This is a genomic window from Maribacter sp. 1_MG-2023, from assembly GCF_030547005.1.
GTDB lineage: Bacteria > Bacteroidota > Bacteroidia > Flavobacteriales > Flavobacteriaceae > Maribacter.
Genome location: NZ_JAUOPN010000004.1, coordinates 115,343 through 230,685, shown reverse-complemented (window position 1 = coordinate 230,685; position 115,343 = coordinate 115,343). Strand labels below are relative to the sequence as shown.

General features: G+C 35.1%; 93 protein-coding genes and 3 tRNA genes (2 of these 96 running past the window's edge). 60 read left to right on the top strand and 36 right to left on the bottom strand.

Annotation, left to right across the window (positions count from 1 at the left end; genetic code table 11):
- Positions 1-234: the beginning of a Gfo/Idh/MocA family protein gene (locus Q4500_RS07050; protein ID WP_303598988.1), read on the bottom strand. Its footprint begins 1,158 nt before the window's first position; 234 of the gene's 1,392 nt are visible here — the first part of the coding sequence; the start codon lies at positions 232-234; its stop codon lies beyond the left edge, outside the window.
- Between the two features lie 235 nt (positions 235-469).
- Between Q4500_RS07050 and Q4500_RS07045 the strand changes: the two genes are divergently transcribed.
- Complete coding sequence (locus Q4500_RS07045) at positions 470-928, top strand: small multi-drug export protein (protein WP_303598987.1); 459 nt, start codon at positions 470-472, stop codon at positions 926-928.
- 104 nt (positions 929-1,032) lie between these two features.
- Positions 1,033-1,386: a pyruvate kinase gene (locus Q4500_RS07040; protein WP_303598986.1), complete on the top strand. Its 354-nt coding sequence runs from the start codon at positions 1,033-1,035 to the stop codon at positions 1,384-1,386.
- A gap of 183 nt (positions 1,387-1,569) precedes the next feature.
- Here Q4500_RS07040 and hutG read toward each other — a convergent pair whose 3' ends face one another.
- The 4 genes from hutG to hutH all read right to left on the bottom strand — a co-directional run bounded on the left by hutG (position 1,570) and on the right by hutH (position 7,498).
- Positions 1,570-2,526 carry a formimidoylglutamase gene (gene hutG, locus Q4500_RS07035; protein ID WP_303598985.1) on the bottom strand — a complete coding sequence of 319 codons (957 nt, stop codon included), beginning with the start codon at positions 2,524-2,526 and terminating at the stop codon, positions 1,570-1,572.
- 80 nt (positions 2,527-2,606) lie between these two features.
- The gene (locus Q4500_RS07030; RefSeq protein ID WP_303598984.1) at positions 2,607-4,607 is read right to left on the bottom strand and encodes a urocanate hydratase; all 2,001 of its coding nucleotides are present in this window, start codon (positions 4,605-4,607) and stop codon (positions 2,607-2,609) included.
- A 64-nt stretch (positions 4,608-4,671) separates the two neighbouring features.
- Positions 4,672-5,919 carry an imidazolonepropionase gene (hutI, locus tag Q4500_RS07025; protein WP_303598983.1) on the bottom strand — a complete coding sequence of 416 codons (1,248 nt, stop codon included), beginning with the start codon at positions 5,917-5,919 and terminating at the stop codon, positions 4,672-4,674.
- A gap of 4 nt (positions 5,920-5,923) precedes the next feature.
- On the bottom strand, positions 5,924-7,498 hold the full coding sequence (gene hutH / locus Q4500_RS07020) for a histidine ammonia-lyase (protein ID WP_303598982.1): 1,575 nt from the start codon (positions 7,496-7,498) through the stop codon (positions 5,924-5,926).
- Positions 7,499-7,582: 84 nt separating this feature from the next.
- Between hutH and Q4500_RS07015 the strand changes: the two genes are divergently transcribed.
- Together Q4500_RS07015 and Q4500_RS07010 are read left to right on the top strand one after the other, a co-directional pair.
- The gene (locus Q4500_RS07015) at positions 7,583-8,476 is read left to right on the top strand and encodes a LysR family transcriptional regulator (protein WP_303598981.1); all 894 of its coding nucleotides are present in this window, start codon (positions 7,583-7,585) and stop codon (positions 8,474-8,476) included.
- Between the two features lie 111 nt (positions 8,477-8,587).
- Positions 8,588-9,145 (top strand): nitroreductase, encoded by a 558-nt coding sequence (locus Q4500_RS07010; RefSeq protein ID WP_303598980.1) that lies wholly within the window; start codon positions 8,588-8,590, stop codon positions 9,143-9,145.
- A gap of 8 nt (positions 9,146-9,153) precedes the next feature.
- Here Q4500_RS07010 and Q4500_RS07005 read toward each other — a convergent pair whose 3' ends face one another.
- A complete protein-coding gene (locus tag Q4500_RS07005) occupies positions 9,154-9,669 on the bottom strand; it encodes a DUF456 domain-containing protein (protein ID WP_303598979.1) in 516 nt (171 codons plus the stop codon).
- A gap of 144 nt (positions 9,670-9,813) precedes the next feature.
- Between Q4500_RS07005 and Q4500_RS07000 the strand changes: the two genes are divergently transcribed.
- The 15 genes from Q4500_RS07000 (at position 9,814) to Q4500_RS06930 (ending at position 21,697) form a co-directional block, all read left to right on the top strand.
- Entirely contained in the window at positions 9,814-10,176 is a 363-nt protein-coding gene (locus Q4500_RS07000; protein ID WP_027065069.1) for a BlaI/MecI/CopY family transcriptional regulator, read from the top strand.
- Positions 10,173-11,897 carry a TonB family protein gene (locus Q4500_RS06995; RefSeq protein WP_303598978.1) on the top strand — a complete coding sequence of 575 codons (1,725 nt, stop codon included), beginning with the start codon at positions 10,173-10,175 and terminating at the stop codon, positions 11,895-11,897. Before Q4500_RS07000 ends, Q4500_RS06995 begins: the two co-directional genes overlap by 4 nt.
- A 244-nt stretch (positions 11,898-12,141) precedes the next feature.
- Positions 12,142-12,618 carry a hypothetical protein gene (locus tag Q4500_RS06990; RefSeq protein ID WP_303598977.1) on the top strand — a complete coding sequence of 159 codons (477 nt, stop codon included), beginning with the start codon at positions 12,142-12,144 and terminating at the stop codon, positions 12,616-12,618.
- Positions 12,619-12,623: 5 nt separating this feature from the next.
- Positions 12,624-13,184 (top strand): crossover junction endodeoxyribonuclease RuvC, encoded by a 561-nt coding sequence (ruvC, locus tag Q4500_RS06985; RefSeq protein ID WP_303598976.1) that lies wholly within the window; start codon positions 12,624-12,626, stop codon positions 13,182-13,184.
- Positions 13,185-13,228: 44 nt separating this feature from the next.
- The gene (locus Q4500_RS06980; RefSeq protein ID WP_303598975.1) at positions 13,229-13,591 is read left to right on the top strand and encodes a four helix bundle protein; all 363 of its coding nucleotides are present in this window, start codon (positions 13,229-13,231) and stop codon (positions 13,589-13,591) included.
- Positions 13,592-13,620: 29 nt separating this feature from the next.
- Positions 13,621-14,754 (top strand): radical SAM family heme chaperone HemW, encoded by a 1,134-nt coding sequence (gene hemW, locus Q4500_RS06975; RefSeq protein ID WP_303598974.1) that lies wholly within the window; start codon positions 13,621-13,623, stop codon positions 14,752-14,754.
- Positions 14,755-14,934: 180 nt separating this feature from the next.
- Positions 14,935-15,681 (top strand): cyclase family protein, encoded by a 747-nt coding sequence (locus Q4500_RS06970; RefSeq protein ID WP_303598973.1) that lies wholly within the window; start codon positions 14,935-14,937, stop codon positions 15,679-15,681.
- 2 nt (positions 15,682-15,683) lie between these two features.
- Positions 15,684-16,043 carry a DUF4260 domain-containing protein gene (locus Q4500_RS06965; RefSeq protein ID WP_303598972.1) on the top strand — a complete coding sequence of 120 codons (360 nt, stop codon included), beginning with the start codon at positions 15,684-15,686 and terminating at the stop codon, positions 16,041-16,043.
- Positions 16,036-16,656, top strand: a complete 621-nt coding sequence (locus Q4500_RS06960; protein WP_303598971.1) for a DUF4230 domain-containing protein — start codon at positions 16,036-16,038, stop codon at positions 16,654-16,656. The genes Q4500_RS06965 and Q4500_RS06960 overlap by 8 nt, the downstream gene beginning before the upstream one ends.
- Before the next feature lie 22 nt (positions 16,657-16,678).
- Positions 16,679-17,074: a Dabb family protein gene (locus Q4500_RS06955; protein ID WP_303598970.1), complete on the top strand. Its 396-nt coding sequence runs from the start codon at positions 16,679-16,681 to the stop codon at positions 17,072-17,074.
- A gap of 78 nt (positions 17,075-17,152) precedes the next feature.
- A complete protein-coding gene (locus Q4500_RS06950) occupies positions 17,153-17,506 on the top strand; it encodes an MmcQ/YjbR family DNA-binding protein (RefSeq protein ID WP_303598969.1) in 354 nt (117 codons plus the stop codon).
- A gap of 131 nt (positions 17,507-17,637) precedes the next feature.
- Positions 17,638-18,255: a biopolymer transporter ExbD gene (locus tag Q4500_RS06945; RefSeq protein WP_303598968.1), complete on the top strand. Its 618-nt coding sequence runs from the start codon at positions 17,638-17,640 to the stop codon at positions 18,253-18,255.
- 4 nt (positions 18,256-18,259) lie between these two features.
- Positions 18,260-18,742: a biopolymer transporter ExbD gene (locus tag Q4500_RS06940; RefSeq protein ID WP_303598967.1), complete on the top strand. Its 483-nt coding sequence runs from the start codon at positions 18,260-18,262 to the stop codon at positions 18,740-18,742.
- 88 nt (positions 18,743-18,830) lie between these two features.
- Positions 18,831-20,603: a DNA mismatch repair protein MutS gene (locus Q4500_RS06935; protein WP_303598966.1), complete on the top strand. Its 1,773-nt coding sequence runs from the start codon at positions 18,831-18,833 to the stop codon at positions 20,601-20,603.
- 92 nt (positions 20,604-20,695) lie between these two features.
- Positions 20,696-21,697, top strand: coding sequence for a metal-dependent hydrolase (locus Q4500_RS06930; RefSeq protein ID WP_303598965.1), 1,002 nt, complete (start codon positions 20,696-20,698; stop codon positions 21,695-21,697).
- A gap of 159 nt (positions 21,698-21,856) precedes the next feature.
- Here the strand turns inward: Q4500_RS06930 and Q4500_RS06925 are convergent, their stop codons facing one another.
- The 5 genes from Q4500_RS06925 to Q4500_RS06905 all read right to left on the bottom strand — a co-directional run bounded on the left by Q4500_RS06925 (position 21,857) and on the right by Q4500_RS06905 (position 33,804).
- A complete protein-coding gene (locus Q4500_RS06925) occupies positions 21,857-24,178 on the bottom strand; it encodes a BamA/TamA family outer membrane protein (protein WP_303598964.1) in 2,322 nt (773 codons plus the stop codon).
- Positions 24,168-29,174, bottom strand: a complete 5,007-nt coding sequence (locus Q4500_RS06920) for a translocation/assembly module TamB domain-containing protein (protein WP_303598963.1) — start codon at positions 29,172-29,174, stop codon at positions 24,168-24,170. Before Q4500_RS06920 ends, Q4500_RS06925 begins: the two co-directional genes overlap by 11 nt.
- A 612-nt stretch (positions 29,175-29,786) precedes the next feature.
- Positions 29,787-30,890, bottom strand: coding sequence for a DUF4407 domain-containing protein (locus tag Q4500_RS06915; RefSeq protein WP_303598962.1), 1,104 nt, complete (start codon positions 30,888-30,890; stop codon positions 29,787-29,789).
- Positions 30,891-31,006: 116 nt separating this feature from the next.
- Complete coding sequence (locus Q4500_RS06910; RefSeq protein ID WP_303598961.1) at positions 31,007-33,403, bottom strand: M56 family metallopeptidase; 2,397 nt, start codon at positions 33,401-33,403, stop codon at positions 31,007-31,009.
- 35 nt (positions 33,404-33,438) lie between these two features.
- Complete coding sequence (locus tag Q4500_RS06905) at positions 33,439-33,804, bottom strand: BlaI/MecI/CopY family transcriptional regulator (RefSeq protein ID WP_303598960.1); 366 nt, start codon at positions 33,802-33,804, stop codon at positions 33,439-33,441.
- Between the two features lie 223 nt (positions 33,805-34,027).
- Between Q4500_RS06905 and Q4500_RS06900 the strand changes: the two genes are divergently transcribed.
- Positions 34,028-34,606 carry an alkylphosphonate utilization protein gene (locus tag Q4500_RS06900; RefSeq protein WP_303598959.1) on the top strand — a complete coding sequence of 193 codons (579 nt, stop codon included), beginning with the start codon at positions 34,028-34,030 and terminating at the stop codon, positions 34,604-34,606.
- Positions 34,607-34,706: 100 nt separating this feature from the next.
- Here the strand turns inward: Q4500_RS06900 and Q4500_RS06895 are convergent, their stop codons facing one another.
- Positions 34,707-36,098 (bottom strand): dipeptidase, encoded by a 1,392-nt coding sequence (locus Q4500_RS06895; protein WP_303598958.1) that lies wholly within the window; start codon positions 36,096-36,098, stop codon positions 34,707-34,709.
- Between the two features lie 128 nt (positions 36,099-36,226).
- Here Q4500_RS06895 and Q4500_RS06890 point away from each other — a divergent pair.
- The 3 genes from Q4500_RS06890 (at position 36,227) to Q4500_RS06880 (ending at position 37,984) form a co-directional block, all read left to right on the top strand.
- Positions 36,227-36,308: transfer RNA gene (locus Q4500_RS06890), tRNA-Leu, on the top strand.
- 164 nt (positions 36,309-36,472) lie between these two features.
- Complete coding sequence (locus Q4500_RS06885; RefSeq protein WP_303598957.1) at positions 36,473-37,681, top strand: bifunctional alpha/beta hydrolase/OsmC family protein; 1,209 nt, start codon at positions 36,473-36,475, stop codon at positions 37,679-37,681.
- Positions 37,682-37,705: 24 nt separating this feature from the next.
- The gene (locus tag Q4500_RS06880; protein WP_303599035.1) at positions 37,706-37,984 is read left to right on the top strand and encodes a DUF427 domain-containing protein; all 279 of its coding nucleotides are present in this window, start codon (positions 37,706-37,708) and stop codon (positions 37,982-37,984) included.
- Positions 37,985-38,055: 71 nt separating this feature from the next.
- Here the strand turns inward: Q4500_RS06880 and Q4500_RS06875 are convergent, their stop codons facing one another.
- The gene (locus Q4500_RS06875) at positions 38,056-38,304 is read right to left on the bottom strand and encodes a hypothetical protein (RefSeq protein WP_027065025.1); all 249 of its coding nucleotides are present in this window, start codon (positions 38,302-38,304) and stop codon (positions 38,056-38,058) included.
- Between the two features lie 400 nt (positions 38,305-38,704).
- Between Q4500_RS06875 and Q4500_RS06870 the strand changes: the two genes are divergently transcribed.
- Positions 38,705-41,509 (top strand): LuxR C-terminal-related transcriptional regulator, encoded by a 2,805-nt coding sequence (locus tag Q4500_RS06870; protein ID WP_303598956.1) that lies wholly within the window; start codon positions 38,705-38,707, stop codon positions 41,507-41,509.
- Between the two features lie 300 nt (positions 41,510-41,809).
- Positions 41,810-43,894: a family 16 glycosylhydrolase gene (locus Q4500_RS06865; RefSeq protein WP_303598955.1), complete on the top strand. Its 2,085-nt coding sequence runs from the start codon at positions 41,810-41,812 to the stop codon at positions 43,892-43,894.
- A gap of 542 nt (positions 43,895-44,436) precedes the next feature.
- Here the strand turns inward: Q4500_RS06865 and Q4500_RS06860 are convergent.
- Together Q4500_RS06860 and Q4500_RS06855 are read right to left on the bottom strand one after the other, a co-directional pair.
- On the bottom strand, positions 44,437-44,568 hold the full coding sequence (locus Q4500_RS06860) for a hypothetical protein (protein ID WP_262987446.1): 132 nt from the start codon (positions 44,566-44,568) through the stop codon (positions 44,437-44,439).
- A 181-nt stretch (positions 44,569-44,749) separates the two neighbouring features.
- On the bottom strand, positions 44,750-45,997 hold the full coding sequence (locus Q4500_RS06855) for a 3-deoxy-D-manno-octulosonic acid transferase (protein ID WP_303598954.1): 1,248 nt from the start codon (positions 45,995-45,997) through the stop codon (positions 44,750-44,752).
- A gap of 89 nt (positions 45,998-46,086) precedes the next feature.
- Here Q4500_RS06855 and Q4500_RS06850 point away from each other — a divergent pair, with 89 nt between their 5' ends.
- The 4 genes from Q4500_RS06850 to Q4500_RS06835 all read left to right on the top strand — a co-directional run bounded on the left by Q4500_RS06850 (position 46,087) and on the right by Q4500_RS06835 (position 50,052).
- Complete coding sequence (locus Q4500_RS06850) at positions 46,087-47,241, top strand: DegT/DnrJ/EryC1/StrS aminotransferase family protein (protein ID WP_303598953.1); 1,155 nt, start codon at positions 46,087-46,089, stop codon at positions 47,239-47,241.
- Positions 47,242-47,285: 44 nt separating this feature from the next.
- Positions 47,286-48,302 (top strand): UDP-glucose 4-epimerase GalE, encoded by a 1,017-nt coding sequence (gene galE, locus Q4500_RS06845; protein ID WP_303598952.1) that lies wholly within the window; start codon positions 47,286-47,288, stop codon positions 48,300-48,302.
- 76 nt (positions 48,303-48,378) lie between these two features.
- Positions 48,379-49,650 carry an amidohydrolase family protein gene (locus tag Q4500_RS06840; RefSeq protein ID WP_303598951.1) on the top strand — a complete coding sequence of 424 codons (1,272 nt, stop codon included), beginning with the start codon at positions 48,379-48,381 and terminating at the stop codon, positions 49,648-49,650.
- A gap of 48 nt (positions 49,651-49,698) precedes the next feature.
- A complete protein-coding gene (locus tag Q4500_RS06835) occupies positions 49,699-50,052 on the top strand; it encodes a hypothetical protein (protein WP_303598950.1) in 354 nt (117 codons plus the stop codon).
- A gap of 7 nt (positions 50,053-50,059) precedes the next feature.
- Here the strand turns inward: Q4500_RS06835 and Q4500_RS06830 are convergent, their stop codons facing one another.
- Both Q4500_RS06830 and Q4500_RS06825 read right to left on the bottom strand, forming a co-directional pair.
- On the bottom strand, positions 50,060-51,163 hold the full coding sequence (locus Q4500_RS06830) for an acyltransferase family protein (protein ID WP_303598949.1): 1,104 nt from the start codon (positions 51,161-51,163) through the stop codon (positions 50,060-50,062).
- 36 nt (positions 51,164-51,199) lie between these two features.
- Positions 51,200-51,715 carry an alpha-ketoglutarate decarboxylase gene (locus tag Q4500_RS06825; protein WP_299325412.1) on the bottom strand — a complete coding sequence of 172 codons (516 nt, stop codon included), beginning with the start codon at positions 51,713-51,715 and terminating at the stop codon, positions 51,200-51,202.
- Positions 51,716-51,832: 117 nt separating this feature from the next.
- On the opposite strand from Q4500_RS06825, the gene Q4500_RS06820 reads away from it, so the two are divergent.
- Positions 51,833-54,628: a 2-oxoglutarate dehydrogenase E1 component gene (locus Q4500_RS06820; RefSeq protein WP_303598948.1), complete on the top strand. Its 2,796-nt coding sequence runs from the start codon at positions 51,833-51,835 to the stop codon at positions 54,626-54,628.
- Positions 54,629-54,653: 25 nt separating this feature from the next.
- The gene (odhB, locus tag Q4500_RS06815) at positions 54,654-55,874 is read left to right on the top strand and encodes a 2-oxoglutarate dehydrogenase complex dihydrolipoyllysine-residue succinyltransferase (protein WP_303598947.1); all 1,221 of its coding nucleotides are present in this window, start codon (positions 54,654-54,656) and stop codon (positions 55,872-55,874) included.
- A 41-nt stretch (positions 55,875-55,915) separates the two neighbouring features.
- On the opposite strand, the gene Q4500_RS06810 is transcribed toward odhB, so the two are convergent.
- Positions 55,916-56,365 carry a retropepsin-like aspartic protease gene (locus Q4500_RS06810; RefSeq protein ID WP_303598946.1) on the bottom strand — a complete coding sequence of 150 codons (450 nt, stop codon included), beginning with the start codon at positions 56,363-56,365 and terminating at the stop codon, positions 55,916-55,918.
- Between the two features lie 37 nt (positions 56,366-56,402).
- Here Q4500_RS06810 and Q4500_RS06805 point away from each other — a divergent pair, with 37 nt between their 5' ends.
- The 8 genes from Q4500_RS06805 to Q4500_RS06770 all read left to right on the top strand — a co-directional run bounded on the left by Q4500_RS06805 (position 56,403) and on the right by Q4500_RS06770 (position 61,556).
- Entirely contained in the window at positions 56,403-57,170 is a 768-nt protein-coding gene (locus Q4500_RS06805; protein ID WP_303598945.1) for a TatD family hydrolase, read from the top strand.
- A 22-nt stretch (positions 57,171-57,192) separates the two neighbouring features.
- Positions 57,193-58,224 carry an asparaginase gene (locus tag Q4500_RS06800; RefSeq protein WP_303598944.1) on the top strand — a complete coding sequence of 344 codons (1,032 nt, stop codon included), beginning with the start codon at positions 57,193-57,195 and terminating at the stop codon, positions 58,222-58,224.
- Positions 58,225-58,295: 71 nt separating this feature from the next.
- A tRNA-Ser gene (locus tag Q4500_RS06795) sits at positions 58,296-58,383 on the top strand.
- 77 nt (positions 58,384-58,460) lie between these two features.
- Positions 58,461-59,210 (top strand): MotA/TolQ/ExbB proton channel family protein, encoded by a 750-nt coding sequence (locus Q4500_RS06790; RefSeq protein ID WP_303598943.1) that lies wholly within the window; start codon positions 58,461-58,463, stop codon positions 59,208-59,210.
- 25 nt (positions 59,211-59,235) lie between these two features.
- Positions 59,236-59,667 (top strand): hypothetical protein, encoded by a 432-nt coding sequence (locus tag Q4500_RS06785; protein WP_303598942.1) that lies wholly within the window; start codon positions 59,236-59,238, stop codon positions 59,665-59,667.
- 14 nt (positions 59,668-59,681) lie between these two features.
- Positions 59,682-60,305, top strand: coding sequence for a biopolymer transporter ExbD (locus Q4500_RS06780; protein WP_303598941.1), 624 nt, complete (start codon positions 59,682-59,684; stop codon positions 60,303-60,305).
- A 22-nt stretch (positions 60,306-60,327) separates the two neighbouring features.
- Positions 60,328-60,810, top strand: coding sequence for a biopolymer transporter ExbD (locus Q4500_RS06775; RefSeq protein ID WP_027065004.1), 483 nt, complete (start codon positions 60,328-60,330; stop codon positions 60,808-60,810).
- 77 nt (positions 60,811-60,887) lie between these two features.
- Complete coding sequence (locus tag Q4500_RS06770) at positions 60,888-61,556, top strand: porin family protein (RefSeq protein ID WP_303598940.1); 669 nt, start codon at positions 60,888-60,890, stop codon at positions 61,554-61,556.
- 599 nt (positions 61,557-62,155) lie between these two features.
- Here the strand turns inward: Q4500_RS06770 and rpoN are convergent.
- From rpoN to pyrH, 5 genes are all read right to left on the bottom strand, one after another.
- Positions 62,156-63,613, bottom strand: coding sequence for an RNA polymerase factor sigma-54 (gene rpoN, locus Q4500_RS06765; RefSeq protein ID WP_303598939.1), 1,458 nt, complete (start codon positions 63,611-63,613; stop codon positions 62,156-62,158).
- A 38-nt stretch (positions 63,614-63,651) separates the two neighbouring features.
- Positions 63,652-65,085 carry an asparagine--tRNA ligase gene (gene asnS / locus Q4500_RS06760; protein WP_073242306.1) on the bottom strand — a complete coding sequence of 478 codons (1,434 nt, stop codon included), beginning with the start codon at positions 65,083-65,085 and terminating at the stop codon, positions 63,652-63,654.
- Positions 65,086-65,175: 90 nt separating this feature from the next.
- Positions 65,176-67,566: an RND family transporter gene (locus tag Q4500_RS06755; RefSeq protein ID WP_303598938.1), complete on the bottom strand. Its 2,391-nt coding sequence runs from the start codon at positions 67,564-67,566 to the stop codon at positions 65,176-65,178.
- A gap of 133 nt (positions 67,567-67,699) precedes the next feature.
- Complete coding sequence (gene frr / locus Q4500_RS06750; protein ID WP_299325425.1) at positions 67,700-68,254, bottom strand: ribosome recycling factor; 555 nt, start codon at positions 68,252-68,254, stop codon at positions 67,700-67,702.
- Positions 68,255-68,299: 45 nt separating this feature from the next.
- Complete coding sequence (pyrH, locus tag Q4500_RS06745) at positions 68,300-69,007, bottom strand: UMP kinase (RefSeq protein WP_299325426.1); 708 nt, start codon at positions 69,005-69,007, stop codon at positions 68,300-68,302.
- 143 nt (positions 69,008-69,150) lie between these two features.
- Between pyrH and Q4500_RS06740 the strand changes: the two genes are divergently transcribed.
- Positions 69,151-71,034, top strand: a complete 1,884-nt coding sequence (locus Q4500_RS06740) for a peptidase M61 (RefSeq protein WP_303598937.1) — start codon at positions 69,151-69,153, stop codon at positions 71,032-71,034.
- 83 nt (positions 71,035-71,117) lie between these two features.
- Here the strand turns inward: Q4500_RS06740 and tsf are convergent, their stop codons facing one another.
- The 4 genes from tsf to rplM form a co-directional block, all read right to left on the bottom strand.
- Positions 71,118-72,083, bottom strand: coding sequence for a translation elongation factor Ts (gene tsf, locus Q4500_RS06735; protein WP_303598936.1), 966 nt, complete (start codon positions 72,081-72,083; stop codon positions 71,118-71,120).
- Between the two features lie 70 nt (positions 72,084-72,153).
- The gene (rpsB, locus tag Q4500_RS06730; protein WP_303598935.1) at positions 72,154-73,263 is read right to left on the bottom strand and encodes a 30S ribosomal protein S2; all 1,110 of its coding nucleotides are present in this window, start codon (positions 73,261-73,263) and stop codon (positions 72,154-72,156) included.
- 236 nt (positions 73,264-73,499) lie between these two features.
- Complete coding sequence (gene rpsI / locus Q4500_RS06725) at positions 73,500-73,886, bottom strand: 30S ribosomal protein S9 (RefSeq protein ID WP_073242318.1); 387 nt, start codon at positions 73,884-73,886, stop codon at positions 73,500-73,502.
- Between the two features lies 1 nt (position 73,887).
- A complete protein-coding gene (gene rplM, locus Q4500_RS06720) occupies positions 73,888-74,343 on the bottom strand; it encodes a 50S ribosomal protein L13 (protein ID WP_073242320.1) in 456 nt (151 codons plus the stop codon).
- A 247-nt stretch (positions 74,344-74,590) separates the two neighbouring features.
- Between rplM and Q4500_RS06715 the strand changes: the two genes are divergently transcribed.
- Together Q4500_RS06715 and Q4500_RS06710 are read left to right on the top strand one after the other, a co-directional pair.
- The gene (locus tag Q4500_RS06715) at positions 74,591-77,221 is read left to right on the top strand and encodes a DUF5916 domain-containing protein (RefSeq protein ID WP_303598934.1); all 2,631 of its coding nucleotides are present in this window, start codon (positions 74,591-74,593) and stop codon (positions 77,219-77,221) included.
- Between the two features lie 94 nt (positions 77,222-77,315).
- Positions 77,316-77,822 (top strand): lipocalin family protein, encoded by a 507-nt coding sequence (locus Q4500_RS06710; protein WP_299797460.1) that lies wholly within the window; start codon positions 77,316-77,318, stop codon positions 77,820-77,822.
- Positions 77,823-77,876: 54 nt separating this feature from the next.
- Here the strand turns inward: Q4500_RS06710 and Q4500_RS06705 are convergent, their stop codons facing one another.
- From Q4500_RS06705 to Q4500_RS06685, 5 genes are all read right to left on the bottom strand, one after another.
- A complete protein-coding gene (locus Q4500_RS06705) occupies positions 77,877-78,188 on the bottom strand; it encodes a T9SS type A sorting domain-containing protein (protein WP_303598933.1) in 312 nt (103 codons plus the stop codon).
- Between the two features lie 89 nt (positions 78,189-78,277).
- Complete coding sequence (locus tag Q4500_RS06700; protein WP_303598932.1) at positions 78,278-78,952, bottom strand: hypothetical protein; 675 nt, start codon at positions 78,950-78,952, stop codon at positions 78,278-78,280.
- Entirely contained in the window at positions 78,949-82,539 is a 3,591-nt protein-coding gene (locus Q4500_RS06695; protein ID WP_303598931.1) for a carbohydrate binding domain-containing protein, read from the bottom strand. The genes Q4500_RS06700 and Q4500_RS06695 overlap by 4 nt, the downstream gene beginning before the upstream one ends.
- Before the next feature lie 84 nt (positions 82,540-82,623).
- Complete coding sequence (gene polA, locus Q4500_RS06690) at positions 82,624-85,458, bottom strand: DNA polymerase I (protein WP_303598930.1); 2,835 nt, start codon at positions 85,456-85,458, stop codon at positions 82,624-82,626.
- Positions 85,459-85,560: 102 nt separating this feature from the next.
- Positions 85,561-86,547, bottom strand: coding sequence for an isoaspartyl peptidase/L-asparaginase family protein (locus Q4500_RS06685; protein ID WP_303598929.1), 987 nt, complete (start codon positions 86,545-86,547; stop codon positions 85,561-85,563).
- A 41-nt stretch (positions 86,548-86,588) separates the two neighbouring features.
- On the opposite strand from Q4500_RS06685, the gene Q4500_RS06680 reads away from it, so the two are divergent.
- The 3 genes from Q4500_RS06680 (at position 86,589) to Q4500_RS06670 (ending at position 88,986) form a co-directional block, all read left to right on the top strand.
- Positions 86,589-87,311: a copper homeostasis protein CutC gene (locus tag Q4500_RS06680; protein WP_303598928.1), complete on the top strand. Its 723-nt coding sequence runs from the start codon at positions 86,589-86,591 to the stop codon at positions 87,309-87,311.
- 56 nt (positions 87,312-87,367) lie between these two features.
- Positions 87,368-88,597 (top strand): metallophosphoesterase, encoded by a 1,230-nt coding sequence (locus tag Q4500_RS06675; protein WP_303598927.1) that lies wholly within the window; start codon positions 87,368-87,370, stop codon positions 88,595-88,597.
- Positions 88,598-88,689: 92 nt separating this feature from the next.
- Positions 88,690-88,986, top strand: coding sequence for a co-chaperone YbbN (locus Q4500_RS06670; protein WP_303598926.1), 297 nt, complete (start codon positions 88,690-88,692; stop codon positions 88,984-88,986).
- A gap of 80 nt (positions 88,987-89,066) precedes the next feature.
- Here Q4500_RS06670 and Q4500_RS06665 read toward each other — a convergent pair whose 3' ends face one another.
- On the bottom strand, positions 89,067-92,390 hold the full coding sequence (locus Q4500_RS06665; protein ID WP_303598925.1) for a DUF2723 domain-containing protein: 3,324 nt from the start codon (positions 92,388-92,390) through the stop codon (positions 89,067-89,069).
- A 168-nt stretch (positions 92,391-92,558) separates the two neighbouring features.
- Between Q4500_RS06665 and Q4500_RS06660 the strand changes: the two genes are divergently transcribed.
- Together Q4500_RS06660 and Q4500_RS06655 are read left to right on the top strand one after the other, a co-directional pair.
- Positions 92,559-92,629: transfer RNA gene (locus Q4500_RS06660), tRNA-Gln, on the top strand.
- A 253-nt stretch (positions 92,630-92,882) separates the two neighbouring features.
- Entirely contained in the window at positions 92,883-93,215 is a 333-nt protein-coding gene (locus Q4500_RS06655; protein WP_073242340.1) for a hypothetical protein, read from the top strand.
- Between the two features lie 45 nt (positions 93,216-93,260).
- Here Q4500_RS06655 and Q4500_RS06650 read toward each other — a convergent pair whose 3' ends face one another.
- Entirely contained in the window at positions 93,261-94,586 is a 1,326-nt protein-coding gene (locus Q4500_RS06650) for a cation:proton antiporter (RefSeq protein WP_303598924.1), read from the bottom strand.
- Between the two features lie 221 nt (positions 94,587-94,807).
- On the opposite strand from Q4500_RS06650, the gene rimP reads away from it, so the two are divergent.
- The 3 genes from rimP to infB are packed head-to-tail and all read left to right on the top strand — an operon-like array spanning position 94,808 to position 99,400.
- Complete coding sequence (rimP, locus tag Q4500_RS06645; RefSeq protein WP_303598923.1) at positions 94,808-95,269, top strand: ribosome assembly cofactor RimP; 462 nt, start codon at positions 94,808-94,810, stop codon at positions 95,267-95,269.
- A 12-nt stretch (positions 95,270-95,281) separates the two neighbouring features.
- Positions 95,282-96,514 (top strand): transcription termination factor NusA, encoded by a 1,233-nt coding sequence (gene nusA, locus Q4500_RS06640; protein WP_073242344.1) that lies wholly within the window; start codon positions 95,282-95,284, stop codon positions 96,512-96,514.
- A gap of 42 nt (positions 96,515-96,556) precedes the next feature.
- Complete coding sequence (infB, locus tag Q4500_RS06635) at positions 96,557-99,400, top strand: translation initiation factor IF-2 (protein WP_303598922.1); 2,844 nt, start codon at positions 96,557-96,559, stop codon at positions 99,398-99,400.
- A 56-nt stretch (positions 99,401-99,456) separates the two neighbouring features.
- Here infB and Q4500_RS06630 read toward each other — a convergent pair whose 3' ends face one another.
- A complete protein-coding gene (locus Q4500_RS06630; protein WP_303598921.1) occupies positions 99,457-99,828 on the bottom strand; it encodes an SPOR domain-containing protein in 372 nt (123 codons plus the stop codon).
- A 231-nt stretch (positions 99,829-100,059) separates the two neighbouring features.
- Here Q4500_RS06630 and Q4500_RS06625 point away from each other — a divergent pair, with 231 nt between their 5' ends.
- The 9 genes from Q4500_RS06625 to Q4500_RS06585 all read left to right on the top strand — a co-directional run bounded on the left by Q4500_RS06625 (position 100,060) and on the right by Q4500_RS06585 (position 112,799).
- Positions 100,060-101,430: a c-type cytochrome gene (locus Q4500_RS06625; protein ID WP_303598920.1), complete on the top strand. Its 1,371-nt coding sequence runs from the start codon at positions 100,060-100,062 to the stop codon at positions 101,428-101,430.
- Between the two features lie 35 nt (positions 101,431-101,465).
- Positions 101,466-104,588 (top strand): TAT-variant-translocated molybdopterin oxidoreductase, encoded by a 3,123-nt coding sequence (locus Q4500_RS06620; RefSeq protein WP_303598919.1) that lies wholly within the window; start codon positions 101,466-101,468, stop codon positions 104,586-104,588.
- Between the two features lie 32 nt (positions 104,589-104,620).
- The gene (gene nrfD, locus Q4500_RS06615) at positions 104,621-106,366 is read left to right on the top strand and encodes an NrfD/PsrC family molybdoenzyme membrane anchor subunit (RefSeq protein ID WP_303598918.1); all 1,746 of its coding nucleotides are present in this window, start codon (positions 104,621-104,623) and stop codon (positions 106,364-106,366) included.
- Between the two features lie 2 nt (positions 106,367-106,368).
- On the top strand, positions 106,369-106,899 hold the full coding sequence (locus Q4500_RS06610; RefSeq protein WP_303598917.1) for a DUF3341 domain-containing protein: 531 nt from the start codon (positions 106,369-106,371) through the stop codon (positions 106,897-106,899).
- Between the two features lie 2 nt (positions 106,900-106,901).
- Positions 106,902-107,462 carry a cytochrome c gene (locus Q4500_RS06605; protein ID WP_303598916.1) on the top strand — a complete coding sequence of 187 codons (561 nt, stop codon included), beginning with the start codon at positions 106,902-106,904 and terminating at the stop codon, positions 107,460-107,462.
- A 15-nt stretch (positions 107,463-107,477) separates the two neighbouring features.
- Positions 107,478-108,812 (top strand): quinol:cytochrome C oxidoreductase, encoded by a 1,335-nt coding sequence (locus Q4500_RS06600; RefSeq protein WP_303598914.1) that lies wholly within the window; start codon positions 107,478-107,480, stop codon positions 108,810-108,812.
- A 31-nt stretch (positions 108,813-108,843) separates the two neighbouring features.
- Positions 108,844-109,947 (top strand): cytochrome c oxidase subunit II, encoded by a 1,104-nt coding sequence (locus Q4500_RS06595; protein WP_303598913.1) that lies wholly within the window; start codon positions 108,844-108,846, stop codon positions 109,945-109,947.
- 61 nt (positions 109,948-110,008) lie between these two features.
- Positions 110,009-111,838: a cbb3-type cytochrome c oxidase subunit I gene (locus tag Q4500_RS06590; protein ID WP_303598912.1), complete on the top strand. Its 1,830-nt coding sequence runs from the start codon at positions 110,009-110,011 to the stop codon at positions 111,836-111,838.
- A 133-nt stretch (positions 111,839-111,971) separates the two neighbouring features.
- Entirely contained in the window at positions 111,972-112,799 is an 828-nt protein-coding gene (locus tag Q4500_RS06585; RefSeq protein WP_303598911.1) for a DUF2807 domain-containing protein, read from the top strand.
- On the opposite strand, the gene Q4500_RS06580 is transcribed toward Q4500_RS06585, so the two are convergent.
- A complete protein-coding gene (locus tag Q4500_RS06580; protein WP_303598910.1) occupies positions 112,796-115,060 on the bottom strand; it encodes an acyl-CoA dehydrogenase in 2,265 nt (754 codons plus the stop codon). The two genes, Q4500_RS06585 and Q4500_RS06580, sit on opposite strands and share 4 nt — an antisense overlap.
- A gap of 130 nt (positions 115,061-115,190) precedes the next feature.
- Between Q4500_RS06580 and ruvB the strand changes: the two genes are divergently transcribed.
- Positions 115,191-115,343: the 5' portion of a Holliday junction branch migration DNA helicase RuvB gene (gene ruvB, locus Q4500_RS06575; protein WP_303598909.1), read on the top strand. It continues 870 nt past the right edge of the window; 153 of the gene's 1,023 nt are visible here — the first part of the coding sequence; it begins with the start codon at positions 115,191-115,193; its stop codon lies off the right edge, out of view.

Sequence of the window (115,343 nt, the reverse complement as noted above, 5' to 3'; positions counted from 1 at the left end):
TTTTACACCTGCTACTTGCAATGCGGTCTGGGTATCATAAATACCTTGTATACCCGTGCCGATCAAGGCTATGTTAATTTCGTCATTTATGCTATAATTTTGAAAAGAATAATTTCTTTTTAAGAGCTGAGGTTCATTTTTTGATGCTGCAAGTAGAAATGGAGTTGTGCTTAAGGCAGCAGAGGTTATTGAAGCTCGTTTTATAAACGACCTTCTAGAATTCTTTTTTGTCATGATGGATAAGCGTTGAAATTAGTTGTTGTTGTAAGCTATTAAAAATACCGATTAATTATGGTCTTAGGTATATGCAGTTGAAGCATAATCTTGGAATCTTAATATTCTTAAAGTCCACGCTACGTAATTTATGGTCATTCACCTGTATAATTGACCAATTGGCAACATTTATGATTTAAATGGCACTAAATTTTTCTAGAACAACGTAATTTTGCATTCGCTTAAAAAAACAAAATTGTTAAAAGATATACTTATAGCAGCACTTTGGAGTATCTCCCCATTAGGAGAAGCTAAGGTAGGTATACCCTACGGTCTTCTGCAGGGGGGGAATATTTATGTGGTTTTTATAGTTTGTTTTTTAGCTAATGTAATGGTGTTTCCTATCATGATGTTTTTCTTAAATACCGTAAATAGATATTTACTTAGGTGGCATTTCTATAAAAAAAATGCATTATTCGTTGCAAGACGAGCAAAAACAGGTTCTGGTGATCAAATTAAGAAGTATGGTTTTTTCGGACTCATATTTTTCGTAATGTTACCAGTACCAGGCACTGGTGTTTATGCAGGTAGTATTGCCAGTTACCTTTTTAAAATTGAAAGAAAAAAAGCCTTTTTGGCAAATACCATTGGTATATTTTTATCTTCTTTAATTGTTTGGGCAACTACTTTGTTGACCATGAAGGGTATGGCGTAATAACTGAACGCAAATATTTTTATCCTTTTTTTTTGTGAATAACTATACCCGCAAAAAATTTCATTAACAAACTTTGCCTTTTAAATTTGTAGCTTTTTGAAGCTATGGATACCCTTAATATTGGTGATAAATTATATAATGTCGAGCAGAATGGTTTTAACGATTTCGCTAGATATTCTTTTTCTGAAGTTGTTCGACTTACCGAAACCCTAGCGGTTTTGAAAAACGGAGTACGTCTTATTAATAGACCAAAACAATCGTACATTATAGAAGATGTTGGCTATTCTGTGAATAGAAATAAGGGGTCGCATTGGCATATTGTTTCTTTAAAAGCAATTAGAAACGCCCAGATAGAAAATGAAAAAATAAGAATTCATGACTGGTTTGAAGAGAAACAATTTACCCTGAAAGAGAAACAACATATCTATAAGATGTTTAAAACTGATGAAGATCAGTAATATTCAGAAAGACTATAGTTGTTACAAGAAATGAACAGACCGTTTTTTTATTTAAAAAGCTTTATTACCTTTACAGCGTTGTGTTGTGTCTCAAAGAGATTTGAGGCAATTGTGTTTATCGAATTTAATCGATAGAACCCAATGAAAGGCTTTCCATTAAGGGAGGCTTTTTTTGTTTTTAGCCTATAGTTTATGAATAACGTAATGAACCAATGAGGCAGCTAGTTTTGCAGTTTGGTCATCTATATCGAAATTAGGATTTAACTCTACTACATCTAAACCAAGTAGTTTACCCGACTCAATTATCAATTTCAAACTTTCTAAAACAACATCTGGATAGAAACCCATGGGCGATGCTGCACTTACACCTGGCGCAAAAGCAGAAGAAAATCCGTCGAGGTCTATTGTGGTGTATATGTAATCTACATCTTCCATGAATTGAATGAGCCGTAGTTGCACGTGCTCTAAATAATTTATACTGAAATGTTCTTGAAGTAGATAGTTTACTTTTTTTGTTTCGGCAAAGTCAAACAATTCTGTGGTATTCGCATCTTTACGAATACCCAGAGCCATATACTTTATTTCCTCATTTTTGGCTTCTTGTTCTATTGCAATTTGATAAAAAGGTGTACCTGAATTATTACCATTGGTATTTGCTCTTACATCGAAATGGGCATCAAAATTTATGATGCCTAATTTTTCGCCGCTTTTTAGATGCGTTGCTAGTCCGTTATAATGACCGTAGGCTAGATCGTGACTGCCACCCAATATAATAGGAATGGTTTTATTTTGAACCAAAGTGGATACGCTAGAAGATAAATTTGCTTGTAATTTTTCTAGATTTTCGTCTTTAGATTCTAGATTTCCGAAATCTACTAATTGGGTGTTAGCTTTAAGGTGATTAGCCATTTTCCCTAGTTGCTTACGAATAGCATCAGGACCCATTGCTGCGCCAACTCTCCCTAAATTTCTTTTTACACCCTCATCACTGCTATAGCCTAGTAATGCAATGGTTGTGGTGTCTGAAGTTGTAATAGGCTCGTAAATGCTTGAGAATTGTACTTTCTCGTGTAGATAGAGCTGCTGGTTAGAAGAACGTCCTTTCCAATTTTCTTTATTCGCTAATTTGTAATTTGACATATCATTCTAAAGTTCAGGAAAATTATTAGACGAAAAACAATCTTTAAACTAAACGATAAAGTAATACTAATCTTAGATTGTTAGAATAAATCTTTTAAAATTTTTTCTTCGACTAAAGATGGCATCGTAACTTTTAATGTTTTTGTTCGCTCCATTTCTCGTTGTAATGCAAACATTGCCTCTTTATTTCTCGCCCAACTACGTCTTGCAATTCCGTTGTTTACGTCATAAAAGAGCATATTCTTTAGCTTTCGTTCTGCATCTTTTGATCCATCTAACACCATACCGAATCCGCCATTGGTGACTTCTCCCCAGCCAACTCCGCCACCGTTGTGTATAGAAACCCAGGTTGCTCCCCTAAAGCTATCACCAATAACATTATGTATTGCCATGTCTGCAGTAAATTTACTACCGTCGTAAATATTGCTTGTTTCTCTGTACGGTGAATCTGTACCACTTACATCATGGTGGTCTCTTCCTAAGATAATAGGTGCACTTAACTCTCCATTAGCAATGGCGTCGTTAAATGCCAATGCTATTTTTGCTCTACCTTCTGCATCTGCGTATAAGATTCTTGCTTTTGATCCTACGACCAATTTGTTTTGCTCTGCTTCAGATATCCATTTTATATTATCTGCTAGTTGTTGCTTAATTTCTGTGGGAGCATCTTTTTTAATTTCCTCTAGTACACGTAATGCAATAGCATCGGTCTTTCTTAAATCTTCTATTTTACCAGAGGAGCATACCCAACGAAATGGTCCAAATCCGTAATCAAAACACATGGGGCCTAAAATGTCTTGAACGTACGACGGATATTTAAAATCTATTTTATTCTCAGCCATAACATCGGCACCTGCTCTTGATGCTTCTAATAAAAAGGCATTTCCGTAATCAAAGAAATAGGTGCCTTTTTTGGTGTGTTGGTTAATAGCATCTGCGTGTCTGCGTAACGATTCTTGTACTTTCGCTTTAAATGCCTCGGGATTCTGATTCATCATTTCGTTTGCCTCTTCAAAAGATAATCCAACAGGATAATAACCACCTGCCCACGGGTTGTGTAATGAGGTTTGATCAGAACCGAGATGTATGAATATGTCCTCCTTAAAAAAACGTTCCCATACATCGACCACATTGCCAATGAATGCAAGTGATACTACTTCGTTTTTAGTTATTGCTTCTTTTGTTCTGGTTACTAAAATATCTAAATCATCAATTAGTTCGTCTACCCAACCCTGTATATGTCTTTTCTTTGCCGCAAGCTCATTCACTTCTGCGCAAATAGTAATGCATCCGGCTATGTTACCAGCTTTTGGTTGTGCACCGCTCATTCCGCCTAATCCCGCAGTTAAGAATATTTTTCCATTGGGATTTTCATCCGTATTTAACACCTTTCTAAATGCGTTCATTACTGTAATTGCAGTACCATGAACAATACCTTGCGGACCTATGTACATATAGGAGCCCGCAGTCATTTGACCGTATTGTGTTACGCCAAGTGCATTGTACTTTTCCCAATCGTCTTGTTTGGAGTAATTGGGAATCATCATTCCGTTAGTTACCACAACTCTTGGAGCTTCTTTTGATGAGGGAAATAACCCCATGGGATGCCCAGAATAGATATGTAAGGTCTGCTCTTTGGTCATTTCTGACAAGTATTGCATAGTTAATAAATACTGAGCCCAATTCTGGAATACAGCACCGTTACCACCATAAGTAATCAGTTCTTGGGGATGCTGCGCTACGGCAGGATCTAGATTATTCTGAATCATGAGCATGATTGCGGCAGCATGACTAGTCTGTGCCGGATATGCTGAAATAGCTCGGGCATGCATATCATAAGATGGTTGAAAACGATACATGTAGATTCTGCCATACGTCTGTAACTCTTCAGCAAATTCAGGAGCCAATACAGCATGCAAGTCCGCCGGAAAATAACGCAAGGCATTTTTGATTGCCAATTGCTTTTCTTCTTTAGAAAGTATTTGCTTTCTATTTGGTGCGTGACTAACCGCTGGAGAACGCTCCTTTTTTGGAGGAAGTTCTGTTGGTATACCAATCTGTATCAGTGCTTTAAAATCCATCTTTAATTTTTAAATAAATTTATTTGGTTTTGGGTCTAGAGGTTTGTTTTCCAACAACCAACAACTACTTATGTCGATCAAAAACCAACTCTCCATTTTTCCAAACCATACACGGTTTTAGATTTCCTTGATTGTACAGAATATCTTGATAATTATCTGAATGAAAAACGGCTAAATCCGCTAGTAGTCCCGCTTCCAATTTTCCTCTGTCTTCTAGTTTCAATGCTGCTGCAGCTCTAAAAGTGATTCCTGCCAAGACCTCGGCATTCGTTAATTTTTGAAATGTTCCAAGAATACTGGCTTGGGTCAGTAAATCGCCCATTGGTGCAGAGCCAGGGTTGTGGTCACTTGCAATGGCAAGGGCTGCACCTGCGTCTAACAGTTTACGAGCGGGAGTAAAGTCGCATCCTAAACCTAAGGAAGCTCCTGGTAGTGCTACTGCAATAGTCTCGCTATGTGCTAATAATTCTATTTCTGTATCTCCGCTTGCTTCTAAATGATCTGCGCTTATCGCATTAAACTCAACTGCTACTTTACTACCACCTGCAGAAAATTGGTCTGCGTGCACGGTAATGTGAAAATTCATCTGACTAGCTTTTGAAAAATATGCCTGTATATCATCCGCAGAAAAAGCACTTTGCTCAATGAACGCATCAATACGTTGTGTTAGGTTTTCTTCTTTAAGAATGGGGAATAACTCCTTAGAAGTCATTTTTAAATATTCGGTCTCTGAGCCATCAAAATCTTTGGGTAACATGTGCGCTGCAAGGCAAGTAGAAATTAATTCAGGCAATGCTTCTTTATCGGCTTCTTTAATAGCACGAAGCATTTTCAGTTCTTCATCGACGGTTAGTCCGTAGCCACTTTTAACTTCTAAAGTAGTCGTTCCATTTTTAAGATGACGATTAGCTCTTTTTATAGTGCTTTTCGTTAACTCCTCTATACTTGCTTTTCTGGTTTGGGTAACGGTATCCCAAATGCCACCGCCAGAATGTGCAATTTCTAAATATGATTTTCCGGCATTTCGCATGGCATAGTCTTTAGCACGTGAGCCACCAAAACAAATATGGGTATGAGCATCAACGAAACCAGGTACACAAACATGGTTTCCTTTTAGCAATTGAACACCTGCTTCTGGATATTTCAATTTTAAATCTTCAAAATTCCCTGTGGCTAAGATGTGGTTGTCTTCGATTAAAATTCCGCCCTCAACAATCACTTCAAGCTCATGGTCAGAAATAGCTCCTTTGAGCTTTATTCCTGTCATGGGTAGTATCTGTTTAAACGGACCTATAAGTGTTCTTTTTGTCATTAGATTAGTAGTTTTCGAACTCTTCTGAGTGTTTTGTCTTTAAAGATATGTTATGTTCTGCTTGTACACGGTCAATAACTTTTAGTATGGTCTGATCTTTAATCATGGCAATACCCTTTTCAATATCATCTGCAAATACGCGGTCTTTACTTGCGAAAGCCACTTGGCTGCGAACGGCATTGTGTACTTCTTCTAGATATATGCCAGATTTTAACGGTTTTCTAAATTCGAAAGCCTGTGCAGCAGTCAATAATTCAATTGCCAATATTTTTTCAACATTACCAATAACCTGTAACGCTTTTCTACCACCAATAGATCCCATACTTACATGATCTTCTTGACCAAGTGAAGTTGGAATACTATCTGCGCTTGACGGAAAACAAAGTCCCTTATTTTCACTTGCCAATGCTGCGGTGGTATATTGTAAGATCATGTATCCGGAATTTATACCGGTGTCATTCATAAGAAGTTTTGGTACACCGGGACTATTACCTTCTAAGGATAAATAAATTCGACGGTCAGATATATTCCCAATTTCTGATGCTGCTAAACAGGCATAATCTAGTGCCATTGCCAAAGGCTGACCGTGAAAATTACCGCCACTAATGGTCAATTCTTCATCTATGATTACAGGATTGTCGGTAACCGAGTTTAATTCTACTTCTAATAATTCCTTAAGGTGTAACCATGCTGTTCGCGAAGCACCATGTACTTGTGGAATGCAACGAATGGAGTAGGGGTCTTGTACTTTTTCGCAATCTACATGGGCTTCCATAATTTCAGAACCCTTCAATAATTTCTTCACACGTTTTGCTACATGTACATTCCCTTTAAAAGGGCGTAGTGCATGAAGTTCATTATAAAATGGTTTAACTGAACCTTGCAAACCTTCTATCATCATAGCGCCAATAACATCTGCTTGTGCTAAAATTGAATGTAGTTGGGCAACTACTTTTACAGCATGGGCGGCTATGAATTGTGTGCCGTTAATAAGTGCTAGACCTTCTTTTGGACCTAAAGCGATTGGTTCTAATCCCGTTAGTTCAAAAAGTGTTTTCGTTGATATGGTTTCATTCTTGTATTCTACTTTACCTAAGCCAATAAGCGGTAGGAATAAATGGGAAAGCGGCGCCAAATCTCCTGATGCACCTACTGATCCTTGAGATGGAACAACAGGAATAGCATCATTATCGATATGCCAAATAATTCTATTTAAGGTATTCAATGCAATGCCCGAATAGCCTTTTGCCAACGATTGTGCTTTAAGAATCAGCATTAATTTAGCGATGTCTTTTGCGATTGGGTCACCAACGCCTACACTGTGACTTTGAAGTATATTAGTTTGTAGAATATTTGTTTCTGACTTAGATATTTTGGTGGTACATAATGGTCCGAAGCCGGTATTTATACCATAAACAGGATCACCTTTATCTACAATGTTCTGTACAATTTTCCAGCTTTTAGTTATTTTATCTTCTGTAGCTTTAAACAGTATGGGGCTAATTTCACCATGAACAATTTGCATTGCTTTCCCCGCGTTAAGCCAATCTTCACCCAATTTAAACGTCTGTTTGCCCATAGCTTTGCCTATTCAATATTTTTATTAAAATTAATATCTATTTTTGATACTTGGTAATATCAATTTTGTCATCAATCGATAACTATGAGTAATCAAATAGAATTACGGCATCTAACCTACTTTCTAGCAGTAGCACAAGAATTGCACTTTAGAAAGGCTGCGGAAAAATTATTTATTTCGCAACCGGGCCTCAGCAGGCAGATAAAGCAGATGGAAGAGATTTTAGAGACCCAATTGTTCGAAAGAAATAATAAAAAAGTGGCATTAACACCTCCTGGTCACTACCTAAAAAAGGAAGTTGAATTCATTTTTAATCATATGGATAAAGTAGAACGGCAATTGAAATTGGTGGGTGATGGTAATAGTGGAGAGTTACGAATTGGATTTTTAGGTTCGGCTATGCAACAGGTAATTCCGAAATTATTATTAGAGATTAAGGAAAACTATCCGAAGGTAAAAACATCGTTAGAAGAGCTTTCTAATTTTGCCCAAGTAGATGCGGTTTTAAATGATCAATTAGATATGGGTTTTGTGCGTGTTGCACGAGTGCCAAGTACCTTACAAATGAAAACGGTGTTTACAGATACCTTTTCGTTGGTATTACCAGAAAAATACCCGATGTTAACGAGGGAGTTTGACGGAATGCAACGATTTGCTAATGAAGATTTTATTTTATTCAGTCAGGCTTATAGTCCGTTATATTATGACACTATAATGAGTATTTGTCAAGATGCCGGTTTTGCACCTAAAGTCTCCCATAAATCTGTTCATGCCCATACCATTTTTAAGCTGGTAGAAAATCACATGGGAATCGCCATTGTACCTACATCTTTACAAAACGGATTTCAAATGAGGGTGAAGTTTGTGGAACTAAAAGATATTCCTCAACGAGCAGAATTATCTGTAATTTGGAAAAAGGAACATACGAATCCGGTTCTTAAGAATTGTATGGAATTACTTTTAGAAGATAAGTTTTAATACTTATCTAACACAGAATGAGTTTTTGAAGGGTTAATTTTACTTTGATTAGAAAATAGAGCGTGCTGCGCTTGGCGTATTGCGCACAGCGAATAAACGAACAATGAAACTATGATATTTGATATAATTAAAAAGAGACGCTCGGTATTTCCGGTGCAGTATAATGATACACCAATTGCAAAGGCAGATATAGAAAAGGTGTTAGAGGCTGCAAATTGGGCACCTAACCATAGGTGTACAGAACCATGGCGTTTTAAAGTGATTCAAGGGGAAGCAAAAGGTAGACTAGGAGCTTTCTTATCTAAAAAATATGAGGAGCTTGATCCGAAGCCAAAAGCAATGAAGATTAAAAAGTTGCAAGAGAATCCAAAAATGGCGGGTGCAATTATTGCTATTTGTATGCAAAGAGATATAAATGAATCAGTACCTGAATGGGAAGAGGTTGCAGCAGTTGCTATGGCAGTGCAGAATATGTGGTTGCAATGTACAGAAATGGGTATTGGATCGTATTGGTCTTCACCGGGACTCATAAAACACATGGGCGAGTTTTTAACTTTAGCCGAAGGTGAAAAATGTTTAGGTTTTTTCTATATGGGTAATTTCGATGAAGAATTGACCGATGGTAAACGCAAGCCTATCGAAAGTAAAACAGAATGGATAACGGAGTAATATCTCCGTTAATTAAAGAAAGGAAATAGGGCGCTACTATGTTCCCAAGCTTTTGAAATGAAGAGTCCCAAATAAACAATGGCGACCATAAATTTCAAAAAAGTACCCGTTAAAAATCCTAAAAAAGATCCAAAAGCCGCTTTAGTAGCGGTTTTTTTGTCCGCTTTATTCAGTAGTTCTCCCACTAAAGCACCAACAAAAGGCCATATAATAATTCCGAATGGTCCTAGTATAGGAAATATTAAGGCAACTAACAATCCTACGGTGGTGCCGATAACTCCCGCTTTCGTACCTCCAAACTTTTTTGTTCCAATGGCTGGTATCACATAATCTAATCCGAAAACTATTAAAGCTATAGCTAGTGTAATGCCTAAGAACGTCCAATTCATGGTAATGGCGCTTGTGGAATACAGTAAAAGAAGACCTACCCAACTAATTGGTGGTCCTGGTAAAACTGGTAAGAAGCTCCCTAAAATACCTACGAGCATTAAAATGAACCCTAGTACTAATAAAAATATATCCATTGTAAATAGTAAGTGTTACTTATAAGACTAATATAGGTTGCATTTGTTACATGAACACCTATCAAAAGTAATTTTTTCAACTATAAAATTAGTTTAAACTAAATATTTAGTTATATTTGAACATAGAACTAAAAGATTAGTTGAATGAAGCAGTTGACAAAAGCAGAGGAAGAAGTGATGATTGTGTTATGGGAATTACAGAAATGTAACGTAGCATCGATCATTGAAAAATTACCTGAACCAAAACCAGCATATAATACCGTTTCTACAATTGTTCGGATTTTAGAAAGCAAGGGTTTTGTGGATCATGAACAGTTAGGAAAAGGGTATTTATATTTCCCTTTGGTGATGAAATCAGATTACAGTAATCAGTCCATCAACAAATTGGTAGACGGCTATTTTCAAGGTTCATTTAAAAGTATGGTGTCGTTTTTTATGAAGAAAAATGATATGAGCCTTTCTGAATTAGAGTCGGTATTAAATGAAATTAAAAAGGAGAAACCATGATACAATACATTTTGGAGTGCATCGCCTTTCAGCTTCTTTTCTTGGTCATTTATGACTTTTTTCTAAAGAAAGAGACCTTTTTTCAATGGAATCGGGTGTATTTAATCGGAACCTTTGTTTTGTCTTTGATATTGCCTTGGGTGAAAATTGAAGCTTTTAAGCAGCAAGTACCGCAGACATTTGCCCAATACCCAGAATATTTATGGGGATTACAAAATGAAGCAGTTGTTGTTCAAGTTGAAGAATCAGCCAGCTGGAATCTTACTTGGCAAGAAGGTGTTTTTTATGGCGGAATGCTAGTGGCATTGTTGTTATTCGGATTAAAAATAAGACAGTTGTATCTCTTGAGAAAAAGTGGGAAAAAAGTTCAGTATCCGTTTTTCACGCAAATTGTTATCGCCAATAGTAGCATTGCATTCTCATTCTTTAAATCCATTTTTATAGGTGACCGTGTATTACGCATGAAGCATGATACTATTATAGCCCATGAATTGGTACATATAAAACAAAGGCATACTTACGACTTGTTGTTCTTTGAGCTGATGCGAGTTGTAGGCTGGTTTAATCCGCTAGTGTACGTATATCAAAATCGTATTTCAGAATTACATGAATTTATTGCCGATGCTCAGGTATCAAAAGAACATAAAACAGATCATTATGAGCAGTTATTGGCTCAGGTTTTTCAGACCGAATATATATCATTCATCAATCAATTTTTTACACAATCATTAATCAAAAAACGAATAATCATGTTACAAAAATCAAAATCAAAAAAAATCTGGCAGTTGAAGTATTTACTATTAATACCTATGGTGCTGGGGATGTTGTTGTACACCAGTTGTGAAATAAATTCCAAGAATAAAGATAATCTTCATCCACAATTTGAGGTAGCTAATATTGACAACCTTAGTCTAGATAAAAGCAAACAGTTTTATGGTCAGCTGATTGAGCTTTCTGTACAACCTAAGGACTGGTCAATGATAGTGAAGGATAAACAATCTAAGATTACTTTTTCAAAGGCTCCCAAGGGCTCTGGAATCTCAGCGCCAGATGGGGTTTTTATCAATGCTAAAATGCATATTGAATCGAAGGTTTTGGAAGATGATTTTGAATTTTTTAAATTAAACTCAGATCTTGCAAAGCAAATCCAGGTTCAAGATGATGCTGTTCCTTTTGCCGTAGTTGACGAGGTTCCAATTTTCCCTGGCTGTGAAGATGCTGCTGATAAACGTGCTTGCTTTAATGAAAAAATGCAGCAACATATTGGTAAACATTTTAATTACCCACAAGAGGCTCAAGATGCTAATATAGAGGGTAGGGTAAGTGTTATGTTTAATATTAATTCTGAGGGAATTATAGAGAATATTAAACTACGAGGTCCAGATAAATTACTCGAAGATGAGGTTGTACGTATTATTAAAAGATTACCAAAAATGACACCTGGTAAAAATGATGGTGTGGCTGTGAATGTTCCTTTTTCTATTCCTGTACAGTTTAAATTACAGGATGATGATATTTCAAACATGGTTTCCGAAATTTCGAAAGATATTGAGTTGGAGCCATTGTACTATGTTAATGATAGAAAAATCACTAAACTAGAAATGGAAGCTATAGACCCAAATACTATTGAAAGTATTTTTATTCTTAAAGATGAAAAAGCCATAGAAAAATATGGTAAGGAGGGTGAAAATGGAGTTGTTGAAATTAAAATTAAAAAGTAAGTATTCTATTCATAACATGTTTTAGCTTGTAAAGCTGAGGTCTATACCTTGGCTTTACTAATTTGCATGAATTCTTTAGAAGAAATTAACCTATTATGAGAATTTTTTATATGATTACCCGAATGAGCATCCGTATTATTATGAAACTGCTAAAAAACGTATTTCTGCATTAAAGGAAGAAATCCATTTTACCAAAGATTAAACTCCTTAAAAAAATCGTAATTTCACTTGTAGAACAGGTGTAATGAAACGAGTTGTGTTTTTTCTTTTGATGATACTTATAAGTTCATGTTCGTTCTTTGAATCTAAACAAAAAAGAACGCAAGAGCTTATAGATGAGGAATTGCGCCATATGGATTGGAACAGTGTAGATTCTTATCCGTTTTTCTATACTTGTGATGAAGCGGTTACCAAAGAACAGCAAAAGATTTGCTTTGAAGAAACCTTAATCTCCCATTTTCAAGAAACCTTAAATGATTTTGAATTCACCTTAACCGATAAGAAAAGTGAAACCGTTGAGGTTATTTTTGTTATTGATACCTTAGGTAAAATAAGAGTTGCCGATATTTATAAAAACGCGCTGGTATTAAATCAAATGCCAGAATTTGATGGAGTAATTACGCAAAGCTTAAAGAATCTTCCTAAACTTGCACCCGCTTTAAAAAGAGGGATTCCGGTGAATACTAAATATCGAATTCCGGTTCAATTAAATACAAACTAAGCATTTTGGCGAACGAGAAAATAATATTGGGTATTGACCCAGGTACGACTATTATGGGTTTCGGACTCATAAAAGTGGTAGGTAAAAAGATGGAGTTTATTCAAATGAACGAATTGCTTCTTCAAAAATATAACGACCCATACACCAAATTAAAACTCATTTTTGAGCGTACTATCGAATTGATAGATACCTATCACCCAGATGAGATTGCTATTGAAGCACCTTTCTTTGGTAAGAACGTACAATCGATGCTTAAACTAGGTAGAGCACAAGGTGTTGCTATGGCAGCGGGACTATCACGTCAAATACCGATTACTGAATATCTACCCAAAAAAATTAAAATGGCGGTTACCGGAAATGGAAATGCCAGTAAAGAACAAGTTGCGAGAATGCTACAAAGCGTATTGGGACTAAAAACACTCCCAAAAAATCTAGATAGCACTGACGGACTTGCTGCTGCTGTATGTCATTTTTATAATCAAGGAAGAATAGACGTAGTCGGTAAAAGTTACTCTGGTTGGGATGCTTTTGTGAAGCAGAATGAGAAACGAGTTAAAAAACCTTAACAATGACCAATAATCAATAAACAGTTAACAATAATTAATTGGCTATGAATAGTGAAAATCCTCTTTTGAGTAAATCTTATGATTTTGCTTTACAAATTGTCAAATTATATCAAGAACTAACGAAGAATAAAAGAGAGTATGTTCTATCGAAACAACTATTGAAAGCAGGAACTTCTGTGGGTGCGAATATAGCAGAAGCTAATGGCGCGATATCAAAAGCCGATTTTTCAGCTAAGATTTCAATTGCTTATAAAGAAAGTTTAGAGACTAAATATTGGTTAAACCTTTTAAAGGATTCAGAATATATTGAATTGTCAATTGCGAATGGGCTAATTGAAAACGCTGATGAACTTTCTAAAATAATGTTTGCTATACTTAAATCTACAAGGATTAAAAAACAAGCATAATTGTTAACTGTTTATTGCTAATTGAACACATGAGCGGTATCTACATCCACATTCCATTTTGTAAACAAGCGTGTCACTATTGTGATTTCCATTTTTCTACCACTATGGGGAAGAAAGAGGCGATGGTGAATGCATTATGTAAAGAGTTGGAAATACGTAAGACGGAATTTTTTGGGGAACAAGTTGAAACTATATATTTTGGTGGTGGTACACCTTCTGTTTTAGAGACTGAGGAAATTGAGCAGTTGATAGATGCGGTTCATGAATATTATAATGTTGTAAACAATCCGGAAGTTACGTTAGAGGCGAATCCTGATGACTTGTCTGAAGAAAAAATTCTGCAATTGGCGGATAGCCCAATAAATAGATTAAGTATAGGCATTCAATCCTTTTTTGAGGAAGATTTAAAGCTGATGAACAGAGCGCATAATGCTTTGGAAGCAGAAAAATGTTTGCAATTGGTTAGTCAGTATTTCGATAATATTTCGATCGATCTTATTTATGGAATGCCGAACATGACTTTAGAACGTTGGAAACAGAATATTGATAAAGCACTTGGTTTTAATATTCCGCATATCTCTAGTTATGCCCTTACGGTAGAGCCCAAAACTGCACTTGCGAAGTTTGTGGAAGATGGATTGATTACTCCCGCTACTGACGAAGAAACGCAAGAGCATTTTAACCTGCTGAACGAGACTTTAATTACAGCAGGATTTGATTGTTATGAGATTTCCAATTTTGGAAAACCTGGGTATTATTCTAAGAATAATTCCGCCTACTGGCAGCAGAAAAAATATATCGGTATTGGTCCGTCTGCACATTCGTTTGATGGTTTACAGAGGGGGTGGAATATTAATAACAACCCAAAGTATATAAAATCCATAGAGCAAAATATATTACCTATGGAGGTGGAAGTACTTTCTTCGACCGATAAATATAACGAGTATGTTATGACAGGCTTGCGGACTATCTGGGGTGTCTCTCTAGCTAGAATATCAACTGAATTCGGACCTAAATACAAAGAATATGCGCTAATGCAAGCTGATAAATTTATAGAAGAACATTTACTTTTCGTAGACGGCGAAATCCTCAAGACTACCAAAAAAGGAATGTTTTTAGCCGATGGCATTGCGTCAGATTTGTTTATGGTGAATTTGAAATAGAATAAAGCGTTTTGTCAGTTCGAGTGATTTTTTATTGAAGTGAAATGGAAATGAAAAATAGTATCGAGAACAGGTTTGGAACACAATAACTTCCCACTTCTATAATCATTACTTCATAACCGCCCAAAAAGTTGTAATTTTCTTATCTCAAAGTTACCAAGTAAATTGAGGTTAAATACAATGAAAGCTATCATAACCCATAATGCCAAAGAGTATCAAATAGACCTGTCTAAACCCTTAGATATCTCTATATCCATAAGCAATAAAGATGATAGTGTAAACGCTTGGTATGTTGATGCTCCAAAGATAGAACCACATCGAGAGAAGGATTTTACGGGGAGTATAGCGGCGGGGTCGAGTACTAATTTTTATGATATATCTTTCAATCCGCATTCGCATGGTACGCATACTGAATGTGTTGGGCATATATCTGCAGCGCATCAATCTGTAAACGAGAATTTACATCAATTTTTCTTTTTGGCTGAGGTGATTACTGTTCATCCATCCGAAGAAAATGGAGATGTGGTAATCACAAAAGAACAACTTCAAAATTTATTGGGTAATCATTCTCCAAGAGCATTAGTGATACGAACGTTACCTAATACTGTGTCAAAGCGAAATAGGCAGTATTCTCATACGAATCCGCCTTACATATTAGAAGATGCTATGGTGTTTATTCGGGAATTGGGTGTGGAGCATTTGTTGATAGACCTACCTTCTGTCGATAGAGAAAAAGATGATGGTAAGCTTTTGGCGCACAAAGCATTTTGGAATTTTAATGGCGATATTCGACTTGGTGCAACTATCACCGAATTTATTTTTGTACCAGATGCGATTATTGATGGTTCGTACTTTTTAAACTTACAAGTAGCGCCTTTCGAGAACGATGCAAGCCCAAGCAGACCGGTACTTTTTAAAATAGAATAATTATGAAAAATCTAATGAAATTAGAGGAGTTAGCCTTAATGATTCTTGGCATTTTTATGTTCGGCTTATTAGGCTACCAATGGTGGTGGCTGCCTGTTTTAATTCTGACCCCAGATATATCCATGTTGGGTTACTTGCTAGGTTCAAAAATAGGCGCAATCTCTTATAACGTGTTTCATCACAGAGGTGTAGCCATACTTTTATACTTTATAGGTATCTATTTTATGTCGCCTATAATTCAATTAATAGGTACAATTCTTTTTTTACATATAGCTATGGACCGTATCTTTGGCTACGGACTCAAATATGATAAAGGGTTTAAGTTTACTCATTTAGGAGAAATAGGAAGTAAAAATGGATAATATATTTGATACCATTCTTGGTTTAGTTTTAGGTGCAATAGGCATGTATTGGCTTTTTACTTTTTTTAAAGGCAAGAAAAGTAAAGAGATAACAACGCACCAGTCTACCGTGTTATTAGAGAAAATGAAAAGCGTTTGCAAGTTGATAACTGTAGAAGGTGAGTTTGCCGAAATCTACAAGTATGAAAATGTAAAAGATTTTCTAAGTCTAGTAAGTAGCAAAAAGAAAGCACTGGTGGTCATTAAGGCAAAAGCACATATTGGCTATGATTTAAGCAAGTTATTAATGCATGCCGATGAGAAGAACAAAAAGATAGTTCTTGATAATTTTCCGCAGCCAGAAGTGTTAAGTATTGAACCTGAATTGGAATTTTACGATATTAAAAGCGGATTTTTCAATTTTTTTGCTCCAGATGATCTTACTAAACTAAATGCAGAGGCAAAAGCACATATACGTGAAAAAATCCCGGAAAGCGGATTAATGGATACTGCTAGAAAAGAAGCGTTACAAACTGTTTTGATTATGGAGAAAATAGTAGAAACCATTGGGTGGAAACTTGACTATTCTGCACTTAAGATTCCGCAAAAACAAATTGACTTACTCGAAAAATAACAACAAACAACTAAAATTGATAATGAAAAACGTAATTTGTATCCTTGTAATAACACTAATGACCACAGTAACTTTTGGTCAAAATGATAACGAAATGACAGAATTCGATTCTAATTTTTCTCATACAGTATTTTTCTGGTTAAAAAATCCAGATAATCAAGCAGACCGTACTGCTTTTGAAACTTCTTTACGAAAGTTTTTAGATAACTCAGAGTATGCCAAAACGCAATTTATTGGCAAGCCACCAAAAGCAAGTAGAGATGTGGTAGATGGTTCATTTACCTACTCCTTAATTGTAAGTTTTGACTCTGCTGAATCTCAGCAAGCATATCAAGATGAGGCACCACATAAAGTTTTTATTGCTGAATCTGAAAGCCTATGGTCTAAGGTGATCGTTTACGATTCTACAAGTATCTAAAAAGTACCATGATTTTAAGGTCGGGTACTGTTTACGGTATTTGACCTTAATCAAATTATAGTCTAAAAACTCAATAGCATGAACGTTGAAGAATACCGAGACTATTGTATTTCAAAAAAAGGAGTTACCGAATCTTTTCCTTTTGATGAGACGACGCTGGTATTTAAAGTAATGGGAAAAATGTTCGCCCTGTGCGGATTAGAAAATGTGCCATTACGCGTAAATCTAAAATGTGACCCAGAAAGAGCCATAGAACTTCGTGAAGAGCATGATGGCATAATAGAGGGCTGGCACATGAGTAAAAAGCATTGGAATACAGTATACCTAGACAAAATATCTAAAGAGCTCACAAAGGAACTTATTGACCATTCTTATGATTTGGTGGTTTCTAAATTGACTAAAAAAGTGAAGGCGGAGTTGGAAGCACTATAGTACTAGGTATCTAAAACCTTGTATAATTAATAAGAAAAGTCTATTCCCTCACTCAAAACCACCATTCCCTCATTCTAACTTTCCTTTAACGGTCAATTTTCAGTACTTAATAGTGCTTAAAACCACTATTTATGAAAAACCACAGAAACTCTCAAGAGGTAAATGCCGGTTCAATGGCAGACATTGCTTTTTTATTACTCATCTTTTTTTTAGTAACTACTACTATAGAAAATGATTCGGGGCTTAATCGGTCTATGCCTCCCAATATTAAGGACAATAGTGTTGACATTAAAGAGCGTAATCTTTTTGAAATCAGTATAAATGACGCTGATTTAATAATGGCAGAAGGAGATATTATAGACCCTAAAAACCTTAGAGAGAAAGTAATCACGTTTATTGATAACGGAGGATTACCATTAGAAGCAGAAGGGTATTGCAATTATTGTAAAGGAAATAGATTCTCAGATTCCTCTGAGAATCCTGATAAGGCAATTATTTCTATAAAGGCACAGCGTAATAGTGGATATTCGGTTTATGTGGCTGTGCAAAACGAAGTTCTTGCAGCTTATAATGACTTACGAGATAGAGAGAGCTTACGATTGTTTAATATCCCTTATAAAACCATTTATTCTGATTATTACAATGAAGAGATTAGTGAGGAGGAAAAAGGGCAATTAAAAGAACGTCTTGAAATTATTAGGGCGCTTTATCCACAGAAAATTCTAGAACCAGAAACCGTAAATAACTAAGACCATGATAAAATTTAACAAATATAGATCTAGTAAAAGCTTACCGCCCGTATCAACAGCATCATTGCCAGATATCGTTTTTATACTTCTCTTTTTCTTTATGACAGTTACTGTTATGAAGAATCAAAACTTGTTGGTGGAAAATACCTTGCCGACGGCAACAGAGACCGAGAAGTTAGATAAGAAAGATCGAGTTATAGAAATTTATGTAGGCAAGCCTACTAACGACAGTAATGCAAATTTGGGAGATGAGCCCAGAATTCAAATGGATAATAAATTTATAACCGTAGATGAAGTCGGAGATTATGCATTGCAAGCTTTGTCGTCAATGCCAGAACATTTAAAAAGTGTTGCAACAGTCTCCATAAAAGCAGACGTTGGTGTGAAAATGGGAATTATAGAAGACCTTAAAACCGAACTTCGTATGGTGAATTTGTTAAAAATAAATTATACTACCTATGAAGGTGTTGCTGTAGATAACTTATAGAATGAAATGAGTGTTTTAAATCTGCTTTCCATTTATAGAAACCACTTTCTAAGGTTATCTTTGCCTTTTCTATAATAGGTTGATATTCATGAATAATTTAGAGGAATTTTATACCCAACGCGTACAAAAGTTTGATGCGCTTATTGAAGCCTTAAATAAGAAACTCTTTTTATTTAGCACGCTACGATTATTGATATTTCTAGGTACTATCGCTGCCCTTTATTTCGCTTCTATAAATGCGAAATATGTGGTTGCTGTGTTATTTGTAGGTATACCATTGTTCTTGTTTTTAGTAAGTAAGTACACAAATCTAAAACTTCAAAAAGCTAAAATTGAGGAGCTAAGAAATCTCAATCAAGTAGAGTTACAAGTGCTAAAAAGAGACTTTTCTAAATTACCTAACGGAAAAGAATTTGCCGATGACATTCATTTTTTCAGCCAAGATATAGACTTGTTTGGTGAAGGGTCTTTTTATCAAATTTCAAACAGAACAAAACTTGCTGAGGGTAGCCTTTTATTAGCTGATATCTATAAAGAGAATTCCATAAACGACATCACTGAAAAGCAAGAAGCTATTGCTGAAATTGGCAAAAAAGTAGATTGGCGACAAGAGTTTTCTGCAATGGCAGCATTAACAATAACAGAAACTTCTACACATACCATTGCCAAATGGTTAAAGAATTATGAGTCTTTTGTGCCAAAGGCAATGAAGTTTATTCCGCTAGTATTTTCAATTATTTCAGTGGTTATTTTTATTGCATACTTTTTGGATTACCTACCGGAATCTATATTGATTACATGGTTGGTTCTAGGTATGATCATCGTTGGTCTATTTACAAAAAAGGTAACCAATTTAGGACAGAGTGCTACCAAAATGAAATCTACTTTTGATCAGTACAATCAACTATTGGCAATGATAGAAAAGACTGATTTCACATCAGATTTATTGAAAAAACAAAAGGAAAACATTTTAAGCAATGGTGAACATAATTCTAAAGTTCTAAAGAAATTCGCATCACTTTTAAGTAACCTAGATCGTAATAATAATCTACTATATTTAATATTTGCGAACGGGTTTTTCCTTCGCTCATTAACTGATTGTCTTGCTATTGAAAAATGGATTGAGGCGCATGGTAAAAGTGTAGAAATTTGGTTCAATACCATCGCATTTTTTGATGCGTATAGTAGTTTAGGGAACTTCGCTTTTAACCATCCGAATTTCACATATCCTACGATTACCAATGACGGAGTGGTATTGAAATCTAAAAATGCTGGTCACCCGTTATTAGATCCAGCGAAAAGTATATTAAATGATATTACTATTGATGGCGGACAGTTTTTTATCATTACCGGTGCAAATATGGCTGGTAAGAGTACGTTCTTGAGAACGGTATCGCTGCAGATAATGATGGCAAATGTAGGTTTGCCGGTTTGTGCTGAATCTGTAAGTTATTCCCCAATAAAACTAATTACCAGTATGCGTACCACAGATTCATTAACAGATGATGAATCTTACTTCTTTTCAGAATTAAAACGACTTAGATACATTGTAGACGAAATACAAACAGATCGCTATTTCATTGTTTTAGATGAAATTTTGAAAGGAACAAACAGTACAGATAAAGCTTTAGGTTCAAGAAAATTTGTAGAGCGATTGGTAAAGAGTAAATCTACTGGTATTATTGCTACCCATGATCTTAGCCTCTGTGAAGTCGCCAATGAATATGATGCGGTTAAGAACCATTATTTTGACGCGGAAATCATAGATAACGAACTACATTTCGATTACACGTTTAAAGACGGTATTTGCCAGAATATGAACGCTTCTTTTCTGTTAAAGAAGATGGGGATAATAGAATAGAACTCAAAGTCAACAAATTGATTTTTAACTTATAAAATAATATAACAACACTTATTAATTCCCCCTGTGGGGGCTAGGGGGCTAGGCATCATATGGATTCATTAACACAAATTGTACTTGGCGCAGCAGTTGGCGAGGAGGTTCTTGGTAAGAAAGTGGGCAATAAGGCTATGCTTTACGGAGCTATCGCTGGTACAATTCCTGATCTAGATGTAATAACACGCTATTTTCTAGATACCGTTACTGCTACCGAATGGCATAGGGGAGTTAGTCACTCAATTTTCTTTTCAGTAGTATGTGCACCCGTTTTTGGATGGCTGGTCTGGAAAATAAACAAGCGAGAATCGGCTACTTGGAAAGAATGGTCTTGGCTCATGTTTTGGGGGCTCTTTACGCATCCGTTATTAGATGCGTTTACTACCTGGGGCACACAATTATTCTGGCCGTTTAAAACAAGATTGGCTTTTCAGAGTGTTTTTGTGATAGATCCTTTGTATACGGTTCCGTTTATTGTCTTCTTGATACTGGCTATGTTTCAAAAACGTACTTCTGCAAAACGAAGAAAATATAACACGTTAGGCCTTATCATTAGTTCTACGTATTTACTTTTAACATTGATATTAAAAGGAATCGCTTTTCAGAAATTTGAAAATGCGCTTGAGGAACAAGGTATTTCTAATAATGAAATGAATACAAGACCTGCACCATTGAATACGTTACTGTGGATGGCAAATATAGATACTGAAGATGCTTATTTAATGGGAGATTATTCTTTCTTTGATACGCAGCCTATCTCGTTTACATCGTATCCTAAAAATCATGAACTACTGGGTAAATGGTCTAGTAACGATAAAATAGAGCGACTTATAAAAATAACCGAAGGCTGGTATACGATTACCGAAAATGATGGGCAGCTGTATTTTAACGACCTAAGATTCGGACTCATTAGCTTAAACGAAAATGAAAACCAATTTGCATTCAGTTATAAATTAGTGCCAGATGGTGATGATTTAATTGTAGAAGAGAGACCGAAGTTTAAAAGAGATGCCAAACGGTTAATGGCTGCCCTGTGGCAAAGAATGTGGGGAAATTAATAAAGGAGTTTAAACTATGGTGGTAGAACACGATTGTCCGCTCGGCTTCATTTGAGTACTATTAGTTTGTATATGAGAGGTTTTGACTGTGCTCAGCCAGATATCATATTTCATTTAACCATCGCCTTGTAACTAACTACTCAGTTTCAGTTAAAATATTTAAAAAGGATATCCGATAGCAAAGTTTAAAGTCATATTGTTATCTGCATTTCCAAAGAAAGGTACATTCCAACGTTCATTTTTATTTAAATACGGTATGCGTAAAGGCGAAGCTAGATCTAAACGAATTACGAAACTTTGTATGTCTACTCGCAAACCAAAACCTACCCCTGCCGCTACCTCGCTTAACCAATCTTTATCGAATTTACCATCTGTAAAAAGTAACAAGGATGAAGAACTGGTTGAATCTTCAACAAGACTAGAATAATCGCCTGTTAGCCAAACATTACCGGCATCAACAAAGAAGGCACCTTTTAAATAAGATACTAATGGAAAACGGTACTCAAGATTGGCTTCTAGTTTTAGATTTCCAGATTTGTCGTAGTAATCTGTTGTGTTATCATCGGAGTCCGAGTAAAAGCTACCAGGACCGATAGAGCGTATATTAAAAGCACGTACACTATAAGGACCTCCAGAATAAAATTGTTTAACAAAAGGCAAGGTAGAACTGTTACCATATGGAATGCCCCAACCAGCATATAAACGAGATACCAAAGTACGCTCTTTTTTCCATCGTAGGTACAGTCGTAAATCTGCATCTACTTTAGTGTATTGGGCATATTCTGAGCCAAAAATGGTATTAGAACTACCGCTTGCAAGACTCAATAAATTTCCAGCTAAGTCAAAGTTCGTGGAAAAATATATAGGTTTATTTTTGTTAAGATTAGATACTTCATCATAGGTAAAGCTATATAACAACCCAGCAATAAAACGTTGCTCAAAACTTTGGCTTAAATATGCATTGTCGTCAAGAATATCTTGAAACTCATCCGATACATTAGATAATTGTGAGTAGTTTATACTAATTGGGTCAAGGGTGTGGTATACGTATTGATTTTCTTTCCAAGTATACCCGAAACTACTATTTACCGAATTTAAAGTAAATAGATTACTACGTTGTAGAAAATCTACGCCTATTGATATTTTGGTTTTGGGTACTGCGTACTTAAATCTACTAGGGGAAAAAGGTATGAATCTGGGTATTACTAGATCAGCACTTAAGCCACCGGCAATACTACTTAGGTTAGAATTACTGCCGCTAGATAATTGTAATTCATAAGAGAAGTTTGCCGAAATACTCAATGTTTCTCCACCATTAAAAATATTTCTATCGGTATGGCTAAGTAAAATTCCAGGTCCTGTAAACCCGTTAGATTTCGAAACTGCTTGTAATTCTGCTCTAATAGATTGTTTTGTCAACGGTGCTAAATAAATATTTGCAGCTAAAGACCCTCTATCACTACTTATTGCAGTGGTATCTAACTCTGTATATTGAATGTTTACATATTTATAGCTCCCTAATGCAGATAATCTATTGCTAGTTTGTTTTGAAATGTTGGCATCGTATAAGTCTCCTACATTGAATAATAAATAAGATTTTAAAAGTTTGGGTTTAAAATACAATTCGTTTTGAACAAAGTCTATACTATCTACTTGGACAATATTTTTTTTTGTTAACGGTAAGGAATCTCCTTCGATAGAATAATTTGGGTAAACAGTGATAGAATCAATAGAATATGGAATAGAGGCCCGCGAGGGAACATCTTTTTTAAGCCTAAGAAATAAGTCGAATTTTCTATTTCTGTATTGATTGGTGTCTGCCTCAAATATCAATAAGGCTTCTTGACTGTTGTAAAAACCTTTTTTTTTCAATCCGTTATTTAATCTTGCTCGTTCAGCTTTTAATAAATCGAGGTCAAATCGATCTCCTTTTTTTAGGATTGTCTTAGGTAGCATTTTTTCTATTTCCTTGTATATTGGTAACGAATCAGATTCTAGATTGTAATTTTCTAAAACATAAGGTTCAGGTAGATTGATGGTATAGTTGACCGAAGCAAATTTTTCTTTTGCTATTGTTTCAGAATTAGATCGACTATAGAAAAATCCTTTATTATCTAATCTATTCAACATCAATTCTTCTACACGCTCTGGATTTACATTAGAAAAATAAACTGGTTCTTCACCAAAAGTCTTATTCAAGAATTTATAAAGGAAACCTGGTTTTTCTCGCTGTGCTTTATAATGAAAGAATAAGGCAGGTTTCATTCCTAGAAATTCGGTGTTAGGGTTTGGTTCTATAAGATCAACTAATTCTGACTTAACTTCTTTTTTGTCTTGGAATTCACTGTCGGAAGTTAATTTAAGTATTGCTCCTGTGTAGAGTTGCTCTCCCTCTGGTATATATTTTTCTATAGCACACGAATAGGCAAGCAATAGTATTAGGCAGAATAATGCTCGATATATGAAATTTTTATTCTTCAATTTTCTCTTTTTCTTCTTTTGATTTTCCGTTCTTTTTTAAAGAGTTTTCTTCTGAACTCTCCTTTTTTAGCGGACTGAACAATTGGCTGAATTTATTGAATTCGCGGTTAAAAATAAAGGCTATTCCGGTTATAATCAATTGTCCATCTATAATGTTTTGATATTCTTGCTTTCTAAAACCTTTTACTCTATACGTGCCTTCTTCATTCAATAAGTATTCTAAAGTAACGTTTCCTATTATAGGAGTTTCAGTTTCTGTTGTTGCGGCACTTCCTTTAATATCTACGGCGCTATCAGCAGACACAATTAACCTATCATTAAATAATTTCTTACTCGCATTAATGTTTAGTTGTGTGCGACTTTGGGCAGTACCACTTTCATAATCTTCAAAACTATCTAGATCAAATCCCAATTCAAAACCTGTATTCCCTAGTAATTTGTTCGAAATTGAGGTTAGTTCATTTGACAGTACTTTATTGACATTGTTTCTTGCAATATAAATGGCACCGCCGTTACTACCATCGCTACCTGTAGTTGGATAAAAACGATTTAGGGCTAATAATGAGAAAACCTGTTTGTTTAGCTCAGATTCTTGCTTGTTCAGTTGTTGTATACGATCATATACGGCACCACCAAAATTGCCTTGAGCACTTTCGGGCATATCTAAGGCGAATGAAAGTTCTGGTTGCATAAGTTGACCATCAATATTTAGGTATACAAGAAAGGGTGTAGATTGCTGGTATGAGCCAGAAACGCTATTATCTGTACCATAACTTATAGATGACATTAATGATGATGCGGAAGTTTCTATTTCATAAATAGCTGTCACATCCATTTTAGCATCGAACGGGTCACCGCCCCAAACTATACTACTGCCTTTTTGTATTTTGAATTCACGACTCACCAAATTGTACAAGCTTGTTCTGTAGAAACCTGAATCTAATTCTAACCTACCCGATAATCGAATATCTTGGTTTGGGTCTATGTTCAAATTCAGCGTTGCAGCGCCAGATGCTTGTAGTTTGTCATTAGTCTTTTCATCAAGAAGAATAGTGAATTTTGCATCATTTCCTATTTCTAAAATGGTATTGATATCCATTCCTGCAAAAAATGAATCAGACTTTTCGCCATCACTTTGGGTAAGTATGGCATCGGGATTTTCTCTATTCACAAAAATAACTACACCATCTCGTTCTTGAATATCTAGCTCGTTTTGAGGTACAATGTAAGTTAGGTCGGTAACATCTCGCACGCGTAATTTACCATCTATAACTGGTAGCTCTAAATTTCCTTTTACTGTTAAATCAGCTTGAATAGTGGCAATACCATAAACAAGTTCGTTATCACCTTTTTTAGAATCTAATACCCTGAATTGGTCAGTTTTAACCGAAAGATCAAAATCAGGATTTGCAAAACTCTTCGTAATAATAGTGCCATCTACAGTTAATGTACCTTGATTGATATCATAAATGGCAAAGGAGTTGAACAATAATACATCTTGATCAATATCTATATGTTCGTTATCTAAAGCAAAAGTAGATTTGTACGCCGCTAACGTTAAACTAAAATCATTGAAATTTATTCTACCAGAATACTTTGGTTCGGTAAGTGTGCCATTTATAAGAAGACTACCATTTAAATACCCCTTAGCATCAGATAATTGCTCATTTGACAGCCCTTGAATAACCTTGGCTTCTAATTTTTGAATGTCGAGCTCCATGTTTAGGTCGGCAGTGTTTTCTTTCGCTGCATAGTCTCCGGTTAAGGTAATATTTGCACCACCATCTTTTAATGCCAAATAAAAATCATATTCAGATAATGATTTCGAAGATGCGTCTAAGGTTAATGTGCCTAGCGGATTTTCCATGACCTGAAAATCTTTAATATCAATATCTGCGACCAACCCAGAAGCGTTATACGGATTAATAATCACGAAATTCCCCTCGACTTTACCTTTTGCCAATGCTTCATCAGGATTAAAAAAGCTTAGGAATGTTTGTAATTGAAAATTCTCGAACAGAATACCGATATGGTCCGATTCCATTTTCGGAATATTATTAGAAATTTCCATCTTTTGAGAATTTCTACTTAAGATTACGTTTTCAAAATCTGAAAATGACTCAGCTATGATAATGTTGTTGTCCTCGGGTATACCCCATTGTTTTTTATTTAATATGAGGTCTTTCGGACTAATATGAAGCTTTAAAGTGTCTTTTTGAAATACCAAACCCGACGCTATATGTATTATGGGTACAGAGTCATTTTTAGAATTAAAGTCAAGTAATAGTTCTTTGTTTTTAAGGCTTCCTTCTAAATACGTTTGTTTTAGATGAATAGGCTCGTAAATTAAATCTGCCAGACCTGCAGAGAATTTTAGGTCTACAGAATCTCCTTTTATAAAAGCATTTAAGCTGTCGACAGAGCTACCTGCATATGAAATGTGTGGCACTTTGACTTCTGCCGAAATTTTTCGCTTTTTAGAGTTGAAGCTAGCGTCTATGTTCAAAGAATCTAAATCTTCTACACCGTTGAAAAATACTTTAGATAAAACGGGAGTAGGTATTACGGCAAGTGCCAAATTCGCATCAATATCATCTTCAACTTCAATCGTAGTATCGTCTGTAGAGAAATACTGTTCTAACTGTTTTTTAAGAGCATCTGTTATACGATTTGGTGATGCGTTAGACGTCAATTGCCCATTTAAAAAATTACTTTTAACTGATACATCTGTAATCGAATCTTCTATATGTGCTTTTAATGCAATTGTTGAAACTTGATATTGCTCATTATCGGCAATGGTAATACCATCTTCAATAGTTGTATTCACGGTAAAATTAGAGGGTGTACCGATGTAATTTCCTTTAATGTTTGCTGCTACCTTAATATTGTTTTTTGTGAGACCTAGTTCTTGTAAATCTGCCCCAATAATATTTGAAGTAAAAACAATGTTGTTTTCTTGCGATGAAAGTACCATCGTTGAATTGACTTTCATGTTCAAATTTGGATTGTTGATATTCGCAGTAACTGTACCGTTTCTGTCCTTTAGATTTCCAGTAATTTCTATGGCATTATAATCGTATCCGTCAAATTGAAATTGAGTAATACTACCATCAAATGTACTATCAAAATTGCTTAGTTCAGAACCTGCACCTTTACCTTCAATTCTTAGAGATAATTTACCAAGTTGGTCGTTTTGTAAAAGCTTTCCTAATTGTAAACTATCCACAGAAATTTGACCATCGAACTTCATGGTTTCGCCAAAATTTACGAACGCTTTTATAGTAGCAGAACCTTCAGGTATTTTGATATTCATATCAGGATTTACCCATGAGGTTCCGCCAGATAAACTCCCTTCTGCGAGTATGGTTTCTGGAATAGAAATACCTAGTTCTTTAGACGATATTATTTTATTGACTGCCAATTTGGTACTTATAATGCTAATATTGTTCAAGTCATATGTAAGTGAATCTATAGTAGTAAGATTGTTAATACTACCCTTAGCAATCAGTTTGGTGTCTTTTCCCCATTGTAGTTCCGTATTAAAGTCATTCACTTTTTCTAGACTACCGATAGCTTTTAGATTACCTGTAATAGGTTTCGCGGACAAAGAATCTAAATACTGGTTTTTAGCAAGTTCAGGTAGTAATTTCATTACATCTTCTAACCTTAGATTAAGGTCAGATATATCTACCGATAAAGTACTTTTTTTAGGATTTTTTATTGCTCCTTGTAAGGAGTTAAATTGAATAGCTAAGTTGGCATTGGCAGAGCTTTGGTTCATATCAAAAGCAAGATTTGAAATTGAGGCTTCGGTACCTGATAAACTTGCCTTAAAAGCCAATTGATTTAATCGAATGCCACTCGGTTCTGAAAAAGAAAACTTAGAAACATCGGCATTGAATTTTTCAGCTTGGTAAGTCAGGTTTTTAGCTAACAGTTGAGAATTTTGAATTTTAAATGCATCGGGGTTGAAAGTATCTGAATTACTGGCACTGCCATTTAAAGTGTAACTAAATGTATTTTTCCCAATGTTAATATCGTTTGCTGCAATGATAAATTTTGGCCACTCAAAAATTGGGCTACTTGTTGTGTCGTCTTGTGCAGCTTCGTCATTTGTTATCTGAATATCTATCTGTGAATCTTTAAATAAAAGGTCATTGGTTTCGTATCTATTTTTAGAAACATCTGCTAGTATATTTGTGAGTTCAATAGTGCCTAATTGAAATTGAGTTTGTAAACCAGCGGGCTGGCTGTTGTAGCTAACAAATACATTTTCTACTTTGAAATCTTCTAATTGTATAAATGGTAGTGTAGTATTAATGGCATCTTCTGAAATAGGGAACGGGTGTGTTTGGTTATAGGTGAATTCGGTATTCTTTAGATTTAATTCATCCAAAGAAAACTTCATTTTTTCTAAATCAAATTCAGTAACGTCTACATTCAGGTTGCCAAGTATGAGGTTTATGTCCGTTCTTAAATAGGCATCTTTGTAATTCAATTTCCAATCCGCTAAGTCTAGATTTCCTATGGAAATATCCATAGGTTCAGAAGTAGCTGATTTTTTATCTGTAGGCGTTGTTAGCGCATCTATTAGAAAAGTGAAATTAAATTCATCAGGATTGTTTTCTCTACTAATATGGGCAACTACACCTTTAGATGTTACATCGTCTATAGCTAATGAATTTTTAAAAACAATGGGGTAAATAGGGATATCTGCTTGCAGTGATTTTGAGTAGAATAAAGTATCACCCTTTTTATCCTCCAGAAATATATTCTCTACTTGTATGTCTCCTGAGAATGTAAGATATAACTTGCCTACTTCTACCTTAGTATTCGTTTTGTCTGATATGTAATTAGTGACTTTAGATAGAATTAAGTTCTGAGCCCATGGAGTTCGAACTATCAAAACCAAAATAAAAAATAGCAATAACACACCAAGGATAATTTTCCCCAGAAGCTTTAAATACCTTTTAAATTTTGAATTTGTTTCAGTCATATGGTAAACACTATAGGATTGAATACAAACATTCAATTTTCAACTGAAATGTTACCATTCTAGTTGTGCCATAAAACCTGTAGCAATTATAATTTACAATACTATTATGATAACGAGGTTGTAAAACCTTTTTTTCTTTTTTTTGGATTCTTTAAGTGATGCCATTAGTATGCAAAGTTAAAACTACCAATATATAAATTTAGCTTATTTGCTACGAAGATTATCGATATAGCACATAATGTCAAAGTATTATTTGACTCTACTGCCTTTAGCATAAAAGGATTTAAACAGCTCGTCTATACATATTGTCATTTGGTCTACACATATTCTCTGTTAGTCAGTTACAGGAAGTTTAAACAGCCTTAGTAGAATACCTTTGTAGTGTAATTAACGAATAGCAAACAATATCATTTAGTCTGAATCTTATGAAAACTGTTTCAAATTATAAAATGTGTTTAGGTTATTTTGAATCAGCGAACCAAGATGAAATTTTTGAAATAAACAATTTTAATATTACAAATTCAGAATTGATACTAGAAGCTATGGCAAAATAATAGTTGTTCAGGTAGTTCCCCCAAATCACCTAAGACCAATAGAAATATTGGTCTTTTTTTATTTTAAACCTTTAGTTTGAATTTTATGAAAACTGTCTGCTTGTAGACGAAGTAGTTCTTCTGCTTTTTTCTTTTTATAGCCGTACAATTCTTCTTCACCTTTTAAATCTTCATATATTTTCTGATTGATTTCACTATCTGTTGAAGTAATGAGTTTTCGTTGCGCCAGTTTTTGTTCAACCCAAGTAGAAAGCACGCTTTCTTCCTCTTCTAATTTAATATCATATTCTCCTTTAGGGGCAAGTAGCTTAGCTATAATTGGTGAAGTCTCAATAGCCAAGAACAATAGAAAAATAAAGAATGAAGGTAGCCAAGGTAATTCGTCTAAAGCGGTAATTCTAGCCATTAATCCGTCGAAACCATCTATTATGGGCTGTGAATTTTTAACTACTTTGGCATATTCTGTATCTAATGCTGCTATTTGAGATTCTATTGCCGATACTTTTTCATTATTTGTAGTTTTTAGTGCCTGTAATTCTGCAAGTGCAGCATCATGCTTATCTCGCTTTTCGGCATAAACGGGACCTTTACCTAGCAGTTTGGTTCCGGCAGTACCTTCTGCTTCATTGATGTAAATATCATATAGTGCATCCGTCTCTGTTTCCTTTATTGAAACTTCACTTTTTAATGCAGCAATATCTTGATTCAATTGCTCAACCTTTGGGGTGTATTGCAACGCGAGTTGTTCTTTATTGGCAAGTGTAAGTTCATTCTTTTTCTCCAACAACACTTGATTTATTTCTTTCTCGAAAATTTTCATTTCCAAGGGTTTTGAAATTACTATGGCAATTATAACTGCGAGAATGATACGCGGAGTAGCTTGTAAAAATTCTTGACCAAAATTGTTTCTCTTTTTAATGGTAGCAACTATAAAACGATCTAAATTGAATATTAATAATCCCCAAATGAAACCGAAGAATACTGCGGAATAAACATTATCGAAAACCGTGAATAATGCATAGCTACTAGCAATAAAAGCCATTGCAGCTGTAAAAAATACGGTAGCGCCAATACCTGCATATTTGTTTTGCTCACCTTTAGAGCAGGTTTTTAAAAGATCGGCATCTGCCCCTGAGCAGAGAATAAAGAAGTCTTGTATCATGATTAATGATTTGTTTTTGATTGATGATGATGTATACTGGGTGAACGTAATTATTTCATTTTTGGTACGCAAAAAGCCCTCGAAAAGAGGGCTTTAACATATGTTTGACGTTGTGGTTATCTTATTGTTACAGGTTCTTTGGTAATTCTTACTTCTGCTTTGCCATTTTTCGCTCTAGATTCTATGTTTAACTTTTTGTTTTTCTTTAATAGGTCAATGGCTTTATCAGACGAGACTTTTTTGCCTTTGTAGAAGAATGCTGCTCCTTTTTTTGCCATACTAATAGCATAATCTAATGGGGAAGACGGAGTAGGAGGCGATGGAGGTGGCGGAATTAGGTCTGTATTACTTTTCTTGTAAATTCTAACTTCTGGTTGTTTGTTAGCATAAGGAAGGGTTTGAATTTTAATGTCTTTTTCTCTGTCTACAATTGCAAATGCCTCTATTGAAGATATTTTTTTACTTTCAAAATAGAATTGTGCATCTTGTTTTTCAAGTTCACGTAAATATTTTATTAAATCAGGATTGTTAGTTTTGGTGCTAGTTGAGTTATAAATATATACTCTAGTGTTTTCAGTTTTCTTATCATCATATTTTAGCTCTTCATCAATGTTAATGTAGGCAGTGTTATTATGTGGTAAATTATTCGATTTATGTAGCATTAATTCACCGTCGTATGTGTCTTGGGTTGCAATAATCCTTTCAATTTCAGCATCTGCATAATCAGCGGTATTCGGAGCTTTTGGCGCTTTTGGTACAGGTGGCGGTTCTGGAAAATCTGGGAATGGCTCTGCATTCACTTTTTGTTTCTCAGACATTAATCCGTAGATATAATTTAAATTATCAATATCAGCTTTCATGATGCGAATATTACCACCTTTGGATATCATGGTGTTATAACTTTTTGCCAAATTATTGTAGGTGGATATTTGTTCTTTTGTAGCATTCTCTTGTAAAATAAGATTGTTAGTCTTTAAAATAGTTGTTTTGGGTGTGATTTCTATATATTCTTGGTAATCGTCAGCCGGTATGATATATTTATCAGAATAAATGGTGATACTTTTAGTATTTAATTTTCTTAGCTCTTTTGAGATAGCATCTGTTATGTTCAAGTCAATAATTTCAGTGGAATAAATTTGTGCAGCTAGTTTATTACTCTTTACTGCTAAAGGAAATTCTATTGCTACACTATTTGAAAGCTGCGAAAGTTCAATCTGATTGTTATTAAACCATATTTCATTTTCATTTTTAATTTCTATCCAAGCTATCTCTAACAGTGGTTCATTATTAGCGTCTGTTTTATGAGTGTTAAGTACATTATTTCTACGAATTTTTTTAGCTTCATCTATCGTTTTTCCATCATAATCACTTGAAGCAAATCCATTTTGATTAAAAATTCCAGTTGTCCTTTTACTAAAATGTTCAATATTAAAAATTCCCACTGACTGAAGTTCTGATTGTACTTGATCTATCATTTTATATTGATTTTCATCATATAAAATATGTGCAGTTATGTAATTTTTAAATATATATGTGTCAATATTTTGATTTATGTTAAGTGCTTTTTCAGCTAGTTTTTCTAAACCTACTGGCTCGTTATTTATTAATAAACTTCCACTTTTTGTAATTTCTATATTAATGTCTTTAATAGTGTTTTGAGCTATTACATTTTTTTGACTGAAACCATAAAGCATTAAAGCCAATACAGGTAGCAACAATAGACTTCGGATTGCAATTCCTTTTTTTGATGTTTGTTTTTTCATGATGATGAATCGTTTTTTGATTGATGAATAATTTATGGCATTTGCAATACCAACTGATTGATGGGTGTTAAAGCTGTCGTTTGATAAGTACGACAATAAAGTGTTTTGATAATTTAAGTGGTCTTCTTGACCATTAAGTACAGCACTATCTGCTAAAAATTCATGATTTAGTTTAATGGTTTTTTTAAAAGCATAGATTAACGGATTGAACCAGAATACAACTTGCAATACTTCAAGAAAAAGAATATCTAAACTATGCCATTGTAAAGCATGGGTTTCTTCATGTTTTATTACGGAATCTGGTATGCTTTTGGTCTCAAATTTTTGTTTGTTTAGAAATATGTGCTTTAAAAAAGTATGTGGCGGCAGTTGTTCCTTTAATAGTATTCTATAGATATCACTATGTTTCGTTTTTGGATTGTTATGAATACGTTTCCAGATTTTATAGAGGTTCATAAAAAAACGCAATGCGAATCCTGCAACTCCTAGTCCGTAGATAGTCCATAAAATTAAAGACCAATTCATGGGCGATTTTTCAATAGCCTGAACTACTGGTTGTATATTTTGGGGTTCATTTATGGTGATAACTTGAGTTACTGCAGTGGTGGGTTCAATTTCAACATATTCTGTAAAAACAATTTGAGGTATTATAAAAGAAGCGATAACGGTGGTTAATAGAAAGTATCTTTTAAAATGGTGCATGCTTTCTTTCTCCAAAAGGAGTTTATAGAAGAGCAAAAATATGCTCATACATGCGGCGGATTTTAAAAGATAGATTACCATGATTACTTCTTTTCTATTTCAACATCTATTAATTTTTTCAATTCTTCTAACTCAGCTTTACTTAAATTAGTTTCTTGAGTAAAAAATGATGCGAACTGACTAGCGCTATCATTGAAAAAGTTTTTAATGAGTCCGTTAACGTGCTTAGAGAAATAATCTTTCTTTTTTACCAACGGAAAGTATTCTCGACTTCTACCAAAGCTTTTATAATCAATAAACTTTTTGTCGGCCATTCTTTTTAATAAAGTGGCAACAGTTGTTGTAGCCGGTTTTGGTTCTGGGTAGGCATCGAGTAGATCTTTCATGAACGCTTTTTTTTGCTTCCATAGAATATTCATTAATTCTTCTTCCGATTTGGATAGTTTCATTTTCTACAAGTTTAGAGTATGTTCTACAAACATAGAGCAAATATTTTAATTCTACAAGTGTAGAGTAATTTTGTTTTTGTTGCCTTAGGGATAGTAATGAAAAGCCCGCATTTGCTTTTTAGCAAAGCGTACTTGTAATGTATAGCCCGACCCCAATTCTTTGGGGAAAGGTCCAATTGACCCGCTTAAAAGATGTAAATTTGTATTATAAAAATAATGAATAATGAGTGTATTAGATGATTTGGAAGCACGTAGTGGCTCCACTTGTGAGTTATGTACAGGAACCAATAATTTAGAAGTTTTTGAAGTAGAGCCTGTTTCTATTAGCGGAGTCGATTCTAGTATTTTAGCATGCGAAACATGCCGAACTCAAATTGAAGATCCAGAACAAATGGATGCAAACCACTGGCGTTGTTTAAATGATAGCATGTGGAGCGAATATGATTCTGTGAAAGTTGTGGCTTGGAGAATGCTATCTAGATTAAAATCTGAAGGTTGGCCTAAAGATTTATTAGACATGATTTATTTAGAGCCAGAAGCTTTAGACTGGGCAAAAGCTACAGGCGAAGGTTTAGCAGAAGCTGATAAGATTATTCACCGTGATGTAAACGGAGTAATTTTAGAAAACGGAGATAGTGTTGTTTTGGTTAAAGATTTGAAAATAAAAGGATCAAGCCAAGTTGCCAAGCAAGGTACTGCAGTTCGAAGAATTTCTTTAGATCGCGAAAATGCAGAGTATATTGAAGGTAAAGTAGGACCAACAATGACCGTTATAATTACCAAATACGTTAAGAAGATATAGTTATTAGTTCGTGGAACTTTAACAACATCTAATTTGTCAAAAAAAATAAACGTCTTTGCTCGCAAAGACGTTTATTTTTTAATTTATTTTCAACTGTCAACTACTTCTTGGTCATTTCTGTAAAATACTCATAGAAATAAGGGATGGTTTCAATTCCTTTAAAATAGTTCCATACTCCGAAATGCTCGTTAGGGGAGTGGATGGCATCACTATCCAGACCAAATCCCATTAATATAGTTTTACTCTGTAGTTCTTTTTCAAAAAGAGAAACAATAGGAATACTACCTCCACTACGTTGCGGAATCGGTTTTTTGCCGAATGTAGTTTCATAAGCTTTTGAGGCTGCTTGGTAAGCAATGGTATCGATAGGAGTTACATATCCTTGTCCGCCATGATGAGGTTTTACAACCACCTTCACACCTTTTGGAGCAATAGCTTCGAAATGTGTTTTAAACAAATCGGTAATTTCTTTCCAATCTTGATTAGGAACCAATCGCATAGATATTTTTGCGAATGCCTTACTCGCAATAACAGTTTTTGCGCCTTCGCCAGTATATCCGCCCCAAATACCATTAACATCTAATGTGGGTCTTATAGAATTACGTTCGTTGGTAGAATATCCTTTTTCACCGTAAACAGATTCAATATCCAAAGCCTCTTGGTATTTTTCAATGCTAAAAGGTGCTTTTGCCATTTCTGCACGTTCATCAGCAGAAAGTTCTTCTACCTTATCATAAAAACCTGGTATTGTAATATGATTATTTTCGTCATGTAGACTGGCAATCATTTTAGTTAGAATGTTAATAGGGTTGGCAACGGCACCGCCATATAATCCTGAATGTAAATCACGATTAGGACCAGTAACCTCTACTTCAACATAACTTAGACCGCGTAAACCTGTAGTTATAGACGGCACATCATTGGCAATCATACCTGTATCCGATATTAAAATGACATCGTTTGCCAGCTTCTCTCTGTTTTCAGCGACGTAGATGGCAAGATTATTACTGCCAACTTCTTCTTCACCTTCAATCATAAATTTTACATTACATGGCAGTTGATTAGTTTTTACCATCAACTCCAATGCTTTTACATGCATATACATTTGACCCTTGTCATCACATGCTCCACGCGCAAATATGGCTCCTTCTGGGTGTAATTTCGTTTTCTTAATTACCGGCTCATAAGGTGGGGAAGTCCATAATTCCAATGGTTCTGCCGGTTGTACATCATAATGGCCATATACTAGAACCGTTGGTAGATCTTTATTTATGAATTTTTCACCATATACGATTGGGTAACCGGCTGTTTCATGAATTTCAACAATATCACAACCTGCTTCTTCTAATCTGGTTTTAACTGTTTTGGCAGTATCTAACACATCTTGAGAAAAGGCAGGGTCTGCGCTAACAGACGGAATCTTAAGTAGTTCGATAAGCTCATTTAAAAATCGGTCCTTATTTTCCGATAGATAATTCTTTACGTTTTTCATGTACTATTTTATATGACTTTCGATAAAAGTACAAAAAGCGTAATTTTTAAATAGCTAAAATTTAGAGAATTGATTTTTTGCGTTATATTTGCACCCCGATAATCACATATCGTGATTTAGGAAAGTATGCAGGCGTGGTGGAATTGGTAGACACGCTAGACTTAGGATCTAGTGCCTTGCGGTGTGAGAGTTCGAGTCTCTCCGCCTGTACAACGAGAAGCCTCTTGAGAAATCAAGAGGTTTTTTTATGCGCTAGATTTAATCAACCCTTGACTTTACTAAATATCACGCCCATTATTTCTTACCCTTGTAAGTTTTCATTATTATTTACTTCTAATGCAATGGTAATGCTAACAGTATAGAAATAATATAATATGGGCTTCGAAAAAGTATCGTTCACAAATTCTCAAAGCAAACAATTGGCGGCACGTTTAGAGTTACCTTCTAATCAAGAAGCGCACAGTTATGCAATTTTTGCGCATTGTTTTACCTGTAATAAAAACTTTTCTGCAGTTCGTAATATTTCAAGGGCATTAGTAAATAAAGGTATTGCGGTACTACGCTTTGATTTTACGGGTTTAGGTGATAGTGAAGGTGATTTTGAAGAAACCAATTTTTCATCTAATGTTTCTGATCTAATACAGGCAGCTAAATTTTTGGAAGATAATTATAAGGCTCCTTCTTTGTTGGTGGGGCATTCATTAGGTGGTGCCGCAGTAATTTTTGCCGCTTCGCAATTAGAATCGGTATTGGCTGTAGCAACTGTTGGGGCGCCATCTTCTCCTTCGCATGTGCAGCATTTATTCAAATCAAGTGTAGCGGAGATTAATGCGAACGGAAAAGCAAAGGTGAATATTGGTGGTAGAGATTTTACCATTAATAAAGATTTTATAGATGATATTGAGTCAAAACCTATGGAGTCTGTGCTTAAGAACATGGGAAAACCTTTTTTGGTTATTCATTCGCCACAAGATACCATAGTAGGTATTGAAAATGCGAAAGAATTATACAGCTATGCGCATCACCCAAAAAGTTTTGTATCAATTGATAAGGCAGACCATTTATTAATGAATAGTGCAGATTCTACTTATGTTGGTAATGTAATATCTGGTTGGGCAGAACGTTATTTAAATATTCCGAAGAAAGATATTTTAAAAACTTCTCATCAAGTGGCAGTAAGTATCGGTAATGAAGGGTTTACCTCTGAAATTGTTTCGGGTAATCATTTGTTAATAGCTGATGAGCCAATAGATTTTGGAGGTAATGATTTTGGACCATCACCCTATGACTATTTGGCTTCTGGTTTAGGAGCTTGTACGGCAATGACCTTAAGAATGTATGCGACCCGTAAAAAATGGGATTTACAAAAGTTAATTGTGCATGTAGATCATGGCAAAGATCATGCGCCAGATTCAGAAAATGTTTCTTCTGAAGGAAAAAAAATTGATACTTTTAAAAGAGAAATAGAAATATTCGGAAATTTAGATGAAAGGCAACGACAAAGGTTGTTAGAAATAGCAGATAAATGTCCTGTACATAAAACGCTTTCTAAAGGCGCTTTGATTATGACAGAATTAAAATAATATGATTTAAGAATTAAAACTATGATACAAGCAATTTGGAATAATAAGGTGATTGCAGAAAGTGATGCAACTGTTGTAATTGAAGGAAATCATTATTTTCCGCCGAACGATATTAAAAAAGAGTTTTTTAAAAGTACAGAAACTCATAGTATGTGCCCTTGGAAAGGCATTGCATCTTATTACGATCTAGAAGTAGACGGTGAAGTAAATAAAGATGCGGCATGGTATTATCCAGAAGTTTCTGAATTAGCAAAAGGTATTAAAGGTTATGTTGCTTTTTGGAAAGGTGTTGAAGTGAAATAGAGTATTAGTTATAGATTATTAAAGGGTCAGCCAAAAGCTGACCCTTTTTTAGCACGAAATTTTAAAATTTATTAAGCTGTAGCGTTTTGTGGTGCCCAATGGCTACAGGACATACCTGGGGCAGCTTTTTGTGGGTTAGCACAATCGCTTGACTCAAATCTTATACAGGTTACACAATTAGTATCGTCCTTCAAAGCGGCTTTCATTTCAAAACTATCACACGTATAGCTATTTCCAACTTTTACACCATGAACTTTACAAGTATTCCCTTCTACTAAGTTATCACAGTTAACGCAACTATTCCCTAATCTTATCGACATAATCTTCTTTTTTAGATTCAATTTAAAATTAGGTTCAAAGAACTTTAGAAGCAATTTAAATAGCTGTTTTTCAGTAGTATGTATTTAGATTATTTAAAAATAATACTTTGTTAAAATTAACATCAGCGGTATTCTATTTGTTTTTAAACGGAAAATTCAATTACTATTTCTATCAAGATCAAGACCGAGGTAAATAAAAAATGACTATAAATATTAGATTGTTAAATATTATTTTGAATGGATGTATTTTAGACTTTCTCAATACTTAGTTTTATGAATTAAAAAAACCTAGCAAGTCATATTTTCATGTTTTTTTTAATTCAATATACAGCGGTTTTCAGTTCTTCTCTCGTTATAAATACCTTATATTTAAATGCAATAAATTTTGATTTTCGCTTAAATGATATTGAAATCTTTATATAGTTTGATTTTTCTTTTTGCCATGTGTGTCTTGGGTCAAGAGCTTCCGCCAATTCAAAATTACACTCCTATTGAATATAATGCTGGTAACCAGAACTGGTCTATTGCCCAATCTAATGACCAGACAATGTATGTTGCAAACAATAATGGATTGTTAGAGTTTAATGGAAATACCTGGAACTTGTACCAAGTACCTTATGGCACTCCCGTAAAATCTGTTATGGTTTTAGATGAAAAGGTGTTTACAGGCAGTTATATGCAATTTGGGTATTGGGTACGCAATCAATTTGGCGTTTTGATCTACACTTCTATTTCTGACCAGTTGAAAATACCGCTTATTGAAGATGAAGATTTTTGGAATATATCGCATTTCAAAGACTGGGTTTTGTTTCAATCATTAGATAGAATTTATATCTACAATATTAATAAGGCAACATTTGAAATTTTGGATGCCAAAAGTAATAGCCCTAAAATATTTGAATTAGGTAATAAAATATTTTTTCAAAAGATGGGTGAAGGCTTATTTACATTAGAAAATGGAGAGCCTATTTTAGTGTCTGATGACTTAATTCTTAAGCAGACTAATATAGTTGGTGCATTTCTGGTAGATAATAGAATACTAATCATTACAGAACAGGCAGAATTCTTTTATCTAGAAAATAATGTTCTAGTTGAATGGAAATTGCCTGTAGAGACAGATTTATATCTGAGTAAGATATATAGTGCTTTACGTTTAAATGATGGGTCTTATGTCTTGGGTACAATCTCAAAAGGTATATTTCAATTAGATGTAAATGGTAATATTATAAAACAAATTAATCAAGAAAAAGGTCTTAACAATAATACAGTATTGTCGTTATTTCAAGATAAAGATAATAACCTGTGGCTTGGGTTGGATAATGGAGTTAGCGTTATCAATTTAGACTCACCCTTTAAAGAATATATTGACCATGTAGGGGCTTTAGGTGTTGTTTATACTGCTAGGAAAAAAGGCAATTTTTTATATTTAGGTACAAATCAAGGATTGTTTTATAAAAATCATAAAGAAATAAATGATTTTAAACTTATTGAAGGTACCCAAGGTCAAGTTTGGTTGCTAAAAGAAATTAATGGTACATTATTTTGTGGTCATCACAATGGAACTTTTGTTATAACGGATGATATTGCGACGAAAATTTCAGAAGTTTCAGGTACATGGGATATTCAAAGTATAGAAAATAAACAAAAATTGCTTATTCAAGGTAATTATAAGGGTTTAAGTGTACTTGAGCAAATAGATGATAAATGGAAGTATCGTAATACTATTGAGGGTTTTGATAGTTCCAGTAGATTTTTTGAGTTCGTAGGAGAAAATCATTTACTGGTTAATCATGATTATAAAGGTATTTTTGACTTGCAAATTAACCCCGAATATAAGAAGGTTGTAAAACTAGACAGTAGGGAATCTAAAGGTAATGGTTCTAGCTTGGTTAGATATAAAGGTGATATTCTTTATAGTACTATTAACGGTGTTTTTAAATACAATATAAATCAACATGAATTTTTAATAGATTCAGTACTTACAAGTAAATTTTTTAATGCTGATGAGCGTATAATCGGGATAATTCAGTCGACTAACAATTTCGAAAGGTTATGGGGTTTTACGAATGATAATATAATAACTGTTTCTAATGGATATTTAAGCAAAGAACCACAAACGGTTAAAATTTCAATTCCAAATTTTTTTAGGCGTAGTATGGGAATCTTAGGTTTTGAATCTATTGTGCATATAGAAAAAGATCTTTATTTGATAGGTATTTCTAACGGTTATGTCACTTTAGATTTAAGTGAAGTTAAGCAGAGTGATTATCAAATAATGATAAATTCTGTTTCTGGAAGGTCTAATGAGGTCCCTAAAATTGATATTTCTCTTCAAGACAATGAAGAGTTAGAGTATTCAGAAAATAACGTAAGTTTTAGTTATAATGTGACAGAGTTTGACAGATATACAGAGGTGTATTATCAAAACAAATTAAAAGGTTTAAATGAAGAATGGAGTGCTTGGTCACTTATGCCCAATACTTCCTTTGATAATCTACCGTATGGGTCTTATGAATTTAAGGTGAGGGCCAAAGTGGGTAATAGCATGTCAATTAATACAGTTGGTTATAGCTTTAAAATTCTAAGACCGTGGTATGTGTCATATTGGGCTATTTTATGTTATGTCATACTAGCAGCTTTTATCTCTTTTCTAATTCACAGAAATTATAAGAACTATTACAAAAAACAGCAAAATCAACTTATAAAAGCTAATAACAAACGAATAAAACGTAAGAAATTAAAAAACCAGAAGAAGATAGTTCAAATAAAAAATGATCAATTACAAGAGCTTGTTGACAGTAAGAATAGAGAGTTGGCAATATCTACAATGAGTATTATTAAGAAGAATGAGTTTTTAAGCTCTATTAAAGATCAATTGAAAAGTAGCACTGATAACCCAAAGGTGAAATCTGTTATTAAAACTATTGATAGAAATATTAATAATGAAGATGATTGGAAATTTTTTGAAAGTGCATTTAATAATGCAGATAAAGATTTCTTGAAAAAGGTGAAAGAGAAGCATTCTGAGCTATCTGCTAATGATTTAAGGTTGTGCGCATACTTAAGACTAAACCTGTCTTCTAAAGAAATTGCACCTCTTTTGAATATATCGGTCAGAAGTGTTGAGGTGAAACGATACCGCCTGCGTAAAAAAATGAATCTTCCACGTGAAACTGGTTTAACAGACTATATCATCAGTTTATAATCTCCCCTACAAAACTTTAAACTACCACAACATTACCACAACATTGTCTTATTTATAATAATTGTACTAGGTATTTTATTTCCGCTTCCAAGTGGATAATTCACTGCTTTTTATTATCATAATCTCTATTTTTTACTATTAATTTTATATTGTATGTTTTTTGTAGGGGTAAAAATTTACAATTCGATAATTGCTTAATGTAAATTGCATAAGCGATTATCTGTATTATAACACTACATAGTTAGTTGGTGGTATGTTTAGATAAATTGTAAATCAAATAATTAACTCAAAAAATTAACTATGAAAAAATTAAAGTACATCATGGTGTCGGTATTTGCAGTAATGATGAGCTGCGATGGTGATGACATTGATATTCCAGAATCGGTTACACCTTCTAATCTTACGGTTAGTGCTCAGAACATGGGCGAAGGTGTATTCGACTTTACAGCATCAGCAACAAATGCTAATTATTATCATTATGATTTTGGTGATGGCACAAGTGCTCTGGAAACTTCTGGGGCAACTTCAAAAACCTATGAAGAAATAGGTGATAATATATATACTGTAACTATTACTGCGGGTTCATCTGAAGGTAAAAAGATATCTGAGACTTTAGAGGTTTCTGTTTCATTAGCTTTTACCGATACTGAAACGGTAACTTTTTTAACTAACGATAGCTCAAAAACTTGGTTTTTAGCGGCATCTCAGCAGGGTCACTTAGGACTTGGACCTGCTAGAGAAGGTATTGATGGCGATTGGTGGTATCCTAAATGGTATTCCGCTGCTGCATTTGAAAAATGTGGAACGGAAGATTCTGATTGTCTTTGTGATGATGAACTTACATTTTCAGTAAATGCGAATGGCGGTTTAGTTTACACATTAGATAATAAAGGTCAAACATATTTTAATGTAGGTCATAAAGCTGTTGTTGGCGGAGGTGAGGATATTGATTTTTGTTATGATTTTGATACTTCAGGTGAAAAAGCAGTTCAGCTTTCTGAAGTAGAAGGAAATGTTCCAGAGGGTGAGACAACTGGAATACAAATGACATTTTCTGATGGAGGTTTCATGGGGTACTATGTAGGTTCTTCTGTATATGAAATACTATCTATAAGCGAGGATTTCTTATATGTAAGAACATATGATACGGAGAATGCTGATTTAGCGTGGTATCATAAATTTACTTCTGATGTTGCTGTTGATGGTGGAGACGAAAGTCTTGAAACCATTTATACCAATTTAGTTTGGTCAGATGAGTTTGATGTTGATGGTGCACCAAATGCTGCCAATTGGGGTTATGACCTTGGCGCAGGTGGCTGGGGTAATGGTGAGGCTCAAACATATACAGATGCAGCTGAAAACGTTAAAGTTGAAGACGGTGTTTTAAAAATTACCGCTATAGCTGGTGAGGGAGAAGCAGCTGTTCACTATTTTGATGAAATGACATTAGTCGATGGAAGTGGTGCTACGCAAACTTTAGAAGATTTTGAAGGTGCGGCCCCTGTTTTTACTGGTTTTGGTGGTGTTGGTACTGCAGTTATTGCAAATCCGGATCCTACGGGAGAGAATACTAGTGCTAATGTTGCAGAATCTACTAAAGCTTTAGGTGCTGAGACATGGGCAGGTTCTTTCTTTGATTTGTCTGCACCGGTTGATCTTGTTGCATATCCTAGTATTAGTTTAAAAACATGGTCGCCTGCAGCTGGAGCCAATATAATTTTGAAACTTGAGAATCAAGCTAATGCTGATGAGAATGTTGAGGTAAGTGTAAATTCAACTGTTGCAAATGCCTGGGAAACACTAACATTTGATTTCACTGGTGTTCCTGTTGGTACTTATGACCGAGTTGTCTTGTTTTTTGATTTTGGTGTTTCTCCTTCTGGCGGAATCACTTCGGGTCGTATTAAATCTGAAAACTTATTCGAGTTTACTTACGGTAGAGTTGAGATAAGAGCTAAACTTCCATCAGCTGGTGGTACTTGGCCTGCATTATGGGCTTTAGGTGCTAATTTTGATGAAGTTGGTTGGCCTACGGCTGGAGAGATAGATATTATGGAACATGTTGGTAATAATAACAATACTATTAGTAGTGCATTACATTATCCTGGTAATTCTGCAGGTAATGCCGTAGTAGGATCTACGCCAGTGGAAAATGCAACTTCTGAGTTTCATAATTATACTGTAGAGTGGACGCCTGATAGTATTAAGTTTGTTGTAGATGATCAGTTAGTACATAACAGTTTTGTGAACAATGCTACAACACCATTCAATGCTGATTTCTTTTTAATAATGAATGTCGCTATGGGCGGTACACTAGGTGGTACTATCGATGCGGCTTTTACAGAAGATACTATGGAAGTAGATTATGTAAGAGTTTATCAATAATAACATTTGGTTTATATAAAGGGCTGTTGATTTCTAAATCAACAGCCCTTTTGTTTTTCTTTAATAATTTTAGAAGAATTATAAGATTAAATATTACATGAATTGATCATATAAAAAATGCCCCTTGAGTAAGGGGCATTTTTTATAAAGTAATTTTTTTTCAATAAGGGTTTGGTTTTAAAAGATTAGACAATCCCCAAAAGGGCTAAAAAAGCTCCTACTACAACTACAGCTAAAAATGCATGCATTGCAATTACGAGCACGGATAGATAAGTTTCTACTCCGGTTTTAAATGATAAATTGTTCATAACATTACCTACTTTAAAGTTACATTACTAAAGTTAGCTGAATTAAGCAACAATTCCATATAAAATGTTGTAAAATTCTCATGATTAGCTGTATAATCCTACTTTTTAGTGGTTTAAGGTTTTTGAAATGTGCATTTCAACCTTGAAAAAGGTATCTTGTCGATATCTGAAATACAACACGCTATAAACTTTCACTACATATTGTAGCATTTGCCGGTAATGTGATGGTAGCATCTATTTAATTAGATTTAACCAATCTGCAATTCCTGCCAAGGGTACCGATAAAAGTATTATCACCAAGCAGGTTACCATTAATTTAAGAATTCCATTGAGTATTTTAACTCCTGAAGTTAGTTCTTGTTCCATAATCATTGTTCTATTGTTCTGCTTTCAATATGGTAGATCTAACCTAAAGTGCTGTTAAATAGGAGGGTAAAATCGATTAACGTATAGAAAGTATCTGTGTAAAGTATGTTTTCTATACAATAACTAGTAGTTATGAAAATGGTTTGTTAAATAATATTGGGGGTAGTTAATTGAATATAATTTAATTATTCGATGTTAAAACTGCATTTAATTCAGAAACAATACGTTCGGTGGCACCAGCTTTTTCTTTGATGTAGCCTGTGTTTATACGACCGGTTTTTGACCTGTAGTTATTATCTTCAAAGCACTTATCTGCATGCTCTTGAAATTCATTATCGTTCTTTATAGAAATGACACCTCCTAATTGTACCAATTCTTCTGCCTCGGCAAATCCATCAAACTGTGGACCTATAATAACCGGGATACCGAAGACAGCTGGTTCTAATGTGTTGTGTAACCCTGTAGCAAAACCGCCACCTACATATGCGATGTTGGCATAGCTATATACTTTGTTCAAAATACCTATGGTGTCAATAACGATTACATCATATTCAGCTAAAGGTGCATTCTTCATTTCTGTATAGCGTATTACTTTTTTGTCAATAGCTGCTATAATCTCTTCAATATGATTGTCTTTAATGGTGTGCGGAGCTATAACAAACTTGATTGGGTGTATGTTGTTATTAATGTAATCTATGATGATTTTTTCGTCTTCTGCCCATGTGCTTCCTGCTACAAAGCAGTACTTATCATTTTTAAAGCGGGTCATGAAATCTAATTTGTTGTCACGTTCTACTATTTCACTTACTCTATCAAAACGAGTATCTCCGGCAATGGTTATATTAGTGTATCCAACGGAATTTAATAATGATTTCGATTTTTCGTTTTGCACAAAAAACTGCGAGAAGTTATTTAATGCGTTGCGCATAAAACCACCATACCACTTAAAATAAATTTGATTTTCTTTAAATAATGCTGAAATTAAATAGGTTGGAGTATCAGCTTTTTTTAAGGCATTTAAGTAGTTGGGCCATATTTCATATTTAATAAAAATGGCGATATCTGGGTGTGCGGCTGTCAAAAAGGATTTTACTTTCCGCTTTGTATCCATAGGTAGGTAGCAAATAACATCGGCTATTTTGCTATTCTTTTTTACTTCGTATCCTGAGGGAGAAAAAAAAGTAAGTACTATTTTATGTGTAGGATGATGAATTTTTAATTGTTCAATAACAGGTAAACCTTGTTCGTACTCTCCTAAAGATGCTGCATGAATCCAAATAACCCTGGCTTCTTTTGAGATAGATTGATTAATTAGAGAAATTGTTTCTTTTCTGCCCTTTACAAATAGCGATAGTTTTGAATTCACCAATGCCAATACCTTTAAAATGGTAGATGCACTAATGACAAGAAGATTATAGATAAAGTTCAAACAGATGCTTTTAGGCTAAATTACGTTTCTTCCATAAAATTAGTGTCGTCTGTTTCGTATTTTTGTGTCACTTCATGTAATTATAACAGATGAAAAAGATACAAATGGTAGACCTAGGTGGTCAATACCAAGAAATTAAAGATCAAGTCAATACTTCTATAACTCAAATTTTAGAAACGTCGGCATTTATAAACGGGCCAGAGGTTCATGCTTTTCAGAAGGAGCTAGAAGATTATCTTCAGGTTAAGCATGTAATACCATGTGCCAATGGTACTGATGCTTTGCAGATTGCAATGATGGGTTTAGGTTTGAAACCTGGCGATGAGGTTATTACTGCAGATTTTACTTTTGCTGCAACAGTAGAGGTCATTGCATTGTTACAACTGACTCCGGTTTTGGTAGATGTTTATCCAGATACGTTCAATATAAATATAGAAGCTATAGAAAAAGCAATAACGCCAAAAACGAAGGCTATAGTTCCTGTTCATTTATTTGGTCAATGTGCCAATATGGATGCTATTCTTGATTTGGCGAAAAAACATGATTTGTTCGTTATTGAAGATAATGCTCAGGCAATAGGAGCTAAATATCTTTCAAAAGATGGTTCAAAGCACATGGCAGGAAGCATGGGTAATGTAGGTGCAACATCCTTCTTTCCTTCTAAAAATTTAGGGTGTTATGGAGATGGTGGAGCAATTTTCACCAATGATGATGAATTGGCTCATACCTTAAGAGGTATTGTTAATCATGGTATGTACGAACGTTACCACCATGATGTAGTTGGTGTTAATTCAAGGTTAGATTCTATACAAGCCGCAGTATTGAGAGCTAAATTACCTAAGCTAGATGGTTATTGCGATGCAAGAAGAAATGCCGCTCGTGCGTATTCAAAAGCATTTGAGGGTCAAGAACATATTATTACGCCAGTAACGGTAAATAATTGTGAGGGAATTTGCGATGTGTGCGATTGTCACGTTTTTCATCAATACACTTTGAGAATTACAAATGGTAAAAGAGATGAACTAGGGCAATTTTTAGCTGAAAATGAAGTTCCATTTGGTGTCTATTACCCAATTCCGTTACATAAGCAGAAAGCTTATCTAGATGATCGTTATAAGGAAAAAGATTTTCCTGTGACGAATCAATTGGTGACAGAAGTACTGTCTTTGCCTATGCATACAGAATTAGATGAAGAACAGATTAACTACATAACTGAGTTAATTATCGGATTTGTAAACGGGTAGTGGTGTAGTTTTTTAAATTTGATAACGTTCAAACAGCATTATAAATGAAAGTATTAGTAACAGGCGGATTAGGTTTTATCGGTTCTCACACAGTAGTGGAGCTTCAAAATAAAGGGTTCGAAGTGGTCATTATAGATGATTGCTCTAACTCTGATGAAAATGTACTTGATGGTATTAAAGCTATCACAGGTAAAAAGCCGCTTTATGAAAAGTTAGATTTAAAAGAAAAACATAAAGTTGAAAACTTTTTTCAACGATATCAAGATGTTGCTGGCGTTATCCATTTTGCTGCCTCTAAAGCAGTAGGGGAAAGTGTAGAGAAACCATTGTTGTATTATGAAAACAATATTGGTACGTTAGTTTACATATTAAAAGAACTTTGTAAAAAGAACAAGGCTAGTTTTATTTTTAGCTCTTCTTGTACGGTTTATGGTCAGGCAGATAAAATGCCGATTACAGAAGATGCACCAGTTAAGGTTGCAGAATCGCCATATGGTAATACAAAGCAAATGGGCGAAGAGATTATTGCAGATACCTGTAAAGTTACTCCTAGTTTAAATGCAATTGCATTACGTTATTTTAACCCAATGGGAGCACACCCAAGTGGAGAGATTGGTGAATTACCAATAGGTGTTCCTCAAAACTTAGTACCTTTTATTACGCAAACTGGTATTGGATTAAGGGATCAGTTATCCGTTTTTGGAGATGATTACCCTACGCCAGATGGCACATGTATAAGAGATTATATTTATGTGGTAGATTTGGCTAAAGCCCATGTGGTTGCATTAGAACGTTTGATGAACGAAAAAAACGAATCTAATTTTGAAGTTTTTAATGTAGGTACCGGAACAGGTAGTTCGGTATTAGAGGCGATAAAAAGTTTTGAAAAAGTATCTGGACGAAAATTGAACTATAAAATAGTTGATAGAAGACCAGGTGATATTACCAGTGCTTATGCAGATACCACTAAAGCAAATAAAGTTTTAGGATGGAAAGCAGAATATACTTTAGAGGAAGCTATGAATTATGCGTGGATCTGGGAACAGAAAATACGTGACTGATTTTTTCAGGTTTAACAATATAAATAAGGGGAAATATAGCTATATTTCCCCTTATTTAATTTAAAGACCACCTCTTATGAAAAAATTATTATTTCTTTTAGTTTTACTGGTATTTACAGGCGCAACTGCACAAGACTCATATCTTCAATGCGGTAAAATTGTAGATGTTGAATCGGGTAAAATCTTGTCTGAGAAAACAATTGTTATTTCAGGTAACAAGATTATAGAAATTAAAAATGGTTTTGTAGCTGGCGGTGATCAAGATCAGGTGGTAGATTTAAAGTCTAAGACCATTTTACCAGGTTTTATAGATATGCATGTGCACATTGAAAGTGAGTCTAGTCCGTCAAGATATTTAGAGGCTTTTACCATGAATGAAGCTGATGTAGCATTTGAATCTACCGTATATGCAAAAAGAACATTAATGGCCGGGTTTACAACCGTACGTGATTTAGGTGGGTCAGGAGTGAATATTGCCTTGAAGAATGCAATTAACAAAGGTACTGTTGTTGGTCCACGTATTTTTACAGCAGGTAAAGCACTTGCTACCACGGGTGGTCATGCAGATCCAACTAACGGTAGAAGTAATGAATTAATGGGTGATCCGGGACCAAAAGAAGGTGTAGTCAATTCACCCGCAGATGGCAGAAAAGCGGTTCGCCAACGTTATAAAGATGGTGCAGATGTAATTAAGATAACTGCAACTGGTGGTGTTTTAAGTGTTGCTAAAAACGGTCAGAACCCTCAGTTTACTATTGAAGAAATAAAAGCAATTACAGAAACAGCTAAAGATTACGGTATGCTTACAGCGGCTCACGCGCATGGTGATGAAGGTATGCAAAGAGCAATTTTAGGAGGAATTAAAACTATTGAGCATGGTACCTTGATGTCAGAGGAAACGATGGAATTAATGATTAAGTATAATACCTATATGGTACCTACGATATCTGCAGGTCAAGAAGCGGCTAGGTTGGCAAAAATACCAAACTACTTACCACCTGTTGTAGCTAAGAAAGCTTTGGAGATTGGTCCTAAATTGAATGCAACTTTTGCAAAAGCGTATAAAAAAGGGGTGAGCATCGCTTTTGGTACTGACTCTGGAGTTTCTCCTCATGGAGATAATGCTAAAGAATTTATCTACATGAACAAAGCAGGTATGCCTATCATAGAAGCGTTACGTTCAGCTACAATTACAAATGCAATGCTTTTAGGCGAAAAAGAATTAGGTCAAATCAAAGAAGGTTATTTAGCCGATATAGTTGCTGTAAATGAAAACCCGTTAGATAATGTAGAAACATTAACGGATGTTATTTTTGTTATGAAAGAGGGTGTTGTGTATAAGCAATAATCTTTTAGATTACTTTCTGTTAGATGGAGTAAAGAATGTAGGTGTGACATGAAGTTGAATGTTGAAAATAGTGAGCAATTAATGCAAGTTGCTATTGGTGATTCTCTTTTTGAAAAATTGAAGCATCAGGTAGAGAAGGATTTTGTTCTTGCCAATATTCCGTTGCAAATACCTGAAATATTAGGTCATTCTGATTTTATAGCGCTTATTCGTGAGAAGGTATATTACTTAATGATGGAGCATTTTGCTGAATATCTAAACTTAATGTACATCATGGATATTCCAGAAAGTGCATTTCATAATATTGAAATTACCGATACTGTAGATGTAGCAGATCAGGTCACATTATTGATTTTAAAGCGGGAGTATAAAAAGGTGTGGTATTGTAATCGATATCAATAATGTTTCTTTATACTTTTATGTATACTCCTTTCTTATCCATAATATAACCAACAAGCCAGCAGGTAAACATTATCCATAAAGCAAATAACAGCGAGCCGAAATAATCACCAGCTGTGGCGATGAAAATATTATCTGCTATCCAGTTATAAGCGTTTGTACCATTTATAGATATCTCTGCTAAGCTGATAATGAATAATTCTGATAATAGGTAGATGAATAGGGTGTTTCTACCAAAGACCTCGAAGAAGTAGGTCCATTTGCCGGGTTTGGACATATCTAATAGATAGATTAAAACGGCTATGATAAATATGTCTATTCCGCTAGTAAGTAATACAAAAGAGCTGGACCATAATTTTTTGTTGAATGGGAATATTAAATCCCAGGCAAATCCTACGATAATTAAAAGACCAGCAGCCATAATAAGTTTGGCGATCGTTTCAAAATTTTGACCACTCTTTTGAATGAATTTCCCGGTAAAGTACCCTGCAATAACATTTACTATGGCAGGTAAGGTGCTTAGTAATCCTTCGGGGTCAAAAGCAACGCCGCCATTACCATGGTACATATGGTTTGCGCCAATAAGAAATTCGTCAAGTTTTAATACTGCATTCCCTGTCAATGATAAGTCGCCGAATTCCAACAGTATAATATGATACCCTACTAAAGCCAAAGCGCTAAAAATCAAAACAGATTTTGTTTTAAAATAATTTAGTAGAATTGATGCAAATAAGTAGCATAGTGCAATTCGCTGTAATACTCCGAAAATTCTGGTTTCGGCAATCGGTTTTAAACCACCATCTTCAAAAAATGGAAACCAATACATTAAAAAACCTAGTATAAAAATGATAGAAAAGCGTTTAAATACCTTTTTCAAAAATGCACCACTACCTTCTGCTTCGTATTTTTTCATACTAAAACTCATGGCATTACCAACAACGAACAAAAAAGTAGGAAAGACTAAATCCGTAAGTGTAAATCCGTTCCAAACGGCATGTTTTAAAATTCCGAAACTAGTGTCTCCATTTCCGGGGGAGTTCACTATAATCATAAGCGCAACATCCATCCCCCTAAAAACATCCAATGAAAGATATCGGTTCTTTAATTTATTCATATTGGTTGGTTTGGTCTTATGAAAGATAACGATTAATTAAAAATAAACACGTACAAATGGCATTAGTGCATTACCGTAAATGCTTTTGTTATCGTCATATAGTAAATCGTAGCGTATACCAAATGTTACATTTCTGTTGCTGTAACCTGCGCCAATAAAAAAAGCCGGAAGCCAATAGTTGTCTTCTATATCTATGGTCGTTGTAGCTATAGTTCTATTTATACGTAATTGTTCAAACTCTGCAGAAAGCTGTATTTGTGGAATTGGATTATATAGTGAGAGAACACTGCCGCCATAAGCCAGTAATTTATCTTCATCGAACTTTGCATAATTGAAGCTTAAGCTTGCACCAGATGCAAATTGATCGTTAAATTGATAAATAGCACTTGGTGCAATTGATCCATTAAATCCATTATTTGTAAAACCTAAGCCAATACTTCCACCAAATCTTACGTTATTCCAGAAATCAGCATTAGTTTTTGAAGATTGAGCAAGAGAGAAAGTGATATTTAATGTTGCTAGCCCTATAAAAATTAATTTTTTTAAGCTCATATGATGATTTTGTTTTAAAGTTTCGTTTTTTTCAATAATACAGGCCATTCTATCGTTAGATATTGTAATTGTTGTATTTTTGTTAGAAATTTATTCTAAAGATACAGAAAGTAATTCATGGATAAATATTCCTTTTTAAATACCGTTCATACCTCTTTTTTTTCAGAGTTATACGATAAGTACTTAGTAAATCCAGATAGTGTAGAGCCAAGTTGGAGAGCCTTTTTTCAAGGATTCGATTTTGGAATGGAGAGCTCTTTAGATGAGCTGGAAATCGATGAAAATCGCACTACAGTTGTAGTAAATGGCCACTCGAGTGAAATGCCAGAATCTCTTCAAAAAGAGTTTCAGGTAATTCGATTAATCGATGGTTATAGAAGCAGAGGTCATCTGTTTACTAAAACAAATCCTGTACGTGAGCGAAGACATTACGAACCAACTTTAGAAATTGAAAACTTCGGATTAGCTTCGTCTGATCTCGATACTATTTTTAATGCAGGTGACGTAATTGGTATAGGTCCAAATTCTTTAAAAGAGATTGTTAGACATTTACAAAGTATCTATTGCGATGCTATTGGTGTAGAGTATATGTATATACGAAAGCCAGAGCGCGTTAAATGGATTCAAGATTGGATAAATGTAAATGACAATCATCCGAATTTCGAGCCAGATCGTAAAAAGCACATTCTTAAGAAGCTTAATCATGCTATTTCTTTCGAAACTTTTTTGCATACTAAATATGTAGGGCAAAAAAGATTTTCTTTAGAGGGAAATGAATCGTTGATCCCTGCCTTAGATGTAATTGTAGAGCGCGCCGCTGAAATGGGTGTGAAGCAATTTGTTATGGGTATGGCGCACCGTGGTAGATTAAATGTGCTTACCAATATATTTGGCAAATCGGCTAAAGATATCTTTAGTGAGTTTGACGGTAAAGATTACGAACAAGAGATTTTTGATGGAGACGTTAAGTATCACTTAGGTTGGACCTCTGATAGAAAATCTGATAACGGAAATAAAATTAAGATGAGTATTGCTCCTAATCCATCTCACTTAGAGACGGTAGGTGCGGTTGTTGAAGGTATTGCTAGAGCAAAACAAGATTCTGATTATCAAGATGATATTTCTAAGGTTTTACCTATTGTAGTTCATGGTGATGCTGCAATAGCAGGTCAAGGTTTGGTCTATGAAGTAGTTCAAATGGCTGGTCTTGATGGATATAAGACCGGTGGTACCATACATATAGTGGTGAACAATCAAATTGGTTTTACTACAAACTATTTAGATGCTAGAACATCTACTTATTGTACCGATGTTGCTAAGGTTACATTGAGTCCGGTATTACATGTTAATGCAGATGATGCAGAGGCGGTAGTACACGCATCTCTTTTTGCGTTAGAATATAGAATGCGCTTTAAGGGTGATGTGTTTATAGATTTGTTAGGGTATAGAAAATATGGGCATAATGAAGGTGATGAGCCAAGATTTACACAGCCTAAATTATATAAAGCAATATCAAAGCATAAAAATCCAAGAGATATCTATGCAGAAAGACTAATTCAAGAAGGTGTTATTGACGGCACTTATGTAAAGCAGTTAGAAAAACAGTATAAAGATTCTCTAGAAGAAAAATTAGAAGATTCACGTAAAGAAGATAAAACTGTAATTACACCGTTCATGGCAGATGAATGGAAAGGTTTTGAAAATGTACGTGAGTGGGAGATGATGGATGCGGTGAATACTAAATTCACTAAAGCTAAATTGAATAAAATTGCCAAAGTAATTACGGCTTTACCTGAAGGTAAGAAGTTTTTGCGAAAAGTTGAAAAATTGGTTAGGGATAGATACAATATGTATTTTGAAGCCGATAATCTTGACTGGGCAATGGGAGAACTTTTAGCATACGGTTCTTTATTAGAAGAAGGTTATGCGGTTCGTATGTCTGGACAAGATGTAGAACGTGGTACTTTTTCTCACCGTCATGCGGTAATGAAAGTTGAAGAAAGTGAAGAAGAGGTTATTTTATTAAATCACCTTTCTGAAAAGCAAGCTAAATTTCAAATATACAATTCACTATTGTCAGAATATGGTGTGGTAGGTTTTGATTATGGTTACGCCATGGCTAGCCCTAATACATTAACTATTTGGGAAGCGCAATTTGGAGATTTCAGTAATGGAGCTCAAATTATGATTGACCAGTATATTTCTGCTGCAGAAGATAAGTGGAAGCTTCAAAACGGTTTGGTAATGTTATTGCCACACGGTTATGAGGGGCAAGGTGCTGAACACTCTTCTGCTAGAATGGAGCGTTACTTACAATTGTGTGCCAAGGATAATATGTATATAGCAGATGTGACTACACCAGCACAAATGTTCCATATTCTTCGTAGACAAATGAAGTCTAATTTTAGAAAGCCTTTGATCATATTTACACCTAAGAGTTTGTTGAGACATCCAAGGGCGGTGTCTAAAATTTCTGACTTAACAGGTGGTGGTTTTCAAGAAGTAATAGATGATGAAATTGCAGATGCTAAAAAGGTAAAAAGTTTAGTATTCTGTACAGGTAAGTTCTATTATGATTTGCTAGCTGCTAAAGAAGATAATAATAGAGATGATGTTGCTTTGGTAAGGGTGGAACAGTTGTTCCCTATACCGGAAAAACAAATGAAGGCGGCTATTGCAAAGTATAAAAATGCGGATGACGTGGTGTGGGCTCAAGAAGAACCTAGAAACATGGGTGCATGGAGCCATTTATTAACCCATTTTGATGAGGCTCGAAATTTTAGAGTAGTGTCTAGACGTTTTTATGCGGCACCCGCAGCAGGTAGTTCTGTACGTTCAAAAGCACGTCACCAACAAGTTATAGATTACGTCTTTGACAAGACAAAGGACAATATGTCCAAACCTAAAAAATAATATAACATATCAAATTATAGAAAGAATGATTCTAGAAATGAAAGTCCCTTCGCCGGGAGAGTCTATCACAGAGGTGGAAATTGCGGAATGGTTAGTTGAAGATGGGGATTATGTAGAAAAAGATCAGGCAATTGCCGAAGTAGATTCAGATAAAGCTACTTTAGAATTGCCGGCAGAAGTAAGTGGTGTAATTACACTAAAAGCAGAAGAAGGTGATGCTGTTGCGGTAGGTGCTGTTGTTTGTTTAATAGATACAAGTGCTGCTAAACCAGATGGTGCGGCAGATGCATCTAGTGCTCCGAAAGAAGAGAAAAAAGAAGCTCCAAAGGCTGAAAAAGCTCCTCAGCCTGCTAAAGCAAAAGAAACTTATGCATCTGGTGTTCCTTCACCAGCGGCTAAGAAAATATTAGAAGAGAAAGGTGTAGCGAGTAGTACTGTTTCTGGTTCTGGTCGTGATGGTAGAATTACTAAAGAAGATGCAGTAAGTGCTGTGCCTTCTATGGGATCGCCAACTGGTGGTAATCGTGGTGAGTCTCGCTCAAAATTATCAATGTTGCGTAGAAAAGTTGCCGAAAGATTGGTAGCTGCGAAGAACGAAACTGCAATGTTGACTACTTTTAACGAAGTAGATATGAGTGCTGTTTTTGAGCTTAGAAATAAGTACAAAGAGAACTTTAAAAGTAAGCACGGTGTTGGACTAGGATTTATGTCCTTTTTTACAAAGGCTGTTGTTAGGGCTTTAGAGATGTATCCTGCTGTTAATTCTATGATTGATGGTAAAGAAATGGTTTCTTATGATTTCTGTGATATTAGTATCGCGGTTTCTGGACCAAAAGGATTAATGGTACCCGTTATTCGTAACGCTGAAAATTTAACATTTAGAGGTGTTGAAGCTGAGGTTAAAAGATTAGCGATTAGAGCACGTGAAGGTGAAATTACTGTTGATGAAATGACAGGTGGTACATTTACTATTACTAATGGTGGTGTATTCGGTTCTATGTTATCTACACCAATTATCAATCCGCCACAGAGTGCTATTTTAGGTATGCATAATATTGTAGAAAGACCAATCGCTAGAGATGGGGCTATTGCAATTGCACCTATAATGTATGTTGCAGTTTCTTATGATCACCGAATTATTGATGGTAAAGAATCTGTAGGTTTCTTAGTAGCTATAAAAGAGGCTTTAGAAAATCCTGAAGAGTTATTGATGGATAATAATGTAAAGAAAGCTTTAGAAATGTAAATTTTCTAAATTTTGATATATGTAAAAAGCGTTGGGTGGTCTCAACGCTTTTTCTTTTTTAAATAGATGCACTTTTTATTATAATCTATAATTGCCTTCGATTTTTTTAGAATATCAGCTCCTATAATCCCGTCTACTGGTTCTGCATTGTGGGCAGTTAAAGCTTCATTAACATGTTTAAGGTCGAATAGTACGATCTCTAGTTTTTTATACTTCCAAGAATTGATGTCAATCGTATTCTTTTTAGAAACTAAAGTTTCCATATTAGTTGCACCTGCTCCCGCAGCTTTAATGATAGATTCTTCAGAAATTAATTTGAAATGATTAATACGGTCCATTCCGATACATGTATTAGATGCTCCGGTATCTAAAATAAATCGTCCAGGCACAGAATTTATTTCTGCACAAATTTCAAAATGGTCGGTAGCAGTTAAAACTAAGGGTATGTGTACGTAATCTTTATCCTTCAAAATTTTTTTGAGGGTACTCATAATTCATTTTTTTCAAAGATAAGCCTATTTTTACGGCATGATAATAACCGATACGCATACACATTTATATAGCGAAGCTTTCGATGATGACCGAAAAGAAGCAATACAGAAAGCCATTGATTTAGGAGTAGAACGATTTTTTATTCCTGCTATAGATTCTACCTATACAGAAAGTATGTTGGCTTTAGAAAAAGAATTTCCGGGTCATATGTTCTTAATGACAGGCTTGCATCCCACGCATGTGAAAGAAAATTTTGAGGAAGAGTTAGCGCATGTTGAAGAAATGTTGGGTAATCATACCTATTATGCGATTGGGGAGATAGGAATTGATCTGTATTGGGAAAAGAAGTACTTAAAAGAGCAGCAAATTGCTTTTAGAAAGCAAATACAAATAGCGAAGAAGCATAAATTGCCTATCGTTATTCATTGTCGAGATGCTTTTGATGAGGTTTTTGAAATACTAGAGGAGGAGAAAGGACATGATTTAAGAGGAATTTTTCATTGTTTTACAGGTGCATACGAGCAAGCAGAAAAAGCAATATCATATAATATGAAGCTAGGTATTGGTGGTGTTGTGACTTTTAAAAATGGTAGAATAGATACTTTTTTAAATAATATAGATCTTAAGCACATTGTGCTAGAAACCGATTCTCCTTATTTGGCGCCTACACCTTATAGAGGTAAAAGAAACGAAAGTGCCTATATTGTTAATGTGCTTGAGAAACTGGCAGACATTCATAGTGTATCCAATGAACAAATAGCTTTAGAGACTACAAAAAACTCTAAAGAAGTTTTCGGAATTTAATAATCAATTTAAAGTCAGAGGTTTGAGCATAGATAAAAGAAATATCTTATTAATATACACAGGTGGTACAATTGGTATGATGAAAGATTATACCTCAGGAGCTTTAAAAGCTTTTGATTTTTCGCAATTGTTGAAGAATATACCTGAGCTAAATCAATTAGATTGTACCATATCTAGTTTTTCTTTCGATCACCCCATAGATTCATCTAATATGAATCCTAGGCATTGGGTGACAATAGCTGATATTATTTCAGAGAAATATAACGAGTATGATGGTTTTGTAGTATTACATGGTAGTGATACTATGAGTTATACAGCTTCTGCTTTAAGCTTTTTGCTTGAAAATTTAACGAAACCTGTGATTTTGACAGGTTCGCAGTTACCAATTGGAGATTTAAGGACCGATGCCAAAGAAAATTTAATAACTGCTATTCAAATTGCCGCTTTGTATAAAAAGGGGAAGCCGGTTGTGCAAGAAGTCGGACTCTATTTTGAATATAAATTGTACCGCGGTAACAGAACTACGAAGATAAATGCAGAACAATTTCAAGCTTTTGCGTCGTTAAATTACCCTCATTTAATTGAATCGGGAGTGCATTTGACCGTTTTTAATGAATATTTATTGCCTCAAAAAAGAAAATTAACGTTAAAATCTCATAAAAATATGGATGATAATGTGGCTATTTTGAAATTATTTCCGGGAATTAACAAAAATGTTATCGATGCAATTTTGCAAGCTGAAAATTTAAAAGCGTTGGTTTTGGAGACGTATGGTTCTGGAAATGCGCCGATGGAAGAATGGTTTTTAGAGAAATTAAATATTGCCATAAATAAAGGAATACATATTATTAATGTGACTCAGTGTTCTGGTGGTGCCGTTATGATGGGGCACTATGAAACGAGTTCTAGGCTAAAAAAAATGCAAGTTATTAGTGGTAAGGATATTACAACTGAGGCTGCGATTACAAAGGCAATGTACTTGCTCGGTGTTGGTGTGTCTCATGAGTTGTTCAAAACTGTTTTTGAGACTTCTTTGCGTGGAGAGATGTTGTAAATTTAACAGTGGTTTAATTTCTTTAACTAATTTTTTTTTTGTTATTTGCCCACCCTTAAAAAAGGTATCTTAGAGAGGTGGCCGAGTGGTCGAAGGCGCACGCCTGGAAAGTGTGTATACCCCAAAAGGGTATCGAGGGTTCGAATCCCTTCCTCTCTGCAAGTAAGTTTTACTTTTTTTATATTGTTTTTTTTTTATCTTTAACCCTATTAACTAACTAATTTAAGTTCAGAAAAATGAAAAAATTATTCCCAAGCCTAGCAATTGCTGGGGCATTTGTAGCAGGTACAAATATGGCAAGCGCTAAAGTAGCTGCAGTAGCTTTATTACTTCAAGACGCAACTCCAGAAGCAGAGAGAGGTTTTACTCAACTATTAAAAGAGATGTTCATTACTGGTGGTGCCGGTTTCATGGGTATCGTACTTTTATGTTTGATCCTTGGTTTGGCTGTTGCTATTGAAAGAATTATCTATTTAAACATGGCAAGTACAAATACTGCTAAGTTGAAACAACAAGTTGAAGACGCATTGGCATCTGGTGGTGTTGAAGCTGCTAAAGAAGTTTGTAGAAATACAAAAGGTCCTGTTGCTTCTATATACTATCAAGGTTTAGATAGAGCTGGTGAGAGCATTGAATCTGCTGAAAAAGCGGTTGTTGCTTATGGTGGTGTACAAATGGGTCAATTAGAGAAAAACGTTTCTTGGTTGTCTTTATTTATCGCTATTGCTCCAATGCTTGGTTTCATGGGTACGGTAATCGGTATGATTGCAGCCTTCCAAAAGATTGCTGCTGTTGGTAACTTAAGTGCATCTCTTATTGCAGGTGATATTCAGGTTGCATTATTAACAACTGTATTTGGTCTTATTACGGCTATTATCCTTCAAATTTTCTATAATTACATTATCGCTAAAATTGATAGCATCGTTAATGATATGGAAGACTCTTCGATTACTTTAATCGATATGTTGGTAGATCACAAAAAATAAGTATCACTTTTAATACCTAAAAATTATGCAAAAAATTATTAAAATAGCATTAATTGCTATAGGTGTATTAAGTGCTATACTATGGTATTTATTGCCAAGTTCAGATATGCCGGCAGCTGAGGCTGCTTCAAGTGGAGCTTTGAACACAATGTTTATTATTACTTATCTTTTATTAGGGATAGCTGTTGTAGTAAGTTTAGTGTTTACTCTAAAAAACTTATTTGCAAACCCACAGGGTCTTAAAAAGACTTTGTTCGTAGTAGGAGGTTTTTTATTGGTAGTTGGAATTTCTTATGTTTTAGCAAGTGGAACGGATGTTGATCCAGAGTTTGCAGCTATGACGGATGAGAGTACAGTAAAGAATATTGGTATGGGATTAAATGTATTTTTTATCCTTACTATAATCGCTGTTCTTTCTTTAGTAATACCATCTGTTAAAAATATGTTTAGTAAATAATAAAATAAAAAACTATGGCTAGAAGAGCAGGAGCACCAGAAGTTAGTGCGGGTTCAATGGCGGACATAGCTTTCCTTTTACTTATCTTTTTCTTAGTAACAACTACTATTGAAACAGATGCAGGTTTGGATCGTATGTTACCACCAATGGAGCCACCTACGGAAGCACCACCAATTATTAAGCAAAAGAACATTTTTACGGTTAATATTAACCGTAATGGTCAATTGTTGGTGGAAGATGAGATTCTTTCAATAGATAAATTGCGTGAAAAAGCAATGGCGTTTTTAGATAACGGTGGAGCACCATCAGGAAGTCCTGATTACTGTAGCTACTGTAAAGGAAAACGTAATGCTGAATCTTCGGATAATCCGACGAAGGCAATTATCTCTTTGAAGAATGATCGTGAAACAAAGTATAGTACTTACATAACAGTTCAAAACGAATTGGTAGGTGCATACAACGATCTTAGAAATAGAGAAGCTAAACGTAAATATGGTAAAGATTATGTTGCTATGGAAGCTGAGTATTTGAATCCTGAAACTGATGATTCTGTTAAAGAAGAATTGAAAGAAAAGGTACAAACAATACAAGGGTTGTTTCCACAGAAATTATCTGAAGCTGAAACTTCAAGCGAATAATTAATAAATTAAAAGTAACACTATGTCAAAATTTGCAAAGAAAAAAGATGGAGAGGTACCAGCGGTATCAACAGCTTCCCTTCCTGACATTGTATTTATGCTTTTGTTTTTCTTTATGACGGTAACAGTTATGAAGGATAGTTCCTTGAAAGTTGAAAACGTACTTCCGAATGCTAGTGAAGTAAAAAAATTGGAAAAGAAAGATCGTGTTATCTATATATATGTTGGTAAACCAACTAGAGAATATGAGAAGACTTTTGGTACTGAACCAAAAATTCAATTGAACGATAAGTTTGCTAGTCCTTCTGAAGTTGGTGATTATATTTTGATGGAAAGAGCTAAAAAGCCTCAAGAAATTCAGAATGTATTGACTACGGCACTTAAGGTTGATAAGAACGCTAGTATGGGATTGATATCCGATATTAAACAAGAGTTAAGAAAGGTAAACGCTTTAAAGGTAAATTATACTACCTATGAAGGTGATGCTTTCAATAATCTACAATAGTTAGTTAAGTAGAATATTACATTTTCAAAACGCTTCAAATTTATTTGAAGCGTTTTTTATTTCATTAACTTTACTTCATGCGTTTTGCCATTTTATTTTTATTAGTAGTTCTGCAATCTAATGCTCAAGTAGTATCAGATAGTATTTCAAATACACGGTATTTTGAAGATCAATTTTATGTTGGTCTGTCGTATAACTTTATATTGAATCATCCAGAGGGTTCTAATCAACGTAACCTGTCTTATGGTCTACAAGCAGGCCTAATAAAAGATATTCCTTTAAACAGCGCAGGAACAAAGGCTATAGGTATTGGAGCTGGCTTGGCTTTGAATAGTTATTATTCAAACTTAGTTGCCGATATATCTGGTGATGATATTACTTATAGTATAAATGATGATATTACTAGAAGTAAGTTAGAGACACACCTAGTTGAGTTTCCATTAGAGTTTAGATGGCGAAATTCTACTGCAGAAGATTACAAGTTCTGGCGCGTATATGGTGGTATTAAGGCTGCTTATATTTTAGGAGCTAGGTCCAAATACGACTTAGGTGATATTAGTGAAGGATTTAAAAATACAGACCTAACTAAATTTCAATACGGACTTACCTTAAGTTTTGGTTATAATACTTTTAATCTTCATGCATACTATGCGTTAACTGAACTCTTTGATGGTAATGCATCTGTAAATGGTGAGGTCCTGCAATATAGACCGTTACGTATAGGTCTTATTTTCTATATTTTATAACCAGAATCTTACGGTTAATAGCTGAGATAATAGTCCTATAAAAAGACCGATTACAACTTCTATACTGGTATGTGCCTTTAGATATAGTCTGGCGGTTATTATACCCCCCGTACATGCTATAAGCAAACTGATTGCGATAATTAGATTGATTTCAAAATGTATGCTTAAATTAATGAGATACATTAAAAGGCCACTTATACCAACTGTATGTAGACTAGTTTTAAAATTGAATAATAGTAATAGTATACATGCTATAGTCGCTCCTAACAGCCCAGTAAAGTAAAAATAAAGCTCACTTACGTAATTGTTTGGAATGACCTTATAAAGGATTAAAAGGAGAATTGAAGCGTGAATATAAAGCGGGTATTTTCTTTCTTGAATTGAGTCCAGCGTAATGGAATGTACCAAGCCCAAATTTTTCAATATTAAAAAAGTTATTATCGGAATAATAACTGTTAATATAAAAATGGGTAATATACTCGCACTTTGAATTTCTAATGGGGTAAATTTAGGAGTGATTAGAAAATAGGCGACTGTACCTCCAATAGAAATAAACAGAGGGTGAAATAAGTAGGAGATAAGATTAGAAAACACCTTCATTAAATTTCTTTTCTCATACGTGCAACAGGTATACTTAGCTGCTCTCTGTATTTAGCTACTGTTCTTCTAGCAATAGGATATCCTTTTTCCTTTAAAATAGCAGCAAGTTTGTCATCTGTTAATGGCTTTTTCTTTGTCTCGTTTTGAATAACTGTTTCTAAAATTTTCTTTATTTCTTTTGTAGAAACATCTTCCCCTTGTTCATTTTTCATTGACTCAGAGAAATATTCTTTTATCAACTTGGTACCGTAAGGGGTATCTACATATTTGCTATTTGCAACCCTAGATACAGTTGAAACATCCATTCCTATTTCATCTGCAATATCTTTTAGAATCATAGGTCTCAAGTTACGCTCATCTCCTGTTAGAAAATATTCTTTTTGATATTGCATAATTGAGTTCATCGTAATAAACAGCGTCTGTTGGCGCTGTCTAATAGCGTCAATAAACCATTTAGCAGCGTCTAACTTCTGCTTAATAAACATTACCGTGTCTTTTTGGGACTTAGACTTGTCTTTGGATTCTTTGTAGCCTTTAAGCATATTGCTATACTCTCTAGATACGTGTAGCTCTGGTGCATTTCTACCATTTAATGTCAGCTCCAATTCGCCTTCGGTAATTCTAATAGCAAAATCAGGTACTACATGCTCTACAATTCTATTGTTTCCAGAATACGAGCCACCTGGTTTTGGGTTCAGTTTTTCAATTTCTCCAATTGCAGCTTTTAGCTCGTCTTCAGTAATATTATGCTTCTGAATTAATTTTTGATAATGCTTCTTAGTAAAGTGTTCAAAAGACTTTTTAAGAATCGCGGTGGCAAGTTCAATGCTTGGAGTAATTTCTTTACGCTCTAGTTGTATTATTAAGCATTCTTCTAAAGATCTAGCACCTACTCCAGGCGGATCTAACTCTTGAACTATAGAAAGTATTTTTGTAATGGTTTCTTCATCTGTGTAAATGTTTTGGGTAAAAGCCAAATCATCCATAATATCGGCGATGGGTCTTCGTATATAGCCGCTTTGATCTACACTGCCTACAAGAAACTCTGCAATATTCCATTCATCATCTGTAAGATAAACGGTGTTTAGTTGATTTATTAAATGCTGATTAAATGAAATACCGGCGGCGTAAGGCACACTTTTCTCTTCATCATCTGAGCTATAGTTATTCGCTTTGGTACGATAATCAGGAATTTCATCATCACTTAAATAATCATCTATATTGATGTCTTCAGTATTGATGGTTTCATTGTCTGATTCATCATCGTAAACTTCATCATACTCATCATTCGTATTTTCTAAGTCTTCTTTACCAGTTTCTAAAGCCGGATTTTCTTCTAATTCTTGATTGAGACGTTGTTCAAATGCCTGCGTAGGCAATTGAATCAGCTTCATCAATTGAATTTGCTGTGGAGATAACTTTTGAGATAATTTAAATGATAGGTGTTGTTTCAGCATTACTTTATTCTAGTACTGGTAAAAGTAACTAAATCCGCTTAGAATTCGGCATTCTGTGGTGTTCTTGGAAATGGAATTACATCTCTAATATTACCCATGCCTGTTGCGAAAAGAACTAATCGTTCAAATCCTAGACCAAATCCACTATGTTCTGCAGTTCCGAATTTTCTTAAATCAAGGTACCACCATAATTCTTTCTCGTCGATGCCCAATTCTTTAATTTTCTCTTTTAAGACATCTAAGCGCTCTTCTCTTTGTGATCCACCAACGATTTCACCAATACCAGGGAATAAAATATCCATAGCTCTTACGGTTTTTCCATCTTCATTTAAACGCATGTAGAAAGCTTTAATTTTTGCCGGATAATCAAATAATATTACCGGACATTTAAAATGCTTTTCTACTAAGTAACGTTCATGTTCACTTTGTAAATCTGTACCCCATTCTTCAATGGGATAAGTAAATTGTTTCTTTTTATTAGGCTTACAATTTTTAAGGATATCTATAGCTTCAGTATAGCTCACTCTTTTAAAATTGTTGTCTGCAACAAACTTTAATTTTTCAATTAAAGGCATATCGCTACGTTGAGCTTGTGGTTTGCTTTTTTCCTCGTCTATTAATCTTTTTTCTAAAAATTCTAAATCTTCTTGACAATGCGTCAATGTGTAAGAAATAACATTTTTAATAAAGTCTTCTGCTAGGTCCATATTAGCATCTAAATCGAAGAATGCCATTTCTGGTTCGATCATCCAGAATTCAGCTAAATGCCTAGATGTATTTGAGTTTTCTGCTCTAAATGTAGGTCCGAATGTATAAACCTTACCTAGTGCCATGGCATATGCCTCAGCTTCTAATTGACCAGATACTGTTAAGTTGGTTTCTTTTCCGAAAAAGTCTTCTTTATAATTAACATCTCCATCTTCTGTAAGTGGCGGGTTTTTTTCGTCTAATGTTGTAACACGAAACATTTCTCCAGCACCCTCGGCATCTGATCCAGTAATAATAGGAGCGTGGAAGTAGTTGAATCCGTTTTCTCTAAAATAGTTATGAATGGCAAAAGATAAGGTAGACCTAACACGCATAATTGCTGCGAAAGTGTTAGTTCTAATTCTTAAGTGAGCCTTTTCTCTCAAGAACTCTAAAGAGTGCTTTTTTGGTTGAATAGGATATTCTTCTGGATCAGCTATACCCAATACTTCTAAGGCGCTTACTTGAATTTCTACAGATTGACCACGACCTTGACTTTCAACAAGTGTACCCGTAATTTTTAATGCAGCACCAGTATTTACTTTTTTTAATAATTCTTCATCAAAATTTTCAAAATCAACTACACATTGAATAGTGCCTAAAGTAGATCCATCGTTCAATGCTATAAATCGATTGCTTCTAAAGGTTCTTACCCATCCTTTAATAGTTACTTCTTGTAGTAAGTTTTTACTTGCTAGTAATTCTTTTATTGTTGCTAAACGCATGATATTGAATTGAAAATTAAAGTCCCAAAGATAGGATTTTGTTAAAAAATAAAGAGTTTAAAAAGCGATATAAACAAAGCTGAAATAATTTTATTGGTTATTATTTTCATCTTGTGGTAAAATATCTATTTGCGGTTTTTTAAGTGTTTGCTTGTTTGCGATACTTTTTTCTAAGGATAATAATAAAGAAGGCAACAAAATTAAGTTTGCCAACATCGCAAGTAATAGTGTGGCAGAAACTAGTGAACCTAGCGCTACTGTACCACCGAAATTAGATATTACAAAGACAGAGAAGCCAAAGAACAAAACAATAGAGGTGTAGAACATACTAACCCCAGTTTCTCTTAATGCGTTATAAACCGATTTTTCTATTCGCCAGTTATTTGCGGTGAGTTCTTGCCTATACTTTGCGAGAAAGTGTATGGTGTCATCGACAGAAATACCAAATGCAATACTAAATACTAATATGGTAGATGGTTTTATAGGTACACCCACAAAGCCCATTATACCGGCGGTTATGACTAAGGGCAATAAATTAGGTATTAATGAAATTACAATCATTCTGAACGACCTAAATAAATAGGCCATGAATAAAGCAATTAGTCCAATTGCCAAAGCAAGAGACATAATTAGATTTTTAACAAGATACTTTGTTCCTTTTAAGAATAACAACGCACTACCGGTCATGTAAACGTTATAGCGTTCTGCAGGGAATATTTTCGTAATATTCTCTTGCAACCGTTGTTCAATTTCTTCCATGCGGCTGGTGTTGACATCTCGCATGAACGTGGTCATTCTAGCTGTTTGACCAGTGCTGTCAACAAAAGATTTTAGTAAATTTCCGTTATCACCAGATTTACGGGCAACATCCATGATGAAGGTATTTTCTTGACTGGTAGGTAATTGATAATATTTAGGAATGCCATTATAAAAAGCCTGCTTAGAATACTTTACCAAATTCACTACAGAAACCGGAGTTGAAAGTTCTGGTATTTCTTCTATAACCTCCCCAAGCTGATTCATACGCTTTAGAGTCACAGGTTTTAAAACACCTTTAGGAGTTTTTGTATCTACAACGATTTCAACGGGCATAATGCCTTTAAACTCTTTTTCAAAAAAGCGTATGTCATGAAAAAATTCAGCATTCTTTGGCATATCTTCAATAGGGCTGCCTGATATTCTTATTTGATAGATACCAATGATACTGATAACTAGTAATGAGATAGAAACAATATAGACCGTAATCCTTCTATGTCTTACAATACGTTCCATCCACTGTACAAAGGCATCGATCCATTTTTTGTTTAAGTGTTTTAAATGCTTTGTTTTTGGTAGCGGCATGAAACTATAAACAATAGGGATAATAAGTAGCGATAATACAAAAATGCCTAAGATATTAATGGAGGCAACAATACCGAATTCTTTCAATAACGTACTATCGGTTACAATGAAAGTAGCAAAACCAGATGCTGTTGTAATATTTGTCATCAACGTTGCATTTCCAATTTTAGAAATAACGCGTTGTAATGAAAGTGCCTGATTACCGTGTTTCTTTACTTCTTGTTGGTATTTGTTTATTAAGAAAATACAGTTGGGTATACCGATAACTATAATTAGGGGCGGTATAAGTGCTGTAAGAACTGTAATTTCATATTGTAATAACCCAAGTAAACCAAAAGCCCACATTACACCAATTATTACTACACACATAGAGATAATTGTAGCTCTTATACTTCTAAAGAAAAAGAAGAAAATTAATGAAGTAACACCAAGTGCTGCTAGAATAAATTTACCGATTTCATCAATAATATTCTGAGAATTCATTGTTCTTACATATGGCATACCAGATATATGAACATCTAAGTTTGTTTCTTCTTCAAACTTTTTAACTAGTGTATTTACATCTTGTAAAATAAAGTCTTTTCTGACCGAGGTATTTACAATATCCTTATCAAGGTTAACAATAGTTCTTATCGTTTTACTTTCTTTATTGTATAGTAGGTTGTTGTAGAACGGTAGGTCATTGAATAGATGATTGGTAATACTATCTATTTCGTTTTTAGTCTTTAGTTCGCCATTTATTAAAGGGCGCATTACAAATTCTTGCTTTTTGTTATCCTTTATGAGCTCTTTTAAATTATCTGTTGAGATAACAAATTCTACCTCTGGGAAAGCAGCAAGTTGTTTGCTTAATTTATTCCATCGGTTAAAATTATCAGGTGTAAATAGAGCACTGTCACGTATGGCAAAAACCACTGCATTGCCTTCTTCGCCAAATTTGCTAAGAAAATCTTGGTATTGAATATTTACCGGGTGGTCATCTGGCAGTAGGTTTGTCTGCGAACTTGAAAAACGCATATATTGCCATTGCCATCCCATGAAAATGGTAAAACCGGCAATCAAGAGTAAAATTAGGATTCTATTTCGTAAAATTATGTTTGCCGTTTTAGGCCAAAATCCTTTCGTTAGTTTAGCTACCATAACTGTTTTTGCAGGTCGCAAAGGTAACTATTAGCTACATCTGTTCCTAAATTGAAAAGTTTAAAATTTTTGCAAAAAAAAAAGAAAGCTACCTATTTAGGGTAGCTTTAAATGATGACGATTAATCTCTTGATTATACTTTCATGATTTCCGCCTCTTTTTTATCCAAGAAATCTTCAATTTTCTTTGTGAAGACATCAGTTAAATCTTGTACATCGGCAGTGGCATTTTTTTGTAAATCTTCAGAAATATCTAAATCCTTAATTTCTTTATTTGCATCCTGTCTTGCACTTCGTACACCAACTTTTGCATGTTCCGCTTCTGCCTTAGCTTGTTTTGTAAGCTGTATCCTGCGCTCTTCTGTCAATGGTGGAACGTTGATAATAATCATATCGCCATTGTTCATAGGGTTAAAACCTAGGTTGGCGTTCATTATCGCTTTTTCAATTTCTTGGAGCATGTTTTTTTCCCATGGTTGAACAGAAATTGTTCTACCATCTGGGGTGTTCACATTGGCTACTTGAGATAGCGGAGTTTGTGATCCATAATAATCAACCATTACAGCTGATAACATGGCAGGGCTGGCTTTACCAGCTCTAATCTTTAAAAATGCGCGTTCTAAGTGAGCTATAGCGGCGTTCATGCCTTCTTTTGTAGCGTCTAAAACAAATTCTACTTCTTCGTTCATATAATAAGAATATTACTATCGCAATAACATAAACTATACCGAGAATTATAGGTTGACCGTTGTACCAATAGTTTGGCCGTCAACAATTTTCAGTAAGTTTCCTTTTTTGTTCATATCAAAAACTACGATAGGTAGTTCATTTTCTTGACTAAGGGTGAAAGCTGTGGTATCCATAACCTTTAGTCCTTTTGTAAGTACTTCCGAAAAAGAGATAGTATCAAATTTCGTAGCGCTTTTATCTTTTTCTGGATCAGCAGTGTAAATACCATCTACACGTGTACCTTTAAGTATTACATCAGCTTCTATTTCAATAGCACGTAAAACGGCTGCAGAATCTGTTGTGAAATATGGATTTCCAGTTCCTCCACCAAAGATAACAACTCTTCCTTTCTCTAGATGCCTCATGGCTCTTCTTCTAATGAAAGGCTCGGCAACTTCGTTGATTTTTATAGCAGATTGTAATCTAGTTTGTACACCGTTCATTTCTAAAGCACTTTGTAGTGCCAAGCCGTTAATAACGGTTGCTAGCATACCCATATGGTCGCCTTGAACTCTGTCCATACCAGTTGCAGCACCTGCTAAACCACGAAAGATATTTCCTCCGCCAATAACAATAGCTACTTCTATACCTTTTTCAACTACTTCTTTAATTTCTTCTGCATACTCGTTTAGACGATTAGAGTCTATTCCGTATTGCTTTTCGCCCATTAAGGCTTCACCGCTTAGTTTTAGAAGAATTCTTTTGTAGTGCATCTTAATTTTTTATTTGCCATCAAAAATAATGAAAATATTTGATGGGTACGGTCTATATTTAATTGAAGCATTACTTAATTCGCTAAGTTAGGGTCGTAACATATTATCTATCTTTGATATCATTGATATTTAAATATTCACTTATGAAGTTTTTTATGAAGAAAAATGTTTTAATTATTGCTTTTGCCCTAATATTAAATGCCTGTGGGACAAGTAAGGCGCTTTTGTCTGTAGAAAATAGCCCAGTTGTCACTTCAATAGATTTGGTAAATGTTGTTGACGATAAAGTTCAGGTAAGTATAAACCCTGGTGCATTTACTAGTTCTACAGTAGTATTCAGAATACCTAAAACAGTTCCGGGTACATATAGTACAGATAATTACGGACAGTATATTGAAGATTTTGAGGCTTTTGATTATAAGGGTAATTTATTAAATAGCACGAAACTCGATGATAACACTTGGAGTATCTCTGGTGCGGTGCAGTTAGATAAGGTTCAGTATTGGGTTAATGATACTTACGATACTGAGAATGATGTTGAAGATGCGGTCTTTTCGCCTGCAGGTACCAATATTGCTGAAGGAAGTAATTTTATGCTTAACCTTCATGGATTTGTGGGTTATTTTGATGGATTTAAAGAAGTACCGTATACGATACAAATTAAAAAGCCAGCTGATTTAATTGCTACGACGACACTTTCTAGTGAAGTGGGTGAAAAGATTGATCCGCTTTTAGATGCTTTTACTGCTAAGCGTTATTTTGAAGTGATCGACAACCCTATAATGTATGCTAAACCGAATACAGAAACTTTTGAGATTAATGGTATTACAGTAACACTTAGTCTGTATTCTCCGACTGGCGTTTATAAAGCGGCAGATTTAAAAGATAGAATGGTTGCTATGATGGGTGCTCAAAAAAAGTTTTTGGGTGATGTCGATAGTACTAAAGAATATAATATTTTATTATACATGTCTGATGTAAATATACCAGATGCTCATGGTTATGGGGCTTTAGAGCATCATACTTCTACAGTTGTTGTATTGCCAGAGGCAATGGATATTGGTCGTTTAGAACAAGCAATGGTAGATGTGGTTTCTCATGAGTTTTTCCATATTGTTACTCCGCTATCGGTTCATTCTAAAGAGATTCAGTATTTCGATTTTAACGATCCAAAAATGTCAGAGCATTTATGGATGTATGAGGGAACTACAGAATATTTCGCCAACCTATTTCAGATTCAGCAGGGTCTAATTTCTGAGGAAGATTTTTATGAGCGTATGCTAGGTAAAATCACTAATTCTAAATTTTATGATGATAGTATGTCTTTTACTGTAATGAGTAAAAATATACTAGAACAACCTTATGAGCCTAATTATGCCAATGTATATGAGAAGGGTGCCTTAATTAATATGTGTCTTGATATCATTTTAAGAGAAAAAAGTAATGGCGAAAAAGGGATGCTTTGGTTAATGAAAGAATTATCGAAAAAATACGGTACCGATATTCCTTTTGAAGATAAAGCTTTGTTTCTTGAAATTGTTTCTATGACGTATCCAGAAGTTGATGTGTTCTTTAAAGAGCATGTGATTGGTACTACACCTATTGATTATGATTCCTTTTTTGCTAAGGTTGGTTTAGCTACTAAAGATGTTGAAGAGACTACTGGTTACTTCTTTGATGGTCAAGTGCCATATATGGATGTAGATGTTCAAAATGACAGTGTCGTTTTTATTCGTGAGAATATTGAATTAAATTCTTTCTTCAATGATTTAAAGTTGAAAGGTGGTGATATTTTTAGAACTATAAATGAGCAAGAAATTAATTTAGAAACACTTCGTCCTATAATAGGGGAAAGTTTTGGGTGGACTCCAGAAACTGTTGTTAGCATGACTGTTGAAAGAGATGGTGAAATGATTTCTGTTTCGGGACCTGTTGGTCAACCGGTAAAGAAGGTTAAGAAGATAGTTGCTTTAGAAGGTGTTTCTGAAGAAACGGTAGCCTTGCGAAATGCCTGGTTGAAGAATTAGGTAATAGTTAAAATATATTTAAATAAAAAAACCGTCTACTTTTTACAGTAAGACGGTTTTTTATTGAGTTAGTTGTATTGTAATTAACCTACGGTTACACGTTTAAAATCTAAAACAGAAACATCACCATGAGATTCAACATATTTAGCTACGTTGATTTTCTCATCTTTAATGAAGTTTTGGTCTAATAAACATTGTTCTTGGTCCAAAGTTGTATTGTCAGATATGAATCTTTCTAATTTACCAGGAAGAATCTTATCCCAGATTTGCTCTGGTTTACCTTCTGCTTTTAACTGCGCCTTAGCATCTTCTTCAGCTTGTGCAATAACTTCTGGAGTTAATTGCGCCATAGAAATGTACTGAGGTACGTTTTTAAGCGTCTTGCCCAAACGACCTAGTTCTTCGTTATCTTTTTCAATAACAGCAATTCTAGCTTCTGTTTCAGCTGCAACAAATTCAGGATCAAAATCTTTATAAGACAATGTAGTTGCGCCCATTGATGCAACTTGCATAGAAACGTCTTTTGCCAATACATCAGCAGTTTCAACTTTTGCAGAAAGACCAACTAAAGCAGCAATCTTATTAATGTGAACGTAAGAACCAACATATGGTGCTTCTAATTTTTCAAAAGCTGTGATTTCTAATTTTTCACCAATAACACCAGTTTGTTCAACTAATTTGTCAGCAACTGTCATACCTCCAAAATCAGCAGTTAAAAGCTCTTCTTTAGAGTTACAGTTAAGTGCTATTTCAGCTAATTGGTTAGCAAGAGTAATAAAGTTCTCATTTTTACCAACGAAATCGGTTTCACAACCAAGTACTATTGCAACACCAACAGTTTCTTCAGAATTTAACTTAGCAATAGCGGCACCTTCAGAAGAATCTCTGTCTGCTCTCTTTGCTGCTACTTTCTGTCCTTTTTTACGAAGCACTTCAATAGCTTTGTCGAAATCACCTTCGGCCTCAACCAAAGCGTTTTTACAATCCATCATTCCAGCGCCAGTCGCCTTTCTTAATTTATTTACTTCTGCGGCTGTAATTTTTGCCATTTTATTTTCTTTTAGTATACCCGTTTTAATGGGTTGTTCTTAGATTTATTTATATCAAAAAAAGAATAACTTATTCTACACCACCTTTAGTGTTGTCTTGCCACTCTTTAAGTTCGTCCCATTTACCATCAGCAGCCATTTTAGCTTGCTTTGGCCAAGAGGTAGGATCTAAATGAGCCATTCTTGAACTTGCTTCTGTTAAGATTTCTTTGATTTTTTCAGCTTCTCCTTTAGAAAGATCTGCGAAAGTAGTAATACCTGCAGCAACTAATGCTTCAGCAGCTTTTGGTCCAATACCTTCAACTTTAGTTAAATCGTCAGCTTCAGCTTTAGTAGCTTTAGCAACTACTGGTTCAGACTTAACTTCTGGCTCAGCTTTTACTTCTGGTTCAGCTTTTGCTGGAGTAGGTTCTGGCTTTTCAGCAGTAACCTTTTTCTTTGGAGCTTTATCTTTTTTCTCAGATTTACCTTCAGATGCATCGCCTTTTTCAGCCTTGCGTTCAGCAAGACCTTCAGCAACTGCATTTGTAACTTCTGTCATAATGATGTCAATTGACTTAGAAGCATCATCATTAGAAGGTATTAGGTAATCTACATCTCTAGGATCACAGTTGGTATCTACCATTGCAAAAATAGGAATGTTTAATTTTTGAGCTTCTTTTACTGCAATGTGCTCTCTCATTGTATCAACGATGAACAATGCACCTGGTAAACGAGTCATTTCAGAAATAGAACCTAAGTTTTTTTCTAATTTTGCACGTAAACGGTCAACTTGTAGTCTTTCTTTTTTAGATAATGTAAGGAAAGTACCATCTTTCTTCATACGATCAATAGAAGCCATTTTCTTAACAGCTTTACGAATTGTAACGAAGTTTGTTAACATACCACCTGGCCATCTTTCTGTGATGTAAGGCATGTTTACTGCTGCTGCTTTTTCAGCAACGATATCTTTTGCTTGTTTTTTGGTAGCTACGAAAAGTATTTTTCTACCTGATGCTGCAATCTTGCTAAGAGCCTCATTGGTCTCGTCTAATTTTGCAACTGTTTTGTAAAGGTTGATTACGTGAATTCCATTACGCTCCATGTAGATGTAAGGAGCCATGTTCGGATTCCACTTTCTTGTTAGGTGACCAAAATGTACACCTGCTTCTAATAATTGTTTTACTTCGACTCTCGCCATTTTAATTTAGTTTACGTTCTTATGAATTAGCAATGATAAAGTGGTATTTGCATGAGCAAAAGCCTTCACCATTTAGATGCTAAACTAATCTTACCTTTAATTTTAAAGTGATTAAAGGATTTTTAATTGTCCCCAAAAGGACTTTCAATGAACTTGTTAATACTCTGGATTTTCCAGTATGATAAAATATAAAAATAGGCACCCAAAAAGGGTGCCTGGTAATCTTGTAACTCGAATTAACGTTTCGAGAATTGGAATTTTTTACGTGCTTTCTTCTGACCGAATTTCTTACGTTCAACCATTCTTGGATCTCTAGTTAATAGACCTTCTGGTTTCAAGACAATTCTGTTTTCAGCATCAATCTCACACATTGCTCTAGATAAAGCAAGACGAATAGCTTCTGCTTGACCAGTGATACCACCACCGTAAACATTTACTTTTACGTCATAAGTATCTAAGCTTTCAGTTAAAGTGAAAGGTTGTTTTACTTTGTATTGAAGTGTTGCAGTTGGAAAGTATACACTTAAATCTTTGTTGTTAATAGTGATATCACCATTACCATCAGAAAGATAAACTCTCGCTACAGCGGTCTTTCTACGACCAATTTTATGAATTACTTCCATCTTATTTAATGTCTTTTAAATTAACAACAGTTGGCTTTTGAGCTTCCTGACCGTGCTCTGTACCTGCGTAAACTTTTAGGTTTCTGAAAAGCTCAGCACCTAGTCTGTTCTTAGGTAACATACCTTTGATCGCTTTTTCAAGAATACCTTCTGGATTTTTATCCAATAATTGTTTTACGGTAGTAGAACGTTGACCACCTGGGTAGCCAGTATATCTCAAGTAGGTTTTATCAGACCACTTGTTTCCTGAAAGAACAATCTTCTCTGCGTTGATAATAACAACATTATCACCACAATCTACGTGAGGGGTGAAACTTGGTTTGTGCTTTCCTCTTAACAAATAGGCGACTTTAGAAGCCATGCGTCCTAATGTTTCTCCTTCGGCATCTACCAATAACCACTCTTTGTTGACAGTTGTTCTGTTGGCCGAAACGGTCTTATAACTTAATGTATCCACTACTGCTATTTTTAACTATTATTTTAATCAATCCCTAGAAAGGGGCTGCAAATCTACAATTATTAAGTTGAATTGCAAATACTTGTTTCTTATTTTTTCACATTTTTTCAATAAATGCGAAATCTTACTACTTTGCTACTATTGAGATACTGTTAAACTTATTGATTTTATTACTATTTCTGTAACATTTACAATTCTTTAATGTCTCTTCTAATATTAAAACAATCAACCAAAAGAACTTGCAATTATGAGTAGACGCTTATTCAAGAGTATCTTATTTATTTTATTAACGACTATAGTAGTTGCTCAAAAAGATTCTGTAAAGGTACAACGGGAATATAATACCGTGCAACTTCCTATAGGTGAAGAAATCACTATTGATGGTAAATTGTCTGATAAAGCATGGAAAAATGTTATTTGGGATGATGATTTTACTGTTTTTGAGCCAAATAACGGTAAAAAAGCAAGTCAACGAACAAAATTTAAGATTGCATATGATGCTAAGTTTATTTATGTAGGTATTCGCTGTTATGATAGTATACCTAATAAAATAGAAAAACGTCTAGCTCGTAGAGATAATTTTTCTGGAGATTGGATAGAGGTGAATATTGATAGTTATAATGATAAAAGAACGGCTTTTTCATTTAACGTCTCGGCTGCGGGAGTAAAGGGTGATGAATTTATTTCTCAGAATGGTGATTTTTGGGATGCCAGCTGGAACCCAATTTGGTATACCGCTTCAAATATTGATGAAGAAGGATGGACTGCAGAAATGAAAATTCCGTTTAGTCAATTGAAGTTTGGGGCTGCCGAAGAACAAGTGTGGGGACTTCAAATACACAGAAGATATTTTAGGGGAGAAGAACGCTCTATTTGGCAACCAATTTCTTTAGAGGCACCGGGTTGGGTTAGTGAATTTGGTAGGTTGAATGGTTTAAAGAATATTGAACCGCAAAAACAATTGGAGATTCAACCGTTTTTAGTGAATCAGTTCGATAAGTATCCATCCGAAGATGGTAACCCTTTTAGAGATGGCAAAGATTATATTCTCAATGCAGGGTTAGATGCTAAAATAGGATTAACGAATGACTTGACCCTAGATTTAACGGTCAACCCAGATTTCGGTCAGGTAGATGCTGATCCAGGTGCGATTGCATTGGACGGATTTCAAATATTCTTTGAAGAACGAAGACCTTTTTTTATTGAGAACAAAAATATATTCGACTATGAGTTTGCCGATGGTAACGACAATGTTTTTTATAGTAGAAGAATAGGCAGAAGCCCGCAAGGGTATGCAGATGTTACAGATAATGAATTTGTTGATCAACCAATAAATTCTACAATACTTGGCGCGGCAAAATTTTCTGGTAAGACAAAAAACGGGTGGTCTTTAGGTTTGTTAGAAAGTGTTACCGGTAAAATGTACGCAGATATTGAAGATGTCACTGGTAATAAAAGATCAGAACTGGTTGAGCCTTTAACCAACTATATTGTGGGTAGAGTTCAAAAAGATTTCAATGAAAGAAATTCTTATTTGGGCGGAATATTCACCGCCACTAATAGAAATTTGCCCGATCATCTTGAGTTTTTAAGAAGTGGGGCATATACCGGCGGTTTAGATTTTAAACATAATTGGAAGAATAGAAATTATTATGTTGAAGGTAATATAGTAGGTAGTCATGTTACGGGTAGTGAAGAAGCAATAACACGAACACAAAATAGTATTACGCACCTTTTTCAAAGAGTAGATGCGGGTCATGTTTCTGTTGATGAGAGTAGAACATCACTTACGGGTACAGGCGGAAAGTTAGAAGTAGGTAAAGCTGGTGGTGGAAATTGGAGGTATGATGGCGGGGTCATTTGGCGCTCACCCGAATTGGAACTGAACGATATCGGATTTTTAAGGCAGGCAGATGAAATAAAACAAACAGCATCTGTAAGTAGATTGTTTATAAAACCCACTAATTTTTATCGTAAAGCCAATATAGAATTAAGTCAATATTCAACCTACGACTTTGAGGGTAATTATAATCGAATTCAATATCAATTTGAAGGTTTTATAAATTATAAAAATAATTGGTGGACAGAAGTGGGTGCAGCACATAAACCACGTATATTTTCAAATACGGTACTTCGTGGCGGACCACGGTGGCGCTGGTCAGATGAAAATTTCGCGTATTTATTCTTCGGTTCTGATAGTAGAAAGAAATTGAGTTTTACCTTGGGTTATGTAAATAGTCAAGCAGCAGAAAAGAATTTTTCGCTAGCGCGTTATGTGTTTAGATTATACTACCAACCTTTTGATGCTTTTAACCTGTCTATTTCTTCTGAATTTGAAGAGAATCCGAATAAGACGCAGTATGTTACCGAAACCAATTTTAATGGCGATGCAAGATATATTACCGGTAATATTGATCAAAAAACGTTTAGTACTTCTATCCGTTTTAATTATAGTATAAACCCGAATCTTTCTATTCAGTACTATGGCGAGCCATTTATTTCAAGAGGTACGTATACCGACTTTAATTACGTGAATAACCCTATAGCAGAAAAGCTGAATGAACGAGTAACCGTATTTTCAGATAATCAAATTTCGAAATCTACTAGTACTGATGATTATTTAATTGATGAAAATTTTGATGGTACTGTAGATTATCAAATAGAGAATCCAGATTTTTCATATGTTCAATTTAGATCCAACTTAGTGCTTAGATGGGAATATGTGCCTGGTTCAGAAATCTTTTTGGTCTGGTCACAAGGTGTTGTAGGGGCAGGGAATCCTGATGAAACTTTGGGCAGGAATTTAGATCGTCAAATACTAGGGCAGAAAAAAGATAATACCATTTTGTTAAAGGCAACGTATAGATTTATACTCTAAGTCACCGTTTTTGTTAGGTAGCTGTTTGTACAGATATGAAATAATAAGTTGATTTTTTCGTTTTTATGCTTGTACAACCAAAAAAACTAAAAAGATGTATAAGCATATTTTACTAATTGCAGGAGTAGTATTAACACTAGTATCCTGTAGTTCTGACAAAGATGAGACCCAAAATGAAGCAGAACTCAATAGTGCGGCTATTGTTGGCACTTGGGATGCTACAGAACTTGAAATTGACAATGAAACGGCAAGTGACGATGTTAAATTTGGAAAACAGATTCTAGATTTTCTTACAGAGAAAAATTGTTTTATTATTACACTCCAGTTTAATGAAGACTTAACGGCTAGTGCTTCTAACTCCGCAAATTATATTGAAGTTAACGCAACTGCTACAGGTTTAGATATTCCTTGTCCTACAGAGTCAGATGAAAGTGCAAGTACCTATACTTTTGATGGGGAAACTGTAACTACAATAGATGAAAATGGTGAGGAAGTGGCAATAGGTGTTACTATTGATGGTAATGTAATGACATTAGATGCCAGCGATCTTGATATTCCTAATTTCTCAGAAGACGGACAATTGATTTTTGTGAAGCGATAATAAAGCTAAAATTATATTTAAAGAATTGACCCTTGCACTTTGTGTAAGGGTTTTTTATTGCTTATAAAATTTAGCTTTTACATTTTGATGTTCTGATTGTATGGTAATCATGTATAAACCTTTTTCAAGATTGAAAACGGGAATGTTAAGCGAGTTTCTTTTAATGTCCCATTGGTGAAAGATAATTTGGGTTCCGTAGCTATCTCTGATGCTTATAGCTACATTGGAATCATTTTTAAGTCCTAAGACATTAATGACATTCGTTGCTGGGTTAGGAAACACTTTTATAGTACTTTCCGCATCTTGGGCAAACAACTGCGTTGCGCTAAAGATGATAAAAAGTGATATGAGAAAAAGACGTTTCATAAAATATAGCACACCTCATAGTAGAAGTACGCTATATGCTAACGTTTGTAAAATACCTTTTCGTCTTTCTTTAAATAAACTTTAACTTTCTAGAATGTGAAATAGGTTCGGCTAGTAGATGTATTGTCATTGCTATCTTTAGATACTATTTCAACAATGTATTGTTGCCCAGCTGTAATATTATAATTGGTGTTTTCATTAGTCGTATTCTCAAGAATTAATTCTAAGTTACCTGAGGTGCCGATATATACATCATAACTAACCAAATCATCATCTAAATCTTCACCTACCCAAGAAACGTTGACTGTACCATCACCATTATCTGAAACACTGATTTCTGCTGGGAACGGGGCAAAGTTTTCTGTACTGGTTCCTACAGAATAGAAATTCCAAGAATCACTAGCTAAAGTTTTTGCGCCTAAAATTGCAGTTACAGTCCATGAAAATTGGGTGCCTTTTGGCAGACCTACAGCAAGTGATGTTGTTGTTACAGTTCTTGTGTCTGTAGAATTGGTTTCTTGATTGGTAATTTCTAGTTCATAAGAGGTGGCATTTGTAGATGCAGACCATTGAAATTCTATACTTACCCCATCATTACCATTGTCTTCACCCTCTGTGCATATTAAATTGTTTTCAGGAAATTCAAGATTGAAAGCGCCCAGTTCTTTTTCTGTTTCCTCTGGAGGGTTATTGTTATTGTCATCCTTACCGTCGCATGACGCAACCAATAGTCCCATTAAAAATAATTTTATAGCTAATCTCATTTTTTTACAAATTTTAAATTGATTTCTTTATCTCCTTCCACGATGGTTAATATGTAGATACCGGGCGATAGGTTAGAAATATTCATTTCTAATGTGCCGTTACTTATCTGTCGGATCTCTTGTAATGTTCTTACTCCACTTACATTAGATACTATAATTTGAGCGCTAGTGATCATATCTAAACCTTCAACTCGTAACATGTCTGCCACTGGATTCGGAGATAAAATAGCATTACTGATAACCACATTATCATTAAAAATGCCTTGGCAAATTTTATCTGTTTCTATTGTAATTATATTAGAGCCTTTATCTAGCGGAAATGATAATTGCTGATTATCAATACTGTCAACTTCAAAGGAATATACTTTCTCATTTACTAAAACTTGGTAATTCTTGCTTCCAGAAACTACAACACTTGCTTTTTTAGCAGTGTAGTCTATAACGGTTTTACCAGAAATAAATTCTTCGGGAGTTTCAATTGTTACTGTGTAGCATTGTTCATAGGTTGGATACTCAGGTATCTTTACACATACCGTATACGAACCATAAGAAAGATCTGATCTTACTAGCCCATTTGATGCGTTAATGTTATCAAAGGTGTTATCTAGTAATATACCGGTGATTTGAACCGTGTAATTGTAATCCTCGGTGAAAGAAACAGAGATTTCGCCATTTGCCGTGTTTGGACAACTGGTACTTGTTACTTTTACTTGAATACCATCATTTGGAATATCTGGGGCTGTATTTTCAAAAATCGTGCAGCCATTCTCATCAACTGTATCTCCTGTTGGTGTATTTGGACAATCATCATTAGTATCTGCAACTCCGTCGTTATCAGTATCTGTTACAGTTGTAATTGAGCAACCATTTGCATCGACCATATCTCCAGTTGGTGTGTCAGGGCAATCATCATTAGTATCTGCAACTCCGTCATTGTCTGAATCCACTACTTCTATTATGGTGCATCCATTAGCATCGACCGTATCTCCAGTTGGAGTATTTGGGCAATCATCATCTGTATCTGCTACACCGTCATTGTCAGTGTCTGTCGTAGCAACATTTACTTTCAAGACCATATTGTCCAAAATGATTTTTCGTTGTGCCAGATTTGAAACTACTGCTACTCTTAAATCGGCAATAGCATTTGAGTCTGCTGTAAATGTTCTTGTAAGTGTTTGCCAACCAGAATCTGCTGGGTCAATTGTAAAGATTTTAAAAGTTTCAAAAAAACCGGTAGTTAATTCAAGTTCTAAAGAATTGAAAGTGCCTTCTAAAACTTTATAATCAACACTTATAATATATTCTACTCCATTGAATAATTCAATATCATTTTGAAATATAGAGGAGGCATTAGAGCCGTTATCTCCCGTAGTCAACTCTAGGCTATATTGTAGGTCGTCACTAATATCTTCATTCTTGTTCCAAGAGCTTCCTGGTATTAAGTTAATACCCCAATTTCTTAAATTAGTACCATTATTCAATGACCAATCTTCAAAACTTGGGTCCTCTAATAAATTTGAAGTGTCTACGTTAATTTCACAACCATCCTCATCTACGGCTAAAGCGGTTGAAGGTGTGTTTGGACATAAATCATTGCCATCTAAAACACCATCATTATCAGTGTCAGCTAAAGCTTCACCAAGTACACGCATGTTGTCTATTTGTATTATACCTGTTATAGATGTATTTGCTCTTATAACTAATTTAAAGATATGATCTTCATCTATATCGTTTGTGTCGAATTCAAATGAAACATTATGCCAAGCGCCATCACTATCAAATCCTACAAATTCATCAGCAATTCTAATACCGAATGGATTACCGTCTTTTGATATTTGAATTTCAGCACTTATGTTGTCACCTCTTTTTATTTTATAATCAAAGCTATATGTGTACGTGGTATTGGTGGCTAATTGTATGGTAGTCGTGTTTTGTAATTCTGTTTTAAATTGTAATGAATTATTTAAATCAATTTCTAGAGAATAATTACCATCTGTTGCTTCTGTATTTCTTATAATACTGTTAGCATTGGTTATGGTCCAGTTATCTGGTGTTAGCGGATTACCTGACCAGTCTTCAAAACTGAAGTTTTGTAGAAAATTGGTTTGTCCTGCAATTGTTATTGGGCAACCTTGAGAATCGACAATGATACCCGTTGGAGTGTTGTGGCATAAATCTTGATTATCATTTACACCATCGTTATCAGAGTCTGCGACAACAGTTAAGGTTATTGGGTTTTTTGTTAATTCAAGTTCTGTCAATATTGTATTGTTTATTAAACAATCATATTCTGCAGCATCTGTGGATTGTACATTGAATACTGTGAAAGTAGATTCAGAAGCGCCAACAATATTCACTTCGTCTTTTCGCCATTGATAGGTGTTATTGTTATCTGTTGTTTCAGTTACGGAAATCGTAAATTCCTCACCATTATTTAATTGAATATTGTCAGTGTCTCCAATATTTCTTTGATTTGAATAATAGAAGTTTACCGATGAATCTGTATTTTGAGATAATTCTATAATATCTTCAAAAACAAAGTTATTAGACCCAATGGTTAGCTTAGTTAAATTTGGAGATGTAAAATTTGGGATTTTACCTGAGAAATGATTAGAAAGTATTGAAATAGATTCTAATAATGGTAGCTCTGCTATTTCTAAAGGGATTGTACCTGTTAGCCCAGCGTTTTGAGTGTCTAAATTTTTAAGGTTAGATAATAGGCCTAATTCTGGGGGTAATGGAGCTTCGAAATTATTAAAGGATAACCCAAGAAATTCTAAATTCTCTAGTTGGGCTAATTCCGTTGGGATAGGTCCAGTGAAACTGTTGCCTCCTAAATTTAAATTAATTAAGTTGCTTAAAAGTCCTAACTCTTCAGGTATCGTTCCAGTAAACTTGTTGTTATAAATATCAATCGAAGCTAAACTGGTTAATTGTAGTAATTCTATCGGAATCTCTCCTTCCAATTGATTTTGTGGCACTCTGAAAGTACTAAGATTTTGACAGTTGACAATAGTTAAGGGGATAGTGCCCGTGAAATCATTATCATAAATGTCAAAACTCTCAAGGTCGGGTAAATTACCTATTTCATCAGGGATTGTCCCAGAAAGTTCTGCACGAAAAAACCTAATATCCTTAAGCTTTGCAAGATTCCAAAATTCAATTGGTAGTTCTCCACCTAGAGTAATATTGCTAAATCTTATACTCTCTAAGTTAGAAAGATTCGTGATTTCAAAAGGAAAATTTTCAGTTAGTTGATTCTTGTTCTCTTCATCAGAATTACTGAAATTTAAAATTTCTAACGATTTTAATTCATTTAGGTCTCCAATTTCTGGAGGTATAAAACCATTTAGCTTATTTTCCCAAATTTGAATACCTGTTACTCTGTCGTTAGCATCTAAAGTTATACCGTACCAGGTATTCATATTTGCGTTTAAATCCCATGGTCGCAACCAATTTGGACCATCGGTGGCATTGTAAAAAGCAATTAGCGCTTCGCGATCAGTTGCAGTATTACCTTGTGCGGAAAGTTGTATTGAAAACAAAAATAGGGCTGCCAATAGCAGCCTAGTGTAGTTTTTAATCATAGTAAAATATGGTTAGCAAAACACTAATATAAATATTAGCGTTTTGTTAACAGAATATTATCGTCAAAATACTATAATTGTTTCTTAATGAGCCACTAGCCAGTTATCTCCCATGCCAACTTCTACATCTAAAGGAACTGTTATTTTGTATGCGTTTTCCATCTCAGATTTAATTAGGGTTTTTAATTCCTCTAATTCTGGTTTGTAAATATCGAATACCAATTCATCATGTACTTGCAATAACATTTTGGACTTATAATTGCCTTCTTCCAATTTATTATGAATATTAATCATGGCGATTTTTATGATATCTGCAGCACTACCTTGAATGGGCGCATTTACGGCATTTCGCTCTGCAGCTCCACGAACTATGGCATTACTGCCATTGATATCTTTTAAATAGCGTCTTCTTCCTAAAACGGTAGATACATAGCCATTATCACGAGCAAAATCTACTTGTTCGCTCATGTAATTTCGCAACTTTGGGTAGGTCTTGTAGTAGGTGTCTATCAGTTCTTTTGCTTCTTTTCTTGACAAGTCCGTTTGGTTACTTAATCCGAATGCAGAGACACCATATATAATACCAAAGTTTACGGTTTTGGCATTGCTGCGTTGCTCTCTAGTTACTTTTTCTAATGGAACATTAAATACTTTTGATGCTGTAGAAGCGTGAATATCCTCTCCATTTTTGAAAGCTTCTATCATGGTGGTTTCTTCACTTAGGGCTGCAATAATACGTAGTTCTATCTGAGAATAATCTGCAGCTAACAAGGTGTAATTCTTATCACGTGGAATAAACGCTTTTCTAACTTGTCGTCCACGTTCTGTTCTAATGGGTATGTTCTGTAAGTTAGGGTTATTACTGCTTAAACGACCTGTTGCAGCAACGGTTTGCATATAATCTGTATGAACTCTGCCTGTAGATGGTTCTACTTGTTCTGGTAATGCGTCTACATACGTGCTTTTCAATTTGGCAAGACCTCTATAATCCAATACATTCTGAATGATTTCATGATCTTTAGCTAAATAGGATAACACATCTTCTGCCGTAGAGTACTGTCCTGTTTTCGTCTTTTTAGGCTTGGCTACTAATTTTAATTTATCAAAAAGTATTTCGCCTAATTGCTTGGGTGAACCAATGTTGAATTCCTCACCCGCCACTTCATATATTTTCTTTTCTAAATTGGCGATATCATTGTTTAAATCTTCTGAAAGTGAATTCAAGAATTCTTTGTCTAAGTTGATACCTTCCAATTCCATGTCTGCCAATACGCGTAATAACGGAATTTCAATATCTTGAAACAACTTTTCTGTATTCGCTTCTTTTAATTCTGGTCTAAAATGTTGCGCAAGTTGATAGGTGATGTCTGCATCTTCAACTGCATATTCCGTTTGTTTTTCTAGCGGAACATCGCGCATGCTCAATTGATTCTTTCCTTTTTTACCTATAAGTTCTGTGATGGAAACCGGAGTGTAATTTAAATACGTCTCTGCCAATACATCCATATTATGGCGCATATCTGGATTAATTAGATAGTGTGCCAACATGGTATCGAACAATGGTCCTTTTACATCTATATTATATTTATTTAAAACCTTAATGTCATACTTAAGATTCTGACCTATTTTTTCGATTGCTTCAGCTTCAAAGAATGGGCGCAATTCTTCTAAAAGCGCCAATACTTCTTCTTTATTATCTGTGAAGGGAATGTAATACCCTTTTGTAGCTTCCCAAGAAAAAGCAACACCAACTAATTCTGCTGTCAAAGGATCTAAACCTGTAGTTTCGGTATCAAAACATACAGAGGTTTGCTGCATTAAACTTTTTAAGAATAATTTCATAGCCATGCCAGGAGCAACACTTTGGTAGGAGTGTGCGACATCTGCAATGGTCTTTCTGCTAGAAAAATCTTTTACTGTTGCTCCAGAATCTGCGGGACTTCCAAATAATGAAAATTGTCCGGATCCAGCATCTTGTATTTCTTTTTTGGCTGCTGGTTTACTGGTAGTCTCTGTAGTTGCTTCTTCAACTTCCGCAGAAAATAATTTTATAAATTGATCTTTTAATCTTCTAAACTCAAGCTCTTCGAAAATTTTCTGAACTCCTTCGGCATTCGGTTCAGACATTTCATAATCACTAGCGTTAAAAGTGACATCGACATCTAAGCAAATAGTCGCTAATTTTTTAGATAGAAGTCCTAATTCTTTATTAGCTTCTACCTTTTCTTTCATCTTCCCTTTAAGCTTGTCTGTATTAGCTAAAAGACCTTCCATAGAATCGAAATCGGCAATAAACTTCTTTGCTGTCTTGTCACCAACGCCTGGCAATCCTGGGATGTTATCACTGGCGTCACCCATCATACCTAAATAATCAATAACCTGTTCTGGTCTATCAACGCCGAAACGCTTTTGAATTTCTGGAATACCCCAAATTTCAATACCGTTACCCATTCTCGCTGGGCGATACATGAATATGTTTTCAGAAACCAATTGTCCAAAATCCTTATCTGGCGTAACCATAAAAACTTTGTACTCTTCTTTTTCTGCTTGTTTAGCCAAAGTACCTATAATGTCATCTGCTTCCCATCCTTCTTTTACGACTACAGGTATATGCATCGCCTTTAATATTTCTTGAATATATGGTACCGCTATACGTATGGCATCTGGAGTTTCTGATCTGTTGGCTTTATATTCTGGGAACAACTCTGTACGCTCCGCACTTCCTCCTTTATCAAAACAAACAGCTAAATGATCTGGTTTTTCACGACGAATAACATCGAATAAAGAATTCATGAATCCCATAATCGCTGAGGTATCCATGCCTTGAGAATTTATTCTTGGGTTTTTTATAAGTGCATAGTAACCACGAAAAATTAGTGCGTATGCATCTAGCAAAAAGAGTCTTTTTTGATCTGCCATTTTGGAGTATTGATTGTAAAACGTTAAAAGTACAAATTGATACGGAAACATTAAGGGAGATTGCCCTATTGCTTCCGTATTAAATCAAGTTAAAGAGGTGTATTAACTTTTTAAATAACTATCTGAAGGATTGATCACATGACCTTCTTTAGTATAAGTTCTATATGAAAACCCTGGGTGAATACAGTAGCCGCCTGTTTCACCTTTTTTATTAATGGCGATAAAACCGATTTGAAAATCTTGCTTGTCCTTATTTTTAGCGATAATGCGTTTTACACCTTCTTCGCATGCTTCTTGTGGCGATTTGCCTTGTCGCATTAATTCAACGATTAAGAAACTACCAACGGTTCTAACCACTTCTTCACCAACACCTGTTGCTGTAGCGCCACCAACTTCATTGTCTACGAAAAGTCCCGCACCAATAATAGGTGAATCACCAACTCTGCCAGCCATTTTATATGCCATTCCGCTAGTAGTACATGCGCCTGCAATATCACCATCTGCATCAATTGCTAGCATGCCAATAGTATCATGATTTTCAATATTTATGATAGGCTTATACTGCGATGTCTTTTTCCATTCTTCCCATGCTTGTTTTGATTCTTCAGTTAATAAATCTGTCTTTTCAAAACCCTGCTCGTATGCAAACTGTTCCGCTCCTTTGCCGGCAAGCATCACATGCGGAGTTTCTTCCATGACTTTTCTAGCAACTGAAATTGGGTTGGCTATATTTTGCATGGCAAGTACAGCACCGCAATTACCATCTTTGTCCATAATACAGGCATCTAAAGTGACGTTGCCATCTCTATCTGGTCTCCCGCCATTTCCTACCGTGCTGTTGTTTAAATCATTTTCCTCTACCATAACCCCTTGGTGAACGGCATCTAGAGCAGTGCCGCCTTTTTCTAAGATTTCCCAAGCTTTGGCTGTTGCATTTCCAAAATTCCAAGTGCAAATTGTTATTGGTAGAATTGGCGCTTTGGCTGGTTCTTTTACTGCGGGTACTTCTTTGTAAGAAGATAATATCGGTGCCGAAACAATACCGGCAGCCACCGTGCTAGAATTTCTTAGAAACTTTCTTCTTTTCATGGGTTTGGTTCTTTACTTTTAGTGACCTTAAATATACCAATATGATAGTAGAAGTTTGTGCTAATTCTTTAGAATCTGCCTTGGTTGCAGAACAGGCTGGAGCAGACCGTATTGAGTTATGTTCAGAACTGGCAGTTGGCGGGTTAACTCCTTCTTACGGATTGTTGAAGGCTGTTAAAAAACAAGTATCTATTCCGGTGCATGTTTTGATCAGACCACGTAGCGGAGATTTTACTTATACGGCGGATGAATTAAATATTATGCTTACTGATATAGAATTATGTGTTAAATTAGGTTTTGATGGAATCGTATCGGGAGTTCTTTTGAATGATTTTTCTTTGGATGTTGCACAGATGCAAAAGCTGAAGACTGCGGCTGGCAATTTAAAATTCACCTTTCATAGAGCATTCGATTGGATCAAGAATCCGTCGCAAGCATTAGATCAACTTGAAGCAATGCAAGTAGATTATATATTATCATCTGGTCAACAGAAATCTGCTCCGCTAGGTATTGATTTTTTATCCGAATTAAAAAGTAAAACCAAGTCTATTCAAATTATGCCTGGGTCAGGTGTAAATGCAGATAATGTAGCCAGTTTTAAAAATAAAGGATTTAGTGCGGTTCATCTGTCTGGCACAGCTATGATTCAAAAATTAATTGAAAAGCCTGGCGTCTCTATGAATTCAGAGAGTTTTTTAAGTAATGATCATATTGCAGTTACGCAATTGGTAAATATTAAAGCGGTTGTTGCTAAGGTTAAATAAAATGCAAATGGGCACGCATACCGCTGTTATACAGATATCTTTGTAAAAATTTAATCATGATACGTTGGGTTCTTTTTATTATAGGTTATGTTGCTTTGAGTTTTTATGTGCTTCAGGCATTGAAAACCATTACCAAACAACCGTGGTGGTCTTGGGTCTATATTGCAATCTCTTTGGTTGTTATGATCAATTTTATATATCAATTCTCTATTGGTGAAGAAACAGGTCGTGTATTAAGTATACCTAAAAGTTATGCTTTCGGGTTTTTATTGACCATGTTGACTTTCAATATTATTACTATTCTGTTTTTGTTCTCTGAAGATATGTATCGTCTTATTTCTGGTCTATATCAAAAGTTATTTGGTGAGGAAAAACAATTCGGATTACCTGCTAGAAGACGATTTTTAAGTTTACTCGCTTTAGGTATAGCTGCCGTTCCTTTTGGTGCGCTATTGTATGGTATGTACAAAGGGAAATACAACTTCAAGGTCTTGAAATACGATTTAGAGTTCGATGATTTACCCGATAGTTTTGACGGCTATCAGATTACTCAAATTTCAGATATTCATAGTGGTAGTTTTGATGATAGAAAGATGATTGAATATGGTGTAAATCTAATCAATAAGCAAAAAAGTGATGTGCTGTTGTTTACTGGTGATATGGTTAATAATATGACTTCTGAAATGTTGCCTTGGGCAGATCTGTTCAGCACCCTAGAAGCCAAAGACGGTAAGTTTTCGGTATTAGGTAATCATGATTATGGAGATTACATCCCTTGGGATACAGAAAAACTAAAACATCAGAATTTAGAAGACTTAAAAACATTGCAAAAAGAAATGGGTTTTGATCTTTTGCTTAATGAGCATAGATACTTACAGAAAGGAGATGATAAGATTGCTTTGGTGGGAGTAGAGAATTGGGGTAAAGGCGGATTCAAAAAAGCAGGAGATCTCAAAAAAGCTGCTTCACAGATTAATGCCGATGATTTTAAAATATTAATGAGTCACGATCCATCGCACTGGGAAATGGAAGTGATACAAGATGACTATCATTATCATTTAACTTTAAGTGGACATACTCATGGAATGCAGTTTGGTATCGAAATACCAGGTTGGATTAAGTGGAGTCCTGTAAAATGGAGGTATCCTTATTGGGCAGGTATTTATAAAGAAATGGGTCAATTCATTAATGTAAACAGAGGTTTTGGCTTTTTAGGGTACCCGGGAAGGGTAGGAATTTGGCCAGAAATCACTGTAATAACCTTAAAGAAAAAGGCGTTAACATGATTTTAACCCTTTTGCAGTGTTACAATTGGGATGCTAAGACTAGTGTTTTAACAATTTTTATTACATTTGGCTAACTAAGAAAAGCATTTTATATGTCCAAATTTGGTGAGCTAATAGATTTAAAGGTACCCGTTCTTCTTGATTTTTATGCAGAGTGGAACGAACAGTCGACTGCAATGCATGCTGTATTAAGAGATGTGGCTGCTGCTTTAGGTGATAGAGGTAAGGTTATAAAGATTGATGTAGATAAGAATAAAGAGCTTTCTCAAGCGCTACGAGTTAAAGGTCTACCTACACTTATGATTTATAAAAAAGGTGAAATGGTATGGCGCCAGAGTGGCGAGCAAGATGCTAATACACTTATTGGTATTCTAAAAGAATACGTTTAAACTATCATAATTTTAAAATAAAAAAGCTTTGAGTGTAAACTCAAAGCTTTTTTATTGTGTCCTATTTTCAACAGTATCTTTTATTCTATAATTTCGGTTTTAGTATTGTCTGGTAGAATAGTATCAGATACTGGTACTGTATCCATCATATCTGGATCAGATTGTAGCATTTCTTCGCGCATGTCCATATCATCTTCATCTTTATAAAAGTGTTGGAATTTGTCGATATACTCGTTGAATATCAATGTTTCTTTCTCGGCAATATCTTCGTTATCATTAGTAATAATGATATCTATATTACGTCTGTATGCTTCCATATCTGCGATGATATCATCAATATTGCTGTATTGCTCGTCTAAACTTGTAGAAGCATAATACTCCAGTCTTTCTTGGTACTTCTTTTTTAGTTTTTCGAAGAGTGCACGTGCTTTGTCGCCTTCGCCAACTTTATAGTAGCCGTCTATAAAAGGTTCTACTAAAGTGTAATATCCAAATTTATCAACTGGCATATTGGTCAAAGATATTTCGATAATATCTTTAGCCCTGTCCATTTTGTTTTCTTTGATCAACGCTTCTGTCAAACGAGCCAAGTTTCCTCTAAAAGAAACACTTTGAATACGTGTTTGGGTGTCATGGTAAATATCACCACCTGCATTACCCCAATCCCATCCGGTAACAATATCATACATTAAATCAGTATCGATACGACCAAGTTCAAATGCGTTAGGTCTTTCTGTATGAATAGGTACTAGTTTATACGCTAAGCCATCTAGTTGAAGGTAATCTTTCATCCAAAGGTATTCAGCATCGTCAAAACTACCTCCAGAGAAGTATAAAGGACGTTTCCAGTCATTGTTTGCTAATATGTCAAGCATCATCATGCTTTTCTTTGTTATTGCTCCCGGTAGGTCAATATCAATGTAGTCTACAATAAGGTCGGCATCTTTTTCTTTAACCAAGCCACTGCTCAATACATTTTGTTTGTTTACAGGAACCCTAATTTTATTGGTAGGGTAGTAGACCATATTTTGAGTATCTTCAGGATACTGACTTAGGTCTGCTCCATTTTGCTCAAATAAATACTTAAGTTTTGTTCTAGGTTTATCGCTGTCAATCCAATTAATGAAATCTTTAATTGGCCATCTGTTTTCTGTAATAGGTTGGTGGTATAATACATCTCTTGATCCCCATCTATATTTCTCATGAGTAATTTGAGAAGGTATCGGTGCACTTTCATATGCAGCAACCTTCATTTGGTCTACATACCAATCTGTTTCAAAAAGACTAGTACAGACAATACGAACGTCTGTTCTGTAATTTTCAATTTCTTGAGCATACCAAATAGGGAAAGTGTCGTTGTCTCCGATAGTGAATAATATAGCGCCAACACCTTCTTGACATGAGTCTAAATATGACTTTGCAGATGAATTTGCAGTAAATCTACCAGATCTATCATGGTCATCCCAATTCTGTACAGCCATTACTGTTGGTACGGCAAGTAAGGTAACTACAACTACTACTGGTGCTAATATTTTAGGTGTAATCCAATCTTTAAAGCTGTCATAAAGCCCGTATACTCCTAAACCTATCCAAAGGGCAAAAACATAGAATGATCCAACTAATGAATAATCACGTTCACGAGGTTGAAAAATACCTGGGTTGGTGTAAAATTGAATAGCCAAACCTGTAAACAGGAAGAATATCAGCAATACCCAAAATTGCTTTTTGTCTTTTGAGACCTGAAAAACAATACCAATAATCCCTAAAATTAAGGGCAAAAAGAAATATGTATTTCTGCCTGGGTTGTTTTGTATATCGCTTGGTAAGTTGTCTTGACTGCCTAATCTCATGCTGTCAATTGCATTTATACCACTTAGCCAGTTCCCATTTTCATTGTATCTACCTTGAACATCATTCTGCTTTCCAACAAAATTCCACATGAAGTAACGTAAGTACATATAGTTGAACTGAAACTCAAACATGTATTTTACATTGTCCCACACGGTTGGTGGTTGTACTTCTATGTACTCATCAAAACGCTTTAAAAAGCTAATATATTGGTCAGCACCAATCTCGCCATTTGCAAAACCTATTTTAACTTGTTCTGCGGCTTGTCTTAATTCTTGATTTGGTTTCGTAATTCTGAAATCTAATGCTCCAAAATAACGCATGTAGTTTTCTGCATTTTGTGAGCTCCACATTCTAGGTAGTAAACCTTGATGTTTTGGATTAGGACCTTGAACTGCATCGACATATTTGTTTACAATAATATATTTGCCAAGCGCATAATCTTTTTCATATTTAGGTTTGCCGTCTTGGTCTTCACCTGCAGGCGCAAACATGTCGGAATAATAGGTACCGTAAACTGGACTATCAACACCTGGGTATTGCTCTCTATTGTAATACGCTAAAAGTGCTCGCGCATCTTCTGGATTGTTCTCGTTGATAACAACCTTGGCATTTGCTCTAATTGGTAACATTAACCAAGATGAAAAGCCTAAGAATAAAAACATCATACAAAGAACAATGGTGTTTCCTGTTCTGTAATTGTTTTTTCTTGTATAGCTTAATGCGAAGTAAAAAGCGGCTATGAATAGTAGCCCTATAATAATAGATCCAGAGTTAAATGGTAACCCTATGCTATTAATAAAGAACACTTCTCCCCAACCAAAAAGTTGAAGAATATAGGTAAGTGAAAATTTATATACCAGCATTAAAATGGCAATAACAATAATGTTTGCCAGTAAAAAGTTTTTTACAGTAGTCTCTTTGTAAGTTTTAAAATAATAAAGTAGCCCAATTGATGGTATTGCCAAAAAGCCCATAAATTGTATACCGAAAGTAAGACCTACAACGAAAGAGATTAATACGATCCATTTATTTCCTCTAGGATCATCTAAATTGTCGACCCATTTTAAGCCCATCCAAAGTAATAAAGCCATTATAAAACTTGCCATGGCGTATACTTCAGTTTCTACGGCATTAAACCAAAAACTATCAGAGTAAGTAAATGTTAGGGATCCAACTAAAGCGCTGCCAAATACTGCAATTGCTTTACTATTGGTAAATGGACCATCTTTATCAATCAGTTTTCTGGTGATATTCGTAATTGTCCAGAACATGAATAAAATGGTGAAAGCACTTGAAACACCAGATACGAGGTTGACCATCATAGCAACTTGGCTAGGTTCTAAAGCGAACATAGCAAAGAATGCGCCTATCATTTGTAGTAATGGTGCGCCTGGTGGGTGACCCACTTGAAGCTTGGCGGCTGTTGCTATATACTCTCCCGCATCCCAGAAACTATTGGTGGGTTCTACGGTAATGTAGTATGTAATAAGTGCTATGAAAAATACGGACCATCCTAATATAGTGTCCCACTTGTGGTAGTTCTTTGAAAACATGAAGCTTGGGTTAAACCTAAGTGGCGAATTTACTAATTAATATAGAAAGGAATGAACTATTTTTATAAACCTTTAACATAGGTAAAGTAGATTTTTTTCATTTTTACTTTAAAAAATGTTTGGTGAAACAAAACTTTGTTTTAAATTTGCAGCCTCTTAAAAAGGTATTGGCCCATGGTGTAATGGTAACACTTCGGTTTTTGGTACCGTCATTCAAGGTTCGAATCCTTGTGGGCCAACTAAGAGAGCAAATATAATCCCGATGTCATTTGATATCGGGATTTTTGTTTTTTATGATTTATATCATTTTATTTTGATTTGAACTGTAAGACCTTCGCTATTCATTCATATTTAAAAGCTGAATATGTAGAAATGATGAACTGTATGTAAGTATTTTTGTACATTTAGTCCGATAACGTTACAAATTTATCGGAAAAGAAACCATTTCGATCGTGTTATTATATACTTTGGTACCCTAAAGAACTTAACCCTATGAAACTCTCTCCAAAAGTTTTAAAGATATTATTGATTGTTGTTTTACTTGGATTTGGAATTGGATTCTATATGCAAGACGTAAAACATGAAGAAAGTACGGCTCATGCTTGGAAGGCGAATCGCTATAATTTAGATCGCTTTAACAAGATTATGGAGTACAATAACAAAATGAACTCATCTAACTGGAGAGTATTAAAAGATAGTATAGATCAGCAGTTAGATACCCTTATGATACTTCGTTTTCGTAAAGAAGTAGATAGTTTGGATGATGCTGAACCACAAGCATACAGCGATCAGGTAGAAGTGCATGCTTCATTTATGCCTCAATAACTCTTTCAATTTTGTATTATAATTAGTACTGCTTTGTAATCCCTTTTAGATAGTATCCTCAGGGTTTATTTGTTCAGAGGTGTCATTTTTAGGTTCGATCAGTTCTTTGTTTTCCGACTGTCTAATTGCATCTTCAGCTAAATTCCTTTCTGCAATCTCTTCGTCAATTTCGTCTAGTATAGTGCCCATTTTTCGTTTATCGCGAATCATGGCCCATGTCATTACTAAACTGGTAGCAATTATTACGAACAGTAGAATGCCAGATTCGAAACCTTCAATTTGTGCTTCCATTGGTATTGCGTAGAATAATAATACCGTAATCAATCCCCTTGGGGCGATAAATAATTGCGGAAGCATATCCTTGCCAACAAAAACAATAAGCACTAAAAAGCGTATGATATAAATCGATGCTATAATCAGTAAACTGACAATGGCTACGTTAACGCTTAGCAGTGATGATAATACAATGGTGATACCAAATATTACAAAGAAAAAAGTACGGACTACGAATGCTGTTTCTAGAGTAACAATATGAAGTTCATGGTAAATTTGTTGCATTCGTTCATTTTCTAGAAAAATCTTTGTTTTCCCTGGAAAGAACAGATTTACATTCTTAACAATTAGACCAAAAACAAGTATAATGATCAAAGAAGATAGATGCATTTTTTTTCCAATTGCATAAAGAAGTAGTAGAACAGAAATAAGTAAGAATAGTTTGGCTTGGCTTTTAATACGTTGAAAGACTAATATTATGGCGTAGCTAGCGACCAAAGCAATAACTATAGTAACAACCAGATTTATTCCAAAACCCACAGCCCCTGTATCTTCTGCAGGGTTTAGTTTTCCTGTTAAAAAGTAAAACATCATGATACCCATGATATCAGAAAAGGTGCTTTCATAAATATGGAATTCTTTTTTCTCTTCGCTCAATCCGCCTACGCTAGGTATAATGATAGCGCTAGATAATATGGATAATGGTGTAGCGTATAGCCATGCAGATTGCATGGTCATATTAGGTATAAATTGATTTAGAATTAAAGCGGCGACATAAGCAGATCCTACTAAACCAATTAGCGCGATTGCCATAGATTTTAAAATTGGCCATAACTTTTCTTTCTTTAATTCTAATTCTAAAGCTGCCTCTAAAACAATCATTATTAGGCCTACTGTTCCAAGAATTTCTAACGAACCTTTGAAATCTGGTATTTCTGGTATAAAAAATTCAAGTCCTATTTTGATGAGAATACCCAAGACAATAAGCATGAGTACAGCCGGTATATTGGTTTTTTTAGAGATGCCGTTAAAAAAGAATGATAATACTACAATTAAGGATGCACCTATAATTAGGTTGTAAGATGAAAGAATTTCCATTAGTGTTATTTTGGTTGGTGTTAGGCTAAAAATAAGATAATTTCTAAAAGCGCATATTTTTTGTTGTACTTATTATTTATTTTGATTGTTTTCATAGTGAATGAATTAGGTGTAAATAGACTATTGTAGGAAAATAAATTTATTGTATATTTGCAAAGCTGAAAGGATATAAAAGTATTCATGAGGGGACAATTAGTCCCCTCTTTTATTACTTATTATTTATGCTAAAGGAAAAAGTAAAAGAATTATTGGAACAAGGTCTTCAAGAAGATCCCTCCCTGTTTTTAATCGATTTCACTATGGGTGCTGATAATAGCATTCATGTGGTAATAGACGGTGACCATGGAGTTACGGTTAATGATTGTATAAAAATAAGTAGGGCTATTGAAAATGATTTAGATCGTGAAGAACACGATTTTTCCCTTGAAGTTGCCTCTGCAGGTGCAGCGGCTCCTTTGGTTATGCCTCGTCAATATGTGAAGAATATTGGCAGAAAACTTGAAGTTCGTACTAACGACGATAAGTTTGAAGGAAATTTAACCGCTGTAAATGATGATTCTATTGTTTTGGAGTGGAAAGCTAGAGAGCCTAAGCTGATAGGTAAAGGAAAAGTGACCGTTCAGAAAAAAGAAGAAGTAAATTTTTCAGATATTATTAAAGCAAAAGTTGTATTAAAATTTTAATTGTAATTACCAATGGAAAATATTGCGTTAATTGAATCTTTCTCAGAGTTTAAGGACGATAAGTTCATAGACAGGGTAACATTGATGGCCATTTTGGAAGATGTTTTTAGAAATGCGCTTAAAAAGAAGTTTGGTTCAGATGATAACTTTGATATCATTATCAACCCAGATAAAGGTGATTTAGAAATTTGGAGAAACCGTATCGTTGTAAACGATGGTGAGGTTGAAGAGCCGAATGAAGAAATTTCATTAACTGCTGCTCGTAAAATTGAGCCAGATTTTGAAGTTGGTGAAGATGTGTCTGAAGAAGTGAAGTTGATTGATTTAGGAAGAAGGGCTATTTTGGCATTACGTCAGAATCTTATTTCTAAAATTCATGAGCATGACAATACAACTATTTATAAGCACTTTAAAGATTTAGAGGGCGAAATATATACGGCAGAGGTTCATCACATTCGTCATAAAGCTATTATTTTGTTAGATGACGAAGGTAATGAGATAATCTTGCCAAAAGATAGGCAGATACCTTCAGATTTCTTCCGTAAGGGAGATAATGTAAGAGGTATTATTGAAAGTGTAGAATTAAAAGGTGCTAAACCTACTATAATAATGTCTAGAAGTTCACCTAAATTCTTGGAGCAATTGTTCTTTCAGGAAATACCTGAGGTGTTCGACGGATTGATTACTGTTAAGAAAGCGGTTAGAATACCAGGAGAAAAAGCGAAGGTTGCTGTAGACTCTTATGATGACCGTATTGATCCGGTAGGTGCCTGTGTAGGTATGAAAGGATCTAGAATTCATGGTATTGTTCGTGAATTAGGTAATGAAAATATAGATGTTATCAACTGGACGGCTAACCCTCAATTGTTAGTTACTAGGGCATTGAGTCCTGCAAGAGTTTCTTCTGTTAAGTTGAATGAAGAAAAGATGACAGCGCAAGTTTACTTGAAGCCAGAAGAGGTTTCTAAAGCTATTGGTAGAGGTGGGCATAATATTAGATTGGCTGGTCAATTAACTGGTTATGAGATAGATGTGTTCCGTGAAGGAGTAGAGGAAGATGTTGAATTAACAGAGTTCTCTGATGAAATCGATGCTTGGATTATAGAGGAATTCAAGAAGATCGGATTTGATACAGCACGTAGCGTCTTAGAACAAGATGTTAACGATTTAGTGAAGCGTACAGATTTAGAAGAGGAAACTATTTTAGAAGTTGTGCGTATCCTAAAAGAAGAATTAGAAGATTAGCTATATATTAGCGCTTAAATAAAAGAACGGGAATCAGTATTTATGGCAGACAATGCAAAAATAAGGCTTAATAAAGTTCTACGTGAACTTAATATTTCCTTGGATAGGGCAGTGGACTTTCTTAACGGAAAAGGACATGATGTGGAAGCGAGGCCTACCACAAAAATTTCCGATGATGTTTATCAAGTTTTGCTTGACGAGTTCCAGACGGATAAGAGTAAAAAGGTAGCTTCAAAGGAAGTTGGCGAGGAAAAGCGTAAGGAGAAGGAGGCAATTCGAGTTCGATTAGAAAAAGAACAAGAAGATCGTCGCTTGTCCCGTGAGCGAAGAAACGCTGAATCAGAAGAGAAAGCTTTGGTTGGTAAGGTTGAACTTTCTGGACCTAAAATGGTCGGTAAAATAGATCTTAATCCTAAGAAAAAAGTTAAGGAAGAACCTGTTAAGGAGACTCCGAAAGCTGAGGAAAAGGTTGCTCCCAAAGTAGAAGAAAAAGCTGCGCCTAAGGTTGAGGTTAAGGAAACTAGAAAGGTAGTCTTACAGGGTCCTAAGATAGTTTCTCAACCGATAAAGAAGCCAGAGGTAAAGAAAGAAGAACCTAAAGTTGAAGCTCCAAAAGCGGCTGCGCCTAAAGTTGAGGAAACTAAGAAGCCAGAAGTTAAAAAGGAAGTTGCTAAAGTAGAGCCTGTAGCTGAAGTTGCTCCAGAGCCTGAAGCTCCAAAGACTATTGAGACTCAATATCAGAAACTATCAGGTCCAAAAATTGCAGGAGAGAAAATCGATCTTAGCAAATTTGAGAAACCTAAGAAAAAGAAGGAAGATAAAAAACCTGCTGCTGGTGCTGTTGATCGTAAAAAGAGACGTAGAAGAATTGTTACAAAAAATCCTTCTGGTCCTGGTCAAAGTAGAAATACTGGTAACACTGGTGATAGAAATAAAGGTAGAGGAAGATTTGCACCTGTTGCAAAGGTAGAGCCTACTGAAGAAGACGTTCAAAAACAAGTACGTGAAACCCTAGAAAAACTTCAAGGTAAATCCAAGAAGGGTAAAGGTGCTAAGTACAGAAGAAGTAAAAGAGATCAGCATCGTGAGCAGACTGAGAAAGATCTAGAACAACAGGAATTAGAGAACAAAGTACTTAAGGTTACTGAGTTCGTTACTGCAACTGAGGTTGCGACTATGATGGGTGTTTCTACGACTGAAATTATTTCTGCTTGTATGTCGTTAGGATTAATGGTAACGATGAATCAGCGTTTAGATGCTGAAACATTATCTATTGTAGCTGACGAGTTTGGTTATGAAGTAGATTTCGTTACTGCTGATATTGAAGAAAGTATAGTAGAAGAGGTAGATGCTCCTGAAGATTTAAAATCAAGAGCGCCTATTGTTACTGTAATGGGTCACGTGGATCACGGTAAAACATCTTTATTGGATTATATCCGTAAAGAAAATGTTATTGCCGGTGAAAGTGGTGGTATTACACAACATATTGGTGCATATGGTGTAACTCTTGAGAATGGAGAGCGCATTGCTTTCTTAGATACACCTGGTCACGAAGCGTTTACCGCGATGCGTGCAAGGGGTGCTCAAGTTACAGATATTGCAATTATTGTAATTGCGGCAGATGATGATATTATGCCACAAACGAAAGAAGCAATTAGCCATGCGCAAGCTGCTGGTGTGCCAATCGTTTTTGCAATAAACAAAGTAGATAAGTCTACTGCTAACCCAGATAAGATTAAAGAAGGTTTAGCACAAATGAACTTACTGGTAGAAGATTGGGGAGGTAAAATACAATCACATGATATTTCTGCTAAAACTGGTTTAGGTGTTAAAGAATTATTGGAGAAAGTTTTACTTGAAGCAGAATTGCTAGAGTTAAAAGCAAATCCAGATAAGCATGCTACAGGTACTGTGGTAGAAGCTTTCTTAGATAAAGGTAAAGGTTACGTGTCTACTGTATTAGTACAGTCGGGTACACTTAAAATAGGCGATTATGTGTTAGCTGGTACCACTAGTGGTAAAATTAAGGCAATGCAAGATGAAAGAGGTCATACTGTTAAGGAGGCTGGACCGTCTACACCAATATCTATTTTAGGTCTTGATGGTGCTTCTCAAGCAGGTGATAAGTTCTATGTGTTAGAAGATGAACGTGAGGCTAAACAAATTGCTTCAAGAAGATCTCAATTACAACGTGAGCAGTCTGTTAGAACACAACGTCATATAACACTTGATGAAATCGGACGTAGAATTGCATTAGGTGATTTCAAAGAGCTTAATATTATCCTTAAAGGTGATGTTGATGGTTCTGTTGAAGCGCTTACCGATTCTTTCCAGAAATTATCTACCGATGAAATTCAGGTAAATATTATTCATAAAGCAGTTGGTCCTATTACAGAATCAGATGTGTTGTTAGCTTCGGCTTCAGATGCTGTTATAATTGGTTTTAATGTAAGACCAATGGGTAATGCTAAGGCAATCGCTGAAAAAGAGGAAATTGATATCCGTATGTATTCTATTATATATGCAGCGATCAATGATCTTAAAGATGCGATGGAAGGTATGTTGTCTCCTGAAATGAAAGAAGAGATATCTGGTACTGCTGAGATTAGAGAAACATTCAAGATTTCTAAAATTGGTACCATTGCAGGTTGTATGGTAACTACTGGTAAAATCTTTAGAAATTCTAATATTCGATTAATACGTGATAGTGTAGTAATATACACTGGTACATTGACTTCTTTAAAACGATTTAAAGATGATGTTAGAGAGGTAGCAAAAGGATATGATTGTGGTCTTCAGATCAAGAACTATAATGATATCATTGAAGGTGATATCGTCGAAGCATTCCAAGAAGTTGCAGTGAAGAAGAAATTGAAGTCTAAATAGGATTTTAATAGAAGAGCATTTAAATCTCTTTAAAAATAAAGCAAAAAAAAATCGACCTATTTGGTCGATTTTTTTGGTTTTAATAACATTGCATCAGGATACTTAATTCGTACCTCGTTAAACTTTCGCTCTGCATCTAATTTAGAAGTGAATCTACCAACTCTAACTCTGTAAGTGGGAGAGTCAAAATCTATTTTAGATGACAAATCTGGAAAATCTTCCTCTACATTTGCTTTTATTCTTTGTGCTTTGGCATAATTTCCAAATCCAACCTGTATTCTGTAATATTCATTATTGCTTAGAGAAGATTTATAGATTTCTAGCAACTGATCAATCTTTGGGTTTTGTTCAATGTTTACATTTGCACCTTGCGCATAGCTAAAGTGAGCAAAACATGCAAAAACCACCATGGTACTTAGAATTTTCATAACCTATTTTTAATTTTATTTTTGTTACACGCAAAAGTAATTTATTAAGGATCAAACAAATAAATCGAGATCTATTTAGAATATTTCTAAATTGTAAATTATAGATACATTAACATTTTCCAAATAAAGTCTATGTCGTATTTTTGTCTTCGATTTAGGCATTTGGTGGATTATAATTGGTTTCATCTATGACCAAAATCATGCCAAGATTCCGATAGAAATATTCGATATATGAAAAAGGTTCCAAACCGAAATCAGTTTTCTAAAATTTTAGGTTTATCCCTAATAGCATTTTTGCTTTTTTTAAGTCCGTTAACAGCGCAGGATGAACCTGTTGCTGACGATGCAACCACTGAGTTGGCTGCTGGTGCCGGTGATGCAAAAAATGGTAAAGCATTGTTCAATCAGAATTGTGCTGCATGTCATGCGTTGAATCGTAAGATGACCGGACCTGCATTAGAAAATGTAGAAAGTAGACTAAGCGAAGATGAGGGCTTAGGTAAAGAATGGTTGTACGCTTGGATTAAGAATAGTCCTGGTGTTATCAAATCAGGAGATGCTTATGCTAATAAGCTTTATGCTGAGTATAATCAGGCGGCAATGACTGCTTTTCCGACGTTGTCAGATAGTGATATCGATGATATTTTAGCGTATACCGCTGCTGCTCCTGCTGCTGCGCCGGCTCCTGCTGCGGGTGATGCTCAGGCTGCTGCTGCAACTACTGGTTCTGCTGGTGTTTCTAACGAAATCATATTAGGTGCTTTGGTGCTTGTATTTGGTTTGTTAGTGGTTATGCTGTTGTTAGTGAATAAAACGCTGCAGCGTATAGCGCAGGCAAACGGTATTGTGCTAGAAAAAGATAGTGCTTCAAAAAGAACTCCTATTTGGAAAGCTTTCGCTCAAAATCAATTTTTAGTTTTGGTTACTGCAATCGTCTTGTTGTTGGGTAGTGCTTATTTTGCGTACGGTTGGATGATGCAAGTAGGGGTTGATCAAGGTTATGCTCCTATTCAGCCTATACATTATTCTCATAAAATTCATGCTGGTGATAATAAAATTGAATGTAAGTATTGTCACTCTTCGGCTAGAGTTTCTAAGCATTCGGGTATTCCTTCATTGAATGTATGTATGAACTGTCATAAATCGGTTTATGAGTACACGGGTAATCCGGAAGGACCTTCTCAGGAAGATTTGGAAAATGGTTATACGAATGAATTCTATACTGGTGAGATTAAGAAATTATACAAAGCAGTAGGTTGGGATGAGGAAACTCAGAACTATACTGGCGATAGTCAGCCTGTAGAATGGGTTAGAATACATAATCTTCCTGATTTCGCATATTTCAATCACTCACAGCACGTTTCTGTTGCTGGTGTTGAATGTCAAACTTGTCACGGTCCTGTAGAGGAAATGGAAATTATGTATCAATATTCTCCATTAACAATGGGTTGGTGTATTGATTGTCATAGAGAAACAAACGTGAAAGTAGAAGGCAATGAGTATTACGAGAAAATACATGCTGAGCTTTCTAAGAAGTACGGTGTAGAGAATTTAACAGCTGCTCAGTTGGGTGGACTGGAATGTGGTAAATGTCACTATTAATAATAATTTAAAGAAGCTAATTACAGATAATACGTATGGCATCAAACAAAAAATATTGGAAGAACGAGGCGGAGTTAAATCCTAACGATTCCATTGTTGAGGCGCTAAAGCAGAATGAATTTGTAGAGCAGATTCCTGTGGATGATTTCTTGGGTGACAAGGAAACTTTGTCTTCTACAAATACAAATCGTAGAGATTTTTTGAAGTATGTTGGGTTTAGTACCGCAGCTGCTTCTTTAGCAGCATGTGAAGGTCCGGTTGTAAAATCGATTCCTTATGTGGTATTGCCAGAGAATATAGTTCCAGGTGTTGCAAATTATTATGCAACAACTATAGCTAACGGATTTGATTTTGCAAGCATTTTAATTAAGACCCGTGAAGGTCGTCCGATTAAAGTTGAGAATAATACCTTGGCTAAAATAGGAGGTTCTGCAAATGCAAGAATTCAGGGTTCTGTTCTTTCTTTGTACGATAGTACTAGATTACAAGGGCCATTAGCAAATGGAGAGCCTGTTGAATGGGATGTGTTGAATGCAGCAGTAAAAGCTAAGATGGGTGAACTTAAGGGTTCTGCTAAAAAGATAGCTGTACTTACGCAAACATACGCTAGTCCTTCAACAGATCGTTTAATGTCTGATTTAGTTGCGGCTAATGAAAATGTTGTTCATGTTACTTATGACGCAATTTCAGAAGATGCTGCGTTAAATGCTTTTGAAAATAAATATGGTAAGCGAGCTTTGGCGGATTATGATTTCGAAAAAGCTGGTCTTATTGTTTCTTTTGGGGCAGATTTTATTGCTGATTGGCAAGGTGGAGGATATGATGCTGGTTATTCTAGAGGTCGTGTGCCTAAGAACGGTAAAATGTCAAGACACGTGCAGTTAGAGGCGAATATGTCTTTAACCGGTGCAAATGCTGACAAACGTGTGGCTATGAAGCCAAGTGCACAGAAAGTTGTTTTGGCTAAATTATATGGAAAACTAAACGGTACTTCGGTAGGTGGTAACACCTCTGAGTATGATGCATTGGTTGATTCTATAACTACAGAAATTAAGAAAGCAGGTTCAAGTGCGGTTGTTGTAACTGGTTTAGATGATGTTAATGCTCAGGCGGTTGTTTTGGCAATTAACGAAATGTTATCTAGTGAGGCATTTGACGTTGCTGCACCAAAATATGTAAGAAAGGGTAGTGTTAAAGCTGTAAATGCTTTAATTGCCGATATGAAAGCTGGTAGAGTTAGTGCTTTGTTAATGGATGGGGTTAATCCTGTTTATTCTTTGCCTAATGCAGCAGATTTCAAAGAAGGTTTGTCAAAAGTAGACTTAACTGTTGCTTTTTCAACAAATTGGAACGAAACTACGGAGGCTGTTCAGTATGTTGGGTCTACAAATCACTACTTGGAGTCTTGGGGTGATATTGAAATCAAAAAGGGGTATTACAGTTTAATGCAGCCTACAATTAAAGAATTATTTAATACAAAGCAGTTTCAAACAGTAGTTTTAGGATTACTTGGAAGCGAGCAAACGTATTATGATTATATAAAAGATACATGGTCTTCTTCTGTTCTTAACGGAGCTAGTTGGAACCAGGCGTTGCAAGATGGTGTTTTCAGTGCAGACACTATGGTTGTTAATGCTGAAGGCGCTACACAAAATGTAGCTGCTGTTGTAGAAGATGCTACTGAGGTTGTTACCAATACTTCTATGGCTTCTGCTATTCGTAGTTTAGCAAATACTACCAGTGATGGTATGGAGCTTACTTTGTATTCAAAAGTAGGTATGGGTGATGGTCAGCAAGCAAGTAACCCTTGGTTGCAAGAGTTCCCTGATCCAATTACAAGAGTATCTTGGGATAACTATGCTACTATTTCTAAGGCTGATGCTGCTGAGCTAGGTGTAGAGAATGTAAATGTCGCTAATGGCGGTATGGATGGTAACTATGTAAAGCTTACTGTAAATGGTGTAAGTATTGATCAAGTTCCGGTTGTAGTTCAACCAGGTCAAGCAAAAGGTACTGTAGGTCTTTCTTTTGGTTATGGTAAGAAAGTAGGATTGAAAGAAGATATGCAAACTGGGGTTAACGCCTTTACTTTGTATGATGGTTTCAATGCTAATCAATCTGTAAGTGTAGAAAAAGTTGGAGGTAACCATGAGTTTGCTTGTATTCAATTGCATAAAACCCTGATGGGTAGAGGAGATATCATAAAGGAAACAACTTTAGAGATATTCAATACTAAAAATCATTCTGAGTGGAATGAGGTTCCTATGGTTTCTTTAGATCACCAAGAAGTTCCTGCAACATCTGTTGATTTGTGGGATAGCTTTGATCGTACCATTGGGCATCATTTTAATATGTCAATCGATTTAAATGCTTGTACCGGTTGTGGTTCATGTGTTATTGCTTGTCATGCTGAGAATAACGTGCCGGTAGTTGGTAAGGCTGAAGTAAGAAAATCAAGAGATATGCATTGGTTGCGTATCGATAGATATTATTCTTCAGAAGAAACTTTCGAAGGTGATAACGAAAAGAAAGATGGTTTTGAAGGTTTATTTGGTGATGCTGGTTCATTAGGAGGTTTCGGTGAGTTAGAAGATCCTTCTGCTAATCCTCAGGTTGCTTTTCAGCCTGTAATGTGTCAACATTGTAATCATGCGCCTTGTGAAACTGTTTGTCCTGTAGCGGCAACATCGCACGGTAGACAGGGTCAAAATCAAATGGCTTATAACAGGTGTGTAGGAACAAGATATTGCGCAAACAACTGTCCGTATAAAGTGCGTAGATTTAACTGGTTCTTGTATAATAACAATGACGAGTTTGATTTCCATATGAATAACGATTTGGGTAAAATGGTATTGAACCCAGATGTAAATGTTCGTTCTAGAGGTGTTATTGAAAAATGTTCTATGTGTATTCAAAAAACACAAAAAACTATTCTTGATGCTAAAAGAGACGGGCGTGTTATTGCTGACGGAGAATTCCAAACAGCCTGTTCTTCAGCTTGTAGTAATGGAGCCATTGTATTTGGTGATATTAATGATGAGAAGAGTAAAGTAGCAGAATTAAAAGCGAGTGACCGTATGTACCACTTATTGGAGCATGTAGGTACTCAACCAAATGTTTTCTATCACGTTAAGGTTAGAAACACCAACGAAGCATAAACAATAGTAGAAAGTAATTATAACAAAAGTCTATGGCGTCGCATTACGAAGCACCTATACGTAAACCCCTAGTTATTGGGAACAAAGGCTACCACGATGTAACTGTGGATATTGCCGCTCCAGTAGAAGGCAGAGCAAACAAGCACTGGTGGATAGTTTTTTCCATTGCTTTAGTGGCATTTCTTTGGGGAGTAGGTTGTATTATTTATACGGTCTCTACCGGTATCGGTACTTGGGGTCTTAACAAAACAGTAAACTGGGCTTGGGATATTACCAACTTCGTTTGGTGGGTAGGTATCGGTCACGCCGGTACATTGATCTCGGCAGTATTATTATTGTTCCGTCAGAAATGGAGAATGGCAATTAACCGATCTGCAGAGGCAATGACAATTTTCTCTGTAGTTCAGGCAGGTTTGTTTCCAATTATTCACATGGGTCGTCCTTGGTTGGCGTACTGGGTACTTCCAATTCCAAATCAATTTGGTTCGTTGTGGGTAAACTTTAATTCACCACTTCTTTGGGATGTATTTGCAATTTCAACATATTTATCTGTTTCATTAGTGTTCTGGTGGACAGGTCTTCTACCTGATTTTGCGATGATTCGTGATAGAGCTGTTTTGCCTTTTCAAAAGAAGATATACAGTTTGTTAAGTTTTGGTTGGAGTGGTCGTGCTAAAGACTGGCAACGATTTGAAGAAGTATCATTGGTTCTTGCGGGTCTTGCAACACCTTTAGTATTATCTGTACACACAATTGTATCTTTTGATTTTGCTACCTCAGTAATACCAGGTTGGCATACAACTATCTTTCCACCGTACTTTGTTGCAGGTGCAATTTTCTCTGGTTTCGCTATGGTGAACACCTTGTTGATTATAATGAGAAAGGTATGTCATTTAGAAAACTACATTACTATTCAGCATATTGAGTTAATGAATATTGTAATTATGTTAACGGGTTCTATTGTAGGTTGTGCCTACATTACAGAGCTGTTTATGGCATGGTACTCAGGTGTTGAATACGAGCAGTATGCGTTTTTGAACAGGGCAACCGGACCTTACTGGTGGGCTTACTGGTCAATGATGACTTGTAATGTATTCTCTCCACAGTTCATGTGGTTCAAAAAATTAAGAACTAGTATCATGTTCTCTTTCTTTATTTCTATCGTGGTAAACATAGGTATGTGGTTTGAAAGATTCGTGATTATCGTAACCTCTTTACATAGAGATTATCTTCCATCTTCTTGGACAATGTTCTCACCAACATTTGTTGACATCGGTATCTTTATTGGTACAATAGGTTTCTTCTTTGTATTGTTCTTGTTATATGCTAGAACATTCCCTGTAATTGCACAGGCAGAGGTAAAATCTATCTTGAAAGCATCTGGTGAAAAGTATAAGACCTTAAGAGATTCTGGTAAGCCGATGTATCAAATAACAAAGTTAAAGGCAGAGGTTAAAGAGCCGATTACTGATGATGTTTTGATGGGTGAAGTAGTGCCTACTGTCGGAGATAAAGTTGGAGTGTCTGATTTGTTAAGTGCAGTTGGATCATTTGATGCGACTACACAAGAGGCTGATGATTTAAAGAAAGTTAAAGGTATCGGACCTCAAATGGAAGCTACTTTGAATGAGATAGGAATTTACACATTTGCTCAAGTAGCTAGAATGACTGAGAGTGAATACAATTTGTTAGATTCTATTACAGGTTCTTTTCCAGGAAGAGCACAACGTGATGACTGGGCAGGGCAAGCAGCAATTTTATTAAATAACAAAAGATAAATATGGCATCTAAAGTTATACACGCTTTTTACGATGATGATGATGTGCTAATGCTTGCCGTTAAAAGGGTTAAAGCAGCAAAGCTTCATATTGAAGAGGTATATTGTCCTTTTCCTGTACACGGATTAGACAAAGCAATGGGGTTAGCCCCAACAAGATTGGCGATAACAGCTTTCTTATATGGTTGTGTAGGTATTACCGTGGCTACTCTTATGATGAATTATATCATGATAGAAGATTGGCCTCAAGATATTGGTGGTAAGCCAAGCTTTAGCTACCTTGAGAATATGCCTGCATTTGTGCCTATTATGTTCGAATTAACGGTTTTCTTCGCTGCTCACTTAATGGTAATTACTTTCTACCTAAGAAGTAGATTGTGGCCATTTAAGGAAGCAGAGAATCCAGATGTAAGAACTACGGATGATCATTTTTTAATGGAGATTGAAATCCATGACAACGAGCAAGAATTAAGAGATTTATTAATGGATACTGGTGCAGTAGAAATTAATGTTTCAGAAAAAAACAGTCATTAAATATGAACAGTTTTAAGAAATTAGCAATACTATACGGTTTAGCGATCGTAGTGACTTCATGTCAGAGTAAAGGTTCTCGTAATTATCAGTACATGCCCAATATGTATGAGTCTGTTGGTTATGAAACTTATGGTGAGGCAGACTTATTGCCAAATCAATCAGAGGCCATATTGCCACCTGCGAATACTATTAATAGAGGTTGGTTGCCTTATGAAATTGAAAATTCACCTGAAGGGAAAGAATTATCAAGATTACAAAGTAGCCCTTTAGATTCAATTAATGTTGAAGCTAAATTGGCTAAAGGTGGTCAACTATATACCATTTACTGCGCAATTTGTCACGGTGATAAAGGTGATGGTAAAGGAACACTTGTAAAAAGAGAAAAGATATTAGGGGTGCCTAGTTACGCAGACCCAGTGAGAAACTTGACAGTAGGATCTACATATTATACAATTCATTACGGATTGAATTCTATGGGTTCTTACGCATCTCAAATGAATACTGAAGAGATGTGGCAAGTATCTGAATATGTAATGACACTGAAACAAGATTTAACCAAATAATAGGTAAACAATACTATGTATACGTTTTCAAATAGACTTAAAATAGCTTCCTTCGTTCTAATGATAGTAGGTGCATTAGGAATCCTTGGAGGATTTGTTATGGCTCCTGGAACTATAGCAGAGGCGAAAGAAATGGTTACAAGTCATGACGGAGGTCATGGTGATGCCCATGAAGTAGAAGCAGAACATGCAACGAATGAAAATGATCATGCTGTTGCTGAAGCTCATGGTGAAGAACACGATTCTTCTCATGATCAGCATTTGTTAGATCAATTAAAGAATAGACCTTGGGCGGCATTATATGTTGCAGCATTTTTCTTTTTTATGATATCATTAGGGGTGTTGGCATTTTATGCTATACAACGTGCTGCGCAGGCAGGGTGGTCTCCGTTGTTATTTAGAGTAATGGAAGGGATTACTGCTTACTTGGTTCCTGGTGGAATTATAGTATTTGTAATATTACTTCTTTCTGTACTACATATGAATCACTTATTCATTTGGATGGATGAAACTGTAGTAGCTCATGATGCACTACTTCAAGGTAAAGCTGGTTATTTAAATCCTACGTTCTTCTTAATTAGAGCAGCTATATTTTTAGCTGGTTGGATTGGATATAGAGAGTATTCTAGAAAACTATCTATTGCTCAAGATGCGTCAGATGATGATTCGAATTTTAAATTGAATTTTAGAATATCTGCTGGTTTCTTAGTATTCTATCTTATATCTGAGTCTATAATGTCTTGGGATTGGATTATGAGTGTTGAACCACACTGGTTTAGTACATTGTTCGGGTGGTATATTTTTGCTAGTATGTTCGTATCGGGTATTACTGTTATTGCAATGGTAACTATCTACTTGAAATCTAAAGGTCATTTGCCAGACGTTAATAATAGTCACATTCATGATTTGGCTAAATTTATGTTCGGTATTAGTATCTTCTGGACATATTTATGGTTCTCTCAATTTATGTTAATATGGTATTCTAACATACCTGAAGAAGTAACGTATTACGTAACAAGAATTGCAGATTATAGATTGCCTTTCTTTGGTATGGTAGCTATGAATTTTTTATTTCCTGTGCTATTATTGATGAATAGTGATTATAAGAGAATCAATTGGTTCGTAATTTTAACAGGTATTGTAATCCTGGCAGGTCATTATATGGATATCTTTAACGCCATTATGCCATCTACTGTTGGTGATAACTGGTATATTGGTATACCTGAAATTGGTTCTGTATTATTTTTTGCAGGTCTATTTATATTCTGGATATTCAGAGCGATTTCAACACAACCGCTGCAACCAAAAAGAAATCCTTTTATTGAAGAAAGTAGACACTTTCATTACTAGTAATTAAGTAAGTATAACATTTATATATACAATGACGACATTATTAACTTTAGCTGTACTTGTTCTTGTAGCCATTGCCATTTGGCAGTTGACTAAAATATTTGAATTATCTCAGCTTAAAACAGAACAGCACCAAATAGCAACGGATAGCGATAATAAGAATAACGGGTACATGTTATTCGCATTCTTGGTATTCATCTACGGAATTACAATTTTCAGTTTCTGGAAGTACGGTAAATTTTTACTACCTGAAGCTGGTTCTGCTCATGGTGAAGAGTATGATAGCTTAATGTTAGTATCGATGGTAATTATTTTTATAGTACAGACGTTAACACAGGCATTATTACATTACTTCGGTTATAAGTATTCTGGTAAAAAAGGTCAAAAAGCTTTGTTTTACGCTGATAATGATCGTCTAGAGTTCATCTGGACAATCATACCTGTAATTGTACTAGCCGGTCTTATTCTTTGGGGATTATACACCTGGACAACCATTATGGATGTTAATGATGAAGATGATCCTTTGATTGTAGAGCTTTATGCACAACAATTTAACTGGACTGCTAGATATGGTGGTGGAGATAATGTTTTAGGTGGTGCTAATGTTAGAATGATCGATATCGATAAAGCAAATATATTAGGTTTAGATGAAGCTGATACTTATGCGCACGATGACATTATTGTTAAAGAATTGCATTTACCAGTTGGTAGAAAAGTGAATTTTAAAATGCGTTCTCAAGATGTATTGCACTCTGCTTATATGCCTCACTTTAGAGCACAGATGAACTGTGTACCAGGTATGATTACCGAATTCTCTTTTACGCCGATTTACACGACTGAAGAAATGAGAATGAATGAAGATGTTGTGGATAAGGTGAAGAGAACTAATAAGCTACGTGCAGAGAAAGCTGTTAGAACAGGAGAGGCGATTGATCCTTGGGAATTTGATTATATCTTGCTTTGTAATAAGATTTGTGGAAAATCTCATTACAATATGCAGATGAAGATAATCGTAGAAACAGAAGAGGAGTATAATGAATGGATGAAAGGTCAGTCAACATTTGCCGAGACGGTAATGAAAGACGAAGCTAGTCCTGCATTTAATACTGTAAGTTCAGTTTCAATAGGAGAGTAGTTTTTTATACTCAAGTCAACAAAGCTATAATAAGAAAATTAATAAAAATAAGATTACGATTATGTCAGCAACAGCACATGCACATGTAGATGATCACGCACACGACGATCATGGACATCATCATAAAGAAACTTTTGTAACAAAGTACATCTTTAGCCAAGACCATAAAATGATTGCCAAACAATACCTTATAACGGGTGTATTGATAATGGGTTTTATTGGTATTGCAATGTCATTATTATTTAGAATGCAATTGGCGTGGCCAGGTGAGGCATTTCCAATATTTGAGGCTCTTTTAGGAAAATGGGCTCCAGGTGGAGTTATGGATGCTGATGTTTATTTGGCTTTAGTAACAATGCATGGTACTATCATGGTATTCTTTGTACTTACTGCAGGTTTAAGTGGTACGTTTAGTAACCTATTGATTCCGTTGCAAATTGGTGCTCGAGATATGGCATCTGGTTTCCTTAATATGGTATCATTCTGGTTGTTCTTTGTTTCAGCGGTAGTAATGGTTATTTCATTATTTGTTGAAGCAGGTCCGGCAGCAGCTGGGTGGACAATTTACCCACCCTTAAGTGCATTGCCAATGGCACAACCTGGTTCTGGTTTAGGTATGACTTTATGGTTAAGTTCAATGGCGATTTTCATTGCATCATCTCTTATAGGATCTTTGAACTACATCGTAACGGTTATCAACTTAAGAACTAAAGGAATGTCAATGACAAGATTGCCTTTAACTATATGGGCATTCTTTGTGACAGCTATTATTGGGGTAGTTTCTTTCCCAGTTTTATTGTCTGCAGCATTATTATTGATTATGGACAGAAGTTTTGGTACTTCTTTCTTCCTTTCAGATATATTTATTCAAGGTGAGGTTTTACATTATCAAGGTGGTTCGCCAGTATTATTTGAACATTTATTCTGGTTTTTAGGACACCCAGAGGTGTATATTGTGATTTTACCAGCAATGGGATTAGTGTCTGAGATTATGGCTACTAGTGCGCGTAAACCTATTTTTGGTTACCGTGCTATGATTGCTTCTATACTTGCAATTGCTTTTCTTTCAACGATTGTTTGGGGTCACCATATGTTTATTTCTGGTATGAATCCATTTTTAGGATCTGTATTTACATTTACAACTTTATTAATTGCGATACCATCAGCGGTAAAAGCATTTAACTGGATAACAACGCTCTGGAAAGGTAACCTACAATTAAATCCTGCAATGCTATTTAGCATTGGCTTTGTATCTACATTTATTACAGGAGGTTTAACAGGTATTGTTTTAGGAGATAGTACATTAGATATTAATGTTCATGATACCTATTTCGTAATAGCTCACTTCCACTTAGTAATGGGTATCTCTGCATTATATGGCTTGTTTGCTGGTGTGTACCATTGGTTCCCTGTAATGTTTGAAGGAAAGCTTTTAAATAAAAATTTAGGTTATGTCCATTTTTGGGTAACTGCGGTTGCTGCTTACGGTGTATTCTTTCCAATGCATTTTGTTGGTATGGCAGGTGTACCAAGAAGATATTATGAAAACACGGCGTTTCCAATGTTTGATGAGCTAGCAGATATACAAGTATTAATGACCGTATTTGCTATTATTGCAGGTGCTGCTCAATTAGTGTTCGTTGCAAACTTTATCTATAGTGTTTTCTATGGTAAGGTTGGTCCAGTTAATCCTTGGAAATCTAATACGTTAGAATGGACTGCAGAACAGAAGCATATTCATGGTAACTGGGCTGGCCCGATACCTGAAGTTCATAGATGGTCTTATGATTATAGTAAGGTTGATGAGAATGGTGAATATTACATTCCAGGTCAAGATTACATACCACAACATATACCACTTCAGGAAAATGAAGAAGAAATGAATCATTAAGCTTCATTAAGTTATATAAAAGCCCAACTAGTAATAGTTGGGCTTTTTTTTGCAATCTTCTTAAGATATTGCTAAGTTGTTTTATTATTACATAAAATTAAATACCTTCAATTTTTAAATAGAAGTTTAGATTATGAAAAAGTTCGCCCTACTTGTTATTGTATTGTTTATTTCAGTCAATGGTTTCTCTCAACGTAAACCAAAGATAAAGGGGAATAAGAATGTCATTGAAGTACGAGAAGATTTAGAACCTTTTACAGCGATTGAATTAGTCGATGATTTAGATATCGTAATTCAGAAGTCTACAACTGAAGGTTATGCTTTAGAATTAGACGATAATTTATTGGATGTTCTTAAATTTAATGTTGACGATGGTGTTCTTAAAATATCATCATTCTATAATATAACGTCAAAGAAGAAACTTGGTATTACTATCTTCTTTCAAGAACTAAGTAGTATTAAGATGCTTAATGGTAAAATTAGTATGAAAGACGTTATTTCTACAAATCGCCTAAGAGTACAAACTTTTGGCACTTCTAGATTAGAACTCAACGCTACTGCCGATATCATGGATATTACAATGGAAGAAATAAGTTCTGGTGATTTTAATTTAGCCAGTGATTCATTGAATCTTACCTTAAAGGATAGAATAGATGTAAAATTGTATTCTACCGGTGCGAGCAATAATATCTACATATATAAAAATGCTTCTGCGAAAGTTGAGGGTAATGCAGACTACTTAATGGCTAAAATGTATGGTAATAGCTCTTTAAAAGCAGCTGACCTACAAGCAAACTATGTACTTCTCGTTACTGAAGATTCACCAGATGTTGAAGTTAGAGCACTAAAAACATTACAGCTTAGTTCAAAAGGAGGTACTAGAACAAAACTATATGGTGAACCACAAATTACTATTTTAGACTTTCTAGATACATCGCGATTAGAAAAAGAACGAAACTAATTCGCTATAGGTGCTGTCATCAAATGTTTAGGTATTCCAAAACCATCTACAAGACTATTTAAATGCGGTCTCAGTTCGGTACATAAGCGTTCTACACGTTGACGTATTGCTTTCGACTTTGTTCCGCTAATGTAACCTTGCTCTAAATACCAAGTAGCATCTTTTCTTATTTCATAAAGTGCATATAAAGTGCCTAATTTTTCAAATAGGGCTTTGTACTTGGGGTCAGTAATTGTGCTCGTATGCTCTATAAATGATTTATAAGCCAGTTCAGCACTGTATGCTTTACCAAGTGTCATTAAATGAGTTTGAACCTTTAAAAATGCTTGATAAGACGGAATTCCCTTTTTAATATACCCTCTAATTCGCATAGCGATGGTATAGGTAAGTCTTCTCGTTCTGAGCTCAAAGGCATGAACATGAAACTTGGGGTTGTATAAATGGTCTTTATCCGTTTTGTTCGTATATAGCGGATTTATAGTAGAAAGCTTATTGCTTAGTTGAGAGCTTAACAGTTTTAGTACGGTGGAAAAGCCAGCGCTATTGAATTCAGCCTTAAAATCTGAAAGTACGCCTTTTGCAGCTAGTTGTAAGAGTACATTGTTGTCACCTTCAAACGTGGTGAATATATCTACATCGCCTTTTAGGTTTGCTATTCTGTTTTCTAACAAATAGCCTTTACCACCACAGGCTTCTCGACATTCTTGAATAGTATCGTTGGCATACCAGGTAATAATAGATTTGAGTCCTGCTACTTGCGTTTCAACTTGTCTTTTATCAGGTTGAGATTCATCGCAGTAAAGCCTCATCATTTTATCTAATGTAATATGATACACATATGCACTTGCAACTAGCGGAGTTAAACGTAATTGTTGAGATGGGTAATCCATCAATAAATCTTCCTGTATTTTTACACTATCATTAAATTGTCTTCTTTTTAATGCATGTTTGATAGCTACGGTCAGCGCATATTTGGCTCCGCCTAAACCTGCTCTCGCAACACAAATTCTACCACCTACTAAAGTACCCAGCATGGTAAAGAATCGTTTGTTAGGATTTTTAATTTCTGAATAGTATTCTCCATTACCTAAAATGGTTCCGTACTTGTTTAGTAAATTTTCTTTGGGTACTTCAACTTGGTTAAACCAGATCTTGCCATTATCAACACCGTTTAGCCCGAGCTTATAGCCATTATCTTCAACAGTTACACCTGGTAGTAGCTCATGCTTTTCATTTCTAAGTGGTACTAGAATCGCATGAACGCCTTCATTTTTACCATTAATAATGAGTTGGGCAAAAACAGATGCCATTTTTGAATGTATAGCATTGCCAATATATTCTTTATTGTCATTTTTTCCTGGAGTATGTATGACAATAGTTTCAGTTTTCTTATTGTAGGTTGCGGTAGTTTTTATTCCGCGAACATTAGATCCGTGTCCGGTTTCTGTCATGGCAAAGCATCCTAATAGTTCGGCCTTACCTGTATCGCTTAAATATTTATCATGGTGCTTTTTGGTTCCCAGTTTTTGAATGCTTCCTCCGAACAATCCAAATTGTACGCCAAATTTTATAGCTAAGCTTCCATTTGCCCACATCATATTTTCGAAAATGGTAGCATAACCCTCCATATCATTGGTGCCGCCATATTCTTTTGGGTAAGCCATTGCACCGTAACCTTTATCCGCTAGAAATTCTACTTGTTTTAAAACATGATTTCTAAATTCTTCTTTGTCACGTCTAACTTCCCATGAAAATATAGAATCGTTAAGTACAGATCTAAAAGAATCTATAGCTTCGGCATGTGCTCCTTTTAAAATAGTATCTATGACTTGTGCCGAATACTGCGAAGATTTTTTTTCTAAATCAATATGTACATCAAATAAATGATTGTAATGATTGGGTTGAATACCCAAGTTTATTTCAATCTCTTTAATTTGATCATTGAATAAGATGTCATTATGATAATGCGATGCTACTTTTTGACTGAACGCCGTAAGCGGATATGTTTCATGCTCTATCAACTTTACATTGCTATTGATAATCAATTGTTTCCAAGACTTAAATAATTCGTTCTTTGGTGGATTTTTGACATTCATCCATGTTTTAAGTTGTTTTTTATCATCGCCAGATAATGTGTTATCGTTAGAAATAGCATAATTAACGACATTTATTTCTGAAGCCGAGAGCAGGTCATCTGACCAGATAATATAAAAAACAGGAATATATTGTAAAACTTGTGCAGTATAATTTTCTTTTGTCATGCCATGAAATTACAATATTTAGTTAGATTTCTTATATGTATTTAACGCTTCATTTAGTGATTCGGATAAATTCAATTAGCTACTGGTATAGGTTTAATGTTATCTTGTGTTTGTCTATCTTTGTTAGTGTATGAACGAGTATTTAGACCCATCTGCTGATGGTTTCTCTAATGAGGAGCTAGACATTGAAAGAGCATTAAGACCCATAAATTTTGACGATTTTACAGGTCAAGAACAAGTACTTGAGAATCTTAAGGTATTTGTTGAAGCAGCAAATAGAAGA

Excerpts from the sequence above, each read along its gene's own strand:
- Q4500_RS07040 (WP_303598986.1), top strand. The coding sequence starts at position 1,033 with ATGGATACCCTTAATATTGGTGATAAATTATATAATGTCGAGCAGAAT.
- hutG (WP_303598985.1), bottom strand. The coding sequence starts at position 2,526 with ATGTCAAATTACAAATTAGCGAATAAAGAAAATTGGAAAGGACGTTCT.
- Q4500_RS07030 (WP_303598984.1), bottom strand. The coding sequence starts at position 4,607 with ATGGATTTTAAAGCACTGATACAGATTGGTATACCAACAGAACTTCCT.
- hutI (WP_303598983.1), bottom strand. The coding sequence starts at position 5,919 with ATGACAAAAAGAACACTTATAGGTCCGTTTAAACAGATACTACCCATG.
- hutH (WP_303598982.1), bottom strand. The coding sequence starts at position 7,498 with ATGGGCAAACAGACGTTTAAATTGGGTGAAGATTGGCTTAACGCGGGG.
- Q4500_RS07015 (WP_303598981.1), top strand. The coding sequence starts at position 7,583 with ATGAGTAATCAAATAGAATTACGGCATCTAACCTACTTTCTAGCAGTA.
- Q4500_RS07010 (WP_303598980.1), top strand. The coding sequence starts at position 8,588 with ATGATATTTGATATAATTAAAAAGAGACGCTCGGTATTTCCGGTGCAG.
- Q4500_RS07005 (WP_303598979.1), bottom strand. The coding sequence starts at position 9,669 with ATGGATATATTTTTATTAGTACTAGGGTTCATTTTAATGCTCGTAGGT.
- Q4500_RS07000 (WP_027065069.1), top strand. The coding sequence starts at position 9,814 with ATGAAGCAGTTGACAAAAGCAGAGGAAGAAGTGATGATTGTGTTATGG.
- Q4500_RS06995 (WP_303598978.1), top strand. The coding sequence starts at position 10,173 with ATGATACAATACATTTTGGAGTGCATCGCCTTTCAGCTTCTTTTCTTG.
- Q4500_RS06990 (WP_303598977.1), top strand. The coding sequence starts at position 12,142 with ATGAAACGAGTTGTGTTTTTTCTTTTGATGATACTTATAAGTTCATGT.
- Q4500_RS06980 (WP_303598975.1), top strand. The coding sequence starts at position 13,229 with ATGAATAGTGAAAATCCTCTTTTGAGTAAATCTTATGATTTTGCTTTA.
- hemW (WP_303598974.1), top strand. The coding sequence starts at position 13,621 with ATGAGCGGTATCTACATCCACATTCCATTTTGTAAACAAGCGTGTCAC.
- Q4500_RS06970 (WP_303598973.1), top strand. The coding sequence starts at position 14,935 with ATGAAAGCTATCATAACCCATAATGCCAAAGAGTATCAAATAGACCTG.
- Q4500_RS06965 (WP_303598972.1), top strand. The coding sequence starts at position 15,684 with ATGAAAAATCTAATGAAATTAGAGGAGTTAGCCTTAATGATTCTTGGC.
- Q4500_RS06960 (WP_303598971.1), top strand. The coding sequence starts at position 16,036 with ATGGATAATATATTTGATACCATTCTTGGTTTAGTTTTAGGTGCAATA.
- Q4500_RS06955 (WP_303598970.1), top strand. The coding sequence starts at position 16,679 with ATGAAAAACGTAATTTGTATCCTTGTAATAACACTAATGACCACAGTA.
- Q4500_RS06950 (WP_303598969.1), top strand. The coding sequence starts at position 17,153 with ATGAACGTTGAAGAATACCGAGACTATTGTATTTCAAAAAAAGGAGTT.
- Q4500_RS06945 (WP_303598968.1), top strand. The coding sequence starts at position 17,638 with ATGAAAAACCACAGAAACTCTCAAGAGGTAAATGCCGGTTCAATGGCA.
- Q4500_RS06940 (WP_303598967.1), top strand. The coding sequence starts at position 18,260 with ATGATAAAATTTAACAAATATAGATCTAGTAAAAGCTTACCGCCCGTA.
- Q4500_RS06935 (WP_303598966.1), top strand. The coding sequence starts at position 18,831 with ATGAATAATTTAGAGGAATTTTATACCCAACGCGTACAAAAGTTTGAT.
- Q4500_RS06930 (WP_303598965.1), top strand. The coding sequence starts at position 20,696 with ATGGATTCATTAACACAAATTGTACTTGGCGCAGCAGTTGGCGAGGAG.
- Q4500_RS06920 (WP_303598963.1), bottom strand. The coding sequence starts at position 29,174 with ATGACTGAAACAAATTCAAAATTTAAAAGGTATTTAAAGCTTCTGGGG.
- Q4500_RS06915 (WP_303598962.1), bottom strand. The coding sequence starts at position 30,890 with ATGATACAAGACTTCTTTATTCTCTGCTCAGGGGCAGATGCCGATCTT.
- Q4500_RS06910 (WP_303598961.1), bottom strand. The coding sequence starts at position 33,403 with ATGAGCATATTTTTGCTCTTCTATAAACTCCTTTTGGAGAAAGAAAGC.
- Q4500_RS06905 (WP_303598960.1), bottom strand. The coding sequence starts at position 33,804 with ATGAAACTATCCAAATCGGAAGAAGAATTAATGAATATTCTATGGAAG.
- Q4500_RS06900 (WP_303598959.1), top strand. The coding sequence starts at position 34,028 with ATGAGTGTATTAGATGATTTGGAAGCACGTAGTGGCTCCACTTGTGAG.
- Q4500_RS06895 (WP_303598958.1), bottom strand. The coding sequence starts at position 36,098 with ATGAAAAACGTAAAGAATTATCTATCGGAAAATAAGGACCGATTTTTA.
- Q4500_RS06885 (WP_303598957.1), top strand. The coding sequence starts at position 36,473 with ATGGGCTTCGAAAAAGTATCGTTCACAAATTCTCAAAGCAAACAATTG.
- Q4500_RS06875 (WP_027065025.1), bottom strand. The coding sequence starts at position 38,304 with ATGTCGATAAGATTAGGGAATAGTTGCGTTAACTGTGATAACTTAGTA.
- Q4500_RS06870 (WP_303598956.1), top strand. The coding sequence starts at position 38,705 with ATGATATTGAAATCTTTATATAGTTTGATTTTTCTTTTTGCCATGTGT.
- Q4500_RS06865 (WP_303598955.1), top strand. The coding sequence starts at position 41,810 with ATGAAAAAATTAAAGTACATCATGGTGTCGGTATTTGCAGTAATGATG.
- Q4500_RS06860 (WP_262987446.1), bottom strand. The coding sequence starts at position 44,568 with ATGGAACAAGAACTAACTTCAGGAGTTAAAATACTCAATGGAATTCTT.
- Q4500_RS06850 (WP_303598953.1), top strand. The coding sequence starts at position 46,087 with ATGAAAAAGATACAAATGGTAGACCTAGGTGGTCAATACCAAGAAATT.
- galE (WP_303598952.1), top strand. The coding sequence starts at position 47,286 with ATGAAAGTATTAGTAACAGGCGGATTAGGTTTTATCGGTTCTCACACA.
- Q4500_RS06840 (WP_303598951.1), top strand. The coding sequence starts at position 48,379 with ATGAAAAAATTATTATTTCTTTTAGTTTTACTGGTATTTACAGGCGCA.
- Q4500_RS06835 (WP_303598950.1), top strand. The coding sequence starts at position 49,699 with ATGAAGTTGAATGTTGAAAATAGTGAGCAATTAATGCAAGTTGCTATT.
- Q4500_RS06830 (WP_303598949.1), bottom strand. The coding sequence starts at position 51,163 with ATGAATAAATTAAAGAACCGATATCTTTCATTGGATGTTTTTAGGGGG.
- Q4500_RS06825 (WP_299325412.1), bottom strand. The coding sequence starts at position 51,715 with ATGAGCTTAAAAAAATTAATTTTTATAGGGCTAGCAACATTAAATATC.
- Q4500_RS06820 (WP_303598948.1), top strand. The coding sequence starts at position 51,833 with ATGGATAAATATTCCTTTTTAAATACCGTTCATACCTCTTTTTTTTCA.
- odhB (WP_303598947.1), top strand. The coding sequence starts at position 54,654 with ATGATTCTAGAAATGAAAGTCCCTTCGCCGGGAGAGTCTATCACAGAG.
- Q4500_RS06810 (WP_303598946.1), bottom strand. The coding sequence starts at position 56,365 with ATGAGTACCCTCAAAAAAATTTTGAAGGATAAAGATTACGTACACATA.
- Q4500_RS06805 (WP_303598945.1), top strand. The coding sequence starts at position 56,403 with ATGATAATAACCGATACGCATACACATTTATATAGCGAAGCTTTCGAT.
- Q4500_RS06790 (WP_303598943.1), top strand. The coding sequence starts at position 58,461 with ATGAAAAAATTATTCCCAAGCCTAGCAATTGCTGGGGCATTTGTAGCA.
- Q4500_RS06785 (WP_303598942.1), top strand. The coding sequence starts at position 59,236 with ATGCAAAAAATTATTAAAATAGCATTAATTGCTATAGGTGTATTAAGT.
- Q4500_RS06780 (WP_303598941.1), top strand. The coding sequence starts at position 59,682 with ATGGCTAGAAGAGCAGGAGCACCAGAAGTTAGTGCGGGTTCAATGGCG.
- Q4500_RS06775 (WP_027065004.1), top strand. The coding sequence starts at position 60,328 with ATGTCAAAATTTGCAAAGAAAAAAGATGGAGAGGTACCAGCGGTATCA.
- Q4500_RS06770 (WP_303598940.1), top strand. The coding sequence starts at position 60,888 with ATGCGTTTTGCCATTTTATTTTTATTAGTAGTTCTGCAATCTAATGCT.
- rpoN (WP_303598939.1), bottom strand. The coding sequence starts at position 63,613 with ATGCTGAAACAACACCTATCATTTAAATTATCTCAAAAGTTATCTCCA.
- asnS (WP_073242306.1), bottom strand. The coding sequence starts at position 65,085 with ATGCGTTTAGCAACAATAAAAGAATTACTAGCAAGTAAAAACTTACTA.
- Q4500_RS06755 (WP_303598938.1), bottom strand. The coding sequence starts at position 67,566 with ATGGTAGCTAAACTAACGAAAGGATTTTGGCCTAAAACGGCAAACATA.
- frr (WP_299325425.1), bottom strand. The coding sequence starts at position 68,254 with ATGAACGAAGAAGTAGAATTTGTTTTAGACGCTACAAAAGAAGGCATG.
- pyrH (WP_299325426.1), bottom strand. The coding sequence starts at position 69,007 with ATGCACTACAAAAGAATTCTTCTAAAACTAAGCGGTGAAGCCTTAATG.
- Q4500_RS06740 (WP_303598937.1), top strand. The coding sequence starts at position 69,151 with ATGAAGTTTTTTATGAAGAAAAATGTTTTAATTATTGCTTTTGCCCTA.
- tsf (WP_303598936.1), bottom strand. The coding sequence starts at position 72,083 with ATGGCAAAAATTACAGCCGCAGAAGTAAATAAATTAAGAAAGGCGACT.
- rpsB (WP_303598935.1), bottom strand. The coding sequence starts at position 73,263 with ATGGCGAGAGTCGAAGTAAAACAATTATTAGAAGCAGGTGTACATTTT.
- rpsI (WP_073242318.1), bottom strand. The coding sequence starts at position 73,886 with ATGGAAGTAATTCATAAAATTGGTCGTAGAAAGACCGCTGTAGCGAGA.
- Q4500_RS06715 (WP_303598934.1), top strand. The coding sequence starts at position 74,591 with ATGAGTAGACGCTTATTCAAGAGTATCTTATTTATTTTATTAACGACT.
- Q4500_RS06710 (WP_299797460.1), top strand. The coding sequence starts at position 77,316 with ATGTATAAGCATATTTTACTAATTGCAGGAGTAGTATTAACACTAGTA.
- Q4500_RS06705 (WP_303598933.1), bottom strand. The coding sequence starts at position 78,188 with ATGAAACGTCTTTTTCTCATATCACTTTTTATCATCTTTAGCGCAACG.
- Q4500_RS06700 (WP_303598932.1), bottom strand. The coding sequence starts at position 78,952 with ATGAGATTAGCTATAAAATTATTTTTAATGGGACTATTGGTTGCGTCA.
- Q4500_RS06695 (WP_303598931.1), bottom strand. The coding sequence starts at position 82,539 with ATGATTAAAAACTACACTAGGCTGCTATTGGCAGCCCTATTTTTGTTT.
- polA (WP_303598930.1), bottom strand. The coding sequence starts at position 85,458 with ATGGCAGATCAAAAAAGACTCTTTTTGCTAGATGCATACGCACTAATT.
- Q4500_RS06685 (WP_303598929.1), bottom strand. The coding sequence starts at position 86,547 with ATGAAAAGAAGAAAGTTTCTAAGAAATTCTAGCACGGTGGCTGCCGGT.
- Q4500_RS06680 (WP_303598928.1), top strand. The coding sequence starts at position 86,589 with ATGATAGTAGAAGTTTGTGCTAATTCTTTAGAATCTGCCTTGGTTGCA.
- Q4500_RS06675 (WP_303598927.1), top strand. The coding sequence starts at position 87,368 with ATGATACGTTGGGTTCTTTTTATTATAGGTTATGTTGCTTTGAGTTTT.
- Q4500_RS06670 (WP_303598926.1), top strand. The coding sequence starts at position 88,690 with ATGTCCAAATTTGGTGAGCTAATAGATTTAAAGGTACCCGTTCTTCTT.
- Q4500_RS06665 (WP_303598925.1), bottom strand. The coding sequence starts at position 92,390 with ATGTTTTCAAAGAACTACCACAAGTGGGACACTATATTAGGATGGTCC.
- Q4500_RS06655 (WP_073242340.1), top strand. The coding sequence starts at position 92,883 with ATGAAACTCTCTCCAAAAGTTTTAAAGATATTATTGATTGTTGTTTTA.
- Q4500_RS06650 (WP_303598924.1), bottom strand. The coding sequence starts at position 94,586 with ATGGAAATTCTTTCATCTTACAACCTAATTATAGGTGCATCCTTAATT.
- rimP (WP_303598923.1), top strand. The coding sequence starts at position 94,808 with ATGCTAAAGGAAAAAGTAAAAGAATTATTGGAACAAGGTCTTCAAGAA.
- nusA (WP_073242344.1), top strand. The coding sequence starts at position 95,282 with ATGGAAAATATTGCGTTAATTGAATCTTTCTCAGAGTTTAAGGACGAT.
- infB (WP_303598922.1), top strand. The coding sequence starts at position 96,557 with ATGGCAGACAATGCAAAAATAAGGCTTAATAAAGTTCTACGTGAACTT.
- Q4500_RS06630 (WP_303598921.1), bottom strand. The coding sequence starts at position 99,828 with ATGAAAATTCTAAGTACCATGGTGGTTTTTGCATGTTTTGCTCACTTT.
- Q4500_RS06625 (WP_303598920.1), top strand. The coding sequence starts at position 100,060 with ATGAAAAAGGTTCCAAACCGAAATCAGTTTTCTAAAATTTTAGGTTTA.
- Q4500_RS06620 (WP_303598919.1), top strand. The coding sequence starts at position 101,466 with ATGGCATCAAACAAAAAATATTGGAAGAACGAGGCGGAGTTAAATCCT.
- nrfD (WP_303598918.1), top strand. The coding sequence starts at position 104,621 with ATGGCGTCGCATTACGAAGCACCTATACGTAAACCCCTAGTTATTGGG.
- Q4500_RS06610 (WP_303598917.1), top strand. The coding sequence starts at position 106,369 with ATGGCATCTAAAGTTATACACGCTTTTTACGATGATGATGATGTGCTA.
- Q4500_RS06605 (WP_303598916.1), top strand. The coding sequence starts at position 106,902 with ATGAACAGTTTTAAGAAATTAGCAATACTATACGGTTTAGCGATCGTA.
- Q4500_RS06600 (WP_303598914.1), top strand. The coding sequence starts at position 107,478 with ATGTATACGTTTTCAAATAGACTTAAAATAGCTTCCTTCGTTCTAATG.
- Q4500_RS06595 (WP_303598913.1), top strand. The coding sequence starts at position 108,844 with ATGACGACATTATTAACTTTAGCTGTACTTGTTCTTGTAGCCATTGCC.
- Q4500_RS06590 (WP_303598912.1), top strand. The coding sequence starts at position 110,009 with ATGTCAGCAACAGCACATGCACATGTAGATGATCACGCACACGACGAT.
- Q4500_RS06585 (WP_303598911.1), top strand. The coding sequence starts at position 111,972 with ATGAAAAAGTTCGCCCTACTTGTTATTGTATTGTTTATTTCAGTCAAT.
- Q4500_RS06580 (WP_303598910.1), bottom strand. The coding sequence starts at position 115,060 with ATGACAAAAGAAAATTATACTGCACAAGTTTTACAATATATTCCTGTT.